The sequence below is a fragment of the Marinobacter flavimaris genome (assembly GCF_045057155.1).
Classification (GTDB): Bacteria; Pseudomonadota; Gammaproteobacteria; order Pseudomonadales; family Oleiphilaceae; genus Marinobacter; species Marinobacter manganoxydans.
This window is the reverse complement of record NZ_CP171359.1, coordinates 3,072,452-3,187,794: the sequence shown is the minus strand read 5'-3', so window position 1 is coordinate 3,187,794 and position 115,343 is coordinate 3,072,452. Positions and strand designations below refer to the sequence as shown.

The following is a 115,343-nucleotide window of genomic DNA, read 5'->3' as shown; positions in this document are numbered from 1 at the left end:
TAGTTCCAATAGCTCTACACATCTCTGCTTACAGGACCAAAGGACACGGGCTTCCACACCTTCGATCGCGTTTTCCATGATTGACATATATGCCCTCGTTGAAACGACGCGCAGATAAATCTGCTTCAGAGGGCTCATCCTGAGCGCATCACCCTAAATACGGTGTTTAACGGATTTTCCTTTCAACGCGACTATTCAAGCAATCCTTTGTTTCGGGATCGTGAAAAGCACTGTGGGGAAAGAAAAAACCGGCTCCAGTCCAGGAAGCCGGACAATAAGATCAGCATCTGATCTTCGAGAGAGCAGGTAGTGTGAAGGCAGAGAATGACGATTTGGTTACGGAAATAGTGCCAGTGCAGTAGCGTTTCCAGAATCTCAAGGCCGAACGATGTCAAATGCGGAGGTGAAGCCTTCTGGGCTGGCCTGTGCGTAAACCGCTGAAGGTTGCCACCCATTCCACGTGAAGCCTGCCACCCGGACCGGAGCAAGGCTGCCACCCATCGGAGCGTAGCGACGCGGGGTTTCTCTTCTTACTCCGAAGTCTCAGTGCTCGTCAACTTTGCCTGCTGTTTTCGCATGGATTCGCCCCGCAGATTGATCTTGTAGGCGTTGTGTACGAGCCGATCCAGAATGGCGTCTGCCAGAGTGGCGTCACCGATCACGTCATGCCATTGATCCATGGGCAGTTGGCTAGGGGTCTGCGCGGCAGAAGTATTTTGAGCAAGTGACCCCGCCGCGTCGAATCACAGTTCGGCCCGAGAACGTATCCACAATATCCAGCCGAATAGAGTCTCGATTCTCTCTATTCAGTCAGTCAAGACGGTTATCAGCGAATGCGTTATCGTAGTCCGATCACTCAGTACGCCCAAGGATCCCTCGGACCCTCTATTTCAGCCTCATCAGTGAACTCATCCGCCTGAGATTAAGCGACAGACAGACCAGATCCCATTCACCCTGCACGGCGTGAAGGCCCCGCAGACTGAACTGTCGGAAGCCCAGAACATGCTTGATCCAGCCGTTGACCGCCTCAACCAGATGCTTGCGCTGAGCGTAAACCGATCGCCCGGTTGCCGTGGCCAGCTTCCCGGCCATCCGGGCGCTGGCCGGATAACGGCTCGCGTCTATCTCTGAACTCTTCTTGCCCTCCCGGCGCAGCGAGACATAGCCGTCGATGCTTTTGTCTTCCAGGGTCTGTAGATCTTCTTCTTTACGGTAACCCGCGTCAGCCAGACACTGATCCGGATAGGTTTCCAGAGTGTCTTTTGCCTGATCCAGCAGTGGTATCAGACAGCCATTGTCACTGGGATTATTGCCCAGGTGGTTGGCGACAATCAGCTGGAATTCACCATCCACGGCCAACTGGCCGTTGTAGCATTGCTGGAACCCGTCCGCCGTTTTCATAATCCGGCTTTGCGGATCGGTAAAATTGCTCTGATCCTTGTCATCCGGAACCCCATAATCCCGCTTGAAGTTCGGGCCCCCGCGAGGTGAGCGCCGATCATCGTCCGGGGACCGACCCCGGGCCTTGTCCCGCTCTTTCTGGTCTGCTTCCAATTTCTCTTTGGCGGCACGAATCTTGTCCAGCCGCGCCTGCCGGTACTGAAGCTCTTCAGGCAGTTCATCACCCCGGTTATCCGGGCCGAACTGTCGGTCTTCCGACTGGTCTGTCTGACGCGCCTGACGACAAAGTGCATCGATCTCTTTCGATAAACGATCGTCTTCCTCGCCCATGCGGCCATAGCTCATGGCCTTGTGCTTGCTGGCATTAGCCCGAACCTTGGTGCCATCAATCGCCAGTGTTCCCAGCGTGATCAGCTCCGCTTCCCGGGCAATCCGGACCACCTGAATAAACACGGCCTTGAAGGCAACCAAATGGTGTTTGCGGAAATCACAGATCGTGCGATGCCTGGGGAAGTTGCCTGCCGCCAGAACCCGGAAGGCCACGTCTTCTTCCAGCTTCCGGGCGATCTTGCGTGAAGAGAAAACGCCGGTGGCGTAGGCGTAGATCAGAACCTTCAGCATCATTCGTGGATCGAAGGGCGAGTTGCGTCGGCCGTTGCCTTCGTAGCGGGCATAAAACGCGCTTAAATCCAGCTCCTCGACGACATCACTGACAAAATAGGCCAGATGCCCCTCAGGCAGCCACTCGTTCAGGCTCGGGGGAAGAAGCAGTTCCTGGCCAGGCGAATACGGGCGGAAAGTGGTTCCCATCAGTCATCCTGTTGCTGAAGAATTTTGATCTATTGTGCCAGAATGTAGCTTCTGCCGCGCAGACTCCTAGTGGCGATGGTGGAGCGTCTGCCATGGCGGTCTTCCAGCACCTCCAGCAAGTCTCTTCGGTTCTCTGCGCTCAGCTTCATGAGCCCCCAGTCATCCAGGATCAGCACATCCACTTTGGCGAGGTTGGTCAGGAGCTTGGCGTACTGGCCATCTCCCTTGGCAATGGTCAGCTCCCGCAGCAGTCGGGTCAGGCGGACGTACTGGGCGGTGTAACCCTCCCGGCAGGCTTTGTGCGCCAGAGCACAGGCCAGCCAGGTTTTGCCGACCCCGGTGGGGCCGGTGATGAGCACGTTCAGATGTTCCTTCACCCATTGGCAACCGGCCAGTGACTGGACCAGCCCTTTATCCAGGCCCCGTGAGTTCCGGTAGTCCAGGTCTTCGAGAATGGCCGTGTGTCGCAGCTTGGCCCGGCGCAGCCGGCTGGTCATGCGTCGGTTATCTCGCTCGGTCATTTCCCGATCCACGAGTAGCCCGAGGCGTTCCTCGAAGCTCAGATCGGTGATGTCGGGGATGGTCGACTGATCCGCCAGGGCGGCGGCCATGCCGGCCAGTTTGAGGGCGTGGAGTTTATCCAGTGTGGGATGTTTCAACATGTCAGGTTCCTTCAGTGGTAGTAGGCGGGGCCACGGATGTTGTCGTGAGTGTCCGGTAAAGCCAGTTCCTGTTGCTCTTCCAGAGGCTGCTGATCCAGACGGTGTTTGAGGATGGATTCAATGCTCTTGTACCGGCAACTGCCCAGCATCAGGGCGCGTTGGCAGGCGGCTTCCAGCCGCGACTCGCCGTAGCTCTGCCCCAACCGGAGAATGCCCAGACAGGAGCGGTACGCCTGCTGTGGGTGTTTGCGGGCACCCAGTGCGGTGCGGATAAGCTTCTCCGTCGCCGGTCCGGTCTTGGCGGCCCAGCCGATCAGCCTTTCCGGCGACCACTCGCCCGCCTGGCGATGGGATTCGGGCATGTGCGCGGCGATGGTGGTGTGCCGTCCCTTCTGGTCGGAGCGCCGGTGGCTGGCGATCCGGTTGCCCCGGTAAAAGCATTCGATGGTGTTGTGAGTGATGCGAACCTCCACCTCTTTCTTGATCAGGGTGTAGGGCACCGAGTAGTAATGCCTGTCGATGGCGACGTGGTAGTCGATGTGGACCCGGGCCTTCTTCCACTCGGCGTAGACATACGGCTCTACCGGCAATGGCTGTAAAACCGGTTTATCCAACTGTTCGAAGTGGTCGCGCCGGCAGCCGGGTAACTTGCGGAAGGGGCGGCTGTTGAGCTTCTCCAACAGCTCACGGATGGTGGCGTTGAGTTGCCCCAGGGAGAAGTGCTGGTGATGGCGCAAGGCCGCCAGGATCCAGCGCTCAACGATCAATACACCACCCTCCACCTTGGCCTTGTCGCGGGGCTTACGGGCGCGGGTAGGAACAATGGCGACCCCATAATGGGCGGCCATGTCCTGATAGGTTGGATTGAGGTCCGGCTCGTACCGGTGAGCCTTGGTAACACCCGATTTTAAATTGTCGGGGACCACTAATTCCGGAACTCCATTCAGATACTGGAAGGCCCGGGTGTGAGAGCCGATCCAGTCCGGCAATGTCTGGCTCCAGGTGGCTTCGGCGTAGGTGTAATTGGATGCGCCCATCACCGCGACAAAGACCTGCGCCTCGTGGATCTCTCCGGTGGTGCGGTCAATGACGGGCACGGCCTGGCCGGCATAGTCCACGAACAGCTTCTCACCGGCCCGGTGGTCCTGGCGCATCACCAGGTCCAGCTTGCCCCGCCAAGCCCGGTAGTGCTCGCAGAACCAGCTGTACTGATAGCCGTCCGGGTTGGCTTGTCGGTACTCCTGCCAGAGCAGGAACAGGGTGACATTCTTGCCCGCGAGTTCGTCACGGATGTGCTGCCAGTCGGGGATGCCCCTGGCCTGTGCCGGCAGATCCGGTGGCTGCGGGAACAGCAACTGCTCCAGATGGGCCTCGTCCAGATCCGCTGGCAATGGCCAGCTCAGACCGGCCTCAACCGTGCGGCGCAGGTATTCGCTCACAGTGGGGCGGCTGACGCCGCAGACCGCCGCAATCTGGCGGTTACTCAGTTCTCTGTCCCATTTGAGACGGAGGACATCTTTGATCTTGCGCATGGATAACCTCTTCGCGGGCATCTGACCTTCTCCGGATGAAAAGGATCAGAGTACCGTTAAGTTATCCCGCGTCACGCGGCTTCGATGGGGCGAGTCAGGCAGCCTGCCAGGGTGGCAGCTTTGCCGTGGAATCAGTGGCAGCTTTCGCGTGGAATGGGTGGCAGGCTTCGTCTGGAATCAGTGGCAACCTTGGTCTGGAATACGCAGGCCTGGTCTGAACTCAGCATACCCTGCGTGTAAGGTCTCTCAAGAGTTTGGAATTTGCCGACAGCGTAGGCAATCTCAAAATCGAGGTCTCCATAAAGGCTTGCAGTCACAAAGATCTGATGAGGATCAGCCTGTACAACATCGGCAACAGCAACAGCCGTGGAACAACACGACGGAGGCGCGGGCGGCAACTCAAACTCGATACAGCTCACCTCGCCTTCCGGAACGACGGTGTTCGCGCTGAGAGAGGCTGCGTTGAACAGAAGCTGAAAGATCGTTGAATCGAGAATGAGGCCGGATCCCTATGTGTCAGCGTAGTTGTCGCCTGAATATTTCAGAGGACAACCATGCCCCATTATTCACCGGAACGTAAAGAAGCCATTCTCCAGAAGATGGCCCCACCTCACAGTCTGACTGTTGCCGAGTTGGCCAGCCAGGAAGGCATCAGTACCGCAACCTTGTACAATTGGCGTAAAGCCGCCAGAGGACGAGGTGCCGTTTTGCCATCGAATTCAGCTCATCCAGACAAGTGGAGTAGCGAAGAGAAGTTCCGCATTGTTCTGGAAACCGCCCCGATGACGGAGGCGGAAGTTAGTGAATATTGCCGTAGGAACGGCCTTTACCCGGAACAAATCGAAACCTGGAAAGCCGCCTGCATGGGAGCCAATGCCCTGTCGGATGAACAGGCCAAGCAGAATCGGCAAGCGGCCAGGGCTGAGAAAAAACGAGTCAAAAAACTCGAAGCCGAGTTGCGACGCAAGGAAAAAGCTCTGGCAGAAACGGCTGCACTGCTGACGCTGTCAAAAAAAGCCGAGGCGATCTGGGGCCCCAAAGACGAGGACGAATGACCAGCCTCCCGGATCGCCAGCAGGCGGTTACCCTGATCCAAGAGGCTCAGGGTAACGGAGCCCGGCTGGTCAAGGCCTGCGCCTTGCTGAACCTGAGTATACGCACTTATCAGCGCTGGACGGCAGATAAGGCCGTCAGCGCCGATCAACGACCGGTGGTGCCCAGACCAGCACCCACCAATAAACTCTCGGAGGCGGAGCGTCAGGCCGTGGTCTCACTGTGCAACCAGAAGGAATATCGAAGCTGTCCGCCGGCCTTCATCGTTGCGGATCAACTGGATCAGGGTCGCTACCTGGCCTCGGAATCCACCTTCTATCGGGTTCTGCGGGAGAAGGATCAAGTACACCCCAGAGGTCGGCAAAAAGCGCCCCAGAGCAAGCGCAGGGCAACTACACACAAGGCCACAGAACCGAACCAGCTGTGGTCGTGGGATATCTCATGGCTGCCGGGGCCAGCAAAAGGCACCTGGTTCTACCTGTATCTGATGCTGGACGTATACAGCCGCAAGATCGTCGGTCACGAGGTCTATCACAGTGAGACCGGCGAGCTTGCCAGCGAGTTCATCGAGAAGGCCTACTGGCGTGAACACCTGGCGACGAAGGACAAGCCTCTAGTGCTGCACTCCGACAATGGCAGCCCCATGAAGGCCTCGACCTTCTTGGAGAAACTGTACGATCTGGGTATTACGCCCTCGAACAGTCGCCCCCGGGTCAGTAACGACAATGCCTACTCGGAGTCGTTGTTCAAAACCCTGAAGTTCCGCCCGGGGTTCCCGGTAAACGGCTTCAGAACGATCGAGGAGGCCCGCAAATGGGTACTGGCGTTCGTGCGCTGGTACAACACCGAGCACCGACACAGCGCCTTGAACTACGTAACACCTCAGCAACGCCATACGGGCGAAGCTGATCAGATCCTGGCCCAGCGAAAACAGATTATCGAAGCGGCGAAAGCCGAGAACCCGCGTCGCTGGTCTGGTGATATCCGAAACTTCAGCTTGCCGGAATCAGTCACTCTGAACCCGGAAAAGGCGGCCAATTGTTAAAGAGCTGATGACTTAAACGCGACATCTACGTTGACAGACTCCGGGATGGTGAGAGAGAGAAAGGCGAAAGATGTATCGATAGAGAACAATGACCAGACGTAATCTCGACACTCGGACGGAACCGTAAACCCGCAGTGGAGGAGAGAAATTCAGACTTGAGGCTGTTCAAAGAATCCACGCCTGGGCCCTTCTGTACACCTTAGTGGAATTTCGCACTACGGATACCATGACAGAAAAAACCGGGAAACGACGCTCCCGGCAATGAAGATCCACTGGTGGAAAAACACGATGACGCTAATCCACAGCGCAGAAGAATAACTGCCTTCTATGACAATCTCGTGACTTTGTACCGCTTGGGTGCGCTACCTTTTGCAAACGTCTTCCAGTCTACAACGTTGCACTCCGCATCAAAGTGGACGAAACCGGCGTAATCGTCGTCATGCCAGGTTTTGATGTAACCAATCAACTCACCATCATCTGCCACCATTTCGAAAGAGGCGCGCGTTTCGTCGGGATCAGACGTGTCAGTCCGCTCGTCGTAAACTGTCTGAAGAGTACAATTGGGGTCGTTCATCAGTGCAAGGGCAAGAAGATCTGGGTTCATGAGTGGGGACTCCATTTCAGGCACTAAGCTGTCACTTTGCAAATTACCGCTCAATAATAGACCGGTTTTACCGCGGGGAAAGGCCTAAACCCATTCTCATTTTGTATGAAAATTAGCCATTTCATAGTCATTGTGACCAATGCGCACCGGATCCTCATTGATTAAGATCATTAAAGTCGTGGCAACCGGCTAAATGTTGTTGATTTCCCGAAATTGATCAATCTCCAAGCGAATACTCATCGGCAAGTTCAACGCCTCCAGGCGATCCAGCAGCGCGCGAAGTGCAAGTACCTGTGATCCATCTACCTGCCCTTGTGCACGCGCTAGCGCTTCCAGAGTAATCAGTTCTTTGGCATCAAAAACATGATCATTGGCAAAGCCGATCAAAAACGAGTATCCAATAAGTGCCTTGGTCTGTGGTTGTGCGGGCATGACTAGATCCTCAGTGTTGTCTAGTCAGGCATACTCTGAACTTATAACAGTTTGATGAAGGAGCTCGAAGATTCAGAAAGAAGTTTTTTCGCCTCTCTATGTGCACGGTTCTGTAATTTGTCCAGTTCCTTCTGAATTTCATGTTTTATGGGCTCAAAATCCTTTTCAGCAAGGTCCAGGGCCTCTCGATGCTCTATGAGATAATCCATCAATACCGCAAAATCGTTCGCGTTACCCTGAGTCTCAGTGAGAATCTCAAGTTGTGACACTTTTGATTTGAGACCCTTTCCGAACATCGGTCGAAGAACTCTCAAGCAATAAAAAAGGTCCTTGGACCGTTTTCTAAACTCATGAAAGTCCTCGATATCATCCGATTCGCGGGCTTTCTTTTCTGCTTTACGGGCTTTCTCATAGATTCTTTTAAGATTTGGGACAAGATCGGAAAGGGACTCTGGAAGACTCCAATCTTTCGGCGATTTGCTGTTTGAATCGACTTCCAAAGCAAGATCTACGAAAAAGTCGCTGCCTTTTTCCGACAGGGGATCGAGTTGGGCTTGTGCTGATAAAAAGCGAGTAACTGTATCCGCAGGCGTAGCTCCCAAATGCGATGTTTCAGCTACGAGAGCGTTCCAGGTTTTTGTCCTGACGAGCGCATCCCGGTTACCCGCTAGTTTGCCCGAGACTGCTTTGTAGAATGACTGATTATCGCTGAAGTCCGCCTTATCCACATGGGGCTTGACGAGCCGCAGTATTGCGCGAATTTCCTTGCATCCTTTCCGGGCCTCGTGAACGCCAGTTTCAGGCTCCCGGCACGCTCGGAGAAGTGAGAGAGCGATGTCGTCATTGATCGAACGAATCAGCCGTCTCATCTGCTTCGCAAAATTTCCGTTAGGACTGAGTCTGTACCGCATGACTTTACCTCGCTTCAATGAACAGTGTTGCGGATCGATTGTCTCAACACTGAAATACTATTAGAGGATCCTAGAGCTTACAGGAGTGTTATGAATCTACTCTCGGTCGCAATTGCAGTCACACTTGTGCTCGGGAGACCAAATGCCTCAACTTTTCCCGATGTAGACGAAGGGTCCTGATTCAATCCCTGAAATGCCATGTTTATCGGGCGTTACAGATTAAGGGAGAGATCTCAGTGAGCAAGCGAAACCGCCATTTTAAAGCATTAACCTCCCTGTACTTGTCATCAACCTCCGATGCCTGGATTCTGTCCCAGCGTTGAGCTGGAATACGGCTATTGCTCGATTTCCGTACGTCTCACGCCCTTTTCCAACACCCCATGGGGAGTAGTCAAGGAATCTGTTGTCTTTCAACTGTTGCACGATGCCTCCCAGCTAGCCGCCAATACCCAGGAAACCTCGCTGCTGGCTAAATGTGACAAGTTTGAATTGCAGCCGTTCCAGGCCCTCTGGGAAAGCCGCGTTGCAACTGTTGCCCGAGTCATACACTCCGGGTTGCACCAATGGACCATTGAGTCGACCATTTATGATGAAGCGGAGAACGAAATCGCTTGGGCTCGCAGTTGGTTTGCCCGCTCCAACGTTTTGCTTGAGACGATCGCCCCCTACAAGAACCAGATGCTCAAATTGACCCAGGACTGGAGCTGATCAAAGAGTGCGGGAAGATATCAATGCACGTTTGCTGACAATTCCTCCGCAGCCTTCTGTTCGTCAGTTGACTCTGCGGAACCCGCGAAGCCTTGGTTGTATCCGAACTGATAAATCACACCAAGCCTTGCAGTTCTCCATCCTTGACCTTCTGCGAACTGACGCTCAGCAGCACTGTCAAAATGATAAAGAATCAATCGCTCAAGAACATTATGCAGAGCATATTCCCTCTTAAGATCGTTCAATGCTGAGTGGGCCGGGTTTGTTGCAGTTGTAGCATCATGAAAGATTAACTCCCCCCGTCCTGCATGAGCGACGAGCTGTTCGGGAATGGGCCGAGTATCGCCGGTGTAAACGAAACAACCGGGCAAAGCCAAACCGAATGCCTCGCCAGGAAAGTGATGCCGCACTGGGAAGACATTGAAACGGTAACCTCCAAAATAAAACGCATCGCTGACTGGGATCAGCTGAAAGCTGTCCCAAAAATTCATACCGCCCTCCGCAACCTGGGAGCCGGCCGAACCGAATATCTGATGCAATCGGGTTACAAGGCCGACAGGTATAAAGAGTTTTATTGAGCGTTGCTCTTTGAAAGCGATGTTAAAGAACAAGCGTTCGAGGCCACCAACATGGTCAAGATGGGCGTGGGTCAGGAATATTGCATCGAACTGGAGTTTTCGTTCTTTTACCGCAAAGAACGTGTCTGGGCCGAAATCGATGAGCATCGATTGGTGATTGGGCAAGCAGATCTTCGCGCTTGAGCTTCCCAGGTCCTCACTGTGCGCGCCTCCTGTTCCGAGAAACTCCAATGTTACGGTCATATAGCCACCAGCTCTGAATGGGCCGTCCATGGCCCGAGAACTCGTCCTGATGATTAATTTGCAGGGAAGTCAGTCCAACCGTCTAGCCAGCTCTGGGCGGATACCGGACTCACAGCACCGACAAAGTTGGCCGACTCATCAAAGAATTCACTTTGTGGCGGGCGTGTCGCGTTCATTTGCCGAAGCTGGACCCTGGGCATGAAAACCGGGTTGGTGAGATCTTTGGCGTTTGGGAACAGGGCCGTTTCTACACGGAATACATTGTGATTCCGTGGCTCTTCCATCCAGTCTTGCTCGCTGAAGCCAAAGTCATCGTCATCCTTGCCGGATTCTCGGGTGACTTGGCCCAGATGTCCGAGGTTGGTCAACAGGTTGTTGCCAAATGTCAGCCTGTCGCGGTTGACCAGCGAAAGCACGTTGTCGCGGGTATCGATAGCCTCAATTGCGTAGCTGTCGATCAGCATATTGTGAAAATGGCCACCTGAACCCTCGCGCAGCACCATGCCGCGATGTTTCTTCTGGCTGTTGCCGCCGCCCACAAGCGTGACATTGTAAAAGGTGGGTTCCGAGCGGGGCATTGCCTCGTGATCATTACCGTTGTTATCACCCTCAAACGCGTTGTCGCCGGCATCAGGATGCTGCTGGATAACAGCGAACTGGACGTTTCCGGTCCAGCCCCAGTCCCAGTCAATGCTGTCGTCTCCTGCACCGGTGATGACGATGTTTTTGAGATCGACATTGCCGCCAAACATCTCAATGCCATCGTCGAGAGAACGGTGAACCTGCACATTTCTGACAATCGTGTTGCTTCCACAGCCGCCGAGCGTCAGACCGTTCAGTTCGTTGTCTTTGTAGACTTCGAAGCCAGCGAATTCGATGCGGGTAAATTCTACAACCCCACAGGAATCTTCGGCGTTGGTACCGCCAAATGCGCCCCGTGTCTCACCTTCAGGAAGACCTTCGATGGAGGCTCCGGGCTGGTTCACCGGCGCCTTGCCAAGCAAAACAACACCGCCCCAGTCGCCACGCGCCCGGTTGCCCTCAGTCTGGGCACTCGTAAATACAATCGGCTTGTCCGATGAGCCTCTGGAGAAAAGCTTTGAATCTGCAGTCACGACAAGTGCTGACCCGTGTTCACCCTCAATGGTGACACCCGGTTCAATGTTGAGATTGGAGTTCTCAACGTAAATAGTTTTCTCAAGGATGTAACGCTTGCCAGATTCCCATGTGGTATCAACCAGAATGTCAGAATCAACGCGTACAGAACGATCTTCAAATGCAGTGAACCCGACCGCAGTTGAACCAATGGCAAGCATCGGGAAAACAATGAGAGAGTTGCGTCGCAGCCAGCTCTTTTGAGCAATACGAGGTTCCTCTGTTGCTTCAAAGCGGGCAGTGGTTTCTTTCGCCATCAGCGGTTGCCCGTCGTCGTTGAGTTGGATCTCCCTGGCGAGCGCCTTGAGTTCCGGCGTACCAGATAACTCAACCCTCCTGAGCACATCCGCCCGATACGCGGGCTCTCTGAGGAGCGTATTAAGGTGAACGAATTCGACGCCGGGGCAGGCACCTTTATCGATACGACGTTTTAATCGCCATAACTTTTCGACCAACAGGGAAGAATCGCCAGACATGGGGAACTACTCTTCGTTGAAGTGGAATCCAGACTCTAGCGTGCAACCATTAAGGTCTGATTAAACCTGTAGTCGAGATGCTTGCCCGGGCGCTTGCCGATCTGACGATGCGGTCCGCCATCAATGCATGAACATGCCACCGTTAATCGAAAAATCTGCACCGGTAATGAACGAGGACTGTTCATCAGCCAGAAAGGACACTACTCTGGCAATCTCATCGGGCTGACCGAATCGCCCAACTGGAATCTGCGCTTTTATTTGCTCGCGAATTTTTTCATCAATAGCCAGAACCATGTCGGTCTCAACGTAACCGGGCGACACGGTGTTCACTGTAATGCCTTTGCGAGCGGTTTCCTGGGCCAGAGCCTTGGTGAAGCCATGAATGCCGGCTTTGGCGGCGGAATAATTCACCTGGCCAAATTGGCCTTTTTGCGCGTTGATGGACGAAATGTTGATGACGCGACCATAATTCTGGGCGATGAGCGTATCCAGGAAGCAATGGGTTACATTGAAGACGCTGTCGAGATTGGTGTGAATCACTTCTCGCCACGCCTCAACTGGCATTTTCTTCATGACCGAATCCCGCGTAATGCCAGCGTTATTAACCAACACATCCAGTCGACCGTAACGGCCCAGCAGTTCGTTGGCAGCCGTTTCACAGCTCTGGGTATCCGCAACATCCATTTGCACCAGGTCGATTTCCAGACCTTCTGCGGCGAGGCGGTTTTGCCATTCCAAAGCCTGTGGTTTGCGGTCTGCATTTCTGAACGTCGTCACGACCTGATAGCCCTGACCAACGAGTGCCTTGCAAATCGCTTCTCCGATTCCTCTGGTTCCGCCGGTAACCAGCGCTACTCTTGAGGTTTTCCCAGTTGTCATTTGTTGTCCTCCTTGTAGGTATATGTGTGGTCAGAGATGGTTCTAGATGAGTCCGATTGAATTCGCCTCACTTTCCAAGAATTCTCGAAACTTGGGATCTGCAATACTGATAAGTGCTTTTGCCCTCTGGGGAATCGAGAGACCTTTGAGATTCACGCAGCCATGTTCTGTCACAACCATGTGGACGTCGTTCCTGGGGTCCGTAACGGTGCCGCCCCGAAGCTTTGGCACGACACGGCTGACGTTTCCCTCCTGCGCAGTTGAGCGAAGGGCCACGAATGAACGACCGTTTCTGGCCGCGTAGGCCCCGCGAACGAAGTCCAGTTGCCCGCCGCTCCCAGAGAACGGCTTGTCCCCGAGTTGCTCTGAGTTGATCTGGCCGGTCAGATCAATTTCCAGCGCAGAATTCACGGAAACCATGTTTTCGTTTAAACGGATAATGTCGGGGTTGTTAACCCAAGAGGCCGGATAGCCAACGATGGAGGGGTTATCGTCGAGGAAGTCGTAGAGTTTCCGGTCGCCGAGGGCAAAGGTGAACACGTGCTTGTGCTGCATCCAGGTTTTACGCCTGCCGTTCATAGCTCCAGACTGAATCAGCGGCATCATCGCCGGGGAGAATAACTCACTGTGTAAGCCCAGATCGTGGTGGTTCGTGAGGCCGGCCAAAACCGCATTGGGAACGCCTCCCACGCCTATTTGGAGAGTGTCACCGTTGTGGATCTGGTCGATGATCTGGTCAGCAATTCTCAAGTCGACATCAGTTGGAGGGTTGGGAGTGGCTTCAACCAGCGGCTGATCGTGCTCCACGATCAAGTCAATTTCCGAAATGTGGACAGAACACTCACCGAAGGTTCGAGGCATGTAACGATTGACCTCGACAATGACGTTCCTGGCTTTTCGGATCACCGAGGCGCCGTAATCGGCGTTGGTGCCCAGGCTGAAATAACCATGGCGATCCATCGGAGAAACCGTCACGAGAAAGCACTCGGGATCGATATGTTCAGTTAGCAGACGACCAGCCTGGTGCAGCATGGCCGGCACAAATTCGATCCAGTTCCGGGATCCGGATTGCGCAATCGCGTCTCTGTCCGAATGGCTCAGAAACAACGGACGGGGAGTTACCAATTCTCTCAGGTCTGGCGCCAACAGAGTTTTGCGCAGAGCTTCGGTACCATGAAGGTAGTAAAAGGCAAAGGGGCCTATCAGTCGATCCCTCAGCGCGTCTGCGGTTGCCGCCATCAGGGCCGGTGGTTGGGCAGCGCTCATGCCCAGAATAAGATTTTTACAATTGGCGAGTGTCGCTGCCGCTTCGTAAGGCTGTCTTTTCTTTTGCTGGTAAAGGGCTTCTAATCCCGGGTCCAGACCTTCCATATGCCACTGGCCTCATTCTCCTTGATTCAACTCCAAGGATGTTGGACTGTTGTGACGATTGAGTGACCAAAAAGTGACCAGCTTGTGAGAGGTGTGGTTGTATTCAAGTGGTCAGATGGGCCAACCTCAACTCCCTGAGCATTGGCCGTCGCTTTCTTTGATGGCTTTGCATGCGCTTTAAAATATTGTCCAGAGCCTCCACCGCCTCAGTGATGTGAGGACCTTTGTTGAGCATTACGCACTCCGCTCTGTGCGCCATAACAGCGTCTGATATCTCGGCTCGTGATGGCACGCCCTTTCGGGCGAGATTCTCAAGCACCTGCGTTGCCCAGATGACAGGCACGTGGGCCGCTTCACAGACCGACAGAATCTCTTCCTGCACCTCGGCCAGACGTTCGTAGCCGCACTCCACGGCCAAATCCCCCCGGGCAATCATCACGCCACAGCATGGCCAGCGCATGGCGGTCAGCAGCATCCTTGGCAGGTTTTCGAACCCTTTTCGAGTCTCGACTTTGAGCACGATTGGCAGAGTTTCTGCGTTCAGGCGCTTGAGTTGTTCTTGCAACAATTGAACGTCTGTAACTGAATTGGCAAACGACATCTCTACGACGTCGGCATGTTCTGCAATAAACGACAGGTTCCTGAGGTCTTCCCCTGTCAATGCGGCGATGTTCAGTTGGCTGTCGGGAAGGTTTATACCTTTGGCGCTGCGAAGTTTGCTCCCTTCCGGGCGCGCATGGTGAATCCGCACCCAAAAGTGTTCTGGTTCAACCTTTTCAATAACGCCGCCGATTTTACCATCATCAAACCAGATGCTTTCGCCAGCCTTAACCTGTGTAACTACGGCAGGCATTGTGCAACTGATAGTCGCTGGTTTGATGATGTTACCTGCAGAGTCCCTTTCTTCATTGGTTCCCTGCACGGAATCAGAGGTAACCAGAACCATGTCGTCCTTCCTTAGGCATAAGATGCCCTCTTGGGGAAGAAAGTCCTGGATTTCCGTTTGCACCCTTGGGGTCTGCTTTCCGTTCTTGAGCTGTATGGCTGTGCCGGGTCTAACGTAGCAAGCCTTAATGCTTTCCACGCAGCAGCCAGACTCAGTAATGTCCACCACCGTCCATTTGCGGGATTTTTTTCGCGCGTCTGTCAGTGTGATTTCGTCACAACGGTTGAGGCATTTTAAAAAGCTCTCAGAGACCCGGAATTGAGCTGCACAGTCGTCTGGGACAGAAGAAGGGTTTTCGGAAGAGGTTAGCCAGATCCGGGCAGGGATCACTGTAATTCCATAGTCATCCCTTGTGGGACGAATGTGGATGACTTTGGGGCCCGGCTCAATGTCTCCGGTTCTGATCTTGGGCCCGCCAAGATCCATGAAAATCCGGCACTTTTGGCCCAGACTCTGCTCTGCGGTTCGAAGATGGCCGATCATGGCTTGCCAGATCTCCGGGCTGTCGTGCGCACAGTTGATCCTCATGCAATCCATCCCCCTTGCCATCAACTGATGAATGATGGCTGGGTCGTGGGCGGCCTCAGTCGGCATGGTGACCATGATGCGAACTGTCCTTTCGCTATTTGCGCTGCCCAGCAGCTGATCGGCGTGATCATTGAGAAGCTTGAAGCCGTCCTCGATTGCAGGAGTTGCACCATCCTTTTTTTCCGAAACGTGATGCCGTTGTCCGAGAATGGCCTCTAATACTCTAATGACTGCGGAGAGGGTCGCGAGCACACACGATTCAGAGCGACCGAGAGATGACAGCCCTACCAGCGCAAGTCTTTGTTGCAAAGGCCGAATGTCGTGCTGTCTGAGTGCAAGGTAGTGGAGAAGATTGCTAGCGCTATTTTCATAGGCGGGGTGCATGGTTTCCAGTAGATTACCATGACCAGCTGCATCTTTAACGATGGTTTTACGAAGGCTCACGAGAGCTTCGAGAAGGTCTCCAATTTCCTCGATCTGCATCGAAGTCAATCCAGAATTCGAAAGTTCACTCATGCGTCACCTCTGGCGGCGGGCCTGCTTGTCGGTGCCGTCTTGGATTCTGTAATCGAGGCTGAACAGACAATGCTCACTTTATTAATGTCGAGAAGACGTGTTGCAGTCTTATGAACATTTTTTTACATCGCTAAGTGTTTTTGAGAATCCAGACACTGGAATCAGGCAATTCAGCGTTGGGCTATGGATTAGACGAAAAGTTCTTCTCCCGAATCGATCAGTCTGGAAGGATTGCATCGATCGCTTCGTAGTCACTGTGGGAAACGCTGTTGACGCCCACCGCTTGCTGTGTGTCCAGATAAGCCGTGAGTTTTGCTGAAGGCGTTTTCAGCAATTCCATCACCGTTTCTCGAAGAGTAGGGCAGATTCCGCTCCTGAAGACAAAAGGGTCATAGTGAAGCGCTGGAGATCGCCACAGCACTTTAAAAGCGTTCTTCCTGATGAGTCCACGCCTGAAAAGTTCATCTGCTCTAGCGCTGGATACGAATGCAGCTTCGGCTTTGTTGTCTGCCAGAAATAGAAGGGCCTTATCGTGACTTCCTGCATAGATCTCTGCGCCGAAGAAATCAGAGAATGATTCTTTGAGTTCAGCGGCAAATGCGTGCTTTGGCATCAGGGCGCCCGATGTACTCGAAGGGTCTGTTAGCAGCACACGCGCTGAGCGAAGGTCTTCAATCCGGTCAACATCGCTGGAAGTGGGAACGAGCAGCACTGAATAGTAGAAGCTTCCCTCCGGTGTTAATTCGCCCTTTTCCGTGATCAAAGAGGCAAATGCTTGGATGTCCGGGTCATCTCGATGGGCAAGGATGTAAGATGCCGGCCCCATCACTGCCAGATCGACACTGCCCGCAACTATGCCATCAATCACGCTTTCGTATGAACTCGCCCGCACCAGGTCAACAGGTATCCCGAGACCCTCTTCCAGAAGCTCAAGTAATGGTTGGTATTCGAGTACCTGCTCATCGAAGTCCGTCTTGGGAACCATCGTGAATTTCAGGCGATCTATTCCGCAGTTCTCACTTTTCAGGGTCTCTGATGCGGTGGCCCAAGTTGATAGGAGCGTCAATGCGAGAAAAGCCAGAAGCGAAACTGGATTCACACTACGTTCTCCTTTTCCGTAAAAGCTCTCTCGAAATCCAGTATCTTTTCCGCCGGCATAGGCCTGCCCAAGAAATAACCCTGAGCAATATGGCAGCCCGCCACTTTCAGGTGTACCAATTGATCATGGGTCTCCACGCCTTCAGCCACTACCTGAATCGCCATCCGTCTGGCAAGGATGATGGTTGAGGAGACAATCGGACTGTCGTCGTGGCTGTTGGATATGCGGTTGATCAAGCTGCGGTCAATTTTCAACTTATCAACAGGTACAGCCTCCAGGTGGGCAAAGCCGGCGTAACCAGTTCCGAAGTCGTCGAGACTGAGACGAATGCCTGCCTGTTTGAGGCGGTGGAGTGTCTCAACTGCTCGGCTCTCCAGCATGGCTGTTTCAGTGATCTCCAGTTCCAGTAAGTCCGGATTCAAGCCCATATCGGATAACATAGTGAGCACATTCGCGCAGAAATCCGGTTGAGAAAGCTGAATAGGGGAGACGTTCACAGCGATAGGTTTTGAGACACCAAGCATCTGTTGCCATTCGGAGATTTGAACGCAAGCGAGTCGAAGCACCTCCATCCCAAGCTTCACAACGAAACCGGTTTTTTCTGATAACGGAATGAATTTGTCCGGGTAAAGCAAACCGAAACTGGGGTGCTGCCAACGCACCAGGGCTTCATAACCAATCACTTCCATGCTGTCGAGGCAAACTTGCGGTTGGTAGTGAAGCAGGAAGTCTCGATTTCGGAGAGATTCGGTAAAGGCCTGCTCGAGATGAAACTCCTCTACGTCTGTAACGTTCAGAGATTGGTCGAAAAAACGGTACTGGCCACGGCCAGCTTTTTTGGCAGAGTACATGGCCGCATCGGCACAACGCGTCAGTTGATCGACACTCTGGCCATCCCTCGGGCTGATCGCGATACCGATACTTGAACTGGTATTGAGTTCAGTACCTTCAAGCATATACGGCGCTGATAAGTGATCGGTTAACGCGGAGGCCCATTGTTCGATACCGGCCTCAGTACGATCACCTAGCAGCAAGACAACAAACTCGTCACCACCAAAACGGGCCGCGATATCGCCAGGAGCCAGCATTCTCTGGATCCTGCCAGCGACGGCTTGCAGCAACATATCCCCAACATGATGACCCAGAGAATCGTTGATGGACTTGAAACGATCCAGATCGATAAAAAGCATCGAGCTCAATCGGCGTGCACGGCGTTGTTCCAGCACCGAGGTCTTTGCTTCGTCCAGAAATTGCCGTCGATTCAGAAGTCCGCTGAGGTGATCAATGGTAGCCGCGCGATTGCTGCGGGCGTTCTCGGTTTCGAGTCGTTCAATCAGCTTTCGGTTGCTTTGCTCCGACGTCCGCAAAGCTTCGAGCACTTGTTGCTGTTTCTTCAGGCCGTGGATCAACCAGATCACGATTCCCACAACCAGGGCTGTCATCAAGGTATTGGCAGCCAGTTGCTTTGCCTGGCCGAGTGCCAAGGGGGCAAGAACCTCTTCAAGGGGTTGTGCCACGGCTATAGTAAAGCCATTTATTGGCCTCGAAACAGAAACGTATTGGTAGCGCCCTTCTGGCAAATTGATCACAGCATCGCTGGTGATCACTCGACCTTCTTGTGGCCGGGACATCTTTGGTAACGCTGGACCGCCGATAACAATTCCACTTTCGCTCGCGCGCATCCATTCGTTGCCAGCGGAGTCCAATATCTGAATGAAGCCAGAACCCAATTCGACGTTTTGCATCAAGCTGGCGAGGTAGCCAATGTCCAATTCAATCAATACCAGCAGGTTAGGCTGCGAAGAGCCCGAATCGCTCAGCGGTACCAGAAACGGCAGTCTCCAGGCGGGATCCCCGGGCGTATAGGCCGGGTCGTCCAAGCGGTTGGGTAGGAGCGGTGCAAGGCCTGAATGGGCAAAATGCGTTTCGGCCTCTGTTAACCAGGATTGCAGATTCGATCTGGCTGACTCCGTGTGGCTCGCGTAGAGCAGATCACCGGACGCGTCATAAATGCTGAATCGGTTGAACACCGGATCCTCTGCAAGCAGCGTGAGAAAACCGGATTCATCTTCACTTTTGGATACGAGATTTCCATGGAGCAGGCGCCCCATCACCTTGCCTCGAACCGTCATTTGTTTGAGGCTTTCTGAAACTATCAATGCCAGATTGCGGTTTTCCGATATTTGGGAATCGAGAGCTTCCGTTCTCTTAGTTGAGTTTTGCCAGATGAACAGCGCCCATAAGAACAGAACGACGATAAAAGCCAGCACCAACATGGTGAGCTGGACGTTGCTCAAGGATGTATGGGACTTCAAGGACATCAAATGAGGACCTGGAGGATCATGGGCAGGTAACGAACAGGATTTCGAGCGCTGAACCAGTCCCGAGTGCAAACGGGGTTACAGTCAGGTTGCTCCACCGCAAACCCTAGCAAGTCATCATGACAATGGCGTGACTGACTTTGATTTTGTTCAGAATGCCCGTTGTAAGCCATGCTTTCGAAACCCTGGAAATAGCCTGCACATAGAAGAACTGCACAACTGTCAAACCAGTCACGTTAAGAAGGTCACGAAACGAACATCTTTTCGTCATAGCAAGTACATGTCGCATTCATAAGCTCCAAGTTGGCGCTGTTCGACTTCAAACGCCATGCAAAAACTGAAAGCCACTGGAGAAAAAGATGCGATACCTCAATTCAACGAAAGCTGGCCTGATATTCCTGGCGCTTGGTTTAACGGCCTGCACAGACACGGCTGACGAAAGTGATGTAAATGCACTGCGCGATGATTTGAATAACCTGACTGATCAGGTCAATAACGAAGAGACCTTCGAGCTGCAGTTGTTGCACCTGGCGGATATGGATGGCTCCAACGTCGACGCGCTGGCCAATGTTGGTAACATCGCTGCGATCGTCAATGGCCTGCGCAACCAGCATCCAGAAAAAACCCTTTTTGTGAGCTCCGGCGACAACTACATCCCGGGTTCCCGTTACACGGCTTCAAGTGATGATTCGTTTTCCACGGTTACTGGAGTGGCAACGCCGGGAGATGGTCGGGCTGATATCGCTTTTCTTAATGCAATGGGGCTCGAAGCATCTGCAGTGGGTAACCATGATCTGGATAGCGGAACCTCAGCATTCGCCGGTCTGATCGCCGCGGATGGCAACTGGTCCGGCGCGCAATTTCCTTACTTGAGCGCTAACCTTGATTTTTCAGCCGATACCAGTGTTAGCGGCCTTGAAGTCTCGGATGGACAGGAGGCTAGTGCGATGCCTAACAGTCTCGCAGCATATGCAGTGGTGACTGTAGATGGTGAGCAAATTGGCCTGGTCGGTGCATCAACGCCGACGCTGGAAAACATTACCTCGACCGGTGATATTAATGTTTTGCCTGCAAATGACAGTATCACTGACCTTGCTGCAGAGATTCAGGTATCGGTCAATGAGCTGACAGATTCAGGCGTAGATAAGATTATCTTGCTCGCGCATATGCAACAGCTTGCTGTTGAAAAGCAGCTCGCCTCACTTTTGTCCGAGGTTGATATCATTGTCGGAGGTGGATCTAATACGCTGCTTGCCGATTACAATGATCGTTTGCTTCCTGGCGATACCGCGGCTGACTCTTACCCGTTGATCTACAACAGTGCCAGTAACGAGCCAGTTGTCCTGGTAAACGTAGATGGCGATTACAAGTACCTTGGTCGCCTGATGGTGGAATTTGACGCCGCTGGCCGCATTATTTTGAGTAGCATCAATCCGCTCGTCAGCGGCGTCTACTCTGCGGAAGATGAGACGGTTAGCGCCGTGAATGGCAGCGCAAACAGTACCGTGGATAATATTGTTACGGCTGTAAACGATGTTCTTGTTGCTCAAGAGAGCAACATTCTGGGTAACACCTCGGTTTACCTGAACGGTCAGCGTTCATCTGTTCGTTCCGAAGAGACAAACCTGGGTAATCTGACAGCAGATGCCAACCTCTGGTACGCTCAGGAATATGATGCCAGTGTAGATATTTCGCTGAAAAATGGTGGCGGAATTCGCGCTGATATCGGCAGTTTCGCCTTCCCTCCCGGCTCAACCGATGTCGAGGATATTGAGTACTTCCCACCAGAGTCTTTTCCTGCTGCCGGCAAAGAGACTGGCGATATCTCACAGTTCGATATCCAAAGCGCATTGGCATTCAACAATGGGCTAACCCTGGTTGATGTATCAGCAGCCGAGCTCAAAGCGATTGTTGAGCATGGCGTATCAGACATCGGTGGCGGTCGCTTCCCGCAAGTCGGTGGTCTGAGCTTCAGCTATGATCCTGGCGCAGCCGTGGGAAGTCGGGTTACAGACCTGAGTGTTGGTGGCACTGCTGTAGTGAGTTCCGGTGTGGTGCAGGCTGCTGGCCCGTTCAGAATGGTCACCCTGAACTTTCTTGCCGGTGGAGGCGACGGATACCCAATTCCAGCAACGAATCGCGAAGATCTGGTGCTTGATGCCTCTCTGTCAACAAGCGTTGATATGAGCGCCAATGATCCAGGCCAGGCAAGTTTTGCTGAGACTGGTTCTGAGCAAGATGCACTCGCAGAATATCTGAAGCAATTCCATCCAGATGATTCGGCACCGTTCAGTAATTCGGATACGATTGCTGATGATTCAGCGACTGACTCACGGATTAGCACCCTGTAAGTGCCCTGAAAAGGCAGAAAGTAGCGGTCTAGTTACCGCTACTTTCCCATTGCTTTGCCCGCAGTCTCGAGATTCGAGAAAACACTTCAAACTGGCTTCTCTAACGCCAGCATTTATCTGTAACGTTAAATGCTCTCCCTCAGCCAACGTCTGGATCCTCAAAGAGCCCAATGGTTTTTCGCTGATGACCCGTATTTGCTTGCGTCGCTTCGGCAAGAAAGCTGCGACATCAGGGCGGAAGCGTCTAGTTGACCTGGATAAGTCTATCGGATTAGCCAAAGGTAGCATGCGCTTTGCAAGCGTTGGGTTTGAGCGACCTCTGAGTGCCTTCGTAAACTATGAAACACAACTCTGATTCAACGGGGCCTCTGACCCATGAGAATTATCGCCTTCTATAGTCCGAAAGGCGGTGTCGGCAAAACCGCCTCCGCCGTCAATATTGCATATCTGGCCAGCAGAAGTGGCTGCTCCACGTTGCTTTGGGACCTGGATTCCCAAGGTGCTGCAAGTTTCTACCTCTCTGGAGGTGAGCCCGGGAAAGGAAAAAAGATTTCAAAGCTTCTGGAGGGCAAAGTACCCATTGCGGAGTTCATCGAAGCGAACGTATACCCCGGTCTGGATTTTATCCCAGCCCACAAGAGTTTTCGGAACCTGGATATTCGTATCGAAGAAGACGAGCGTTCATTGCCATTAAAATCCATGCTCGCGCCTCTTGCCGAGGAAACGAGCCTCGTTGTGCTGGATTGCCCACCCGGCCAGTCTCGTCTTACCGAGCAGGTTTTGAGGGTGGCTGATGTCGTCTATGTACCGCTGGTACCGACTTGGCTTTCTATGAATAGCTGGCTTCAGTTTCGGGATTTTGTTCGTGATAAAAAACTTGGTCAAAAAAAATTGAGACCTTTTTTTACTCTGGTTGACCGTCGTAAGAAACTCCACCGGGAGCTCTGCGAGCAAGCTCCAGATCTATTTGATCGGCACATGGAAGCGATGATTCCCTATTCAAGCGCCGTCGAGCGCATGGGCGAGGAAGGGTTACCCCTCGAAATCTTAAGTCCCCGATCCAATCCGGCCCAAAGCTACAGAAAGCTCTGGAAGGAAATCCAGTCCGAGTTACGCATGTGAATTGTCGTCGTGGCGTAGCTGCATAGTTTAGGCCTTGCAGAGCAGTATTGGAGGTAAGACTGATGAGACAATGGATCCTTTTTTTGTGGCTCGCGACCCCCGGTCTTTTTGCGGATGTATTACCTTCTGATTCGTTTGCACCTGCCATTCTGTTCAATTCGGCGATTGTTCTCGACGGCTCCTACAATGAAAGCCTTCTGGCCGGAATGGAACAGTTTGAACAAGAAAAAGGTGTTCCGTTTGCTCAGGTTGCGACTGCTGACCCAGATCATTACCGCCAGTCTCTTGAATCTCTCGCGGTAGCGGGGCATTCGCCAATCATCGTGCCCGGTGGTGGAACCCAGTCAATTGTCGAGACTGTAGCGCCATCCTTCCCTCAAACGACCTTTATTTCGATTGGTTATCAGGTAGATGCGCCCAACGTGCGGTCAATTATTTTCAGAGAGTGGGGCGGTGCTTATCTCGCCGGGGTTCTGGCTGCCTACCATAGCCCGAACCGGAAAGTGGCGTTCTTAGGTGGGCTCCCGGTCCGTTCGGTCAAAGAGCTGGAGGCTGGGTTCCGCGCCGGATTTAACCGTGTACTGCCGGACGGGCAGGTCACTAGCCTTTATCTGTCTGAATATACTGAGCGCCCATGGGACGACGAAAATAAGGCCAGAGAGCTCGGGAGGCAGCTTTTCAGCAGTGGGAATGACATCGTGTTTGCTGCTGCGGGTGGCAGTGGCAAAGGAGCGTTAGCAGCAGCCGCCGAAGCTGACAAACTTGCGATTGGTGTCGACCGGAATCAGAACCATCTGTATCCCGGTCATGTTCTTACCTCTGTTGTAAAACACCTGGATAGGGCCGTTTATGTGGCGTTAATCAGTGAACGCTGGCAACTATGGCGTTCACATGTCAAAAGATTGGGTCTTGCTCAAGGGGGTGTGTCCATCAGTATTGATGAAAACAATCAGCCGCTGTTGTCCCAGGACATTATTGAGGAACTCCAGAAGAATCGGAGCCGGCTTTTAGCGGAATCGACCGGCCTGGCGGGGGACACCGACGGCGTCGATCAAGACATTGCAAAGCCGCAGTCTCTGACAGTGGCCGTTCCTGAGGAGGTCCGATTTCCATTTATTCAAGCTGATGAATCCGGGATAACCGGAATCGCCATAGATGCTCTCAGTATGGTTAGTCGGCAATTGGGCGTGGAATTCGAGTACCGGGTTTTGCCGACTCGACGAGGCGCCTATTCGCTTGGGGAGTCGGTCGACGGTTTTATAGCGATCTCGCACAGTGACGACACTGAGGCGCGTGGAGTCTTCCCGATGCGGGACGGTAACGCTGATGAAGACAGGGCTTTAATGACCTGGGATCTGGCAGCTTTTCAACTGATCAATCAAGGCGTTGTAGATGCTTCCATGTTGCAGCCACCCTTAACGATACCTCCGGGATCGGGAACGGACAATCTGACAGAACTCCAAGGCCTCGAAACCCACGTCATCGGCAGTGTAGAGCGGCAGTTGAACATGTTGCTGCGTGGGCATGCGAAAACAGCCCTCGCAGATGCGTTGCACGCCGATCATCTCATAAGAAGTCGGCCAGAGTTTGCTGGAAAAATCCGAAAGGTAGCGGCATCGGTCTCCACGGAATCAAGCTATTTGGTTTTATCGAAAAGCTTCTACCATCAATATCCAGAATTTAGCGAGATCTTGTGGAACAAGCTGTCGGAGATTCGTGAGTCTGTAGAGCTTTGGGATGGGGTAGATCGTTATTTTCGGTAGCCTCGATGGCCGCACCGAAAAGCTTCATTGACTAGACTATGCATGGATACTCACAAATCCGGACTGTCAGGAGGTTGTGTATGAAAATCGGCGTGCCCCGGGAAATCAAGAACCGCGAATACCGTGTAGGCATGACACCCGCTGCCGTTCATGAGCTGTGCGGCCACAATCATGAGGTGTTTGTGGAAACCGGAGCTGGCCTCGCCATTGGCTTTTCCGACGAGGATTATCGGCAGGCCGGAGCGCGAATTCTTGAGACGGCCGGGGAGGTTTTCGATACCGCAGAGTTGATCGTCAAGGTCAAGGAGCCCCAGGCCGAAGAGCGGGCCATGCTGAAGCCGGAACACACGCTTTTCACCTATCTGCATCTGGCCCCGGACAAAGCGCAGACGGACGACCTGGTGAAGTCCGGCGCTACCTGCATTGCCTATGAGACAGTGACCGACCATGGAGGGCATTTGCCCCTGCTGGCGCCTATGTCGGAAGTCGCCGGGCGCATGTCGATCCAGGCCGGTGCCCATTGCCTGGAGAAAGCCATGGGCGGTCGCGGCGTGCTTTTGGGCGGCGTACCCGGTGTCAGTCCGGCGCGGGTAGCGGTCGTTGGTGGCGGAGTTGTCGGCCAGAATGCGATTGCGATGGCGGTCGGGTTGGGTGCCCAGGTCACGGTTCTGGACCGCAACATGGACGTACTCAGAAACCTGGACCATCTCTACGGCAACCGCATCACAACCCTGTTTTCAACGGCCCAGACTCTGGATCAGGCGGTGACGGAATCCGATCTTGTCATCGGCAGTGTGCTCATTCCAGGGGCCTCTGCGCCAAAGCTGATCACCCGCGATATGATCCGCCGGATGCCGGAGGGAAGCGTTATCGTGGACGTTGCCATTGATCAGGGTGGCTGTGCCGAAACCTCCCGGGCCACGACGCACGACGATCCCACGTATATTGTTGATGGTGTGGTACATTACTGCGTGGCGAATATGCCGGGTGCCGTTGCGCGCACGTCGACTCTGGCGTTGAATAACGTCACCTTGCCTTTTGTGGCGGCCCTGGCCAATAAGGGTCCGGATCGGGCGATGAAGGAAGATCAACACCTCAGGGCCGGGCTGAACGTGGCCGCGGGCAAGGTGACCTACAGGGAAGTGGCAGAAGCGACCGGGCACCCATACACCAACCCTGAATCCCTGTTGGGATCCTGAGTGTGAAATCCCCGGAGAAACCATGAAACTGATCGGATCCACTACTTCACCTTACGTTCGGCGCATTCGTATCCTGCTGGACGAAGAGCCCTATGAATTCCTCAATCTCAATATCTATGGTGAAGGCCGGGACGAGCTGCGGCGAAACAATCCGACCCTGAAAATTCCGGTACTCGAAGACGGTGGCAAGGAAATCTATGATTCCCGGATTATCGCCCGTTACATCAGTGCCAAACAGGGCCGCGATCCGCTGACCTGGGATCAGGAAAACCAGCTGACCATGATCGATGGCGCCAATGACTCCGCGGTCACCTTGCTGCTCTCGGAGAAGTCCGGAATCGATACCGGCGCCGACCTGATGTTCTACAACCTTCAACGTGAACGCATCATGACAACTTTGCGCACGCTGTCGGCAATGGCGGAAGAGGGCCAGTTCGAGGAATGGAATTATCCGGCCATCTGTCTTTATTGCCTGGTGGACTGGCTGGATTTCAGGGACCTGGTGGACTTTTCCGGTGTAGAGAGCCTGTTATCCTTCCGCGACAGCCACAGGGATTACCCCTGGGTTGCCGAGACTGATCCGCGCAATTCCTGACTCCGCGCGGCCGGCAATCGCCGGCCGCCGCCTCCAGCCAAGGCTGAAAAAAACTTGCCCGATCATCCTGCGTCATTTTGCTTTCGCAATCGCTGTTCTTGACTATAGTTAAGATTAAGGAACAGCGTCTGATCTGCCGGTTACCGCGTTCCGTACGTATAAATACCAACAATAGAAGAGAGAGGGGGTCATCCATGCTCCTGTCACATGCGTTCGGTCTCTTTACCCATCCTGATGAAGAGTGGGCTTCCATACGAAAAGAACATGAAACTCCGCGCCGGGTCTATGTTGCCTATGTTCTGATTCTGGCGGCGATAGCTCCCATTTGTGCCTATATATCGACTGCCTATTTCGGCTGGACGGTTGGCAATGAGCGGCTGATCAAGTTAACCGAGATCAGTGCAATGCAGCTCAGCGTGTTGACCTATCTGGCAATGCTGGTCGGCGTTTTTGCGCTGGGTTATGCCATCAACTGGATGGCAAGAACCTACGGCGCCAAGGAAGAACACGTACCCTCGAACGGTATTGCCCTGGCAGCCTACTCCTGCACTCCTCTGTTCCTCGCAGGATTTGCCCTGCTGTATCCAGTGCCCTGGTTCAACGCCATCGTCTTCCTGGCCGCCGCCTGCTATGGCGCCTATCTCATGTATGACGGGCTGCCGATTGTCATGGGCATCGAAAAGGAGCGGGCGGTAATGTACGCCGGAGCGTTGCTGACCGTCGCCCTGGTGATCCTGGTATCCACTCGCGTGGGTTCCGTCATTCTCTGGAACTTCGGAGTTGGTCCGGTATTTATCAGCGGATAGACCGGGTTTAAACGGACCGCAAAAGGGGAGCCACTGGCTCCCTTTTTTTATGGTTTCTGGTTCTTGCAAAAGACTTGTCGTGATTTGCCATCCCCCTGTCGCAAATTGGCAATGCGTTCTTAACCAAGCCCGATTAGCTTCTTCATTTGGAGTAGAAACGGCGAAAGGTGCAGAACGTCGAGACTACAAGGGACGAATGCAGGGGAAGATATAACAATGAAACGACTGACACGACGGGATTTTCTGAAGGCATCAGCCATGGGTATGGGCGCCGTGGTGATTTCGACCGGCCTCGCAGGCTGTGTACTGGACAGCTCCGACAAGCGAACAATCAGCTTTACCCATGGAGTGGCCAGCGGCGACCCGCTTGCCGATGGTGTCATGCTCTGGACCAGGGCTGCACCGGCGACCGGTTCGGCACCCGTCGGTGTCGCCTGGGAGGTGTCGACGGATGAGGGTTTCGAGAACCTTGTGCACTCCGGCACGGCAGAGGCCACTGAGGCCCATGACTTCACCGTCAAGGTGGATGTCCGCGGCCTGGCACCGGGGCAGAGCTACTATTATCGCTTTCAGACGACCGATCGGCAGTCAGCGGTGGGCGTAACCCGGACCTTACCGGAAGGCAGTATCGACTCAGTGCGCCTGGCCGTGGTCTCCTGCGCGAATTATCCGGCCGGCTATTTCAACGTCTACGGGGAAATCAGTAAACAGAATGACCTGGATGCCGTGGTCCATCTGGGCGACTACATCTACGAATACAGTTCCGACAGCAGCAGTTATGCGGCACAGGATGCCCAGGCGCTGGGGAGGACCTTTTCTGAGGACAACAACCTTGAGCTGATCGAACTGGTGGATTACCGCAGGCGGTACGCTGCGTACCGGGCAGACCCGGATCTCCAGTCCCTGCATGCCAGAGTGCCGTTCATTGTTGTCTGGGACGACCATGAGGTGGCCAACGACACCTGGGAAGAGGGCGCCGAAAACCATAATGACGGAGAAGGCGATTTCACCGAGCGCAAGCTCAATGCCCTCAAGGCCTATTTCGAGTGGATGCCGATCCGTCCCGTGATCGAGGGCAGCGACGAAGCGATTTTCCGGACTTTCCGGTTCGGAAATCTGGTGGACCTGCACATGCTGGATACCCGCATTATTGGGCGCGACCAGCAACTGGACTACATGGACTACTTCACGGGAGAGGGACTGGATGCCGCCCGCTTTACTGCGGATGTTGGCAGTCAGAACCGCACCCTACTGGGCGCGGAGCAGCTGCTCTGGCTGCAGTCTTCCCTGAACTTCTCCACCGCAACATGGCAGGTGTTGGGACAGCAGGTATTGATGGGCCGGATGAATTTGCCGGCAGAGCTTCTGGTGGGTATCGCCACGGAACAGTTTGAAGGCCTTCCGGAAAAACTCGCGGAACTGGCTCAGCTCAAAGGCCGCGCTCTTGCGGGTGACCCTTCTCTGACTCAAGAGGAGCTGGCACGGATCAATACCGTCGCGCCTTACAATCTGGATGCCTGGGATGGTTACCAATACGAACGGGAAGTGGTTCTGGGTACCGCCAAGGCGCTGAACAAGAATCTGGTGGTGCTGGCGGGGGATACCCATAACGCCTGGGCCAATAATCTCAAAGACATCAACGGTGACCAGGCTGGCGTGGAATTCGCCACTTCCGCGGTCACGTCACCCGGCCTGGAGGAGTATCTGGGCATTCCGGATGAGATGATTCAGGGGGCGGAACAGGCCATTGGTCTTCTGGTAGATGATCTGGATTACCTGAATGTGAATCAGCGAGGCTACATGGTAGTAACTTTCACTCCGGAAGAAGCCCGTGCCGACTGGCATTTCGTGGACACTATCAAGTCACGGGAGTATCAGGTTGATGCGGCGCGAAGTGCTTCCCGTCGGGTATTGCCGGGTCAGGGCAACCGTACCGTAGAAAACGTCACCGCCGGATAGGGCGCCAGACTTCCCCGTTAGCTATCCTGTCCTTGATGCAGCGCAAGCCACCCCGGGTACATTCCGGGGTTTAATGGTGATGTTGTAACGACAGGGAGCTCTGAGGATATGTCTGAATCTGTGGAACTGGACAGCGGCGAGCGCGAGCAGGGGGAGCTTGAGTGGCATGTACTTCAGCCTGCTGATGCCCGGCAGAAGCTGAAGGCAGAGGCACCTCTGTCTGATGATGAGGTTCGCCATCGCATGGCCAACCACGGCCCCAATGCGCTTCCCGAGGCTCGTGTAGGGGGGGCTTGGGCGCGGCTGGGCCGGCAACTCAAAAATTTTCTGATTTACGTGTTGGCAGCCGCCGCAGTCATTACGGCCAGCTTGGGCCATTGGGTGGATGCAGGCGTTATTCTTGCCGTCGTTGTTATCCAGACCCTGGTGGGCTTTATCCAGGAAGGAAAGGCCGAGCAGGCCCTGTCTGCCATTCGCCACATGCTTGCACCCAAAGCACGGGTGGTGCGTTCCGATGGCCAGCATCAGATAGACGCTGCGAATTTGGTTCCGGGTGATACGGTGCTGTTGGAACCAGGCGACCGGGTGCCCGCTGATCTTCGTCTGGAGAAATCCCATAATTTGAAAATCGATGAGGCCATTCTAACGGGTGAGTCCGAGGCTGTTGAAAAATCGACAGAGGCGGTCACTGCAGACGCCCCCTTGGGTGACCAGTCCGGAATGGCATTCTCCGGCACCATGGTTGCAACCGGCACTGGTCGAGGCGTGGTGGTCCGCTCAGGCGCCAATACCGAGATTGGCCGCATTTCCGGTCTGCTTGCCCAGACCACAACCCTGAAAACCCCCTTGCTGGAACAGATGGACAGGTTCGCTCGAATCCTTTCCATTGTCGTTATTATCGCCGGCATTGCGATTCTTGGCGGCGGGTATGTATTCAGCGGCTTGCCATTTCGCGAGCTATTCATGGCCGTAGTGGGTCTGATTGTGGCGGCTATCCCCGAAGGGCTGCCGGCGATTCTCACCATTACCCTGGCAATTGGTGTGCGCCAGATGGCTCGTCGTCAGGCAGTGGTTCGTCGAATGCCGGTTATAGAAACCCTGGGCGCGGTGTCGGTGATCTGTTCGGATAAAACCGGAACCCTCACCCGAAACGAAATGATGGTAACCCGGGCGGTATTATCTGGTGTCCGGCTGGAAGTGACCGGCGAAGGTTACGATTTTGATGGTTCGGTGAACTCCGAACAGGGGCATCCGCCGGACTCTGCCCTGCTTGACGAACTTGCCCGGGCGGCGGCCCTTTGTAACGACGCCCACGTCCACCATGATTCCGGCACAGTCAGGATTACTGGCGATCCCATGGAGGCCGCGCTTTCGGTGTTCGCCCGAAAAGCCCGGTTTGACGTTGAAAACAGTGCCGCTGACTGGCCCCGGAAAGACGAAATTCCGTTTGATACTGAAAATCGCTTCATGGCCACGCTCAACCATGATCACCACGGACATAGCGTGATCTACCTGAAAGGCGCGCCGGAGCGGATCCTGGATATGTGCTCCAGCGAGGTTGTCGAGTCCGGGGAAGGCGGGGAACTCCGCCGGGAATTCTGGGAGCAGGTCATCACAGAAATGGCATCGGATGGTCTCAGAGTGCTGGCCCTGGCCCGGAAACCGGCAGAGCGAGGCATCGGTGAACTGGCCATTGAGGATCTTGAGCAGGGTGCCGAGCTGCTCGGATTGGTCGGGCTGCTGGATCCGCCCCGGCAGGAGGCCATTCGCGCGATTGCGGAGTGCCACGATGCCGGAATTCGGGTCAAGATGATTACCGGTGATCACGGGATAACGGCAGGCGCTATTGCGCGCAAGCTGGGCCTTGAAAATACCGAGCGGGTGCTGACTGGCAAGGAACTGGACCAGCTGGATGATGACCAGCTTCGCGATCTCGTTGGCGAAGTGGATGTCTTTGCCCGGACCAGCCCGGAACATAAGTTGAGGCTGGTGACCGCTCTTCAGGCCCTACACGGGGTTGTGGCCATGACCGGTGACGGGGTGAATGATGCCCCGGCACTGAAGCGGGCAGATGTCGGGATCGCCATGGGGGTGAAAGGCTCGGAGGCAGCTCGGGAAGCGTCTTCAGTCGTGTTGCTGGATGACAATTTTGCCAGTATTGCCGCAGCCGTACGTGAGGGCAGAACGGTCTACACAAACCTTAAAAAAGGCATTGCCTTCCTGCTCCCGGTCAATGGCGGCGAGTCCATCAGTCTGGTCACCGCTCTGCTGTTGGGGCTCACTCTTCCCATCTCTGCCTTGCAGATTATTTGGGTCAACATGGTCAGCTCTGTAGTCCTCGCCATGACGCTTGCTTTCGAACCGGCCGAGCCCGGGGTTATGAAGCACCCCCCCAGACCCAGAGGCGAGTCTCTTTTGCGGGGGTTCGTGGTCTGGCGGGTCGTTTTTGTGTCGCTGCTTTTCCTCTCAGGTATCTTCGCCGCATGGTACTGGGCCATGCACCAATACGGAGATGAAAGTATTGCCCGCACTCTTGCGGTCAATACGCTTGTGGCTATGGAGGTCTTTTACCTGTTTGCCGTGCGCTATCTCGACTCAGCGTCGATCACTCTGCGTGGGGTGTTGGGCACGCCGATCGTGCTGTTGGCAGTTGCCACGGTGATCGCGTTGCAGTTGTTGTTTACCTATTTGCCCTGGTTTAACCAGACGTTTGGCACGCAAGCGCTCAGTCTGGAGGCATTGGGATTTGCAGCAGTCGCTGGCGGGCTGGTGCTGGTGATTCTGGAAATCGAGACAGCGTTGAGAAAGCGCCTGCTCAGGGCAGGCCCCGTGTAATCACGGCCGGGTCGCCGCGACCTTCCACAGCAGCCAGTTCTGCACTGGAAAGCCACTCGCCCGGTGGCTTGTCCATAACGCTGGCGCAGGCGGCCAGGGCATGGCCCCAGGAACAACCGTTGGCGAACAGCATGCCGGCCTCATTCAGGGTGCCGCCGCGGTTGATGTAACCCAAAACCCGGGCCTGTGACGGTTCCGGGAACAGTGGGAAGAGATGGCCCCGGAACACTTCAGGGCGCATGTGGGAGAGGGCAACCCGCCGGTGAATGCGGTGGGGGAACAGGCGCTCCCTTTCGAACTCCGACAGGCACACCTGGGCTTCCATTGTGTCCCTTGGCTGACGGAATCTACCGGGTTCCTGAATATAGACCAGCCGGAAGGGTGTGCCTGTCTCCCGCAAGCGTTCGCATGCTCGTATGGCCTCGGATAACTGGTAGGCACCATTGGCCATAAGCAGCAATGGTTCACCGGACGAGGTATCTTCATCCACCACCAGGGCCCCGTGCCTCGCCAGCAGTTCCGCTTCCCGGGTGTCGAAGACGCAGGGGCGTTCCCGTTTCGGGATCACCATGCAACTGATCGTGCCCCTTTCACGGAATACAGATGGCAATGTTGCCAGAGTGCTGTTGTAGTCGGCCGGAAACAGCACCCGGGAGACGTCGTTCATCTCCGCGAGCATGCTTTCGCAGAAGGTGGTGTCCTGATGGGACTGCTCGTTCTTGCCATTTTCCCAGGTGTGGGAGGTGGCAATAACCGGCAAGCCGAGCCAGCGGGCAGGCCGCCCGATTTCTTTCTGGTGCCGGGCAAAAATCAGCTCCTGGCGGATGGCGCCAAGCATTTTCACGCAGAAGGCCTCATAGCTGGCGACCAGATTTAGCCCGGCCTTATTGGCCAGACAAGCCGATACCACAGATTCTTCGTTCAGTGCCGTGATGATCTTGCCGTGCACCGACTCCTGATCGTTCTCGGGATCGTTCACCCGGTGCTTCAGATCATCCAGCACTCCGCCAAGACGATTGCTTGCCAGCTCGTCCGGATTGCCCACTCTGGCCCTGAGGTCCGGGTTCTGGGCCACCAGCGCACGGAAAAAATCATCCACAGCCTTCATCGGCGAGGTGCATTCCCGACGGGCCGGAAGCCGGGGGATTATCGGGTCCGGGGGATTGCGGGTCGCGAGGGCATGATCCCGCTCCAGGGGGCGTGATTGTCCAGCGTGCTGGTTCAGTTGAGCGATACAGCTCTGAAGTTGGTCCGGAGCCACCCACAACCTGGCTGCATGTTCGTTAAACAACTCCCTGGCCCGAGCGTCCATACGCGGGTTTCCAGGCAGCGGCAGGTTGTGGGCCGCATTGCTGCTGGCGCCATAGAAACCGTAACCCTTGGTGGTTTCTGCTATGCCATAGGGCACCCGAACCGGGTAGCTGCTTTCACCGCGTAGCGCGGCCTCGCCATTGGTGGTAAGGGCCTGCTCCATCTCGTATAGCGCGCAGACAAAGGCTGCGGGATCCCGGCCGTCAAAACGGAAGGGCACGAAGCCCCGGTGCTCAAGGTGCGCCTCGAAGCGCTCAAGACCCTCGCGAGTGCCCAGCTCCGTGCGCTGTTCGATCCGCCGACCGTTGGCAATCATGACCGGCATGATGGCTCCGCAATCCTCGGCGCGCCACCAGCGAGGAATCCAGTCGCTGCCGCGCTGCTCTTCGGCGGCGCCGTCTGAAAGAAAGGCGACCAGAGATTCGCCGGGCAGAGGCATGTGGGCATATTGAAGTTCGGCAAAACCCAGGTAACCACCTTCCAGAATGCCGCCGGCGGTGTGCGGATTGACATGGCTGCCAAGGGGAGCAGCCATGGTGCCGTCCGGCTTCTGCCGGTAACTGTAGAAATCGGCCACCAGAGTGGACAGCCCGTCAGGCCCGCGGTAACGCTCCGCCTGTTCCGGATGCAGGTTTCCGGTGAGGACATTCAGGGCGTCCACGGCTGCCACGCAGTGCCCCTGGCCCATCAGCCAGCTCCGTGTGCGTTCGGTCAGATTGTTCAGAGCCAGATAGCCGGCATAGGCCGGCACCATGTTCAGTGCCCCGCCGGTGTGGCCTTCCGGATTGGTCTTGAAGTCCTGAGGCGCCAGCGGCTGGCCGGAGACATCAACCCGGCGGGCGTAGGTCATGTGGACTACCAGCCAGAGACCGGCACTGGTCAGCCTGTCCAGGTCGGCGAGTTTACGATAGACCGCGGCAGCATCGGGCTGGTGGCCTGCAGCAACCAGGTGCTCTGCCAGTACGCTGACCTGATGTTGCGTGGCTTCACTGTGCTGGATGACGCCATAACCATCGCACCAGCGCCGGAAATCCGGGCAGTCCGAAGCAGCGTGATTCACCGCTGCTGTTTGAATGGGAAATGGCATGAGATGCCTCCATGGCGTCAGTGTGTCCGCGAATTTTAAAACCACCGCTGTGAACTGCCATTGATGCAGGTCAGTCGAAACTGCATCTTTCTGCAGACTGCCCCAAGCCAAGCGTTCCACCCGCCCGCGTACAGGCTTGCTCGCCTGCCCGTTGCCGAAAGCCATGGTTTCTGAGAGTCTGTTCGAATAAGCCACCTGATAAGGAGACTCCCATGACGCAAGACAAGAATCAGGACAAGCGCCGGAAATATTCGGCCCCCGTTGTTGATGGCATTGGCAAATCCGCCAGCCGTGCCATGCTTCGGGCCGTCGGGTTTACCGATGAGGATTTCAAAAAGCCCCAGATCGGCATTGCGTCCACATGGAGTAACCTCACGCCGTGCAACATGCACATCAACCAACTGGCCGAGGAGTCGGCTGCCGGAGCCGATGAGGCAGGCGGCAAGTCACTGATTTTTAATACCATTACCATATCGGACGGCATTGCCAATGGTACCGAGGGCATGAAGTATTCCCTGGTGTCCCGGGAGGTGATCGCCGATTCCATCGAGACCGTGGCCGGTTGCGAAGGGTTCGATGGCCTGGTGGCGATCGGTGGCTGCGACAAGAACATGCCCGGTTGCATGATGGGCCTGGCGCGTCTGAATCGGCCATCTGTGTTCGTGTATGGCGGCACCATCATGCCTGGCGAGAACCACACCGATATTATTTCCGTGTTTGAAGCCGTGGGTGCCCACGCCCGTGGTGATCTGGATCTGATTGAGGTGAAGCAGATAGAGGAAACCGCGATTCCGGGGCCAGGGTCCTGTGGTGGCATGTATACCGCCAATACCATGGCGTCGGCCATCGAGGCCATGGGCATGAGCCTGCCGGGCAGCTCCGCCCAGAACGCTGTGTCGGAGACCAAGGCGGAGGATTGTCGAGGTGCCGGTGCTGCGGTGCTGAACCTGCTGGAGAAAGACATCAAGCCCAGCGACATCATGACCCGGAAAGCCTTCGAAAACGCCATTACGGTCGTCATCGCCCTGGGCGGTTCCACCAATGCGGTACTGCACCTGCTGGCCATGGCCAGCACCGTCGGTGTCGATCTGGAGCTGGAAGACTTTGTCGAGATTGGCAAGCGGGTGCCGGTGCTGGCGGATCTGCGCCCGAGCGGCCACTACATGATGTCGGAGCTGGTGGCCATCGGCGGTATCCAGCCGCTGATGAAAATGTTGCTGGACCGCGGGCTGCTGCATGGCGACTGTCTGACCGTAACCGGCCAGACTCTGGCCGAGAACCTGGCCGATGTTGCCCCCTATCCGGAAGGGCAGGACATCATTCACGCCTTCGACAACCCGATCAAGGCGGATAGCCATCTGCGGATCCTTTTCGGGAACCTGGCGCCAACCGGAGCGGTGGCGAAGATCACCGGCAAGGAAGGCACGCATTTTACCGGCCGTGCCCGGGTATTCCATTCGGAAGAAGAAGCCCAGGAGCGGATTCTCGACGGCACAGTGGTGGCCGGCGATGTGCTGGTCATCCGCTACGAAGGCCCCAAAGGCGGACCGGGCATGCGGGAGATGCTGAGCCCCACCTCCGCGATCATGGGCAAGGGCCTGGGCAGCGATGTCGCGTTGATTACCGATGGCCGGTTCTCAGGAGGCAGCCACGGTTTCGTGGTTGGCCATATCACACCGGAAGCGGCCGAGGGCGGCCCGATTGCGCTGGTCGAGGATGGCGACACCATTACCATTGATGCCGTCAGTAACCGGATTGAGCTGGATGTCTCGGATCAGGAACTGGAACGTCGTCGGCAGGCCTGGCAGGCTCCACCACCCCGTTTCACCCGAGGCACGTTGGCGAAGTATTCGCGAACCGTAAGTTCTGCCTCGAAAGGGGCTGTGACCGATTTGCCCTGATCTGCTTGGAGCTCAGGTCTTCAGCTGTTCTGGCTTGCCCCAGTAGTATCCCTGGCCATACAGGCCGGGGAACTGCTGTAGCCAGGCGGCGATAGCTTCCTCCTCCACACCTTCGACCACAACATCCAGGTCGAGAGCCTCACCCAGGTCAAGCGCCGCTCGGAATATCCGCTGTCGGGCGGGTTGGGTGAGTATGTCGCTGAGAAAACTCCGGTCGATTTTTAACTCGTCCAGCTCGAATGTGGCAAGGGTTCCCAGCGACGAGTGCCCGGTTCCAAAATCATCGACGGCAATTCTGAACCCGCTTTGGCTCAGGGTCCGAATAACGACTTTTGCCAAGGCTGTGTCAGCCATCATCGCTGTTTCGGTAATCTCCAGAATAAGATCGGAAGGTTGTGCCCCATGGTGCTGCACAATTGCCTTCACCTTTTCCAGAAAGTCCGGGTGGGTGAGATCGTTTGCAGAAATGTTGACCGCAACGGCAATGTGGTCCCCGTGACGGGCCTTCAGCGCGCTCATATCTTCACAGACGCGGTCCACCACCCAGAGCGTAACGTGGTGAATCATCCCGACCTGTTCGGCTAATGGGATCCACCGATCCGGAGCAACCGTGCCGAAGTCCGGGTGTTGCCAGCGGATCAGGGCTTCCAACGAAGCGATACGTGCGTCCTGTATTCGCACGGTTGGTTGGTATTCCAGCCATATGCAGCCATTACCCAGTGCCTCTTCGATATCCAGCATCAGCATTTGCTGCTGGTACTGCCAGTCCGCGATAGCCGGGTCGTAGACCGTCAGGGGCTGATGCGTATCCAGGGCAGCAAAGCCAGCTGATGAAAGGATATCTGACGCGTCGACCCCATGCTCCGGAGCATGGGCGATACCCACCGATGAACTCCACGATAGCGAGAACCGGCCCTCGCGGAAGTTCTCTCCCAACCAATTCATGAGCGTTTTCAGTTTTTCCGGGTAAGTGTCCGGGGCGTCAGTATGGAAAAAGGCAAAGGCATGATTGCTCGTATCAATGCTGGCGAGGGCATAGCCGTCAATTATGATCAACTGATCACCCATGATCCGTTTCAGGAATCCGTCGAGCTCCCACAGATAACTTCTGAGCAGATCCTCTGCCGTCCGATAGCCGAGAGCCTGCTCGATTTCGTTAAACCGGGTCAACTGAATCATGGCGACGGTGTAGGGCTGTTGGTGGCTATCAAGTTGATCCAACGACTCCTCCAGCATGGCCCGATTGGGTTTGCCGGAAACACTGTGTGTTTTGAGGAGTTGCTTGTAATTTTGCTCAACGTGAGATCGCAGCGTTTGTTCCTGGCGGGCCCGAATATCAGAAGCCAGCCTTTTTTTGCGCTCTTCCAATATCTGACGGCCAATGCCGCTGGTCAGGATCAGAGATGCGGCCGCTGCACCGATAAAGAAGGCGGAATCGGTAAAGCTGTTCACCGGGACCCAGCCGACAGTCCGTGCTGCCGAGATAACTGTACCCAGGAGAATGAAGAGCAGTGATAACGCAAAATAGCGGGCATACACCTCGTGTCGGGCCTGTTTTAGCGTCAGGGCCAGAATCATTGAACCACCGGTCAGGGCCAGTATCAGGAAGGAGTCCTGACCGAGCAACGGTAGCCGCAGTGGCATGGCCAGCAGATGTAAAAGGCCAAGAACACTCGCTGCATTCAGTAGCAGTCTCGGGAGTCTGGAGACCTGGATAAAGTTTGGCGTGATTTGGCAAAGTGAGATGAGGCAAAGACAGAGGCTGATGTTCAGTAATGCGTTTATTTCCGGGAATTCTGGCCAAATCAGCCAGAGCCCGAAGCCCTCCATGACAAGTTGCACGTGAATAACGGATAGCGTGAGAACGCCCAACCAGGCCAGCCCCGGGAGTCTGAATTTCATCATGAAGCTGAGGTTCAGCAACAGCGCAAAGACGAGGAGGCCAGTGATGAACGCCTTCCAGGTCATGGTTCCTGCGATGTCGCTTACAACATTGTCAGGTTCCAGAATGCTAATGGGTAGTAGCGTGGGGCCGGCATTCTGAACCTCGAACAACAGTGTGGTCGTACCCGCCGGTAATGAAACTGGCCAGATCCACGGTGGTAGCGAAATCAGCCGGTTACCGAATGGGTAAAGGTCTCCCATGTCACGAAGCCGCTGGAAAGCGCCATTTTCATCGAGAATGGCGGGTCTGAGCCGGTCGATGTAGGGGGCGGATACAAGGACCCACTGTTCGGCGTTTGTGGCTCCAAGGTTCTCCACCGTCACCTTGAAGGTGACAGGTCCGTTGTAATAGCCAATGCCGGAGTTCTCTGACGGGGCCGCCTGCCAGTTTTTCTGCCGCCAGTTTTCGTCTTCTATAACCTGCTCCAGAGGCGCAACCAGATAGTCGATCTGCACAATGCGGGAGGACTGGGACGCTGACCCGGGAGAGTCGACGTGCGACAGCGCGGAAACCGGATTTTCAGGCGCGTGAAGGAGGCTTGCGAGCAGACCGTATGCCATGGCAGCCATCAGGAACAGGAAGGGCATCCACCGCCGAAAAGGTGTCAGCCCGGACTGGGCTCGGAGTTGTGACAGCACGGCTTTTTCAGTCTGATGTGTGCTGTCATCCATATGAAGCGACGGTTCCGCTAAGTGGTGTTTTCTGACTCGATGGATCAGGTCGAATTTTAATGGTTTTTCAGCTCACTTGCATTTGCTACGTGAAATTGGCGCAAGAAACTTTTCACCTGATCAAACAAGACATTCGCTGGTATAGTTAACCCTGACCATCCTATCTCTAGAAGCCTGTTTCCGGACCGGTTGCGCGATGCATGAATAAACCACAGGATCTGTACAAATGAGACTCGCCGGCTTTTCCCCTTTCGTGATCTTGATGTTGCTCTGGCTGCCTGGATCGCTTATGGCCCATCAAACGGGGGGGGAATCCCAAAAGCGGGAGGCAGACACAGACAGTGGACCCAGGCTCGCTTCGGTGAATGCCGCGGTTGCCGTGGCTGGTGATAACAAGCTGATTTTCGGCAAGAATGCCGACCGGTCCGTACCCATTGCCTCTGTCACCAAGGTCATGACCGCGCTGGTCGTGTTGGAATCCGGCGAGCCGCTGGATGAGTGGCTGACTTTTCATGAGCGGCATACGCCCGCCGCCGCCAACGCCTACAGTCGGATTCGCATCGACTCGGAGATGCGGCGTAAAGATGTGCTGCGCATTGCACTGATGTCCTCCGAAAATTTTGCCGCCTACACCCTTGCCCGTAACCACCCGGGCGGGTTCGATGCCTTTATCGAGGCGATGAACGCCAAGGCCGCGGCCCTGGGAATGACCGGTACCCGGTTTGTTGATCCGACCGGGCTGTCGTTGGAGAACCTTTCAACCGCCGCGGATCTTGTAAAGCTGGTAAACGCTGCGGCTGATTACCCGGAAATCCGGGAGTACTCCACCACCGGTTATTTCCGTGGGCAATTCCGGCAGCCCCGTTACAGCCTGTCGTTCGGGAATACCAATGCCCTGGTGCATCGGGATAGCTGGGGGGTGGCCCTCAGCAAGACCGGCTATCTCTCCGAGGCCGGGCGCTGCCTGGTGATGATTTCGAAGATGAACGGCAAAGAGGTGGTGACCGTGCTGCTTGATTCCCTCGGTACTCGCTCGCCGATGGGCGATGCCGGACGGATAAAGCGCTGGCTTGATACCGGAGCCAGGGGCTCGGTGGCCGCTGCCGCCCGGCGTTACGAACAGGAAAAGAACGCGTCATACGCGACCGCTGGTAACAGTACGGTCAGTGTGAACTGACACTGAAAGGAATCCCGTTATGATCCAGATATTCACGACCGGTGGCACCATCGACAAGGTCTACTTCGATGCCAACAGCGAGTTCGAGGTAGGGCACAGCCTGCTGCCGGAGCTGCTGTCTGAATCCAACATCCACGAGGGCTATCGCCTGCGGGAACTGCTGCGCAAGGACAGCCTGGAGATGACCGATGATGATCGCCAGCAGGTACTGGCGGCGGCCAGTGAATGCGATTGTGGCCGAATCATTATCACCCACGGCACGGACACCATGGCCGATACTGCGGCGGTGCTGTCCGGCCTGAAGGACAAGACCATCGTATTGACCGGCGCGATGCAGCCGGCCCGGATGCGCCGAACCGATGCGGTATTCAATGTCGGGTTTGCCTGGGCTGCGGTGCAGCTGCTGCCGCCGGGTGTGTATATCGCGATGAATGGTGAAGTGTTCGAGGCCGGTGCAGTGCGCAAGAATCTCAAGGCGCAACGTTTCGAGCGCACCTGAGTATCACGCCAGGCTCTCTCTTTCCTCGGCGGTCAGTTCCCGGTATTCGCCGGGCATCAGCGCATCGTCCAGTTCGACCTGTCCAATGCGGACACGATGAAGGGCTTCCACGTGGTTGCCAACGGCTGCCATCATGCGCTTGACCTGATGATAGCGCCCCTCCGAAATCGTCAGCTCAATGATCTTGTCTTCCAGAAAATGCACCCGGGCCGGTCGCGTCGGCCTGGGATCATTATGCAGGTCCACACCACGTTCCAGTTGCTGTGCCGCGGCGTCGCTCAGAGGTTCGTTCAGGGTTACCCGGTAAGTCTTGGGGCAGTCGGTTCGCGGTGAGGTGACCCGGTGAGACCACTGCCCATCGGTGGTCAGTAACAGCAGGCCGGTTGTATCTGCATCGAGGCGCCCGGCAATATGGAGATGTCGGGTGATGTCTGCTGGCAACAGGTCCAGCGCTGTTGGATGGTCGCTGTCGGTCGTCGCGCTCACCACGCCTGCTGGCTTGTTCATCATCAGATAGCGCTCGCCCGGGAGGCTCAGAAGGGTGCCTGACAAGGCCACCCGTTCATCCCCGGCCAGGCGGGTGTTGGCGCCCTTGCAGATTTGCTCATTGATCGTTACTTCTCCGCGGCCGATGGCCCGCTTGGCCTCTTTTCGGGAAAGCTCGGTGCTGTTGGCAATAAACTGGTCCAGTCGCATGGTGTTCAGCAGCGTTGTCCGGGTGCCGGGGAGCTCAGACTGGCCAGGCAGAGCACCGGCGTTTCGGCAATCATCCGAGACCAGAGCAGCCCGAGGGCTTCGGAGCTTACTGGTGGGCGTGGAGTCCGAAAGCTCGCCGTGGGGTCGATGCCGCTGCCATTGCGGGTCGCCAGAACAAAGGTAAACGGGTGCGCGCCTGGAATGCCCAGCCGGATGTCGGTGGCCGTGATGCGGTCGCCGGCCTGGTCGTAATCCAGGAAGCCCCGGGTGAACCATTCAAGTCGCCGGGCCTCGGGCAGGTCCGAGACTTCGCTCGCCAGCTCCGGGCGGCGTGGAAAGTATTCAAGATTCAGCGGCGTGTCGCCATCCAGAAAGCCGGTGACTATTTCTATCCGCTGATCACCCTGCAGAGCCGTCGCCCGCCACAACAGTGTGCTGAATGGCATGGGCTGAACCAGCAGGTCCGGGTTTTCCAGGCCGGCGGCCGCAAGCGCGGGTTGAACTCGCTGTGTCATCACTTGCTGGGCCAGAACACTCCAGCCCAGGTACAGGGTGGACACTGCCAGGCCTGCAACTATCGCTGTTTTGGCGGGCGGCCGGGCGAGAAAAAACAGGCAGCCTGCCAGCAGGGGCAGGGTGTATAGCGGGTCGATGATAAAAATGCTGCTGACGGCTATGGGTGGCCCGATGGGCCAGAACAGCTGGGTGCCATAGGTGGTGAAGGCATCCAGCAAAGGATGGGTAATCAGGATCAGCCCCGTCAGGGCGAGCCACCGCTGAAAACTCAGTTGTGGTTTCCAGCGCCAGAGCAGCCAGGCAAGGGCCACTGCCAGAGGGGCCAGAACGAACAACGAATGGCTGAATCCACGGTGTTGGGTGAAATTGGCCACTGCGGTGCCGTAATCGATGACAACATCCAGATCCGGGAGGGTGCCCAGAACTGCGCCTGTCAGCAAAACCGAGCGGCCAAGAGTCTTGCCGGCTACGGCGCCGGCCAGGGAGGCGCCCAGGGCGGCCTGGGTGAGTGAATCCATGTCAGATCAGTCTCGCATCAAAACGGTGTCCTGCAGTAGTAGGCCACCGACTCCCCGGTGGATCACTGTCCTGCAGGTATTTCCAGCGCCGCCAGCACCGATTCACCGGGGTAGCCATCAGCCACCAGGTTGTTGGCAGCCTGGAACTGACGGATGGCAGACCGCGTTGCCGGGCCCATGATGCCATCGGGGTTGCCTGGCTCATACCCCCGTTGCTGCAGGGCTTTCTGTAGGTTGATGATGTTGGCGCGGGACAGCGCAGGCGCGTCTTCGGGCGGCGGATTTTGCAGTTTACCCGCGCCGGCAATCCGCTCAGCCAGATGACCAACCGCGATGGCGTAGAACTCGGAGCGGTTCCAGCCCATGATCACGCGGAAGTTGTGATAGGCAAGAAACGCCGGCCCGCGGTGTCCTGCCGGCACCACGAGGGCGGCATTAATCGGTTCGCGGGCCAGTGGCTTGCCGAAGGCATCCGTAATGCCCATTTCGCGCCACTGCTCGAGTGGCAGACGGCGCCCGTCCGCAAGGGAATAGTCGAAATTCTCGGGTAACAGTACCTCGCGGCCCCAACGGTAGTCGCCGTCCCAGTTCATGGATTCGAGAAACCGGCCCGCAGACATCATGGCATCCGGAAGGCTGTTCCACAGATCCCTGCGGCCATCACCATCGGCATCCACCGCGTGTTTCAGGAAAACCGTCGGCATGAACTGAACGTGGCCCATGGCGCCGGCCCAGGAACCTTCCATCTGGTCTGCCGGTATGGCGCCCTCGTCAATAATGCGCAGGGCCGCGATCAACTGCTCGGTAAAGAAAGTGCTGCGGCGAGGATCGCAGGCCAGTGTTGTCAGGGAGCTGGGTACCGGCATCTTGCCGAAATAGCTGCCAAAATTGGTTTCCAGGCCCCAGAAGGCCACCAAATAAGGCGCGGGCACGCCGGTTTCCCGGGTGACTCTGGCCAGCAGCTCCTGATGTTCCTGCAACAGTTCGCGGCCGGTGTTGACCCGGGCATCGTTAACCCGCCGGTTCAGGTAGTCGGCAAAGGTAGTGGTGAACTCCGGTTGCCGCCGGTCCAGTTCGATCACCCGTGCCAGATGCTGGACCTCGGACATCACCTCGCTGGCGGTCTTGCTGCTGACCCCGGCGGCAATGGCCTGCTCCTGAAGCCGGGCCTTGCATTCGGCAAATCCCGCTGGCTCAACTTCAGCGCTGTCCTGGGCAATGGCGGGCAGTGACAGACATGACAGAAAACCGGAAAACAATAAGCCGCGAGTAACGCCGCCCTGGCGAAGAATCCTTGCAGGTTTGGTCAGCACACAAAACCTCTATCAGGCTGATGAACGTGGAGTATCCTGAGCCCATGTTAGCGCGTTTTCCAGCCGGAGAAACACTGTCCTGGCTCCCGTGGAGTGACAATTCTTTAACCTGACGGTTCCCGAAAAACGGCGATTGTGGTCTTTTTGTTGCCGACAGGTTTCTGGCGTGGGTGTTTGTTCTATAGTTGCACCATAGAACCGGGTTGTGGATAGGGGAAGGTCTGAGCTATGGCAATGCTGAAAGCGCTGGTGGTGGATGACGCCAGCTTTGTACGTGATCTGGTCAAGCGAACCGTGCGCCAGCGTTTTCCGGTCATCGAGACTACCGACGCCCAGAACGGCCGGCGAGCGCAGTCATTGATGTCGAGGACCGCGTTTGACCTGATTCTGTGCGACTGGGAGATGCCAGAAATGTCCGGGCTGGAATTGTTGCAATGGATGCGCCAGCAGCCCCAGTACGAAAACGTGCCTTTTATCATGATCACCAGCCGGGGCGACAAGGATCACGTGATCGAAGCGGTCAAAGGCGGCGTTTCCGAATACCTTGGCAAACCGTTCAGCCCCGAGGGGTTGAGCAAGAAAATTATCAAGGTGATGGGCCGCAAACTGAAAGATGCCATGGACCGGAGCGGCAAATCCATGGCCAGCCCTGCCGATGCCTTCAAAGAGTCGGCCAACCTGCTGACCCGCAAGCCCGAAGCCGCGGCGGAGGTTTCCGCCGAGTCACCGCCCTCCTCCCCCCGGCCCGAGCCTTCGGCAACGACAAGGCCGACCTCGGCCCGGGCGCCCATGAGCCTGGCCTCGGTACGCTTCGCCGAGAGCACCCTGAAATCGGTGGTCAAGGATATCAATCTGACGGAGGTGCGGGTGATCGCGAAGCGGGACCAGGTATTCCCGGGGATTCTCGACCAGGCGGTGGTGGACATCGAGATCGCCGAGGGCCAGATGGCGAGGCTGAACGGCTATGTGCACCAGTTGCAGGCGGTGGACAAACGCCAGGACACGGACTTTGTCAGCGTTACCATTCGTTTTGTCGATGAAGACCCGAAAAAGCTGGAGGACCTGTCGAGGTTTGTCGCCCGCTTCCGCGCGGGTATGCGCTAGCTCTCTGCCCTCTCGGGGATCCGCTCGACCAGTCGCTCCCGCGGGAAATGACAGATAAATTCACTGCCCTCGCCAATCCGGCTGCGAATCTCCAGATTGCCATCGTGGTTGAGCAGCACGTGTTTGACGATTGCCAGGCCAAGGCCGGTGCCGCCGGTGTCCTTGTGGCGGCTGGGATCGGCCCGATAGAAGCGTTCTGTCAGACGGGGGATATGGACCGGGTCGATACCGATGCCGGTATCCCTGACTGACAGGTGTGCGCCTTCCCGGTTGGTGGACCAGGACACGATAATCTGGCCATTTGCAGGGGTGTACTTCACCGCATTGAATATCAGGTTCGAGAAAGCGCTGCGCAGCTGGCTTTCATCGCCTTTCAGCAGGCGGTGGTCGCCGATATGCACGGTAATCTCGTGCTGTTTTTCGCCACTGAGCGCCCGGGCGTCATGACAGATCTGGGTCAGCAACTGGTCGACGTCCGTGAGGGTGTCGTTGACCGTTTGCTCCCCGGTTTCAATACGTGAGAGCAGGATCAGATCGGTGATCAGGGCTTCCATCCGGGATGACTGGGCAGCCATGGTGTTAATGGCCCGGCGCCACTTAGGCGGCAGGTCGGCAGCATTGTCCACCAGGGTTTCGAGGTAGCCGCTGATGACCGTGAGGGGCGTGCGCATCTCGTGGGACACATTGCCGACAAAGTCCCGGCGCATCTGTTCGAGCTGGTACAGCCGTGTTACGTCCTTGGCGACAATCAGGCGGTCGTCGTCACCAAACAGGCTGATCTGGATCTGAAGGTGAATGTGAGGTCTGGCCGGCGAATGTATCTCCAGGGGCTCGCGGTAATCCCGTGAATCGAAATAGGTCTTGAAGGCCGGCGTGCGGATCAGGTTATGGATGTACTGGCCCTGATCGGTGTTGCGCCGGAAACCCAGCAGATACTCGGCGGAGCCGTTCCACCATTCCATGGCGCCGCGGGAATCGGTCATGATCACGCCATCGCGCATGGCGTTGGTGGATTCCTGCACCCGATTGATCTGGGCCCTCAACCGGTCCTGGGTTCTCAGGTGGGTCTGATGCAGTTTGTGAAGGTTGTCGAAAATATCGCCCCACAGGCCGATGCTCTGCGGGGCTTCGTCGGTAGCGCTGGGGTTGGACAGCCACTGGTAGAGACGCCTGGCCTGAAGCAGCGTCCACCAGAGATAGACGATCAGCCCGAGGGTAAGGCCGTAAACGGGCTCACCGAAATAGAGGCCAACCAGGGTGGAGCCAATCAGGCCACCGATAATGTAGCGCAGGTATCGTGACCAGTTGTGCTGCATCAAAAACTGCCTTGTGTCCGTTCCGGGGCTGATGCTCAGCTGGCCGGAGTTACTTACGCGGCTCTGGTCGAGAAGCGGTAACCGGTTCCGCGTACGGTCTGGATCAGGTGGTCGTACTGGTCGCCAAGCGCCTTGCGGAGCCTGCGGATATGCACATCCACGGTCCGCTCCTCAACATAGACATTGCCACCCCAGACCTGGTCCAAGAGTTGGGAACGAGTATATACCCGTTCCTGGTGCGTCATGAAGAACTGAAGCAGTCGGTATTCTGTCGGGCCCATGGTAAGGGCGCCATTCTGGGTGGTGACCCGATGCCCGACCGGATCCAGCGTCAGGCCTTCCACTTCAATCGGGCTGTCTACGCCCGGCGGCGTCGCACGCCGAAGCACGGCTTTCAGGCGGGCGACCAGTTCCCGGGGGCTGAACGGTTTGGTGATGTAATCATCGGCACCAACTTCCAGGCCCTGGATCTTGTTGTCTTCCTCGACCTTGGCGGTGAGCATGATGATGGGAATGTCGGCGGTCGCTTCTTCTTTCTTGAGGCGGCGTGCCAGTTCCACGCCGCTGGTGCCGGGCAGCATCCAGTCGAGGAGTACGAGATCCGGGTGTTTGTCGACAATCAGGGCATGGGCTTCCCGGGCGTCCGCTGCCTCCAGATAGTCATAATCCGCCATTTCGAGGGCCACCGCGATCATCTCGCGGATCGGGGCCTCATCATCGACGATCAGGACAGTTTTTCCAGTCATGAGCTTTTAACCTGTGTCAGACCTTGATTTGTTGCCAGTGTCCCGCCTGGCTGCTTTCTTAAGCTACTGCTTACCTCTGAGGGTTCTGAACTAGGCGCCAGTCTGCAGGTGTGGTGGTTCCACATCAAAGACTGGTAACGCGGGCTCAGAGCCCTCAGAGGTGAGCCCTTCGGGAGCTTCTGAAAAGCCGAATAGCGTTGTTCTGCTGTTTCGATTTGGAACCACCAAACCTTCATCAGCACGCCTAGCTCTTCGGCTTTTCAGAAGCTCAGTAGCTTAAGAAAGCAGCCAGGCGGGACACCGCTCATTACAACGCCCAAGTGTTACAAGTATATGACAGGTTCAGCTGACCATGAGATCAATTACAAGGCCGGCAAAAACGGCAAAGCCGGCCCAGTTGTTGTTCAGAAACGCCTTGAAGCAGCCGTCCCGTTCACGTTCCCGCGCCAGGTACTGGTGGTAAATGAACAGGCAGGCCATGGCCACGACGCCCAGATAGTAGAAGGTGCCCAGCTCGGCACGATGGCCCACCATGATCAGGATCAGTACAACCATGGCCTGCAGCATGCCAATGATCGCCTTGTCGGCTTCTCCGAACAGGATGGCCGTGGACTTGATGCCCACTTTCAGATCGTCATCCCGATCCACCATGGCATACAGGGTGTCGTAGGCAACGGTCCATAGCACGTTGGCGGTGAACAGCAGCCAGGTGAGCTGGCTCAGTTCACCGGCTTCCGCCGCCCAGGCCATGGGAATGGCCCAGGAAAAGGCCGCGCCCAGAAAAAGCTGCGGCAAATGGGTGTAACGCTTCATGAACGGGTAAATAAACGCCAGCAGGGCGCCGCCGAACGACAGATACAGGGTCAGCGGGTTGGTGAACAGGACCACCATCAGGAAGGAAACCAGGCACAGGCCGGCGAAGAGCGCTACTGCTTCCCAGGGTTTGACCCGGCCGGCGGTGAGCGGGCGATCCTTGGTGCGTTTGACGTGCTTGTCCCAGTCGCGGTCGGCGAAGTCATTGATGGCGCAGCCAGCAGCGCGCATAAAGAAGACGCCCAGGGTAAAAATAATGACATTGCCAAGCCCGGGGCTGCCATCGCCTGCCAGCCACAGGGCCCAGTAGGTCGGCCACAGCAGGAGCAGGGTTCCGATCGGGCGGTCGATTCTGAGCAGGCTGGCGTAGTCGGCCAACCGGCGCTGGATAGGTTCTGGCACAGCGTCAGGCAGCATGGCGCGCGTCCGTCTGGTGTTCTTCGAATTGAATGAGTGCTGGGATTATAGCCAGTCGCGGGAGGCCGGTTAAAGCGTGTTCCGCTGAAACAGCGCCGGTAGCAGGTATTCACCAACCAGCAGGGAGCTGTTGTGGCCACTGAACAGGGAGCGCCTTGCCAGTTCCGGCTGTCCCGGGATTACCGGTCTGCAGAGGCCGGTTTCCAGAGGGCCCCGTTGCCAGTGGGGGCTGGTGAACAGGTAGGCGCCCAAAGGTCGATTGCCCAGGTGAAGCAGCCGGCGCCCCTCGCCCTCCAGACACTTCAGGGGAATGACCGTCCTGGCCAATACCCAGGGCTGGTTGTCGCCGCACAGGCTGACTTCCCGTATCCAGGCGTGTTGACGGTGGGGAATGCGCAGGCGCCGGGCCTCTTCCTGTGTCGGCGTTGCAAAGCCCTCCCGGCGGACCTCCACGTGAAAGGAATGGCTGCACTGTTTCTGCAGGGCTCTTGTAAACGAGCCCTCTACCTGCAGCCAATAGCGGGCAGGCCCGTGAACCTCCGGGTTAAGAAGGCCGGCGGCCGTCAGCGATTGGTACCAGTCCGTCGGGGGTATGGTCAGGTGACTGTCGATGTCAGAGACCCTTGACTGCATAGATGCCGGGGGCATTGCGCCAGTAGCCTTTGTAGTCCATGCCGTAACCGAACAGGAAGCGGTCTTCCACTTCCAGGCCGGTGAAATCGGCCTTCAGATCCGGACGGGCCTTCCGGTCATGTTGCTTGTCGACCAGAACGGCCGTCAGTACCTCACTGGCACCGTGAGCGCGGCAGTAGTCGGCGATGGCGCACAGGGTCGTCCCCTCATCCAGAATGTCATCGATAATCAGGATGGTACGGCCGTTCATATCGGCTTCGGGCTGCAGTTTCCACTCGAGAATGCCGCCGGTAGTTTCCTGACGGTAGCGGGTGGCATGCAGGTATTCGGCCTGGACCGGAAACCGGAGCCGGGGTAGCAGTTGTCCGGTCAGGATCAGCCCGCCGTTCATCACGCAGAACAACAGGGGGTTGCTGTCTTTCAGGCGGGCGGTAATATCGTCGGCCAGGTTGCCGATTGCAGTCTGTACCTGCTGTTCATCCACGAGGCAGTCGGCTTCGGCCATAACCTGGTTCATTTCGGCGACGGTATCGGTCATATCGGTCGGTCCTGTCGTAAAACGGGCGATTATACCGGACAGGGCCTGCAGAAGGGAGGGGCCACCCCGGTTGTCAGATCTGTATTTGTGGCTATTGGCAGAAATCCCCTGACCGGACCGTCGGCATTGGCATTGGTCAATACCGGGGCGATGGGTATGATGGCCTGTTTCGACAGTTGTTCGTATCTGTTAACTGAATAAAACACTTGCGTGTAATATTGTCCGACAATTATTATTGCGCCCGTCTGATGTTGGGAGAACGTTATGAAGAAGTGGCAGTGTGTGGTGTGTGGTTTGATTTACGATGAAGCCGAAGGCTGGCCCGAGGACGGCATTGAGCCGGGCACCAAGTGGGAAGACGTACCGGAAGACTGGGTATGCCCGGATTGCGGTGTCGGCAAGGAAGATTTTGAAATGATCGAGATCGGTTGATAGCACCCGGCACGGCCGGTAAAACCCGCCCAGGTGAGTTAAATACAGGAACACGGTTATGACTGAACAGGCCCCCATCATTATTGTCGGTACCGGTTTGTCCGGTTATTCCCTGGCGCGGGAAATCCGGAAGCAGGACAAGGAGACCCCGGTTCTGATGGTTACCGCCGACGATGGCGTGAGCTACTCCAAGCCCATGTTGTCCACCGGCTTTACCAAGGGCAAGGACGCCGATGGCCTGGCCCAGGGCGGTACCGACGCCATGGCGGATCAGCTGAATGTCCGGATTCGCACATTTGCCACGGTCACCGGCATTGATACCGAGGCCCACGAACTGATTCTCGGTGATGAACGACTTGCCTACAGCAAGCTGGTTCTGGCCTGGGGCGCCGATGTGATCCGGCTTGGCCTGGACGGTGATGGCCAGGAGCATGTGTTTTCGATCAATGACCTGATGGATTACCGTGCCTTCCGGGACGCCCTGGGCGACGGCAAGCGGGTGGCGATCATGGGAGCCGGTCTGATTGGTTGTGAGTTTGCCAACGACCTGCGCAATGGCGGTTACGAGGTTGACGTGATTGCTCCTTCCGAGGAGGTGATGCCGGGGCTGCTGCCGGAGGCGGCCGCTCATGCTGTCCAGCAGGAGCTCGAGAACCTGGGGGTCGGGTTTCATCTCGGAACCGTGGTTGATCGGATCGACCGCAGGGGTGACGGGGTCAGTCTGACCCTGGCCAATGGCGAGACTCTGGACGCTGATCTGGTACTGTCCGCTGTGGGCCTGCGCCCGAGGACCGATCTGGCCCGGGCTGCCGGGCTGGAGACGGCCAGGGGCATCGTAGTGAATCGCGCGCTCGAGACTTCCGCGCCGGATGTCTACGCACTCGGTGATTGCGCCGAAGTCGACGGCCACGTGCTGCTTTATGTCCTGCCGCTGATGGCCTGTTCCCGGGCGCTTGCAAAAACCTTGCTCGGTGAGCGCACCGAAGTGAGCTATGGCACCATGCCGGTGATGATCAAGACCCCCTGCTGCCCGACCGCCGTCTGTCCACCACCGTCGGAAGCCGAGGGCAACTGGGAAGTTGAGCAGGATGGCACCAGCGTCAAGGCGCTGTTCAAGAGCGCCGGGGGCGATGTACTGGGGTTTGCGGTAACCGGCAGCTATGCCGTGGAGAAACAGGCCCTGTCCAAGGAAGTGCCTCCGATACACGGCTGATTAGCCGGACTCCAATCCGCAGCCCCGATACCACGGGGCTGCTTTCTCTTGGCCGGCGACGGCTTTTCATTGCGAAATTTCGCCGCTTGCGGTAGAAAACTCCTTCGTGTGCTAACGAAATCACAGGAGCAGGCATGCTTGAGGTAACCAAGAAACTGGTGGAGTTGCTGGATCTCTCGCCCATCGGTGACGACCATTTCCAGGGGGACAGCGAGGATCTGGGCTTTCCAAACGTGTTTGGCGGGCAGGTTCTTGGTCAGGCGTTGATGGCGGCCAGCCGAACTGTTGAAGGTCGCCTTTGCCACTCCCTTCATGCCTACTTTTTGCGCCCCGGCAATCAGGACATGCCCATCGACTACGAGGTCCAGCGGGTCCGTGATGGTGGCAGTTTCTCGGTACGTCGGGTGATTGCCCGCCAGGACGGCAAGGAAATCCTGACCGGTTCCATGTCGTTCCAGGTAGCCGAGGAAGGATTCGAGCATCAGCTGACCATGCCGGATGCGCCGGACCCGGAAACACTTCGCTCGGAACAGGAATGGGGCGAACTGCTGGCACCCCAGGTACCCGAGAAGATGCGCCCGATTCTGACCCGGGACCGCCCGATCGAGATCCGCCCGGTGAATCCGGTCAATCCCCTGAAACCGGAGAAGCGGCCGCCCCACAAGCAGAGCTGGTTCCGGGCCCAGGGGCATCTGCCAGACGATCCCGTGCTTCACCGTTGCCTGCTCACTTACGCATCGGATTTCCAGTTCCTCGGGACTTCCCTGAACCCGCACGGCCTGACATTCATGAGCAAAGGGCTGCAGGTGGCCAGCCTTGATCACTCGATCTGGTTCCACCGGGATTTCCGCATGGACGAATGGCTGTTGTATGACAAGGATAGCCCCAGCGCTTCGGCCGGACGGGGATTCAATCGGGGTAATTTCTTCAATCAGGACGGTGTGCTGGTGGCATCCACTACCCAGGAAGCACTGATTCGTCAGAGGTCCTAGCCGGCTAGCCCAGTTTGCGATGGTCCGGCTGCTGGTGATTCTTATCAAGCCAATCCATCATTTCGTCGAAGGGCAGTGGCGGTGTCAGCAGGTAGCCCTGGATCATGTCGCAACCCATGTCCCTGAGCAGATTGGCGGTGACCTCATCCTCGACGCCTTCGGCCACCACCTGGTAGCCGAGGCTATGGCACATGTCTATCGTGGTCTGGACGATCACGCGGTCCTCCGCCTCGGTGTTCAGCTCGGTGACCAGCGACCGATCGATTTTGACCTCGCTCGCTGGGAGCTGTTTGATGTAGGACAGTGAGGAATAACCGGACCCGAAGTCATCGATCGACACGGGGATTCCCGTGGCACTCAGCGAGTTCAGCGCCCGCAGGGAGTTGGCCGGGTCCTGCATCATGGACGTTTCCGTTACTTCAAAAATGATTGCGCCCCGATGGCTGTGGTAGCTGCTCATCAGGCGCTGCACAAAAATGGGAAAATCCGGTTCGCGCAGGTTGTTGGGTGAAATGTTGATGGATATGTTCAGGGGCCAGCCGCGCTCCAACAATCGCGACCGTAGCTCAAGCGATTGTTCGAGAACCCATCGGGTCATTGGTTTGATCAGCCCCGTCTGTTCGGCCAGGCTGACGATCTCGTCGGCGCGGAGGGGGGTTACCCGGCCGGGCCAACGGATCAGAACCTCAATTCCGACGATTCGACCGGTTTTCAGGCTCTGCTTGGGTTGCATGAACAGAGCGAGCTCGTTGGTATTGAGCGCATGCCGTAGCTCCGACACCAGGGTCAATCGGTCGGCGCTGTAGGAGTCCTTTTTGGATTTGTAATAGGCTATGCCACGTTCCCGCGCAGAGTCGGATCCTTCAGCGATCACTGCCCGACGTATCAGGGTATTGGCATCGGTGCCGTGCTCGGGAAAAATTGCCACTCCCAGGGCGGGGTCCAGAGGTATCTGCATGCCCAGATAGTCGATCGGGTAGCGTATGCCCTCCAGCGCCTTCAGAATGGCTCTGGGAACGTGGCCGGTTGCATCGGCGTCGACAACAAAGGCGAATGTCTGTGGGTCCAGTGACGCCAGGTAGAAATTGCGCTGATCACTCTGCTCAATCGGCAAGGCGCCCGGGAGCTCCCTCGCCACGGCATTGTAGTGCTTGGATGCCAGCGCCAGAATGCGGTCGCTGTTGCGATGCCCCAGCGTCTTCGTGACCGACTGCAGGTTATTCAGGTGGATGACGGCGACGCCATAGCGTCGCTCGGGGCTGCGCAGCATCAGGTCGTTCAGCATCATTTCCAGGCTGCTCCGATTGGGGAGGCCGGTAAGGGGATTATGCAGCGCATGATCCATCAGTTTCAGCTCTGCTGACCGTCGTGCTGCCAGAGCATTCAGTTCGGCTTCCCGGGCGTCAACCTTGTCCTGGCGTTCCTGATAAATTCGCGCCGCGAGGGCCAGCGTGAGCAGAATGGCCTCCAGTGCCGACCCAATCTGCATACCGTAGGTGGTCACAAAATTGTTTGGCAGCAGGCCGTACTTGTTGGCCGCGGTTATTGCGCTGCCCAGTGTCAGTGCCGCCCAGGCCACCGTGTAATAACCGGCTTGCGGGTTCCCCTTCCACCATTGCACGGGCCCCAGAACAGTGAGCAAAAGGCAGCTGGGTATTGCCAGGGCCACGGTCAGTCGGCTGCCCGTGCTGTAGTCCAGAAAGAATGTCATCAGACCAACCACTGCATTCAGTGAGATCATGAACAGTACGAGCCGGTTCAGAACAGGCCCGGTGTGTTCAAGTTTCAGGAATGAGCGGGAGAACACCAGGGTGAAGAAAAGAGAGAAAGGCACAGCCAGCAACATGATCTGATTCTGTAGGGCAGGGCTGTCAGGCCAGAGAAACTGATAAGTTGAGCCATTCAGGCTTCCGATAAGTAATAGATAGCCGAGTGTCGAGAGCACGTAGAGCAGGTATACCGGCTCTCGTAGCGCGGCAAAAATAAACAGGTTGAAGAAAATCACCGTGATCAGGATGCCGTAGTAAAGCGCGTGCATCTGGTCTTCGGTGGAAGAATGCTCGAAGAACGCCTGGGCGTTCCAGAGACGAACCGGAATCTGCATGGCCCCCTCGGTGCGCACCTCCAGCAGAATCTGGTACTCGCTGGCTATGCTTTGCTCGAAGGGGAACAGGAAATGGCGGTGCAGTATCGGGCGCTGTTCAAACGGAACGTGGTCTCCGGTCTCCACCCGCCGTGCGATTCGGCCGTTCTCAATCAGGTGGAAGGTCACTTTATCCAATTGCGAGTAGCGAACTTCAAGAAGGTTGATGGTCGCCGGCTGCGATACCGGAAACCGAAGCCAGACGGTATCGCGGATATAGCCAAAATTCGGACTTTTTTCCTCGAGAGTTTGCCAGCTGTCGGAGGCCAGGGCTTCACTGACCGTCAGCTTGTTGTCGGGGGCAACGCGCAGGTACTCGATTTGCGGAACATAGGAATCCTCGGCCCCGAAGGATGGGGCGGACAGGCCGGATAACAGCAAAAGTGTTATCAGTAAACGAAGCCAGAGGGTGGATGCCACGTCGTACCGCTTAATTGTCATTGTCTCTGGGAGTATGGCGTGTCGTCTTTGGCGGCTCAAGTCGCTGGCAGAGCCTGATTGGCAAATTTTTGTAGCCGTGTCTCAGATCTGCTCCAGCCACCCCCGGACCCAGGGCAGCGCTTCGGCCTCCGGTTCCATGGTTTCCAGGGCATCAATCCGAAGCGTGTCACCAACCTTACGGGCAGCGGTTTCGTAAAGCGCTTCCTCCATGAGGTCGCCAGCGCCACAGAAAGTATCTCCGTAGGAGCTGTCACCCAGGACGATGATGCCAAACGGCCGGCCGGGTTGTTGTGGCAACTGGTCCCTCAGGTCCAGGTAGAAGGGCAGCAGATTGGCCGGAAGCTCGCCCTGTCCGGTTGTCGATGTGCATACCAGTAGCGCATCGTTGTTCGACGTGATGTCATCCAGTGCCGGATTTTCCAACACGGTCACGTGGTGACCTTCCCCCTCAAGCTCTTTCTTGAGCGTTCTGGCCGTCAGGAGCGCGCCGCCATAGACGCTGCCCACCAGGATTCTGATTGATGTCATAGGTTATCTGCTCGCTGCCTTGGCACTGTTCATACGGTCGTTCGGTGGCGCACGATCATAGCGGGAGTGCTTTCTCGCCTCAAGGCGAGTGGGTGGGGGAAGGTTCGCTTTCCTGGCTTCGAACCCGCGGTGCTATCCGGTTGCGCCCGGATTCCTTGGCATTGTAGAGGTTCAGGTCGGCCTGTTTGAGAAGATCGTCAAGTGACCGGGCCTTGGCGATGGAGCAGACACCGGCGCTGATGGTTACCGGTAATGCCTGATCTCTGAACCGGAACGGGTGCCTGGCAACTTGCGACCGCAGTCTTTCAGCCAGGCTCAGGGCCTGGAGCAGTGAAGTGTCAGGCAATAACACCAGAAATTCTTCACCGCCCCATCGGGCCGCGACATCCGCCTGCCGAATCACGGTTCGCATCAATGCAGCGAACTCCCGCAGGACATCGTCGCCCGCGTCGTGTCCGAACTGGTCGTTGATCTGTTTGAAAAGGTCGAGATCGATCAGGGCAATGGAGAAGTGGTGGCCGGAGCGCTGGTAGCGGGAAAACTCCATGGTCAGGCGGTTCTGCATTTCACGGCGGTTGGCCAGCCCGGTGAGCTCGTCGGTGCGGGCGGCGTGCTCATGGGTTTCGGCCAGCGCCAGAAGTTCATTACGTGCTTTCAGTCGGCTGGCTTCGAGGACGAAACAGAAAATCGATTCGAAGGTCAGGGCCGCAAAAAAGCGGATCTTGAAATCCATGCTGTATTCCGCCGAGACCAGCGGTAGCCCGGGAAACTGGAACACCACTACCGCGACCAGGTAGCAGAACAGCAACACCGCCGTGCCGGTTTTCAGGTCAGTCAGGTAAAAAAGCAGAGGCGGGAAGACGTAAAACCAGAGTGGCCCGGTGTTGCTCTCGCCGCCGGACGCAATCAGGTAGGTGAAAAGCAGGCCGACAATAACGATCATCCCGGCTTTCTGGCGTGCCCGGTTGCCGGTGCTGGCAAAGTGCAGCATGTTCACGGCAATCAGACCGATGAAGGACCAGAGCACCCAGGCATGGGTCTCGTGTCCGGCGAACCAGGCCTTGGTACCGATGCCAACCAGAAAAGCGATAGCGGTTGCCGAGAGCCAGGTGAGCAGACGCGAGACCTGGCCGTCTTCCCGTTCGCCGGCAGCGAGCTGTCCGGAGGAAGTTGAATGAGGCATGGGAACCTTTTTTTTGCTGTTTTTGTGATTTTGGCGCTTATGTCCGGGATTATGAGTCAATTTAGTGCGTTTTTGCACTCGAGTCTGTGATGTGTTTAGTCTGTGTGAATTGTGACCGTTTTATTTCATTTTCATGTCAAAAAAATTATAGTTGCCGCGCGACAGCGTTCGCCCCCAATCCTCACAGACTAAACGAGACCTGATCTGTTATGGCCCGTTCGAGCGGATTCCTGGATACCCTTCTCACCAGCCCTACCACGGAACGATACAGGGTCGGCATCAGCCTGCTTTTCTTACTTGGCGTGTGGCTGACTGTCGGATCATTCAGCCAGGGAATGCCCAACAGTATGTTGCTGATGGCCGCCGCGGTGATTGGCGGGTACATGGCGATCAACATTGGCGCCAATGACGTTGCCAACAACGTGGGGCCAGCGGTGGGTTCTGGTGCCCTGTCCCTGGGTGCCGCTGTGCTCATCGCAGCCGTTTTCGAGGCCGGTGGCGCGATCATCGCCGGCGGAGATGTGGTCTCCACCATCAAGGGTGGCATCATTGATCCCTCCAATCTGGAAGAGAGCAGGGCGTTCGTGTGGCTGATGACCGCCGCCCTCCTGGCTGGCGCCCTCTGGCTGAATCTGGCCACCTGGATGGGCGCGCCTGTGTCTACAACCCATTCCATTGTTGGCGGCGTTCTGGGTGCCGGTATCGCCGCCGGTGGCTGGGGTATTGCTGATTGGGCGGTGATGGGCAAGATTGCCGCCAGCTGGGTGATTTCGCCGGTGCTGGGCGGTGCTCTGGCAGCCCTGTTCCTGTTTGCGATCAAGAAGACTGTGCTCTATCGAAGAGAGGTCATTCCGGCCGCGAGGACCTTTGTTCCCTGGCTGGTGGCGATCATGGCCTGGGCCTTTGGCACCTACCTGATGATCAAGGGCGTCAAGAAGATCGTCAAAGTCGATTTTCTCGAGGCGACGCTGATCGGGCTTGCCGCGGCCGCCGTGGTGTTCTTCGTTATGCGCACCCTGGTGGGCCGCATGGCATCGACCATGGAGAACAGCTCGGCAGGCGTGAATACCCTGTTTACCTGGCCGTTGATCTTTGCCGCGGCACTGCTGAGTTTTGCCCATGGCGCCAACGACGTCGCCAACGCCATTGGTCCGCTGGCGGCGATCAATGATGCCCTTTCTGCTGATTCGGTTGTCATGTCGGCGAGCATTCCTCTGTGGGTGATGATGGTGGGCGCCCTGGGTCTGGCCGTTGGCCTGATGCTGTTCGGGCCGCGTCTGATCAAGACCGTTGGCAGTGAAATCACCGAACTGGACAAGACCCGGGCGTTCTGTATTGCCCTGTCGGCCGCACTCACGGTGATCCTTGCGTCTCAATTGGGCCTGCCGGTCAGCTCCACCCACATCGCTATTGGCGGCGTGTTCGGCGTTGGCTTCCTCCGGGAGTACCTGAAGTCCAACTACGCAACCCAGCTGCACAAGATCATGGAGCACCATGATCCCGCCGAGCAGGAGCGTCTCAAGCCCTTCCTGGATGATTTCCGTAATGCCTCGGTGGAGGAGATGGAGAACCTGCTCAAGCAGGCCAAGAAGAAAAAGCAGGTGCCTCTGTCCAAGTCCGAGCGCAAGCGCCTGAAGAAGATCTACCGCGAAGAAATGGTCAAACGTTCGCACCTGGTGCGCATTGCGGCGGCCTGGATCATCACGGTGCCGGCGTCTGCCATGATGGCGGCGATCCTGTTCTTTACACTCCGGGGTTTGTTGATCTGACCGGGCTGGTTGAATAAACCGAGTTTGGTCATACTATCGTTAAAAAGGGGTGGCTCACCCCTCAAGCCTATTTGTCCATGGAGTGAAGTATGAGTTCATCCGTTGAAAGCCGTCAGGCGAAGATGATTGATGAGCTGAGGACCTTTATCAAGAAGGTTCTGAGCGATCCGACCATTGCCGTTAAATCCATGGAGATCGCCCGCAAGCATCGTGGTCAGCCGAATGCCGAGGAGCTGATTGCACAGGAGATCAGTGCCAGCACCAATATCCGGATTCCGGAGAACTGGAGTGAGGCGGATAAGATGTTCCTGGATATCATCCATGATGTTCTGGATGATGAAGAGGCCCTGTACTAAGGCCTTGTCTGCAGGCTTGGGAGAAGCGAGCCGGGCGGGGGATGGTTCAAAAACACGCTGTGAATACGTCCCTGTACGCTTGGCTCCGCCATCCCTGGCTCCGCACAGTTTTTGAACCATCCCCCGCCCGGCTCACCTGAGCCATGGTTGTGGCCTAAAATCGCCATGGCTAAGTCTTTTGGACTCTTCAGGCCTGTCTCGCGTTCGGCGTCGCCTGCTTCAGGACAGCATCTGCCATCTGGTGCAGAATACTAATCTCATCCTCGATACCTTCATCCCGGGACAACTCTCTCTGCTCGGCAAGAATGTCCGCCAGGATTTCTTTGGTGGTCAGCGGGTTGGCCAGTACCACCCGGAACACGATGCACGGGAAATTGAAGTAGCGGGCCGGCTCCAGCCGGGTCCGTGACACAAACGCCTTGCCCCTTTCCCGCTGGGTTTTCTGGATGAACTTGGTGATCCGGTTCAGGCAGGTGTTGAGCTTTTCCGCCTGCAGGGGATCGGCAATGGCCAGGGCTTCCTGGACGTTTTCCGGGCAGTAGCGGTAGGTCAGGATGTTCAGTTCGGGCCTGGTAACCAGCTCGAAATCCGGTTCTGCTTCGATCATTTCCGCGAAGGTTTTGGCCTTGTCGATGCCCTGGTCTATCAGGATCTCGTAGCCTTCCCGGGCCAGGATTTTCAGGCCGGAGTGGATCAGCATGGACATGCCGGGCCGTGAGCCTTCCAGGGTGGTGCTGCCAAGATCCCGGGAGCCCTTACGGATGATGTACTGGGCGTGGTGTTCAACGGCACTGGCCAGGCTCGGGTCGCGGAATACCACGAGGCCCACGCCCATGGGTACGTAGAGCTGCTTGTGGGCGTCGAAGGTGACGGAGTCGGCCTTCTCGATGCCCCGCAGCAGGTGTTTGTAGGTGCGGGAGAACAGCGTGGGCCCGCCCCAGGCGGCGTCCACGTGGAAGTGGGCGCCGAATTCCCGGGCGATGTCGGCCATGGCGTCCAGGGGGTCGACGTTGCCGGTTTCGGTGGTGCCGGCCACGCCGCAGATGGCCATAACCTTGATTTTCTGGCGCTGCAATTCCAGGCACTTGTCCCGCAGAGCATCGGTATTGATGCGGTTTTCGTCGTCGGTATCCACCGGTATCAGGGATTCCCGGCCCAGGCCGAGTACGTCGGCGGCCTTGCGCAGGGAGTAGTGGCCGCGGCGGGAAACGACGATGGCGGCGCCTTCGTGGCCGTAGTATTTCAGCGCCCGGAACAGACCTTCCTGGTGCAGGCCCCGGAAGCTGCCTTCAGCCGGGAACGCCCGGTTACGGGCGACCCATAGGGCGGTCAGGTTTGCGACGGTGCCGCCGGAGCACATGGCACCCAGGGCGTAACGGGGATTGTGCATCCACTTGCGGTAGAAGGCGCCGTCTTCCTGGTACACCAGCCGGTGAATCATGCCCAGTACCTGGCGTTCCATGGGCGTGAACGCCTTGGAGGTTTCGGTTTTGACCAGGTTCTGGTTCAGGGCAATCATGATCTTCGAAAGCGGCAGCATGAAGTACGGCAACGCAGAGGTCATGTGCCCGATAAAGGCCGGAGAGGCGGTGTGAACGGAATTTGCCACCAGTTTGTCGAGCAGGAACTGGGCCTGTTCAGATACGAAGACGGGTTTCTCCGGAATGCTGTAGTCGGAGAAGTCTTTCTCCACATCCGAGAGGTCCCGTTCAACCGCAACAATGTGCTCCTGCAGGAAGCCTGCAAGATTGCGGGAGATGTTCTGATCAATCCGGCTCAGCGTGGATTCCGGTGCCTCGGGCACCGTGAATACGCGATACATGGCCTCTACCGAGGCCTGTGCGGATTTTTTCTTTCCGGTCATAGGCGCCACTCACAATCAGTGGTCATCCGAAGGGCCGGTTCCGGATGCCCTGCGGATACGGCCGGCATTGCTGTCCGGCATTAATGTCTGGTCGCCTGCCGCTGGCAGGCGCACTGGCATCCCTGAGGGGGCGTAGTATACGGCCTGGCGACAGGTTACGCCACACGCGGCCCTCGGGGTTATACGGTCAGAGTATTTCCCGGTGTATATCCAGTATGGCAGCATCCACGCGTTCTTCGATGGCTTTTTCGATCTGGTCCAGACGCTGGGTAATCTGCTGTGAGGAGGTGCCCAAAGCCGCGATGGTCCAGGTGGCGCAGTCGAGAGCCTCCTGGTCGGCGGTTTCGGCGACGGCGAGGTCGGGCTCTTTGCCCCAGACGGCCTTCAGGGCGGTGAAGACTTTGCGTTTGGCTTTGAGGTCGTCGCAGCCGTAAAGCTGGAAGTGCAGGGTCAGCACGCCCACGTGGGGGGTGATGACTGGCTGCTGGGGCTTTTGGCCTTCACGCAGGAGTTTTCTCAGGGCTTCTGACATCTTTGATTCCGTGCTGGAGTCGATGAGAAATCCCCTCCCAAAAAACGCTCCTTGCGGCACATCCCTGTGGCGCTTGGGCTCCGCCATCCATGGCTCCGCACAGTTTTGGAAAGCCCACCTCCGCCAGTTCGCGAGCTCTCAGTAGGTCGGATTAGCCGAAGGCATAATCCGACAGGTCTGGCTAACAGAAACCACTTACCCTACTACAGGCGTCGCCCGTTTGATAATGGCTGCCGGATCGGTGCCCGAGGGCAGGTTGCCGTAGTTCATCCCGCCATTGGACTGCAGGCGAGAGGCGCAGAAGGCGTCGGCGACGGCGGCATCCGAGTGGCGGAGCAGCAGGGAGCCCTGCAGGGCCAGGGCCATGCGGTCGACCAGATTGCGGGCGCGGTACTGGAAATCGCTGATGTCAGCGAAGTCGTGTTGCAGCTGGGCGAGGAACTGGTCGAAGCGGCGGTCGGCGCCTTTGGCTTCGGCGGCCTCCTTGAAGAAGGCGTCGAGGGTTTCGGGCTCTTTTTGCAGGGCACGCAGGGTGTCCAGGCACTGGACATTGCCGCTGCCTTCCCAGATGGCGTTGACGGGTGATTCCCGGAACAGCCTAGGCATGATGCAGTCTTCCATCACGCCGCTGCCGCCGATGCATTCCATGGCCTCGTAGGCATGGTTTGGCGTGCGTTTGCAGATCCAATATTTGCCGACCGGTGTCGCGAGGCGTGCCAACAGTCGTTCGTGTTCTTTGTCCTGGTTATCCAGGGCGCGGGCAATGCGCATGGTATAGGCCAGTGCCGCTTCGCTTTCCAGGGCCAGGTCGGCCAGGACATTCTGCATCAGAGGCTGATCGATCAGGCGGGCACCGAAGGCGCTGCGGTGACGACAGTGGTGGCTGGCCTGGGCGATGGCCTGACGCATGCCGGCGGAGCTGCCGATCATGCAGTCGAAGCGGGTCATGGCCACCATTTCAATGATGGTGGGCACGCCGCGGCCTTCCTCACCAACCATCCAGGCAAGGGCGCCTCGCAGTTCGGCTTCGCTGGAGGCGTTGGCAACGTTGCCCATTTTGTTCTTGAGGCGCTGGACCTGCCAGGGGTTCTTGGTGCCGTCCGGGCGCCAGCGGGGCATCAGGAAGCACGACAGTCCTGACTGTGTCTGCGCCAGTACCAGGAAAGCGTCGCACATGGGCGCAGAGACAAACCATTTGTGACCCACCAGTTCATAGGCCTGGCCCGGGCCTCCCGCGCCGATCGGGTAGGCCCTGGTGCTGTTGGCGCGAACGTCGCTGCCACCCTGTTTCTCGGTCATGGCCATGCCGATGGTCACGGAACTTTTCTGACTGTCGGGCAGGTTGCGGGGATCGTAGCTGTCGGCCAGGATCCTGGCTTCCCAGTCGGCCGCCAGTTCCGGCTGTTTGCGAATCGACGGGATGGCGGCAAAGGTCATGGTGACAGGGCAGCAGTGGGCGGCTTCCACCTGGGAGTGCATGTAGTACTTGGCAGCGCGGGCAACATGTGCGCCCTGGCCTGGATGGCTCCAGGGGCTGCTGTGGAGACCATTGTCGAAGGCAATCCGCATCAGCTCATGGTAGGCCGGATGGAAGTCCACTTCGTCGATGCGGTGGCCAAAACGGTCATGGGTGTTGAAGACCGGTTTGTTGGCGTTGGCCCGAAACCCCAGGTCAATGGTCTGCGCGGCCCCGGCCAGGGCTCCGAATACCTTGAGGTCCTCGGCAGCTTTACCGGCGTCCTCCCGGAGGGCGGCTTCCTGCAGGGCGATGTCCTGCTCGAACAGGTTGTAGTTCTCCAGGGCCGGAGGCTGGTTGAAGACCTCGTGGGTGCTGGCCAGGTAGCGATCTTCCTGGTCGTTTGATGGCGTCTCTGGCCGGGGCTGCCGCGCGTTCATAGCTACCTCCTGGTGCCGGTCAACCCCTGCATACAAAAGCAGATGATGGAATTGACCAGCGGGTCATTGTTGTCTTCTGTTGCGCTGTCCGCCTGGCTAATCTGTGTTGGCGACAGTGGGCCAACCAGGCTTTCCGCGATGGCACCGACCAGGCATGTACTGCTCTGGCGAGCGTCCTGATCCGGGATACATCCTTCTTCAATGCCCTCGCGGATCGCTTTCTCGAACAGGTTGGCGTAGGCCTTGCGGTACGCCAGCCGTTCCTCTTCCACTTTCGGGTCCACCGGTTCAGCGATCAGTGACCAGGCCATTGTCGGGCCTTTCAGCGCCCGCTCGGCAAACTGTCTGAGTGCCCGCTCCAGCCGCTCGGCGCCGTTTCCGCCGGATGCGAGGGCTTCGGCGACCTTGTCGACTTCCCGTTGGGTCGCCAGTCGGAAAATTTCGGCGAACAGGTCTTCTCTGGACTCGAAATGCCGGTAAATAGTTCCTGTGGCAACGCCGGCCAATCCGGCGATACGGGTCACCCGGGAGCTTCTGAAACCGCCCTCGGCCACGCACTGATAGGTGCAGTCCACGATCCGTTTTCGCGCCTCGGCCTTACGCTGGCGCATTTTCTCCGTTTCTCGATAGGCCATTCCGGCTCCCTACAAGTAGTGAATCACTATTCATTCTTTGTGTCAATTTTTTGAGTCACTGACGAATATAAAATTTCCGCATTTAATTCAATCGCTTGTTTTGCGTTACAAAAATTTACAAAAAAGACGTTGCCAGTAAATAGCGTGGTCGCAAAAAGCAGATTATAAAGACGCCAAGACGAGGCCGCAGGCGGTCGTTCGTCGATACGGAGTGAGGTTCCCTGCGGGGTCGCAGCACTCGACCATCTGTTTTCGTTGATGGAGAAAAGATCATGAGTGAATTCGACGAAAGCAACCTGGAGCAGTCCGGAAGCTGGACCAGCGACAGTGACGACAACCATTCCATAGCCGGCCGTGCGCGTGTTCGCGCACAGTTGCAGGCAGACATTGAGGCGTTCCTGAGCCAGGGCGGAACGATTCAGGAGGTCGATACCTCCTTCCGTTCGGACACCCCGCGCAAGGTGGAAGTGGGTTTCAACAACCGCTCCCTCTGAACGCTGGCACGGCAGGCCGGGGCGCTCTGCCCCGGTTCTGTTTTTGATCCCGGTCTCGGTATGACTTGTCAGTGTCGTTTATCCTCGTCCAGTACCGCTCTGTTCCGTTAACCGGGGTAAAGCGCCAGTCACCCGATGATTCCGGACCCCTTGTGGCCATGAAGTCCCGTATCCGTCTTTTCCTCAGTTTAGTCGTGATAATAGCAGCTGTTGGCAGCTTCTGGCTGATTGGCGCAGACCCGGATGGCGTTGAGGGCCCGGCTGATCCGGTGTCAGTAACCTCGCCTCAGGTGCCGCCGGCCGTTCAGGACGCTTCTGGCACTGCATCCTCGGATCGGGTTGGCAGAGCATCTTCAGTCAGCATTCCCGAGCAGCTGCCGGCCTCGCTTTCGGGCACCTCGGTTCCGGAGGGCTGGGCCCGGACGGACCGTCTGGGTAATCTGATACCGACCCCGCACCTGCGGCAACTGTTCGAGTATTTTCTTTCCGCCCTGGGAGAGGAATCGCTGCAACAGTTGGTGGCGCGCATTGAGACGGCCCTGTCGGTGCTGGATGAGCCGGCGAGATCCCAGGCTCTGGCAACCCTTGGAAACTATCTGGAATACAAACTGGCTGTTTCTGATCTGGAGCAGAGCTACGGAGAGGTGTCGGGACTTGGCGCCGGAGAAATGCAACGGAGGATGGCAGAGATCCAGGCCCTGCGCCGGACCTGGCTGGATGCTGATACTGCCGACGCTTTCTTTGCCGACGATGAGGCGGTGGACCGTTTCCAGATTGAAAAACTCAGGATCACAAGCGACGACAGTCTGACCGACGAGCAGAAGGCCGAGGCTCTGCGCCGGGCCGAGTCTTCCCTGCCGGAACCTCTCCGCAAGGCCAGGGAAGAAACCCGCCGGTTTGCGGACTATGAACAGGTGCGCCAGGAGTTGGCGGATGATCCTCGGGCGCTTGCGGCCTGGCGGCAGGAGGCTTTTGGTGAGGCCGCGGCGGAAAGGCTGGCCCGGCTTGATCAGGAGCAAAAGGCCTGGGATCGCCGGTGGCAGGCCTACGCTAATGACCGGGACCGGTTGTTGTCCTCGGGCCTGGCCGAGCGGGAACGCCAGGAAGCGCTGGCGCGCCTCAGGGCCAGCCACTTCAATGAAACCGAACGGATCCGTGCCGAGGCGCTGGATTCGATCCGGTAATCAGCCTGTCATTTAATCGCCTTATCCTGCTGAGGGAGTCTGCAACCAGCGGCGTTGGCCGTGTATGATGGCGCTAAGGGCGCCCGGCGGATGCCGTGACGGTCCATCAGACTTTTTGTTCAGCCATTCAGGAGGTTGTCAGTGCCGATTCCGACTCCCCGTACTTTTCCCGCCACCCGTCTGCGTCGTAACCGGGCCAGTGACTTTTCCCGTCGCCTGGTTCGGGAAAACCAGCTTACGCCGGACAACCTGATCTATCCGGTGTTCGTGCTGGAGGGTGAGGGCCAGCGGGAACAGGTGCCGTCCATGCCGGGGGTGGAGCGTCTCAGCATTGATCTGCTGGTGGAGCAGGCGGCGGAGCTGGTGGATCTGGGTATCCCGGCCATTGCCCTGTTCCCGGTCGTTCCGGTTGAGAAGAAGAACCTCTCCGGCTCCGGGGCCTGGGATTCGGACGGTCTGGCCCAGAGAGCGGTTCGCGCCCTGAAAGCTGCCCATCCGGAACTGGGTGTGATTACGGACGTGGCGCTGGACCCGTTCACCACCCATGGCCAGGACGGCATCATCGACAACGACGGGTATGTTCTCAATGACGTCACCATCGAGGCGCTGGTCAATCAGGCGCTTTCCCATGCCGACGCCGGCGCCGATGTGGTGGCACCGTCAGACATGATGGATGGGCGGATTGGCGCCATTCGCGAAGCCCTGGAGAACGGCGGCCATGTGAATACCCGGATCCTGGCCTATTCTGCCAAGTACGCATCAAGTTACTACGGACCTTTCCGGGATGCGGTGGGTTCGGCGGCCAATCTCGGCAAGGGCAACAAGGCCACCTACCAGATGGATCCGGCCAACGGCGACGAGGCATTGCATGAGGTCGCCATGGATCTGGCCGAAGGCGCGGATATGGTGATGATCAAGCCGGGTATGCCGTATCTCGATATCGTGCACCGGGTGAAGACAGAATTGCGGGTGCCGACATTTGTCTATCAGGTCAGCGGTGAGTACGCCATGCACATGGCTGCGGCCCAGAACGGCTGGCTGGACGGCGATGCGGTGATGATGGAAAGCCTGATGGCCATGCGCAGGGCCGGTGCCGATGGCATCCTCACTTATTTTGCCGTGCGCGCGGCCCGATTGATGCGGGAGCGTGGGCACGGATAAGCCAAGCAAGTCATTCGCCGGTAGCGGCGAACACACTGGAATCGAGGAATCATGACAACGGAAACGGCGAAGAATCAGACGGCAGGGGATGAGCGGAGTGTGCCTGCGCCGGTAGAGGTGCCCCCGGTTGGTGAGGAAATCAACCTGGATGCCAATGAAAACTACTTTAACCGCGAACTGAGCCAGCTGCAGTTCAATTACCGGGTACTCAAGCAGGCGCTGGATACGACCCACCCGTTGATCAACCGTCTGATTTTCTGCTGCATCTTCAGCAGCAACATGGATGAGTTCTTCGAAATCCGTGTTGCCGGTCTGCGGCAGCAGATGAAATACGGTCGTGAAACCATCGGTGCCGATGGCATGATGCCGGACCAGGCACTGGCGGAAATCAGCCGTGTTGCTCACGAGTACATCCGCGAGCAGTACGACATACTGAACAATGTTCTGATTCCCGAGATGGAGCAGGAGAACATTCACTTCGTTCGGCGCCGGGAGTGGACGCCGGAGCAGGCGGAGTGGGTCCGCAACTACTTCGAAGACGAGATCCTGCCGGTGGTCAGCCCCATCGGGTTGGATCCCTCCCACCCGTTTCCACGCCTGGTGAACAAGAGCCTGAACTTTATCGTGGAACTGGATGGCAAGGACGCCTTCGGCCGGGAAACCGGCATGGCGATTGTGCCGGCTCCTCGTTCGCTTCCGCGTCTGGTGCGGCTGCCCGATGATGTCTGCAGTGGTGGCGAGAACCTGGTGTTCCTGTCGTCCATGATCCACGCCCATGCCGATGAACTCTTCCCCGGCATGGAAGTGAAAGGCTGCTACCAGTTCCGGCTGACCCGTAACGCCGACCTTGAGCTTGAGGACGACCTGGAGGACCTTGCCTCGGCCCTGCGTGGTGAGTTGCTTAGCCGCCGGTTTGGTGACGGGGTGCGCCTGGAGGTTGCTGACAACTGCCCGGAAGAACTGGTGCAGTTCCTGCTCAAGGAGTTCGGTCTGACCGAGCGGGATCTTTACCAGGTGCATGGCCCGGTCAACCTGACCCGGCTGATGGCGGTCGGTGGGCTGGTGGACCGGCCGGACCTCACCTATTCCGGCTTTTCGCCGTCGATCCCCAAGCAGATCCGCAGCAAGGAATCGATGTTCGACGCCATCCGCAAGCGTCCGATCCTGCTGCTGCATCCCTATGAGAATTTCAGCCCGGTGGTGGATCTGCTGCGCCAGGCCGCCAAGGACCCCCAGGTTCTGGCGATTCGACAGACCCTCTACCGTACCGGCGCCGATTCGGAAATCGTCGAAGCCCTGGCGGATGCCGCGCGCCGTGGTAAAGAGGTGACCGCCGTCATCGAGCTGCGGGCCCGTTTCAGCGAGGCCGAGAACCTGGAGCTGGCCAGCCGGCTGCAGGAGGCCGGGGTGATCGTGGTGTACGGCGTGGTCGGCTACAAGACCCACGCCAAGATGATCCTGATTGTCCGTCGTGAAGAAGGGCGGCTGCGCCGTTATGTCCACCTGGGCACCGGTAACTACCACGCGGGCAATGCCCGCCTGTACACCGATTACAGCTTCATGACCTGCGACGAATCCATCGGCGACGACGTCAACAAGCTGTTCCAGCAGCTGACGGGCATGGGCAAGGCTCTGAAGATCAAGAAGCTTTTCCACTCGCCATTCACCCTGCACTCGCGCCTGCTCAGCCTGATTGAACGCGAGGCCGGCTATGGCGAGAAAGGCCGGATTATCTTCAAGTTCAATGCGCTCACCGAGATCCAGCTGATCAAGGCGCTTTACCGGGCCTCCCAGGCGGGTGTGAAAATCGATCTGATTATCCGCGGTATCTGTTGCCTGCGCCCGGAGGTGCCGGGCCTCTCGGAGAATATTCGGGTGAGGTCGATCATTGGCCGCTTCCTGGAGCACACCCGTGTCTACTACTTTGGCAACAATGGCCGCCCGGATGTGTACTGTTCGAGTGCCGATGGTATGGAACGGAACCTGCTCAGCCGGGTGGAAACCGCTTTCCCCCTGGACGATCCTGATCTTGCCGCCCGGGTCAGAGAAGATCTGGATACCTACCTGGCCGACAATTGCCAGTCCTGGGTACTGCAACCGGACGGCAGTTATATTCAGAACCAGCCCGCAGAAGGTGAAGAGCGCCTTGCCTCACAATTGGTGTTGCTTGAACGGCTGACCGGAAAAACCTGATTCCCGAACTGGAGAAAGTTGTTTGAACACCAAATGGATGATTGCCGGCGCTGGTGTGCTGGCTGTAGCGGGCGGCCTGCCCTGGGTCGTGGGATACGTAACTGAGCAGCAGTGGCACCAGGCAACAGCGGAGGTGAACGATGCACAACCCTTCCTTCGCATGGAAACGGATAACTATGAGAGAGGTATTCTCGGGGCCCGTTTCAGAGGTTCGGTGAACCTGATCAATCCGGAAACCGGTGAATCCCAGAAGCTTGCCTACCGGGCCAATGTGACCCATGGCGTGACCGGCAGCCTGATGGATTTCCAGCCCGAGGATGGCTGGGCCGCCGGCGATAGCGACTGGTTCTCCGGTGAGGAGCCGAAGCTGACCCTGGAAACCCGTCTCTGGGGTACCGCTGTTCTCGAACTCGAAGCGCCCCAGATGACCCTGACGGACCCGGATACCGGGGAGACCCTGGCCTCAAGTGGCGGCTTGGCAAGAATTGAGGTCAGTGAGGCCGGTTCTCAGGCCGATGCCTTGATGGTCTGGCCGGGAGTAACCCTGTCCGGTCCGGACCTGGATATCCAGGTCAGCGACTTCCGCCTCGAGCAAACCATGAGTCATCTGACCGGTGAGGTCTGGACCGGCTCCGGCGAGATTGCGGTGGAATCGGTTGCTGTGACCCCGGCGGCGGAAGCCCCCTTCATGCTTCAGGGGATTTCGGTTCTTAGCAGCAGCGAGCCGGTCAACGATGGTGAGCGCCTGGATTCACGAATGACGTTCGAGGTCGCTGGCGTTTCAACGGCCGATGAGCGTTATGGTCCCCAGAGACTGGTGTTCGCATTGTCCGGGCTGGATGTGGCGGCCTGGAGCAACCTGACCGAGAGCCTTTCATCCATGCAGGCGCTGGCTATCACTCAGGCCTCTGGCGGTCCCCAGCAGTTTGAGCAGCAGATGGCCGCCATGCAGCAGGTGAATGCCGCCGTTCGGGATTTGGCAGCAGCCGGGTTCTCGGTTGGTTTTCCAGAGCTGACGGTGACCACCCCGGAGGGTGTGATAGAAGGCAGCGCCCGGATCGCCCATCCGGAGCTGACGGCGGATCAGAAAGCAGAAATGCTGATGGCGATGCAGCAGTTGACCGGCAAAATGGATCTCAGTCTGCCCGTCGCGCTCGCGGAGGAATACCCGGAATTCCGGTTACAGCTGGCACCGCTGATAAAGCAGGGGCTGCTGGTAGAGCAGGGTGACAGTCTGGTGCTTGATGCCAGTATGAAAGATCTTGTGCTGGACGTGAACGGTGTGGAAATTCCTTTGCCGCCGTTGCTTTGACGCCGCTGCTTCATTGCCATAAAAAAGCCCCGCTGGTCGGGGCTTTTTTGTTAGTTCAGCTTCAGCTGAACTTCTTTTTCAGGGCAGCCTCTACCGCCGGATCAACAAACTCCGAGACATCGCCACCCAGGGATGCGATTTCCCGGATCAGGGTGGAGGAGATGTAGGACAGGTGATTGGCCGGTGTCAGGAAAACGCTTTCCACTTCCGGAGCCAGACGGCGGTTCATGTCGGCCAGCTGGAATTCGTATTCGAAATCCGATACCGCCCGGAGTCCACGGAGGATCACGGTGGCACCCTGTTCACGGACGAAATCGGCGAGCAGGTTGCTGAATCCGGTGACGCTGACATTGGGGAGATGCGCGGTCGCCTGGCGGACCAGTTCGCAGCGTTCTTCTAGATCGAGAAGTGGCTGTTTCTTGGGGTTGTAGGCGATGGCGACGACGATTTCATCAAACATTCGGCCGGCCCGTTCGATCAGGTCGGTGTGGCCGTTGGTGATGGGATCGAAGGTGCCCGGGTAGATGACTTTGGACATGCGCAGCTCCTTTCTTTGCGAGGCCCAAGGATAGCAGCATTTTCGGAGACTCTGTAGGCGTCCGGGGCTTCAGGTCGTGCATGTCGGCTATGTGGTGGGGCCGACTGGAAGGGCTTGTCCGGGAAACGCTACAAGCACCCCTTCGGGGTCCGGCCAGCAATCACAGATTGCTGTCGTTCGCCTGCGCATGAAGCTTCGCTTCATAATCGCTTGTCTCACCCATGTGCGCTTGAGCGAAGCCATCCATGGCTTCTCACATTCCCGGACAAGCCCTTCCAGCCAGCCCTTTCATCCCCGTGCGAGCCTCCCCGAAGGAAACTGGGGCTGTTATCTGCGCGCAATGCTAGCTGGCTGCTCGCGAGAGTCTTTGAGCCAACCTTGTACTGTTCCGTGCCGCCAGGGCGTAAACCGACAGCTGCGGATTTGCCCCGATGCTGGTGGGGAAGATCGAGGCATCGTGGATGCTGAGGTTGCTGACCTGGTGGTGTTCACCAAAGCCGTTGACGACCGAGTTTTGCGGATTGCTTCCCATGGCGCAGCCGCCCATCTGGTGGGCGGTGAACAGGCGGACGCGGTGGGGTGCCATGGGGAGCTGGTCGATGGCGGCTTTGGCGTCGGTCCAGTTGGTGTACCAGTCGGAATCCAGGTGCATCAGGCGGACTTTTTCGGCACCGGCGGCGAACTGGATTTCGGCCATGGTGTGGAAGGCTTCGCGGATGCCCTTCCAGAGGTAGTCGCTGACGGGGTAGTCCAGTACCGGACTGCCGTCGTCGCGGAGGGAGACTGTGCCGCCGGGGCTTTCGGGGTGGAAGCCGTCCCGGAGCAGGGCGATGACGGACTGCATGTGGGGCAGGCCGGCCATGTTGTTGATCTGGGTTTCGCCGTGGCCGGGTATGACGCCGCTGGACATGCCCGGGTGCAGCGGTGGCACCTCGAGTTTGTAACCAACCGGGCCGTCGACGCCGTTTCGGAAGTTGAATTCGTCCGAGTAGATGGACTGGGGCGCGCCATAGAACGGATCGACGCGCTGAGGCATCTGGGCGACGGTGGCGTTGACCGGATGGATGAACGAACGCTTGCCGATCCGCTGGTGCGGGTCCGGGATGTCGGAGCGGAGCAGCAGGCCGGGGCTGCCGATGGCGCTGGCGGCGACCACGAAGTGTCGGGCTTTGAGCGTGACCTTGATCCCGGTCGGGGTGACGCCATCATCCGCAAAGGCAGAGGCTTCCAGATGGTCGATCTTGTCCTCGTTCATTACCAGGCGGTCGGCGCGCAGGCTGTGGAACAGCCGGGCGTTGTTATCGAGCGCCCCCGGAATGGTGGTCATCAGGGCGCCCTGTTTGGCGTTGGTCGGGCAGCCGACGCCGCAATAGCCCAGGTTCCAGCAGCCTTTCACATTGCGGGGAATGATCTGCCAGCTGTAACCCAGTTTTTCGCAGCCCTGGCGCAAGATGTCGTTGTTGACGTTCGGGTCGACCTGCCACGGGGCCATGGAGTGGCGTTCTTCCCGGCCATCGAACCAGGGCGCCATGGCGTCCGGCCGAAGTTCGTCCAGGCCAAACTGCTCGGCCCAGTAATTGAGCGTGGGCGCCGGTGTCCGGAAACTGGAAGTCCAGTTTACCGTGGTGGAACCGCCCACGCAGCGGCCTTGCAAAATGGCGATTGCCCCGTCCCGGGTTACCCGGCTCATGCCTTCCTGGTAAAGGTTGGCATAGGAGGTCTGCTCGTCCATCTTGAAGTCTTTCTGATAGTAAAGCCGGCCCTCCTCCACGAGTATCACGGACAACCCGCTGCGGGCCAGAATCTCGGCGGTGGTGCCGCCACCGGCGCCGGTTCCGATAACAACAACGTCCGCTTCTGCGGTCAGGTTTTGCGTCAGGAGGGCGCTATCGGTGACGTTCCAGCCTGATTCCAGGCCCTGGGCAATACGATCGGTCAATGACATGTTTGTGCTCCGTCAGATCAGCTGGCAATCAGGCGTTTTGGAATTGTGGCAATGCGTCGACCGCGTATTGCGGTGGTCCGGGATAGCCGGACAGGTGCCAGAAATCCCGATAGCCATAAAACGCCACGTTGCTGATCTTGGTCAGCGCAATGTAGCCGTTGTTGAACAGCCCGATACGGCTGGTGCGCCAGCGCTCCAGAAACGCGTCGGCTTCCGCCGTTGTCACATTCGGCCAGCTGGACCAGACCCGGGCAACGGTCACCCGGGTGAGCCCGAAGTTCAGCAGGTCAAACAGTTGCCGCAGTTCCTTCTGGTTAGCTGGTCCGAACTTGTGGATGCCGGCATCAATCCGCTCGATCGTCCCGGCAATTGCCAGGTTTCTGGCCTGTGGCTGCTCTGGCAAACCCGGCCCAATCATGGCGGGCAACAAGGCCTCGAACAGCGCAATGTCATCCTCGTTTAAAAACCGGAACTGGTAGCTGGCGTCCATCCGGGTGCCAACGGCACTCAGCCGGCCCGCCGGCTGAGTGGCGCATCCGCTAAGCCCGGCGGTGACGCTGACGGTGCCCAGAAACACGGCACCGCCAAGTCCGGTTTTTAGAAAGCTTCGGCGGTTGAGATCGGCAAATTGAGGGTGTCCTGACGGATCAGGGATCTGTTTCTGCATGGGTGTGTTCTCGTTATTGTTTTTGGATAGCGGGGAAAATGCTGAATCGTCGCGGGCTGGTAGCCCCTTCCAAAACTGTGCAAAACAGGGATGTTTTGCTCAAGCCTACACGGACGTATTCACGGCGTGTTTTGGAAGGGGCTACCAGCCCGCGACAGACTCCGAGTTCTCAGCGGATAAAGAACTTGTAAACCAATTTGTGCGCAGTTGTCCCATGGGGCGCATAGACAAACTTGCCGCTGTTGAATTTCTGCTTGGTGAAAATGGCCCGGTGATGGGAGAAGGTCAGGAACCCCTCACGGCCGTGATAGTGCCCCATGCCGGAATCACCGATGCCACCGAAAGGCAGATCATCCTGGGCTACGTGCATCAGGGAATCGTTGATGCACATGCCTCCAGAGTGGGTGTTATCCACCACATGCTGCTGCTGGGTCTTGTCGTACCCGAAGAAATACAGCGCCAGAGGCCGCGGACGATCATTGATGTAGTGAATGGCTTCATCCAGGCTGCCGTAACTGACGATCGGCAGAATCGGACCGAAGATCTCATCCTGCATCACCTTCATATCCGGAGTGGTGTTCAGCACCAGCGTCAGGGGCAGTTTTCGGGTGCCGTCCTTCAGATTCTCCCGGGCAGGGTTGATCTCCACCAATTCGGCGCCTTTCTCCCGGGCGTCCTCAAGGTAGCCTTGCAGTCGATCGTACTGCCGCTCATTGATGATGGCAGTGAAGTCGTCATTGTCCCGCAGGCTGGGATACATCTCGGAAAAACGGGCACGGAACTCGTCGACAAACGACTGCACCCGGTCAGCGGGGCAAAGGACGTAATCGGGCGCCACGCAGGTCTGGCCGGCATTGAAAGCCTTGCCAAAGGCGATTCTCTGGGCCGCGTCTTCCATGGGCACATCCGGGGAGACCACGGCCGGGGATTTGCCTCCCAGCTCCAGGGTGACCGGTGTCAGATTTTCCGCTGCGGCCTTCATGACCAGCTTGCCCACCGACGTAGAACCTGTGAACAGCAGATGATCAAACGGACGTGACGAGAAGTCTGCAGCCACGTCGGCCTCGCCATTAATAACCGAGACCAGGTCCTCCGGGAAGCTGGCTTCAATCAGCTCCTTGAACAGGGCCGAGGTGTGTGGCGTGTACTCCGACATCTTGATCATGGTGCGGTTGCCCGCTGCCAGAGATGCGACCAGTGGGCCCACCGCCAGGTACAGAGGGTAGTTCCAGGGCACGATCACGCCAACCACACCCTTGGGCTGGTAGTGGACCTTGTTGCTGGCGGGCTGGAATAGCACGGAGACGTGGCGCCTGGACGGCTTCATCCAGCCGCTGAGGCTCTTCAGGGTGTAGTTGATGCCCTGGATCGACGGCATGACCTCGGCAATCAGGGATTCGTCCTTCGAGCGGCAGCTGAAATCCCGGTCGATGGCATCCAGAAGCCTGTCCTGGTTGTTGAGCAGAACCCGCTTGAGGCGTTTCAGGTTCTCCTGCCGCTCGGCAAGGGAGGGCATCGGATTGTTGCGGAACGCCTTTTTCTGATCCTCAAACACGCGGTGGGTGTGCTGGATCTGTTTCTTGCTCTCGGTGAGCTGAACGACAGTGGCTCCCATGATGTTTCTCCTCTTCGGCCCCGATCATGCTTCGTCGGCGGCCCGTTATTTCAGGTATTGAACGACTGGCGAAAAAGTGTTCAATTTGCGTCTGAAGGTATTATTAGAGTATATACTCTAGTGAGTCAAGCGGAGGCGGGTGGCGAATCGGGCCATCTGTGAGCGATACAACAACAAACGCCGACGGGTCTATGAAGACAAGAGACAAGATACTGCTCTCCAGCCTGGAGCTGTTCAACGAGCGGGGCGAGCGCAACGTCACCACCAACCATATCGCGGCGCACCTGGCCATTTCGCCGGGCAACCTCTATTACCATTTCCGCAACAAGTCGGACATCATTTACGAGATCTTCCTGGAATACGAAAAACTGGTGGATTTCTACCTGGACATTCCGGAAGACCGGGCCATGACCCTGGATGACATGACCTTCTATCTGGAGTCGGTCTTTGACGGTCTCTGGAGTTACCGGTTCTTCCACCGGGATCTGGAATACCTTCTGGACAGCGACAAGAGACTGCGACAGGACTATCGCGATTTCACCAACCGCTGCCTGACTTCAATCAGTCGCATTTTCGAAAAACTGGCGGAAGCCGGGATTATCGAACCCCAGGAGGAAGATCTGCGATCGGCCATGTCGTTGAATGTGTGGCTGGTGATTACCAACTGGATGGCGTTCCTGAAAACCGCCCATGCGGCCGAGGAATCTGCCTGTCTCACGCTCACCGAGCTGAAGCAGGGCATCTACCAGGTGCTCACCCTGGAAATTCCCTACCTGACGCCAGCGTATCGTGAGCGTGTGATGGCTCTGAGAGAGAAGTATCGGCCGGCACTGCACGACAGGGACGATCTGGGCGCGGCCCTGTGTAAGTGAAACCCGAATAATTGATCAAAAAATGATCTGCCCTGGAACTTTTGGCGAAAATCGGACTCATAACGGTGACGTTGGGAATTCGGATATTCCTTGCGTCTCCTGAGTGCGATCTCAGGTTTTAGCACGTCGCAAACCCTGACGTTTCACCGGTCTGCTTTCTGGCAGGCCGGTTTTTTTTATTCCTACTGTTTCCTGCTCAAAAAAACACCCTTGTAAGTGATTTCCGAATTCGATACGCTTCTGATGTTACCGGTAACATCTGCCGGCACAAAAACAATCAGGAGACGCGATTATGTTCCCGACCCGACTCGCGACTGGCCTACTGTCAGCTGCATTTGCCTTTAACGCCTTCGCGGCGGACTATACCTTCAAGTTCCAGTCCTCCGACCCCTCTGGCGTCAAGAACTTCGAGATTCAGCAGCAATGGGCTGACCGTGTCGAAGAAATGACCGGTGGCCGCGTTGCCATTGATCTTCTGCCCGTGGGCAGCGTGGTAAGCCATACCGAAACTCTCGGTGCCATGAATATGGGCGTCCTGGATGGCCATGTATCGGTGACCGGTTATTTTTCCGGCAAAGATCCCGCGTTCGGGCTCATTGGCAATACCGTGGGCGCCTGGTCCAGCCCGGACCAGCTCATCGATTACATCAATTGTGGCGGTGGCTATGAGCTGATGAATGAGCTCTACGCGCCCTATGGCGTGAAGTTTGTTGGCGGTGGTGGCACTGGCCTGGAGTCGTTTGTTTCGAAGAAACCGCTGGATGGTGTTGAAGACTTGAAAGGCCTCAAGATGCGTGCACCGGAAGGTCTGGTGCAGTCGGTATTTGCCGCCGCCGGGGCGGCGCCAGTGAACCTGCCAGGTTCCGAGGTCTACACCGCACTGAGCAAGGGTGTTATCGATGCTGCCGACTATACGGTGTTTTCCACCAACCACGAAGCCGGCCTGCACGAGATTGCCCCGCATCCGGTGTACCCTGGCTTCCACTCCCTGCCGCTGATCGAAATTGCCATGAACCTGGAAGATTGGGAAGAGCTTCCCAAGGACATTCAGACGATCATGACCGTCTCGGCCCGGGACTTCGCCCAGGATATCAGCACCCAGCTGGCCATGGCGGACAAGAAGGCCGTCAGGGAAGCCCGCGCCAATCCGGATATCACCGTTCATGACTGGTCGGCGGAAGAGCGCCGGAAGTTCCGCACCATTGCCCGGGACCAGTGGAAGAAATACGCTGAGCAATCCCCCAATGCCGAGAAAGTCTATCAGTCGGTAACCGGCTATCTGGAATCCCAGGGCCTGCTCTGAAGGCAATGCCCCGTAACCAGTAACCGGGCAGGCAGGGCCTGCCCGGTGCGCGGAGTTCATTATGTCTGCTGCAAACCTTTCCTCCGGCCCGGAGCGCACTCCGGGCCAGGGTGATCTGCTGCCCGAATCCGACGAGGATATCGGCTTTACCCGCCTTGACCGCGCCATTGTCTGGCTGGGGAAAAAGCTGAGCCTGGTATTCGCGTTGATCGTCCTGGTGTCTTTCTACGAGATTGTCCGCCGATATGTGTTCGGTTCGCCGACGCTCTGGGTGCATGAAACGGTGACCTTCGCCGGTGCCACCCTGTTCGTGCTGGGTGGGCTCTATGCCCTGGCCACCGATCGCCACGTGCGTATTGTGCTGATCTACGACGCCGTGTCCCCGGCCGTCCAGCGTTGGCTGCGGGTGGTTCACCATCTGTTCGGGCTGGCGTTCTGTTCGATGCTGCTCTATGCCAGCTGGTTCATGGCCAGGGGCGCCGTCTGGGCCCCCTGGGGCGGCTGGCGCCTGGAGACCTCCGGGTCGGCCTGGAATCCGCCGTTTCCCGCCTTTCTCAAGGTGATCATTCTGGTGGCGATTGCTGTCATGACCCTCCAGTTTGTCCTGCACCTGATTCGTGATCTGCGTGGTCCGGCGCCGGCAGGGGAGAAAGACAATGTTTGAGCTGGCTTCCCTCGGAATTGGCTACGGCAGCCTGCTGATGCTGGTGATGCTGATCGTACTGTTGCTGACCGGCATGCAGCTGGCCTTTGCCACCGGCCTGGTGGCCCTGGTCTTTGCCCTGGGCTGGTTTGGCCCTGACGCGCTGCCGATTGTCAGCAGTCGTCTTTACAGCTTTATAGGCAACTACGTTTTCCTGGCGGTGCCGATGTTCGTGTTGATGGCATCGCTACTGGATCATTCCGGCATTGCCCGGGACCTGTTTGATGCTATGGCCCGTTTTGGCCGCAAGCTGCGCGGTGGTGTTGCCCTCCAGACCCTGGTGGTGGCGGTGATCCTTGCTTCCATGTCGGGGGTGATCGGTGGCGAAACCGTTTTGCTCGGTATTCTGGCACTGCCGCAGATGCTGCGTCTGGGTTACGATCGCAAGCTGGCCATTGGCACCACCTGTGCCGGTGGTGCGCTGGGCACCATGTTGCCGCCGAGCATTGTCCTGATCATTTATGGCCTGACCGCAAACGTCTCCATTGGTGATCTGTTCAAGGGCGCGTTCCTGCCCGCGCTGATCCTGGCGCTGCTCTACATGGGCTACGTGCTGGTCAGGGTCTGGCTGAAGCCGGAGATGGCCCCCATCCCCTCCGACCAGGATCAGCCGGAAACCCCGGCGCCGAACTTCTTCAAGGCCCTGCTGTTCCCGATTCTGTCGGTGGTGGTCGTGTTGGGCAGCATCTATGGCGGTGTGGCGTCGGTCACCGAAGCTTCGGCCCTGGGTGTGCTGGGCATTGCCATCAGTACCTGGATCCGGGGCGAACTGTCTCTGGCCATGGTGCGCAAAGCCACAATCAGTACGCTGAGGGTGTGTGGCATGATCATCTGGATCGGCATCGGCGCCACCGCTCTTGTGGGCGTCTATAACCTGATGGGCGGTATCGAGTTTGTCCGCGAGATGGTTTTTGCAGTCAGTGGCGGCGATGGGCTAACCACCATCCTGTTCATGATGTTTATTCTACTGATTCTGGGCATGTTCCTGGACTGGGTCGGGGTGGCTCTGCTGACCATGCCGATTTTCGTGCCCATTGTCACGGAGCTGGGCTACAGCCCGATCTGGTTCGGTGTGGTGTTCTGCATGAATATGCAGGTATCCTTCCTGTCACCGCCCTTTGGCCCGGCCGCGTTCTATCTGAAAACAGTAACTCCCAAGGATATCACCCTCGGCGAGATTTTCCGGTCCTTGTTGCCGTTTATTGCCCTGCAGATTGTTGCGCTTGCCCTGTTGATAGCATTCCCACAACTGGCCTTGTGGTGGCAGTGATATGAGCGTTCGTAAAATTATCGTCATGGGCGTGTCCGGGTGTGGCAAAAGCCTGATTGGTGCCCGGCTGGCGAAACGTCTTCAGGTACCGTTTTTCGACGCCGACGACTTTCACAGCCCGGCCAACGTGGCCAAAATGGCCAGCGGTGTGCCGCTGACCGATGCCGATCGCAGCGGTTGGCTGGATGATCTGGCAGGGCTGGTCAAGTGTGAGCACGGCGGACTGGTGCTGGCATGTTCCGCCCTCAAGCGGGCTTACCGCGACCGGCTGAGGGCGGGAAATCCGTCACTGCAGTTTGTCTATCTGAAGGGCGACATGGAAACCATCTGGTCTCGGCATTCCAGTCGGGAAGATCACTACTTCAATGGTCGTTCCATGCTCGAAAGTCAGTTTCGCACGCTGGAGGAGCCGGAACCAGGGGAAGGGGCCATTGTCGTGGACGTCTGCGAGCCGCCCGACCGGATTGTTGAGCGCTGCCTGGCAGTGCTGAGTACACCCGACCGGAGGCGGAAAAACTGAATGGTTAAAAAGAAGCGCCCAACACTGCAGGATATTGCCGATAGGGTCGGTGCTACGAAAATGACCGTGAGCCGTTGCCTGCGGGGCGGCAATAATGTGTCTGAACACATGCGTGAGCGGATTTTCGCCGATGCCGAGGCGCTGGGTTACATCCCGAACAGGGCGCCGGATCTGCTTTCCAAATCCACCAGCCACGCAATCGGTGTGCTGCTGCCATCGCTGACCAACCAGGTCTTCGCCGATGTCATCAAGGGGATCGAATCAGTCACTGAACCGGCGGGCTATCACCTGATGCTGGCCCACTACGGTTACAGCCGCGAGGTGGAAGAGCGCAGTCTGGCCTCGCTACTGTCCTACAACGTTGATGGCGTGATTCTGTCGGAAAGCCAGCACACCGACCGCACCCTGCGAATGCTGGGAACAGCAGGCGTGCCCACGGTGGAAATCATGGACACCCACACGACGCCCTTCGAGCAGGCGGTGGGCTTTGACAATGTGCTTGCGGCCTATGATATGGTGCGGGAGATGATTCGCCGTGGTCGCCGCCATGTGGTGTACCTGGCGGTTCGGCTGGATGCCCGCACGTTGCAGCGACAGGAAGGTTACACCCGCGCCATGGAGGAGCAGGGGGTGATTCCCGTTACCCTGCGCAGTGAACAGCGCTCATCATTCAGTGTCGGCGCCACATTGCTGCAACGCATACTCATCGAAGAACCGGACACTGACGCGATCTTCTGCACCAACGACGACGTGGCTATAGGCGCGTTTTTCGAGTGCCAGCGGCAGGGTATCGAGGTGCCGGGCCAGATGGCGATAGCAGGCTTCCACGGCCACGATGTTGGTCAGGTCATGGTGCCGACGCTGGCCAGCGTCATTACGCCACGTGAGCAGGTGGGCCAAAGGGCGGCTGAGGCCCTGATCGCTCGCCTGTCCGGCGCGGACATGGGCGAACAGGTGATTGACCTCGGTTACCGGATAGAATGCGGTGGCACCCTTTAATTCCTTGTTACTCCGCTTCCAGCCACTCGATCAAGGCCTCCCGGCATTCGTCCACGCCCCGTTTTGACGTTGCAGAGAACATGATCAGATGTTCGACGCAGGAATACGATTTCAGGTTCTTGGCAATGCCCAGCATGGCGGTCTTGGCCTGGCCGTATTTCAATTTGTCGGCTTTGGTGGCCAGAATCATCAGCGGCAGGTTGTTATGTTCGCACCATTCCACCATCATTTGGTCGAAATCGGTCAGTGGGTGGCGAATGTCCATCACCAGAACCAGGCCGCGTAAACAGCGCCGGTCATTCAGATAGTGGCCCAGGTGCTTTTGCCAATCGTCTTTCATGTCCCGGGATACTTTGGCATAGCCGTATCCGGGCAGGTCGACCATTCGGCAGTTCTCGCGGTTCAGAGAGAAGAAGTTGATCAGTCGGGTGCGCCCCGGAGTTTTACTGGTTCGCGCCAGCTTGCCGTTGGCGGTGATCGCGTTCAGTGCGCTGGACTTTCCGGCATTGGATCGGCCGGCGAAGGCAACTTCCGCTCCGAAATCGGGCGGACACTCGTCCAGACGGGAGGCGCTGATGAGGAATCGGGCGCTGTTAAATGAGAGGCTTTTTTGAGTCAGATCAGGGTCCACAGCGGTTGGCTTTCCTTTGGATTTCAGTTATCAGGGATTAATGTATAATGCTACACCAATTCCGGGCGGCGCGCTGTGCGCGACCGCTGTCAGCCCCGGTTTTGAGCCTGACTGGTCAGTGCCTGCCGGCTGCGTAGCGAAGAATACCCTTAAAAGATGAGAGAAGCGGAGCGAGCATGAAAAAACTGATCGCAGGAGTAGTTCTCGGTGTTGGCCTCACAGCGATGGCGCACGGGGCGGGAGATCCTCAAGCAGGCGAACAGAACGCAGCGGTATGTGCTGGTTGTCACGGTCAAGGCGGTGCCAAGCCGGTGATGGGCGTATACCCGAAGTTGTCTGGCCTTGGTGAGAAGTACCTGTATCGCCAGTTGGTGTTGATCAAGGATAAAGAGCGGAATATCGCGGAAATGACCGGTATTCTGGATAACATGGACGATCAGGATTTGCAGGATCTGGCGGCTTATTTCAACTCCAAAGACATGGTTGTTGGCCAGGCCGATCCGGATCTGGTTGATCAGGGTGCTGCCCTGTACCGTGGCGGCAACATGGCAACGGGTGTCCCAGCTTGCGCCGGCTGCCATAGCCCTCAAGGTGTTGGCAACGAGCCGGCCGGCTACCCGGCGCTCGGTGGCCAGAACGCAGAGTACCTGGTCAAGCAGTTGCAAGCCTATCGCGATGGTGAGCGGGACAGCGGCGTGAACGCATCGATCATGATGGACGTGGCCTCTAAGCTGACCGATGCCGAGATCGAAGCGGTCTCCAGCTACATTTCCGGCCTGAACTAAGCCGCCGGTCTGCAGCTAGAAACCCCGCCTGGTGCGGGGTTTTTTGCTGCCTTTCTTTTCTGTAACTGCCGACCTGTGGAACTTTTCAGGTACGCTGGGTCATAATCCTCCCAAAACGATATTCAGATAACCGGAGATTTTTCATGTTTCGATCCTTCAGAACGGCTTTCCTGCTCCTGTTGGCGCTGTCTGTTTCTGGCCTGGCCAGTGCTGCAGAGTGGAAAGAAGGGACCCATTACAATCGGTTGGATAACCCGGTAAGAACCGAAAGCGATTCCGGTGTCGAGGTAGCGGAAGTCTTCTGGTATGGCTGCCCCCATTGTTACAACTTCAAACCTCTGATTGAGGAGTGGGCGGCCAGTGCTCCTGATTACGTCAATTACGTGAAGATCCCTGCGGCACTGGGCAGAAACTGGGAACCCCACGCCTACGCTTTTTATGCGCTTGAGGCCATGGGGGAGCTGGACAAGGTGCACGATGCCCTGTTCGAGGCGCTTGCCGGTGAGCGTCGACCGCTGAATACCCCTGAAGCCCTGGCCGACTTTGTTGCGGATTACGGTGTAGATCCGGATGAGTTTGTCAGCACTTACAAAAGCTTTGGCGTGAATGCCCGTATGCAGAAAGCTCAATCGAAAATCCGTGGCGCGCGGATTACCGGAACGCCGACTATGCTGGTTAATGGCAAGTACACTGTCAGTGCATCCATGGCCGGCAGCCATGAGGCCGTTCTCGACGTGGTGGACTACCTTGTCGCCAAAGAGCGTGGCGAGGTGGAATAACCCCCGTTACGGATTCCGGCCCCATTGCAAAGACCAGCCGGCCGGTTGAGGCCGCCACTATGTACAAGCATATCCGAAAGCAGTTGAATGGCATCCTGAGGCCGGCCGGCGGGCCCAGGGGTGCCTGTTCCGGGACCGAGCATGTGCCGGAGTTCGAACCGAAACGGCACATCCGCCTGCTCACCTTCAATATTCAGGTGGGAATCAACACCTCGTCCTACCGTCATTACCTCACACGAAGCTGGCAGCACATACTGCCTCACCGTAACCGTATCGAAAATCTGGATCGGATTGCCTCCCTGCTGCGCGGGTACGACGTGGTGGCTTTGCAGGAGTGCGATGGGGGCAGTCTGCGCAGCGGCTATATCAACCAGGTGCAATATCTGGCCGAAGCGGCCGGCATTCCCTACTGGTACCAGCAATTGAACCGGAATCTCGGTCAGATCGCCCAGCACAGCAATGGCCTGCTGAGCCGGTATCGGCCCCTTGACGTTACCGAACACAAGTTGCCGGGCCTGATTCCGGGCCGGGGCGCCATCATCGCCCGATACGGAACCGAGCATGATCCACTGGTGCTGGTGCTGATGCACCTTTCCCTCAGCAAGACGGCCCAGCAACGTCAGTTGGGCTACATCCGGGAGCTGATTGCCGACTACCGGCATGTGGTTCTGATGGGGGATATGAACGCCCATGCCGAACAGCTACTGACCCAGACGCCCCTCAGGGAAACCGATCTGGTACCGCTACCGGATACCGCCCATAGCTTCCCCAGCTGGCGGCCGGAGAAGGCTTTGGATCATATCCTGGTAAGTCCTTCACTCGAGATTCGCCGGTCCGAGGTGGTGAGTTATCCGATGTCGGATCACCTGCCCATCGCCATGGATGTGGCGTTGCCGGAGGGCTACCTGGAGAAGTTCTGAATAGCATCAAGTCAAAAAAAAGCCCGGCGCATTGGCCGGGCCTTTTTGGATGCCGGATCAGGAATTACTTGATCTTGGCTTCCTTGTACGCAACGTGCTTGCGGACAACCGGGTCGTACTTTTTGATCTCGATTTTTTCCGGAGTGTTACGCTTGTTCTTCTTGGTCGTGTAGAAGTGACCAGTACCTGCTGATGAAACCAGCTTGATTTTTTCGCGCATGATGCGGCTCCTTAAAATTTCTCGCCGCGGGCACGAAGATCGGCCAGCACAGCGTCAATGCCTTTTTTGTCGATGATGCGCATGCCCTTGGTGGATACGCGCAGCTTCACGAAACGCTTCTCGGACTCAACCCAGAAACGATGGTTCTGCAGATTCGGCAGAAAACGACGACGAGTGTGGTTCATCGCGTGGGAAACGTTGTTACCGGATACCGGACGCTTACCGGTAACCTGACAAACTCTGGACATACTTGCCTCCGACCTGAGCAATGGTCTCAATAATACGAATTCGTTTTTTAATGCGTCTCTGGTTGCTAAGGAGCCATTACGCCCCCATTCGCGCCTCTAAACTGAACGCTGCTCGCCAGACGCCGCCAGAAAGGGACGCTTTTATACCAGAACTCGCCCCCCAACGCAAAAAATTGTTGGGAATTTGGCCAGTTTTCCGGCATTGCCGTGCAAGGTTAACCATCGGGCTTTACAGCAGACCCCGTTCAGCGAGAGATACTACCTCACCATGGCCAACAACCATATGGTCAAGAACCCTGATATCCACCAGTCCGAGGGCCTCTTTCAAGCGGCGGGTCAGGGAAATGTCGGCCTGGCTCGGTTCGGCGACGCCGGAGGGGTGGTTGTGAGCGAAAATCACCGCAGCTGCATTATCCTCCAGAGCCTGTCGCACCACTTCCCGCGGATAGACGGCCGCGCCATCGATGGTGCCCCGGAACAACTCACGGTATTGGATGACGCGATGGCGATTGTCCAGAAACAGGCCTGCGAAAACCTCGTGCGGGTAGGTGCCGAGCCGACTGGTAAGAAAGCGGCGGGTATCTTCGGGAGAGCGCAGGGGATCACCCTGGCGCAATGGTTCATCCATGACCCGCCGGGCCATTTCCATGGCCGCCTGAACCTGGGCATATTTTGCCGTTCCCAGGCCTTTGACGTTACAGAACTGGCGTTGGGAGGCGGTCAGCAGCCCCCGAAGTCCTGAAAATTCCTCAATCAGGTAACGTGCCAGGGCCATAACCGGCATGCCAGTGGTACCGGTGCGTAGAAATATGGCGAGCAGTTCGGCGTCGGAAAGGGTCTGCGCCCCGTGGGCGAGCAGACGTTCCCTCGGACGCTCGTCCGTGGGCCAGGTGGAGTCGGTCATTTTGGCTTCCTTGCGTTGGTTGTGTCCTGCTCGGGCGCTTCCTGCGCCGCGACGGGCCTCTCAGGGTTACAAAGGTTACTTTAAAAAGTAACAATCGGTAAACGTATGCATGCCCCGCCGGGCTGTCGCCCCGGCCAGAGCATGCTATCTTATAAGCCTTTCATTTTGTGTGGAAACGGAGCCCCTATGGCCGCCAGAAGAATCCTCCTGGGAGTAACCGGTGGTATCGCTGCCTATAAAAGTGCCGAGCTGGTTCGCCAGTTAAAGAAAGCGGGCCATGAGGTGAGGGTTGTTATGACCCGCGGGGCGGAAGCGTTCGTGGCACCACTGACCTTTCAGGCCCTCAGTGGCGAGCCCGTGAGGACGTCCTTGCTGGACCCTGAGGCGGAAGCTGGTATGGGGCATATTGAACTGGCCAAGTGGGCTGATCAGTTGGTCGTTGCGCCGGCGTCGGCCGATTTTATCGCCCGCCTTGCCCAGGGGATGGCCGACGATCTGTTAACCACCGTTTGTTGTGCAACCGAGGCGCCCATTGCCGTGGTGCCTGCGATGAATCAGGCAATGTGGAGCAATGGCCGTACCCAGAGAAATATCCGGCTGCTTGAAGAGGATCCCCAGATCGAATTATGGGGGCCGGCTCAGGGAGCGCAGGCCTGTGGTGATACCGGGCCAGGGAGAATGTTGGAGCCGGAGGACATTGTTGCGCTTGTCGATCACGGTCGCACAGGCGTGCTCGCTGGCAAGACGGTCGTGATTACTGCAGGCCCGACCCGAGAGCCTATCGACCCGGTGCGCTATATAAGCAATCACAGCTCCGGGAAAATGGGTTATGCCCTGGCCAGCGAGGCGCAGAAGGCAGGTGCCCGGGTGATTCTGGTCAGTGGTCCGGTAGCGCTTTCCGCGCCTAACGGTGTCGAGGTTCGTCCGGTGTTAACGGCCGAGGACATGTTGCAGGAAGCCTCAAACGCCGTGGATGAGGGCTGTGACCTGTTTATTGCGACAGCTGCGGTCGCCGATTACCGTCCGGAAACCTGTGCCGGAGACAAGATCAAGAAGTCCAGTGACGCCATGGCGCTCTCGCTGGTGCGCAATCCCGACACCCTGGCTACCATAGCCGGCCGCGACGATGCGCCTTTTAGCGTAGGTTTCGCGGCCGAAACCACCGATGTGGCGAGCTACGCCACCGACAAAATGCAACGCAAGAAGCTGAACATGATCGTGGCCAACGACGTTTCTGCGCCGGGTCTGGGTTTCAACAGCGACAACAATGCGGTAACCGTGTTCTGGTCGGGTGGCCAGACGTCAATCGGGCCGGACAGTAAAGCGAACATTGCCCGTGAGCTGGTGGCAATGATAAGTGAACATCTTGGTCAGGCCGCCCGCTGACTCAGCGAAGCGCACCCGGAACTACAATCGACAGGACCCCTCATGAGCAGGAAAAATCTTCAGGTACGTATTCTGGATGATCGCATTGGCAGCCAGATTCCCTTTCCCGAGTATGCCACCGAAGGCTCCGCAGGCCTTGATCTTCGGGCCTGTCTGGACGAGCCGCTGACCCTCGAGCCGGGCGATACCCAACTGATCAGGACAGGGTTGTCGATCCACATTGCCGATCCATCGCTGGCGGCCATGATCCTGCCCCGAAGCGGGCTCGGCCACAAGCACGGTATAGTGCTTGGCAACCTGGTGGGCTTGATTGATTCGGATTACCAGGGCGAGTTAATGGTGTCCTGCTGGAACCGGGGGCGCACCAGCTTTACCGTGGATGTGGGGGAGCGTCTGGCACAGTTGGTGCTGGTACCCGTTGTGCAGGCTGATTTTGAGGTGGTTTCGGAATTCGACGCCAGCGCCCGCGGTGAAGGCGGCTTTGGCTCCACCGGCACAAGGTGACCGGGAAGCCGGCCACGCAGAACATTGTGCCGGCGTCTATACTTTGCGGATAACTGCTTGTCCAGGACGATAAAATTACAACTGCAGGATGGACTATGAAGCTGGGTAAAAAGAAAGATGCCGACGCGTCCGTTGATGAAAAGCCGGCGAAGAAGGCGGTGAAGAAGGAAAAAACCAGTTCTTCGGGACCCAAACTGAAGAGACTCAATTCCGTGGCGGTGAGCCAGTCGCTGGTCGTGGTCCTTGCGGGGGTGATTGCCGTTGCCTTGCTTCATTTTCTGGTGGTTCAGCCGTCTGCAAAGGAACGCTTCGAGTCATTGAAAGTTCTGGAAGCGGATGCCGCCGCCCTTCGACTGAACCAGTATTTTGACCAGGTCCAGAAAAGCGTCAATGGTCTGGCGACGCAGCCCCATGTCGTTCAGGCCCTGAGCAGCCGGAACGAGATTCCGGCGACCGAGGTGCAGCTGGCGGATTCACTGCCCGGCATCGAGGCGGTGCATCTGTTTCCCTACCGTGACATTCCACGCACCTCCAGCAGTGAGGGCCTGCTGGGCTTCTCCGGGCTTGAGCTGGCCCGGCGCGCTGAAACCGGCCAGCGACTGTTTCCCGACGCGTTTCCACGGGATAACCGGTGGTTTGTCCAGATGGCAGCCCCGGTTCGCAATCCGACCAGCAATGCGGTCATCGGCAGCCTGCTGATTATCTTCGACTCCGGCCAGATCCAGCCGTTGCTGCAAGTGGTCAACTCCAGCCTCGGTGGTCAGCTCGCGCTGGTGCAGACCGTGTCCGGTTCATCCCGCACCGTGGTCAGTAACGGCAGCGGCTCCGGAAACGCGGAATCCCGCCGGCTTTCCAATCCGGACTGGACCGTAGCCTACACCCCTGCAAAATCGTCCGCAGCGCCGGTTGATACGGTAATGATCGCGCTTCTGGTCGGCGTGCCCGCGTTGATCGCTGCCATCATCGTCTGGGTACTGCTGGGCGGGGCCCAGAAGGGCTTGCGTCAGGATGTGACGGCCCTGATCCAGTGGGCGCACAAGGTGTTCGGCGGAGAGCGGGTAAAGCTGCCGACCTTCCGTTGGGATATGGTCGCCTCAACCGGTGAGGTGCTCTACCGTTTGTCACAGGTGGTTGATAAACGGGTCGCCAAGGCTGTAGAAACCGCCAAACCCAGGCCGGCCGGTTCCGGAAAGTCTGGCGGTGGTGCCGCCAAGGGCGGCGATGAGCCTTTGTTCCAGGACAAGGACATGCCCGATATCGACATGCTTGATGGCGATGAGGACGTTCTGGGCTTCGGCAGCGGCGATGATACCGTCTTTGGTTCCGGCGACACTCCGGACGTGGAAGAGGTGGCCCTGCCTCAAGTGGAGCTTTCCCAGGATATTTTCCGGGCCTATGACATTCGGGGTATTGTCGGCGAAACCCTGACCGCCGAGGGCGTTGAAGTCATCGGTCGGGCCATCGGTTCGGAGGCCCGGGAGCGCGGTGTCGACAGCCTTTGCATTGGTTATGACGGCCGCCATTCCAGCCCGGATTTGGCCGATGCCCTGGCACGCGGTGTCATGGCAGCCGGGTGCAACGTTATTCACGTGGGTGCCGTGCCCACACCGGTCCTCTATTTTGCCACCCACGAACTCCAGACTGGCTCTGGCGTTATGGTGACCGGCAGTCACAACCCGGCCAACTATAACGGCCTGAAAATCATGTTGGGTGGCGAAACCCTTTCAGGTGAGGCCATCCAGAAACTGTATCAGCGCATCCAGACCGGAGATTTTGCCAGCGGTCGGGGCAGCCAGAGCACCGAGGATGTGCGCCGTGCTTACCTGGACAGGATTGTTGGCGATATTGCGGTAGCGGCACCGCTCAAGGTGGTCGTCGATGCCGGCAATGGCATTGCCGGGGAGCTGGCACCCATGCTGATCGAGGAGCTGGGCTGCGAAGTGATTCCGCTCTACTGCGAGGTGGACGGTGACTTCCCGAATCACCATCCCGACCCAGGTAAGCCAGCGAATCTGGCGGATCTGATTGCCCGGGTTGAATCGGAAGGGGCCGATATCGGTTTGGCCTTCGACGGCGATGGTGACCGTCTCGGTGTAGTAACCAATTCCGGCAAGATTATCTGGCCGGACCGGCTGATGATGCTGTTCGCCCGGGATGTGGTTTCACGTAATCCGGGGGCTGATGTCCTTTACGATGTGAAGTGCAGCCGCAGGCTGGCCGGGGTGATTTCAGAAGCCGGGGGCCGACCGATCATGTGGAAAACCGGTCATTCCCTGATGAAGGCAAAAATGAAAGAGACTGGCGCTTTGCTGGCCGGGGAAATGAGTGGTCATATTTTCTTTGGCGAGCGCTGGTACGGGTTTGATGACGGTCTGTATTCTGCGGCCCGCCTGCTGGAAATTCTGGGCATTGAGGATCGTCACAGCGATGAAGTTTTCGAGGATTTCCCGGATGACATCAGTACGCCAGAGCTGAATGTCGAAGTGACGGAAAGTTCCAAGTTCGACATTATCAAACGCCTCGGCGAGTCCGGGGATTTCGGTGACGGCAATATCAGCACCATCGACGGCATCCGGGTGGACTACGCCGACGGCTGGGGGCTGTGCCGGGCATCAAACACCACGCCGGTGCTGGTCTTACGCTTTGAAGCGGAGACCGACGAGGCGCTGGAGCGTATCAAGTCTGTGTTCCGTGACCAGCTGCAGAAGGCAGCGCCGGATCTGGTGGCGGATTTCTGATTCGCAGTCACCGAGTTTCACAGGCAAGTTTCAATACAGGATCAACAAGGCAAAAACATGGCGCTGGATCGTGAAACAGCAATGCAGGTAGCTTCGGTACTTAGCCGGGGCCTGCCTTATATTCAGAGATTTACCGGCAAGACCGTGGTCATCAAGTACGGCGGTAACGCCATGGAAAACGAAGACCTGAAGAGCAGTTTTGCCCGCGATGTGGTGCTGATGAAACTTGTAGGCATCAACCCGATCGTTGTCCATGGCGGTGGCCCGCAGATCGGCGAGCTGCTGGAGCGTTTGAACATCCAGTCCCGATTCGTCAACGGCATGCGGGTAACCGATTCCGAAACCATGGATGTGGTGGAGATGGTGCTTGGTGGTCAGGTGAACAAGGAAATCGTGTCCCTGATTAATTCTCACGGTGGCATGGCCGTTGGGCTCACGGGGAAAGACGCCAATCTGATACGAGCCCGCAAGCTGGAGGTGGTCGACCGCTCTCCCGAACTGGAACGCCCGGAGATTATCGACATCGGCCATGTCGGCGAGGTCGCCAGTGTCAACGTGGATGTGATTGAGATGCTTACCCGCAGCAACCTGATTCCCGTGATTGCACCGATTGGCGTGGGACCGGATGGCGCCTCCTACAACATCAATGCGGATCTGGTGGCGGGTAAGGTGGCCGAGGCCATGAAGGCCGAGAAGCTGATGCTGCTGACCAACGTCTCCGGTCTCAAGAGCAAGGAAGACAAGGTGCTTACCGGGCTAACGGCCAAGCAGGTCAATGATCTCATTGAGGACGGCACCATTCATGGTGGCATGCTCCCCAAGATCCGTTGTGCACTGAGTGCCGTCGAAAACGGCGTGCGCACGTCCCATATTATCGACGGCAGGGTCGCTCATGCGTGTCTGTTGGAGATCTTCACTGATGAGGGTGTCGGCACCCTGATTTCCCGTAACTGACGGCACCCGACAAGGAGTCTCCGGATGAAGCGCCTGCTTGCGACGCTGGTAATACTGGTTCTGGTCGGCTTTGCCGCATTCAAGGCGGGGGTCTGGTGGCTGGCGGATCAGCGCATGGCCGAGGCGAGACAGGCGCTGGAGCCCCACGGTGTTCTGCACAGGGGCAGCATCAGTTCCGGCGTCGAGGGCCGGTTGGTTCTCAACGACGCCAGCTGGCAGGATTTCGAGCTCACCCAGCCTATGGACATGGCGAGGGTGGAGCTTGATACCGGCTCACCCGTCAGCTTGCTCTCTGTCCTGTTCGACCCGGCTGGCATGCCGGAACAATGGACCTTGCGACTCGACGGCCTTGGCCTGACCCTCGACCCGACCATGCTTCGTAACTGGGTCACCGCAGAAGGCGCCAACAGCGAGGGCGATCCGGCCTTGTTTGCTCTTTCCTGCGCGCCAGATCCGCGCCAACAGCTGGGTAGCGGTGACCTGATCCGCATGGGCATCACAGCTCTCGCCGGAGATGGCTTCGTGCGACAGACTCCGGGCAATCTTCATGCTGAGCTGAATACCGTCAGCACCGGCAGTCTGGAGCTGGACTGGCGTGATGCCCGAATCCGGATCCAGGATGCCGAGCTGACCGTTTCCGGTGGCGCCGAGCCGATGACGCTGACCTTGCGTGATGGTGGCCTGATGCGTCGCATCGCCGCCTATTGCGCCCGCGAAGCCGGTATCGAAACCGGAGAATGGGCCGGGCGCGCAGTGCAGGCGCTGTCTGCCGGGCTTGAGGCCCGGGGCCTGGCCGCCAGTGACCAGCTGAAAGCGTTGTACCGGCAGTGGTTGCTGGAGGGCGGTGAGCTCACGGTAAATGTGCAGCCGGCTCAGCCACTGCTCGGGGTGCCCGTGAGAACGGCTGAAAACGAGGGTGCGGGCATGAGCTGGCCGGTTCGTTACAACGGTGCAGGCGTGCCGGACGTCTATCTGGCCGAGGCCGAGCCGGTTGTTCAGGAAACACCGGACGTGGCCGTCGAGCCGGTGGTGCCTCGTGAGGATCCTGAGATCGAAACCTGGTATCCGGCGAGTCTTGAAACCGCTGAACAATGGATTGACCGGCAGGTTCGTGTAACCCTCTCAAATGACAATGTTGTTGAGGGTCGTCTGGTGAGCGTCAGCGAACGCGAGCTGGAAGTGGCCCGGGTTATCGCTGGCGGTGAAGTCGCCTACCCGATGTTGATCCGGGCGATTACCAACTTTGAGGTTTGGCGGCGTGGCCGTGCACAATGATTCCAGTGGGAATCTGAGAGGAAACTATGTCGCAGTCCGATAGCAAATCCGCAGTGGTGCCGGGCATTCGTGACATGCTTGCCCGCCTGATATCTCTGCCTTCCATCAGCAGCGCGTCGGCAAAATGGGATCATAGTAACGAGCCCGTGGTGCGAACCCTGGCGGAGTGGCTCGAAGCCCTCGGGTTTGCCGTGGAAATTCTGGAAGTGCCCGGCATGCCCGGAAAATTCAACCTGATCGGAACCCTGGGCAGTGGCCCAGGTGGCCTTGTCTTGTCCGGCCATACCGATACGGTGCCCTTTGATGACAAACGTTGGCAGAGCGATCCCTTTACCCTGACCGAGCGGGACAATCGCTGGTACGGGCTGGGTACCTGCGACATGAAAGGCTTTTTCCCGCTGGCCATTGAAGCAGCAAGGGCCTTTGTGGACGAAAATCTCAAACAGCCCCTGATCATACTGGCCACCGCCGACGAAGAGAGCTCCATGGACGGCGCCCGGGCCCTGGCCGAAGCTGGCAAGCCCAAGGCCCGCTACGCGGTCATCGGCGAGCCAACCAGCCTGAAACCGGTGCGCATGCACAAGGGCATCATGATGGAGCGCCTGAAATTCGAGGGCCAGTCCGGTCATTCCTCCAACCCGGCCCTCGGCCGCAACGCCATGGAAGGGATGCACGAAGCGCTCACCGAGTTGCTGGCACTCCGGTCAGGCTGGCAGGAAAAGTACCGGAACCCGAACTTCGAGGTACAGTTTCCAACCCTGAACCTTGGCTGCATCCACGGTGGTGACAATCCAAACCGTATCTGTGCCCAGTGTGAGCTGCACTTTGATCTGCGCCCCTTGCCGGGCATGAACATGGAAACCCTGCGCCAGGCCATCCTGAGCAAGGTTCAGCCGATCGCGGACCGCCGGGAACTGTCCCTGGAATTCGAGCCGCTCTTTGACGGGGTTCCGCCCTTCGAAACTCCGGCCGATGCCGCTCTGGTCAAAGCCTGCGAGAAACTGACTGGCCATACCGCTCATGCCGTTGCCTTCGCCACGGAAGCGCCCTGGCTCCAGAAGCTCGGCCTGGAAACCCTGGTCATGGGGCCCGGATCTATCGATCAGGCGCACCAGCCCGATGAATTTATCGAGCTGTCCCAGCTTGATCCAACCGTTCAAGTACTGCGAGGGCTGATCCGACAGTTCTGTCTCTGAGTGTGGCGCAGGCACTTCCGACGCCTGCGGAGAGTCCTGGCGGGGAGGGTGTGCCAAAACCGTGGAGCGCCAGGGATGGCGCGACCGAGCCCTACAGGGACGTATTTACGGGCGTGTTTTGGCACACCCTCCTCGACAGGACTCGGCAAACTCCTCAAGATAAAGTACCTGCCTTTAGAAGATAACGAGAGACCAGGAGAAAGGTTTGAAATCAAACGACTGGCTGCATGGATTCCGCCATTCATCCCCTTACATCAACGCCCATCGCGGGCGGACGGTGGTATTGACCATTCCGGGGGATGCGATTGAACACGGGAATTTCATCAACATCATCCATGACATCGCGCTGCTGAGCAGTCTTGGTGTGCGGCTGGTCGTTGCCTTTGGAGCCCGCCCGCAAATCCAGACGCGGCTGGATGCTGCAGGAATCGAATCGTCGTTTTCAAAAGGTTTGCGGATTACGCCGCAAGAGCACCTCAGCATGGTGATGGAGGCCGTCGGTGGCCTGCGTGCCTACCTGGAGAGCCACCTTTCCATGGGTTTGGTGAATTCGCCGATGCATAATGCCCGTATCCGGGTGAGTGGCGGCAACTATGTGGCTGCCAAGCCCGTGGGTGTGCTCGACGGTATTGATTTTGGCCATACCGGCAAGGTGCGCCGGGTGGATGTGGCCGGGATCGAGAAACTGCTGGAGCTTGGTCACATTGTCCTGTTGCCGCCCATGGGCTATTCGCCCACCGGGGATGCCTTCAACCTCTCCTACGAGGATGTTGGCAGCCAGGTGGCAGCGGCACTGCAGGCCGAGAAGCTGATGGTGTTTATTGATGATCCCGGGTTACAGGAAGAGGACGGTACTTTGATCCGGGAGCTGTCGGCGCGCCAGGCGTCCGATCGTCTGGCGGCCGGTGCGGTGACCGGTCACGATGCCGACTTGCTGCGAGCTGCCTGTGATGCCTGTGTGAAGGGTGTGCGTCGCGCCCACATCATCAGCTATGTGGATGACGGCGCCCTGCTGAAGGAGCTCTTCACGCGGGATGGCGCCGGCACGTTGGTCAGTGGTGATCACTACGAGCAGTTCCGCCAGGCCCGGGTCGAGGACATCGGCGGGATTCTGGAACTGATCCAGCCGCTGGAAGAGCAGGGCATTCTGGTTCGCCGCTCCCGGGAGATGCTGGAAACCGAGATTGACCGCTTTGTTGTGGCGGAGCGCGACGGCACTATCGTGGGCTGTGCCGCTCTGTACAGCTACCCTGAAGAGGGTGCCGGCGAGTTGTCCTGCTTCGCGGTAGACCCGACCTATCGCCGGGCCGGGCGGGGCGATGAGATTCTGGCAATGGTGGAGAAGCTGGCCAGGGGGCAGGGTATCCAGAAGCTGTTCGTGCTCACCACCCAGACGGAGCACTGGTTCCGGGAGCGGGGCTTCCAGCCTTCGACAGTGCAGGCCCTGCCCGGGCCGAAGCTGGCTGCCTATAACACCCAGCGGAACTCAAAGGTGTTCTTCAAACCGCTCTGACAGGGCGGCCAGATGTTCAGTCCTCTGGGGTTCCGGTTGCTCTGACAGCGTCTTGACGGCCTTGTAAAAGTCCGCAAAGTCGTAGCCTGCATTCCGAAGCATCTGACGGAACGCCGGTACGTGCTGGTTGTACTGACGAAACAGCGCCAGGTTGGCATTGTTCAGGCTGACTGGTACCGGTCCGAACGGGCCCGGTTCGGACCACTCTGCGGAAAGTTCCTGATAGGCAAGAGCCAGCTCTTGGTAAATGGCCGCCTTGCGATTCCGCAGTTGCTGGTCTGGCAAGACGTCCTGCTGAGCATAAAGAACGTCCAGCCGGGCACTGAAGTCTTCGACCAGGGAGAGCGTCTGGTTTCGGCGAGCCAGGCGGTCCAGTGCCTCCTCGAACTGGCCGGGTTTGCCCTGGTCCGATAGCCAGAGCCTGAGCCCTTCCAGCTCCACCGCGGTGGCAAAGCTTTCGTTAAATGCCGTGTCATCGGCGATGTAGACCACCCGGTGTGCCAGCTCATGGAACATCAGGGCGACCATGCGATCCTCCGCCAGTCGGGTAAAGCCGGTGTGCAGGGGGTCATCGAACCAGCCGAGGGTGGAATAGGCCGTCACGCCGCCGATAAACGTGTCGAAGCCCTTGTTGCGAAACTGCGACTCCTCGGCACGCGCATCCGCCAGGCTGTAGTATCCCCGGTAGGCCTGACAGCCGAGCACCGGATAGCACCAGCGGTGCGGTTCCAGGGAGAACTCCGGCACAGCCACCAGGTTCACCACTACCCAGGGTCTGTCGAGATCCACGTAGTCGCTGAAGGCTTCTCCCACCGGCAGGGCCAGTCGTTGACCGGCGAATTCCCGGGCCTGTTGCGCTACCGTGAGTTTTCCCCGAAGGTCCACCGGCGTTGAGGTGTCGGAGAGAATGTCGTCGACCGGTTCCGCCGACATCATCAGGGAGAGATGGCCACTGACAGCCTGCGAATAGTAGCCAATGGTCGAACAGCCGTTAAGCATTGTTACCAGTAGCAAAAGTAGATAGATCTGACTAAGCTGTTTCATGGGTCAGGATGTTATAGTGGATTGGTTTGCCTGTGGGGGCCAGGCCGCTATAGTACAATCATGATCTCTATAGTAGCAGCCGGTGGCATCCGCCATCGTTTCAGGGACGTGAGCCGGTACCGGGCGCTGTGTTCGGTGATCGTTCCGGCTTTGCGAGATATCAGGTAGTTCATGGATCCGAGAGAACGTCGTAGCAGCCCCCGCCAACCAATCAAGCTTGCCGCCCAGATTGATCTGGGAACCGGTGAAGCCTGGCCGTGTCAGATCGCCGATTTCTGTGCGGAGGGTCTGTTCGTCCGCTATTCGGGTGAAACCTCGAAGAAGCTGGATCGGGCGTTTGCTTCCGGCATACCCCCAGAACTGGTGATACGTTTTCGGGGTCTGGATGGTGCGCGCCGCCACGAGCTTCATGTCAGTATTGTCCGTCGCATCGATGGCGCCATGGGGGTCAATTTCAGCAGGCCCAACCCGGTAGCCGTGGATGCCATGCTGCAGCAATGCGGGGGCTCCCGAAGTCAGGATCGCTCCTCGCTCCGCGCGCCCAGTGACCGCGTACAGTTTGTCCTGCACCAGTCCGCCAAGGCGGTGACCCAGTTTATCGAGCCGTTGATGGACGCCTGTTTCGTGCAAATGGTGGAGGGTCTCAAACTGGCGGCCCAGAGAGCGGTAAATGATCAGCAGGCCAATGAATACATGGATGCTTCGGGCCAGATTCAGGCCCGGCAACGGGTCATCTGGCATCAGATGGCTCGCAGCCTGGAATCACCACTTAAGCCCGCCCCCAAGGGGTTTCCGGGGTCCGAGCTGTCCGTGGTCGACAAGGGCGAATTCGAGGACTGGTTGACGATCCGGGTGATGGTGACCAAGGCGGATACCCAGTATCGGGGCGATCTGCTGCAGCTCAAGCTTCGCCTGGACAAACTTGGCATCGCGAACGCCACGGGACACCACAATCCCCTCGGGCCCTCCCTGGTCTGCGAAGCCTTCCATAATGGCCTCAGCCAGCTCAAGGCGACCCGGGAGGTGGAGAAAGTCTGTCTGCGGGTCTTTGAGCAGACCGTGTTGCAACAGCTGGGACCTCTTTACAAAGAACTCAACGATATTCTGATTCGTCACGGTGTTCTGCCGGACCTGGATCTCAGCAAGTATCTGAGCGAGCAGGCCGGGGCAAAGCCGGAGACACAACAAGAGCCCGCGGAGCCCGAGCCGGTTGCCGCGGAGAGTGCTGCTGCAGAGTCAAAGCCGAAGGCGGGTGCCGAAGACGCCGGACAGCCCCAGTCTCGTCGCAGAGCCGGCATGCTGGGGGGCGAGTTTCGGGGTTATGCCCAGGCGGCCCAGACTGCGTTCGCCACGGTGCGTAACCTGCTGAATACCCTGAGCGCGAGCCGTGTGGCCCGGGGCGATCCGGAGCCTTTGCCGTTCCAGCCCAATGCCAGGCCTCTGTCGTCCGGAGAATTCCAGCGAGAACTCCAGCAGCTGCAATCTCAGCCCGTGGATACTGGCGAGGAGCTGGCTCCCCTGAAGGAGCGGGTGGTAGAGAAAGTAAAGGCAAGCGGTGATAACCGGCTGGATGAAGAACAGCAGGAAACGGTCGATGTGGTCGACCGGTTTTTCAAATCGGTGGTGGAAAGCCCGAAGCTCAGCGAGTATGCCCAGCAGCGCATGCGGCAGCTGGAAGTGCCCGTTCTCAAAGTTGTCATGAGGGACCCTGCGTTCTTTGACGATCAGGATAGCCCGGTACGCGGGGTGATGAACCGTCTGGCCCAGCTAGGGGTAAAGGGCGGGCGCATCAATCCGGTGGTTCAGCGTCGCGTGGATGAGCTGGTAGAGCGCATTACAACGGACTTCGAGCAGGACACCGGGGTATTCGAGCAAACGGTCCAGGAACTGGACACCCTGATTGATCGCCAGAATCTTGTCTATCGCCGGAATGTCGAGCGAGTGACAGCGGCCGCAGAGGGGGCCCAGAAGGTAGCCGAGTCAAAAAAGGCTGTGGCCGATGTTCTGGACAACAAACTGGGTGGGCGCAAGGTGCCAAAGGCGGTAATCAGCCTGTTGGATGGTGGCTGGCGGGATCTGCTTTCGCTGACCTGGATCCGGCAGGGGCCTGACAGCCAGCTGTGGCATGATTACCTGGCCGTTATCGATTCGCTCCTATCCTTCGCTGATGATCCGAACAGCTCCATTAATCTGCCCGAGCTGCTGCGGGTAATCCAGGATGGTCTGGCCTCTATTTCCAGCAACCACATGCCTTCTTCGCAAATCCGGGACGAGCTCAAGCAGTTCCTGGTTCGCAGTCCGCAAAAAAGCCCCGAACTGGTTGAAGTGCCAGTGGCAAAACCGGAGCAACCGGATGCCAGAAAACTGTCCGACCGGGAGCAACGAAGTCTTCAGCGCTGGATCAACCGGGCGCAGAAATTGCGAACCGGCGACTGGCTTCGCGACCAGGAAAAACCGGACGAACCCCAGTACATTCGTCTGGTCTGGGTGGCCCGCGGTTTCAGCCGCTTTGTCTTTGTGAATCACCAGGGCATGCGAGTGGTGGAATTGGAGCTGGAGTCCCTGGCCCGGCAGATGCGAAAAGGCATCATCGTGCCTGATAGCCAGTATGAACGCCCGCTGGTGGACGAGAGTATCGATCGCATGGTCCGCAAGGTCTATGACCAGTTGTCCTGGGCCTCCACCCATGATGAATTGACCGGCCTTCTCGGGCGTCGCGAATTCGAGCGCATGCTCGATCAGCAGTTGGCCCGTCGGGAGGATGAGCGCTCCCTCGTGCGCCTGGATCTCCGCAGGTTCCGCCTGCTGAACGACACCGCCGGCTACCAGGCCGGTGATGAGACCCTGAAGCGGGTTGCCGATATCCTGCGCAGCCACGTCGGTGACGGTATGCCCGTGGCCAGACTTGCGGGCAATGAGTTTGCCATGCTGGTGCCGTCCGAGAGTGCCAGCGACGCGGCAAGAGATCTCATCCGGGCAGTGGAGGCCGCCGAGTTCAGTTTTGGTGGTCGCGACTACCGGCTCTCAGCCAGCGCCGGTGTGGTCCCCACGTTGCCGGCCCTGGTCAGTGCTGAACGCTGGTTACGGGCGTCGGAGCAGGCGCTTGCCGCGTCTCGCCAGCAGGGCCACGGGAAGGTTTCGGAGTATGCCCTGGACGCCGATGACCAGGCCCGTCAGGAGCAGATTGCCGCCAAGGTTGCCAGCCTCAGCGACCTGAATGAGGAGCGCATGCTGCTGCGTTGCCAGAAGATCATCCCTCTGCATGCGAAGTCCTCCATGGCTGCGCAGTATGAGGTGCTGATCAGCATGTACGATGACGAGGGCAACCTCATTACCGGTCGGGACTTCGTGCGCATGGCCGAGCGTTATGACCGTATGCAGGCCGTGGATCGCTGGGTTGTTGGTCACATGCTGGACTGGCTCAGGGAACAGGCGCCGGACCCGAGGCATTTCGGCGGCGTCTGCATCAACCTGTCCGGCTATTCCATGAATGACCAGTCGCTGCTGGAGTTCATCTACGAAAAGCTGAGTGAGAAAGATGCGCCTATCGAGCGGCTGTGGTTCGAGATTACCGAGGCCTCGGCGATTAACGACGTCCAGTCAGTGGCAGACTTCATCATTGAGATGAAAGAACTTGGCTGCCGGTTCTGTCTCGGCAACTTTGGCAGTGGCCCCAGTTCGTTCGAGTTCATGCGTTCGTTACCGGTAGACCTGATTAAGATCGACAGCGCCTTTACCGGCCAGCTGTCGACCAGCGAGACTGACCGGGCAATGGTGCGCTCAATGGTGGATATGGCCCACTACATGAACCGGGAAGTGATTGCCTCCCAGGTTGAATCCCGGGACGTTCTGGACATGCTCCGACAGCTGGGTGTGGACTACGCTCAGGGCTTCGTGGTTGAAAAACCCCGTCTGCTCGACAGCCTAACCTGATTCCGGCAACCTGCCTCTATGTCAAAACGTCATCCCATCATCGCGGTTACCGGTTCGTCCGGAGCGGGCACCACGACCACCGGCCAGATTTTCAGCCGGATGTTTGCCAGTGAGGGGCTGAACGCCGCAATGGTCAGCGGTGACAGTTTCCATCGCTACAACCGTGAACAGATGGCCAGGCTTGCGGCCAAGGGCCAGTTCGGTGAGCGCAACCACTTTGCGCTGGCCGCCAATCACATCGACAAGCTGGAAGCACTGTTCTACGACTACGGCCACACCGGCAACGGTCGGTATCGTCAATACGTTCACGATGAGGATCGCAGGCTGGTTGAAGCCGGGCACAAGCCCGGCACCTTCACGCCCTGGGGGCCTTTGCCCGCCGATACCGATCTGCTGTTTTACGAGGGGCTTCATGGGGGTGTGGTCAGCGAAACCTGCAATATCGCCCAGTATGTGGACCTGCTGATCGGTGTGGTTCCGATTGTGAATCTTGAATGGATCCAGAAGATCCACCGGGACACGCACAAGCGGGGCTACAGCCAGGAGGCGGTGGTGGAAACTATCATCAACCGCATGGATGACTATGTGCACGACATCGTGCCCCAATTCTCGCACACCCACATCAATTTCCAGCGCATTCCCCTGGTCGATACTTCCAACCCCTTTGTCGTCCGGGAAGTTCCCACTGAGGACGAAAGCATGCTGGTGATCCGGTTCCGGGATCAGTCAGAGGTGGACTTTCCCTATCTGCTGCAGGTGATTGCAGGCAGCAGCCTGTCGAGACACGACACCCTGGTGGTTCCGGGCACAAAAATGCCGCTGGCCATGGACCTGATCGTACGGCCGATGGTGCAGCGGCTGATGGCAAGAAAGCCGTTTGCCTGAGGCCGTCAGGCCGTCAGGCGTCCATCCCGGTAATCCCGGAGCGTCTGTTCGATCTCTTCTCGGGTATTCATCACAAACGGACCATACTGGACCACCGGCTCGCCGATCGGTTTGCCGGCAATCAGCAGGAGTCGCGCTCCGGCTTGCCCCGCATGGAGTTCGATCTGGTCGCCGTCGTCGGAAAGAACGTTGGCGGCGCTTCGCTGCAGCGAGCTTTCCCCCAGGCTCGCGCTACCCTCGTAAAGATAGAGCATGGCGTTGTGGCCTTCCGGAAGGAGCAGTCTCAGGCTCCCATCGGATGCCAGGTGAATATCCGCGTAGATCGGCTGGGTGGTGCGATCGGGCATCGCCCCTGCATGGGCCTGGCCATCGATCTGTAATGAGCCGGCAATGAGCTTCAGTTTGCCACCGTCGAAGGCAAGCTCCGGAATCTCTTCCGGCTGGATGTCCCGGTAGCCGGCCTTCGTCATTTTTTCCGCCGCTGGCAGGTTCAGCCAGAGCTGAAAACCGCGCATCACGCCTTCTTCCTGCTGGGGCATCTCCGAATGGATGATGCCGCGACCGGCGGTCATCCATTGCACACCACCATTGCGCAGGTCGCCCCGGTTTCCGAGATGATCTTCATGCAGCATGTGCCCCTCGATCATATAGGTCACGGTTTCGAACCCCCGATGGGGGTGCGAGGGGAAGCCTGCGATATAGTCGGCGGCCTCGGCGGAACCAAACTCGTCCAGCATCAGGAACGGGTCAAGGCGAATGTTCTGTTGCTGGCCAATGGAACGCTTGATGCGCACGCCGGCACCGTCGGACGTTTCCAGGGCGGGTATGATCTGTTTCAGGGAGCGCAGGGTCATGATGTCCTCCTCTCGTTAGCTCTTGGCTCTATTTAAACGGGATGGGAGGAGAGAATAAAACGCAGAAATCTGGGGGGTGACATCAAAAAAACTGAAGGACCCGTGACGCCCCGGGCGGGGCGCCACAGGAGGCGATCATTCGACGTTGCGGGAATAGAAGATTTCCAGCATTTCCCGACGCAGACGGTCCTCGATGGACTGCGCTTCGGCGGGATCAAGATCACCGGCGTTCACCCCGAACACATAGTTATCGAGGTTGAAGTTCTTCAGCATCATCTTGGTGTGGAACAGGTTCTCCTGGTACACGTTCACATCGATCATCTGATACGCGTTCTGGGTATCTTCGGTCAGGTAGTTCTGGATCGAATTGATATCGTGATCAATGTAGTGCTTGGTGCCGTCCACATCACGGGTAAAGCCGCGAACCCGGTAGTCCACGGTAACGACATCAGAATCAAAGCTGTGGATCAGGTAGTTCAGCACTTTCAGCGGTGAGATCAGGCCACAGGTGGATACGTCGATGTCAGCGCGGAAGGTGCTCACGCCATCGTGGGGATGGCTTTCCGGGTAGGTGTGCACCGTGACGTGACTCTTGTCCAGGTGGGCCACGATGGTATCCGGCAGCGGTCCGGGAGACTCTTCGTTGTCGGGCTCTTCGCCATTGGTGAGCTCGTGCTCGGCGATCAGCATGGTGACAGATGCGCCATGGGGCTCGTAGTCCTGACGCGCGATGTTAAGAACGTTGGCGCCGATAATCTTGACGACGTCGGTCAGAATCTGGGTCAGGCGCTCGGCGTTGTACATCTCGTCGATGTAGTCGATATAGGCCTTGCGTTGTTCTTCGGTCTGCGCATAACAGATGTCGTAGATGTTAAAGCTCAGGGATTTGGTCAGGTTGTTGAAACCATGCAGCTGGAGTTTTGATTCCATGCTCAGCCCCTCCGGATCGTGGAGATGAATGACTGCAGAGCTGCATTGCTGAGCTCTGCCGAGGCCGCCACCGACTACTGACCGGGTTGTTCACCTTTTGCGCAGACCGGCGGAGAGGGTGCGTATTATGCACACCGCAAGTGACGTTGAATAGTATTCGCAATGACATTTTAGCATTCGTGATTTCCCCTGCATCCGGCCCGGGGAATCGGTCCATGAGCGGCCCTGGCGAGATTTCTCACACGTGTTATGACGCCTGGTGAACCTCGTAGCTGTGACTGATCTCGACGCCGGCCTTCTCAAGCATGATAGATGCGGAGCAGTACTTTTCTGCCGACAGGCCTACGGCCCGCTTGACCAGATTGTCTTTCAGGCTGTTTCCGGTTACTACGAAGTGCAGGTGAATGCGTGTAAACACCGCCGGAACCGCGTCGGCCCGCTCTGCTTCGAGCTCGGCGTGGCAAGCGGTCACGTCCTGGCGGCTTTTCTTCAGGATGCTCATGACGTCGAACGCCGAACAGCCTCCGAGCCCCATCAGCAGCATTTCCATGGGGCGCGGGCCCAGGTTCTCACCGCCGTGGTCTGGCGGGCCATCAAGCTGCACGCTGTGGCCACTGCCGCTGGTGGCTTTGAAACTGGCGTTGCCGGTCCAGTCTACGGTTGCTTTCATGGGACGACTCTCCGTTGTGATGACGCGGGACCAACTGGTGTGTTGGCCCCGATAAAGATGACCTGTGGCCGGATGCTAGCACAACCGGCTTCGCCAGGCAGGCCGATCTCGGATACATGTTGTATACTCTTTCCGGTTGCCCGCAACAGACCTTCTTGTTATAAGTTGCGCAGTTTTGCAGTAAAAAAGAACGAACCCGCAAGGAAAGCCGGGTGCATAACAAACATTGGGACCCGCCAGTATCTGAGGAGGCACGACTCGCATTATGGCCACTATCGTCAAGCCGGTTGAGCAGAAAACAAAGCATCTCGACTATTTCCTTTCGCAGTGCCATCGCCGCCGTTACCCAGCCAAGAGCACGATTATCTATGCCGGGGACAAGAGCGATTCCCTGTTCTACATCGTCAAAGGCTCGGTGACGGTTATCATTGAAGACGACGATGGTCGCGAGATGATCATGGCCTACCTGAACGCCGGTGACTTTTTCGGTGAAATGGGACTGTTCGACAACATGGATTCCCGCAGCGCCTGGGTAAAGGCCAAGACCGAGTGCGAAGTGGCGGAGATCAGCTACACCAAATTCCGTGAGATTGCCCAGCAGGATCCCAGGGTTCTGTATTTCATTGGTGAGCAGATGGCTTCCCGCCTCCGCCAGACCACGCGCAAGGTGGGTGATCTCGCGTTCCTGGATGTGACCGGTCGGGTCGCCCGCACCCTGCTGGATCTCTGCAAGGAACCGGATGCCATGACCCACCCGGACGGCATGCAGATCAAGATTACCCGCCAGGAAATCGGCCGTATCGTGGGTTGTTCCCGGGAGATGGTTGGACGGGTTCTGAAGACCCTGGAAGATCAGGGCCTGGTTCGGGTCAAGGGCAAAACGATGGTGGTGTACGGCACCCGCTGAGTCTCCGTATAGCAGAGCATCGATGTAGCAAGAAAGGCCGCTGATATCAGCGGCCTTTCTGGTTGGGGCAGGGGCGCCGGTGTCAGTCGGCCAGGGCCACGGACTTGATCTGCATCCACACCTGCCGGCCGGGTTCCAGAGCCAGCTGGTCAACAGCCCGGGTGGTCAGTCGGGACATGACCGGTGTGGGTCCGGCGAGCAGGCGGACGATACTGACGCCGGGGGTAACGTCCGGCTCAATCCGGTCAATGGTTGCCGGAACCAGGTTCTGGATGCTCTGGTCAGGGTTCTCTTCCAGAGCCAGGCTGATGTCCCGGGACAGCAACTGGATCCGGACCCGATCCCCGATTTTCATGCCGTTGTCCCGGCGCAGCCACAGGGAGCCACCGTCGAACTCAAAGCGCGCCAGGTGCCAGCGCTGATCCAGTTCTCTTATTGTCCCCTCCACAAGCACGCCCGCGTCGTCCTCGAGACGGAACGGGTTATCCATGCGTGCAAGTGTCTCCCGGGTCGGCCCGCTGGCTAACACCTTGCCGTCCTCCATGACCACCAGATGGTCGGCGAGCCGGGCCACCTCTGCGGTAGAGTGGGAGACATATACGATCGGGATGGCCAGGGCGTCCCTAAGACGCTCCAGATAGGGCAGGATGTCGTGTTTGCTGGCTTTGTCCAGGGCTGACATCGGTTCGTCCATAAGTAACAGCCGGGGACTGGTCAGCAGCGCGCGGGCTATCGCTACCCGCTGGCGCTCGCCCCCGGACAGGCCTGCGGGCATACGGTCCAGGTGGCCGCCGAGTCCCAGCCAGTTCACTGCCTCGTCAAACCCGATCTGCCGGTCCGTGGCCGGAATACGCCGGTATCCGAATTCAAGATTCTTGCGCACGGTCAGATGGGGAAACAGGTGGGTTTCCTGGAATACATAGGCGAGGGGACGTTTATGAACCGGCAGGAAAGTATCAGCGCTTTGCCAGTGTTCGTCGAGAACGGTCATGGCTCCCTCTGCGCGGTGAAGGCCCGCCATACAGCGCAAAACAGTGGTCTTGCCGCAGCCGGAATGCCCGAACAGGGCGGTGATGCCCGTGCCGGGCAGGGTCAGGTCAACGTCCAGACCAAACCCGGGAAACGCGCAACGGAAGCGGGCAGAGATGCTTTTCTTTTCGCTCATCTCAGTGCTCCCGACCGGGCCTTACCGTTGAGAGCGTAGAGGGTGACCAGAACCACGAAGGAGAACACCACCATGCCGGCAGAAAGCCAGTGTGCCTCGGTGTATTCGAGGGATTCCACGTGGTCATAGATAGCAACGGAGAGAACTTTGGTTTCCCCGGGAATGTTACCCCCGATCATCAGAATCACGCCGAACTCGCCAATGGTATGGGCGAAGGTCAGTACGGCGGCAGTGAGGAAACCGTTGCGGGCAAGGGGCACGGCAACAAACAGGAAGCGATCCCAGGGCGCGGCGCGAAGCGTGGCAGCGACCTCGAGGAAACGGTCGCCAACCGACTCGAAGGCATTCTGCAGCGGTTGCACCGTAAACGGCAGGGAATAGATCACGGAAGCCACCACCAGACCCTCGAAGGTAAACGGCAACAGCCCGATGCCGAGCGACTGGGTGACCTGGCCAACCCAGCCTTCTGGCCCCATCACCAGCAGCAGGTAAAAGCCAAGGACCGTTGGCGGCAAAACCAGAGGCAGCGCGACCACGGCCGCCACCGGCTGGCGCAGCCAGTGCCGGGTTCTGGCGAGCCACCAGGCGATGGGCGTGCCTATCAGCAACAGCAGCAGAGTGGTTGTCGTGGCCAGTTTCAGGGTCAGCCAGACTGGATCCCAGTAGGTTTCAAACATCAGTTGATCGCGTCATGTCCTTGGTCGTAACCATAGCTCCGGATGATGCCGATGGCCGTATCGGATTTCAGGAAATCCATCCAGGCGCGGGCTGCTTCATTGCTGGCGCCCCGGTTCAGCAGGATGGCCTGCTGGTCAATGGGCTGGTAATAGGCCTGAGGCACCTGCCATAGGGTGCCGGCATCCTCGTCCCAGACTTTGACCTGGGAAGCGGCCACGAAACCGGCCTGGGCATTGCGACTGACAACAAACTGGAACGTCTGGGCTATGGAATCACCGCGGACCAGTTTCGGTTGTAACGGTTGCCATTGGCCGATGTGCTCAAGAACCTGCTGAGCAGCCAGGCCATAGGGTGCGGTTTTCGGGTTGGCGATGGCCAGCCTGGCGAAGGGCTGCTGCTCCAGATAGCGCGGGGCATCCTCAAACGCATCGGGCGTCGGGCTCCAGAGCACCAGCTTGCCCCGGGCATAGGTAAAGCGGGTTCCGTTGACCCCGGCCTGCGCCTCTTCTATCAGCTCTGGCCTGAGCACGTCGGCCGCCATGAATACGTCGAAGGGCGCGCCGTTCCTGATCTGGGCGTAAAGTTTGCCGGTAGAGCCAAAGCTGGCGGACACCCGGTGACCGGTTTCCGCTTCAAAGTGCCTGGTCAGTTCCCGGGTGGTGTCGGTGAAGTTTGCGGCCACACCAATACTGACTTCGCCGGCGATGGCTCCGGAAGCAAAACTGAACAACACGCACAGGCAGGCGAAAGCCCGGGTTATTGGGTGGCAGATTCTGGTGCGGCGTTCATGGGGCTCTGGCATGGAGCAGGGCTTTCTGTTCGGCGGTTGATTGGGCAGACGCATTGTCCCTATGCAGGCACAGGGAATGCAAGTATTGCCACACCTCGTCCCGGTTGGTTTCGTTGAGCATCTCATGGCGCCCGCCCTCAAACAACCTCAGGGTCACATGGCCAACACCCGCCTCTCGAATGGCCTGAAAGTGCTGGCGCACGCCGCGGCCCATTTCACCAACCGCGTCCGCTGTTCCAGAGAACAGGTGCACAGGCAGGTCTTTGCGCCAGGTCGGCGGCTTGATGGCCAGCATGCCGCCGATAAAATCCAGCCAGAGCCCGGTTGAGCATTGAAACCCGCAAAGCGGATCGGCAACGTAGGCGTCAACCTGGTGCGGATCGCGGCTGAGCCAATCGGCATGGGTCCGGTTGGGGCGGAACCGGCGATTGAACTGCTCAAAGGTCATGCGGGTAATCAACGGGCTGCGGTGCCGCTTGCCCCGGAGCAGTCGGATCAGGCCGATCAGGGCCCGGGATGCCAATAGCTGGCCTCGATCAATCCGGTTGGTGGCGCTCAGGATCAGGGTATCCAGGGAATCACCGTATCTCTGGGCGTAACCCTGGGCAATGAACGAGCCCATGCTGTGGCCCAGCAGGTTGACCGGCAGCCCGGGAAACTGTGAACGGGCGTGCTGGACCACCTGGTGCAGGTCGGCCAATACGCTTGCCCAGCCGTTCTGGTCCGCATAGTGCCCCAGGTTCTCGACTCCTGAATTCGGGCCATGGCCCCGGTGGTGAAAGGTGATAACGGCCATGCCGCGTTCGCAGAGCCAGCGAGCGAGGGACTGGTAGCGGTCGCCATGCTCGGCCATGCCGTGGCTGATGATCAGAAGGCCGGTGGGAGCCGTCGGGGTAAAGACTGTTCCGGCTATGCTGTGGTCATCACCACTGCTCAGCGTCAGAGGGTGTTCGTTCGTTGTCACGACCCGGTTCCTTGTTGTTTTTCTCCGCAGCCGGGCGTTGCCACTCCGGCGGTTTCCATAGATGGGTAAGGCGAGACAATAATCCGCCGGGCTGTGCCATGTCGCGGAACAGGTCCACGTATTCGTGGGTCCAGAGCACAATCAGGTTACTGGAGCGAACAGGCCGGGTGATGCCGTATTCGGGCGGATCCTGGGCATTTTCATCGACAAACGTGCCGAACAGGCGATCCCACACTATCAGCGTGCCGCCGTAATTACGGTCGATGTAGCCGGGATTTCGGCCATGATGGACGCGGTGATGGCTGGGCGTGTTGAACACCAGTTCGATCCAGCCGGGCAGCTTCCCGACCAAAGTGGTGTGAATAAAGAACTGGTAGACCAGCGACAGGGCATAGGCTACGCCGATCCAGACAGGATTGAGTCCCAGCAGCGCCAGGGGCAGGTAGAACACCCACATGCCGTTGAAAATGTTGGTGGCATTCTGGCGCATGGCAGTGGAGAAGTTCATCCGCTCGGAGGAATGGTGAACCACATGGGCCGCCCAGAACCAGCGCACCCTGTGACTGGCCCTATGCATCCAGTAGAAACAGAAGTCCACCCCCAGAAAAGCCAGCAGCACGGTGAATCCGTTCAATTCCAGATCAAACAGCCGGTAGTGGTAGCACAGGGCATAGACAGGGAAGGCAATGAGGCCGGCGAAGAGCAGTTCGGTCACCTGATAGCCGGCGCCTAGGGCAAAGTTTCTGACCGCCTCCCGGGTATCCATCAGCTGCGGATCGTGGCGAATCTTCAGGTATTCCCACAGGGTAACGCCCACAAAAACCGGTGTTGCAATCACAAAGATCAGTTGGCGTTCATCCAGCGCCAGCCACGGCGCAGCCATCGCCCAGAGAGAAAGCAGGCCGCTGTCTTCCAGTACGGCCAGTATCATGTCGGTCAAAGCCATCGGGTTTCTGCCGGTTTCCTCATCAAGTCCGTTTATTCTGGCACGTAACCCGGAAACCGGAATGTCGGTTCACGCCAGATTGGCTAACGGATTCCGACAATCCGGTACTCAGCCTGGTCGACGGTTGTCTTCGTACACTTTTTCCAGAGCCCGGATCTGTGGCTGCCACTGATCCAGCCAATGTTTGATGTCTTTGGGAATTCGCGCAGTTTTCGGCCATGGCACCGGATACTGTGCGGGCTGGAACATGGGTGCAAACAGGGCGGCTGCGGTCAGGTCTGCGCGCGAAAACTGGTCGCCGGCCAGGAAAGGCCTTTCGGCGTAGATGGCAGCCAGCTCGGTGAGCAACTCTTCCATGACCTGGCGGGACTTTTCAGAGGTTTTTTCGTTGATCTTCATCCACTGACGCATGACTTCATCAACCCGGCTGAAAGCAAGGCTGAGCAGTATCCGGTTATAGAAAGGCGTTCCCGCGGCCAGCATGGGCACCACAATTTTGGGGCGCTGCAGGAAGTGGTGGTAGGAATAGCAGCGGATAGCCGGCCCCGCTTCCTCGTCAAGCCGGCGCTCCCAGGCCAGCGCCTGCTCACGAACGTCCGGGTCTGCCGGTGTCAGCGGGTGCTCGGGAAACGTCTGGTCCAGGTAATCCAGAATGGCGGCTGAGCCCTGAACCACGTGGCCGTCATGGTCCAGTACCGGCACAGAGGAGGCTTCACCGGTCAGTTTCCGGATGGTTTTCACATGTTGTCCCGGCAGCAGGTTCACCGTTTCGTAGTTGAGCCCCTTGTAGCCCAGGGCCCAGCGTATTTTTTCGCAGTAGTGGGAAATGGCAAATTGGTAAAGTTTCAGTGCCATGGGGTGTCTCCTTGGTTCAGCGTTCTAGCATACTGCCGGTGGGGCGGTATAAGAAGTCCCATCAGATGCCCATGGTGGCCTCATCGGTCGTTGGGTTCTAAACTGTAGGCCGAAAAGACGCTCAAACAAGGGAACTGACCATGCACTCACGACGAGTTTTGATGTTGTCCGTCGTCACTGCGGCGAGCCTTGCCATCTCCGCCTGCTCCTCTCTATCCAAAACCAGTCAGCCGGTTTCCGCGAGCTATGCTTGCGGGCAACTCGATATTGCCGTCTCCGGCACGGACGACAGCGATTTGATCAGCATCGACTATCTGGATCGACGTATTCTGCTCAAGCCGGAGATAAGTGCCTCGGGCGCATTGTACGTAGCCCCCGGCGACGACCAGACGCGGTTCTGGAGCAAGGGTGAAAAAGCTACCCTGACAGTGAAGGGGCAAACCTATCCGGAGTGTTTGCAGCCTGGCGATCTGGAAATGCCGTTTGAGGCGCGGGGGAATGAGCCTTTCTGGCACGCGACGCTTGAGGGCGGTGAGCTCTTGATAACACGGCCTTTCGAGGAACAGGGAACCCGTCGGGTACCGGTTGAAGTCAAAACAGCCAACCGGCATGGGCGGACATTTGTGGCGACGCTGGCAGATCTCCCCATTACCCTGACAGTCGCCCGTCAGCTCTGTGACGACAGCATGTCCGGGGCTCAATATCCCGCGCAGGTGCGCCTGCAGGTCGGTGATGATGAGTTCAGGGGATGTGGTGGTGATCGCCAGCGTCTGTTACGGGGCGCAATCTGGGTTGTTGAGGATCTTGCGGGCGCAGGCATCATCGATCGGTCCCGGATCACGATCGAGTTTCTTGAGGGCAATCGGGTCGCGGGCAGGGCGTCTTGCAACCGATACACTGGCACCTATGAACTCAGGGGTGAGGGCATGGCTATAGGTCCACTGGCATCAACACGGATGGCCTGTGCGCCCGCGCTGATGAATCAGGAAGAGCGGTTTCTGAACCTGCTGGACCAGGTGAGTTCAGTGCGGATCGGGCAGCAGGGCCAACTGCTGTTGTCGACACCGGGCGGTGAGTCGATCCGGGCGTTTCAGTCTGACCACGACAGTCCATAGCGCGTCAGGATCTCTGCCACCCGCCCACTGCTTTGCAGGGCTCTCGCTCCCTCTGACAGGAGCGCTGCGAGCTGGGCGGAATCACGGCCGACCGGTGAAAATGCAACGTAGATCGGCGACTCGTGGATCACCGCGGCCATTCGCAGGCTTTCCGTGTTGTTCTCCTGCTCCAGTTGCCACTGCATCACATAGCGGTCTTCCGGGAATACGTCAGAGCGCTGCTGGTGCAGGAGTTCGATTGCCCGGCTCAGTGGTGCCGGCCCGGACAGCACCCAGACCCGCTCCGGATCGTCCTGGTACTTCTCGATATAGCTGTCCAGTTCCGGTGAGTAAGCGTAGCCGTTGATCGCCAGCAACTTGGATTGGCTGAGTGAGTCGATGCCAGCGTACTGCCAGTTGTTGTCAGGGTGCGTGTAGAGCGCGATCGTCGAGTAACCAGTAGCGGCGTCCGGAAACACGAAGTCCGGCGCATCCCCCGGAAGGGCTCCGACAACCGCATCAATATACCCGTCCCGGGCCTGTTGCAGGGCCCGCGCCCAGCTCATGTTCACGTACTCGACATTGATACCGTAGAGGCCAAACGCCTCCCTGGCAATATCTATCATATAGCCTTCGTGCTCGGAGCCGGCTATACAATTGTGAGGACACCAGGGATCAGCGGCAATGACAACGCTTTGGCGCGGCTCTGTGGGAGCCGGCGCAGCGGGAGCGGTCTTCGTTGCCTTTGCCGCTGTTTCAGGAACCAGCGGTGGCGGGTCCTCTGGCTGCGAGCAGGCGGCAAGAAAGAGCGCGATGGAAAGAACCAGGGTTTTTGCCATGGTGATAAAACCGGGATGCCGATGACGTCGGCTCTCCCTGAAGCATAGACCCTGGTCGCGGTTTTGTAATGGCTAAAAGCCCCTAGGCTGCGGTTTTGTTCCTGTCAGCCGACGCGGCGGTCGGCACCAGCGCCCGGGCGAGGTCTTTCATGTGCAGGGTGCCCACGTGCTGATCGTCCCGGACTACCCGGAAATTCAGAGACATATCCCCGTCGGATTTCAGCAGTACCGTTTCAAGGTTGTCCTTTTCCGAGATGTCACCGGCGAACGTGGAGTCACCGTCATCCGGGGGACTCATGACCGATCGTACCCTCAGCACCCGTGCCCGATTGATATCGCTGATGAAGTCGACGATGTAGGGATCGCCGGGATTGAGCAGGATTTCCTGGGGATCTCCCTGCTGCACTACTTCGCCATCTTTCAGGATGACCAGGTGGTCGGCCAGTTTCAAGGCCTCATCAAGATCATGGGTGATGAACACGATGGTTTTCTGCAGTTCTTCCTGGAGCTCCAGCAACAGGTCCTGCATATCGGACCGAATCAGCGGATCCAGTGCCGAGAAAGCTTCGTCCATCAACATGATCGGGGCGTCGGACACCAGGGCTCGGGCGATGCCCACCCGCTGTTGCATGCCACCGGACAGCTGGTGTGGATACTGGTATTCGTTACCCTCCAGACCAACCCGCGCGAGCCATTTTCGGGCGTCGGCCTCAAAGTCCGATGTCGTATAGCCGCGAATGTCCTTGGCCATGCCGGCGTTCTCGAGCACGGTTTTGTGGGGCAGCAGGGCAAACTTCTGGAACACCATCGACATCCGCTCGCGGCGAAGCTTTCGCAGCTGCTCTTCGCTGTAGCTCATGATGTCTTCGCCATCGACACGGATTTCGCCGGCCGTGGGGTCGATCAGTCGGTTCAGGTGCCGGATGAGTGTGGACTTTCCGGAGCCGGAAAGGCCCATGATGACCGTGATCTCGCCATCGTGGATGTCCACGTTGATATCACGCAGACCGAGTACGTGTCGCTGCTGCTCCAGCAGATCGGCTTTGCCCATGCCCTTGCGAACATACTCCAGGGCAACATCCGGGGTCGGGCCGAAGATCTTGTAAAGGTTCCGGATCGAAATCTTGATGTCTTTTGCCATGGGGGCTTTCCTCACTGCTTCTGGGAGACGTTAATTCGTGCCAGGGACGCCTTGGTTACCCTGTCGAGAATAACCGCCAGGATCACGATGCCAAGGCCGGATACCAGGCCAACACCCAGTTCCAGATTACGGATGCCCCGCAGGACCAGAACGCCAAGCCCGGGCGCGGAAACCAGGGATGCGATAACAACCATTGCAAGACTCATCATGATGGTCTGGTTAACCCCTGCCATGATGTTGGGCAGCGCCAACGGGATCTGCACCTTGTAGAGTTTCTGTCGGGGCGTCATGCCAAAGGCGTCTGCGGCCTCAATCACGTCCTTGTCTACCAGCCGGATGCCCAGGTTCGTCAGCCGGATCACAGGAACAATCGCGTAGAGGATGATGGCGATGCCGTACAGCTTTGATTCGGTAACACTGAACAGGAAGATAAGCGGGATCAGATACACAAAAGGTGGCAGCGTCTGCAGCATGTCCAGCACCGGTATGATCATCCGTTGCAGGGAATTGCTGCGTGCCATGGCGATGCCTATGGGTACCCCCAGCAAGACACAGAGGAAGGCACATACAAAAATGATCGCCAGTGTTTGCATGGCGTAATCGTAATGGTCGATGAAGGCCAGTAGCACGATACTGCCGCCTACAAAGAGCATCAGTTTCCAGGATTTGGTGACCACGTAAACAACCGCCAGTAACAGTGGAATCACGATCCACCAGGGCGTGTTCAGCATGGCGTAAAGTGCGCCATCCAGGAACCAGCTAAGAGGCTGGGTCAATGGATCGAGAACCAGACTCAGGCTGTCCTTTATTGCCAGAAATCCCTGTTCCAGGCCCTTGGTAAGTTCCCGGGACTGGGGGAAGGCGGAGCAGGATTCGTTCAGGGCGTCCATGGACGGAAACGGGAGTTCCCATATAGAGGCCGGTTCGGCGCTCTCTCCCTTGGTTTTATTCAGCAGGTCGGCCATCGACATGGGGCCGCTGCTTTTGCCTTCCGAGCACCATTGCTCAAGGCCGAGCGATGAAAAAAGGGAATCGTAGGTTGCCATGGGCGGTCAGTCTCTCCTGCGCACGTCTGGAATCAGAACGGTTTTCGGGAAACGACCCGGGGCATCCCGAAGGATGCCCCGGGAGGGGCAGGTCAATCAGTTAAGAACGTTGGCCAACCGCTCTCGTGCGGAGTCGTTCAGCCAGGTTGACCACTCGTCGCTGTTGTTGCTGAGGTAGTAAACCGCAGCTTCTTCGCCCGAGGCATTGTTGGAGTCCATCCAGGCCAGGATGCTGCTCATGGTCTCGGTCTTGAACGTCAGCTTGCTGAGCATCTCGGCCACTTCCGGCTCGCGTTCTTTGAAGCTGGTAGTGATCGACGTCAGGACCGTTGCCGCCGGGAAGTCGGATACGCCCGGATTGTCGACATCCGGCGTCTGGTTTTTCTGGTGCACGTCCGGCTTGATGTCGCCGAGATCAACCCGGGTCATGTCGTACTTGCCGAGCGGAACAGTCGGACCCCAGTAGTAGCCGAACCAGGGCTCTTTGTTCTGGACAGCGGACGCCATGGAGGACGCCAGGGTCTCACCGGAACCATGGTTGAATACGTCAATGCCGGACTCTTCCAGATCCAGGGCGCGAACCAGGTTGTCACTCACAACTCGGCAGCCCCAGCCGTCCGGGCAATTGTTGAAGGTGCCGCCAACGAGCTCAGGATTGGCCATGATGCCCTCGATGGTCTTCAGCTCCGGATGCTCTTCCGCGAGGTAGGTGGGAATCCACCAGCCTTCAACACCGCCCGGATCGAGAACCTTGCCAAGGCGCTCCACTTTGCCCTGTTCTTCCAGACGCAGGTAGGCCTCGCCCGCGGAGTTCAGCCACAGCTCGGTGACGATGTCAGGCTCACCGTTTTCGGCAACGGAAGTTACCGCCGGAACGGTATCGGAAGGAACGATGGTGACGTCACAGCCGTAACCCTGCTCCATGATGAAGGTGGCCACGTTGGTGACGACCGTGTTGGACGCCCAGTTCATTTCGGTAATGGATACCTCGCCGCAATTGGCCTGGGCCGCGACAGGTACGGATAGCGCGCAAAGCAGTGCAGCAGACTTAAGCTTTCGCATAGTCACTTCTCCTTTTCAGGGTTTGTGATTTTTGGAGGGTGTTGTCGGTGTTAGTGCCGATACGAGGGGACCGCGATCCATAGGGATCGGGAAAACAGCTCTTTCATGGTCGCTGTTAAGGTCGAACAAATCACGAGGTCTCGGTTAATACTTAACTGTAAGGATAACGAACCTCAGCTCAGTTACAAGGACGTATTCCAAATGCGTCTTTAAAAGAGACACATTATGCCCCGGGAGAACTGTCAAGAAGGTGTAGTAATCGATGGATACACTCCGGGTACCTGAACCCGGAGAACAGCATGACAGAGCTGCGCGACCTGACACCTCACACATCAATCAGCCACGAGCAGGCCTCCCGGGATGGGCGTCAGCGAAGGCTACTGAGAACCTTCCTGCCGGAGCTCGTTGGCCTGGAGCGCATCCTGGCGGAAGCGCCGGATTTCATCACAACCGAAGTGGTGGAGCGGGTCGCCCTCAAGGACCTCTCCTTGCCCATCTACCGTGTAGATATCGGATCTTCCCGGCCCGATGTGCCAGCGGTATTGCTTGTTGGCGGCGTGCACGGGCTTGAACGCATTGGAAGCCAGGTAGTGATGGCCTGGCTGAAGTCGCTACTCGCCAGAGTGACCTGGGACGAACATTTGCTGGGGTTGTTGCAGAAGGTTCGAATTACCCTTTTGCCGATCCTTAACCCGGGCGGTATGTACCTGAATCAGCGCAGTAATCCCAACGGCGTAGACCTGATGCGCAATGCGCCGATCCAGGCTCAGGAACGTAGCGCATTCCTGCTCGGCGGCCAGAGAATTTCACCCCGATTGCCGTGGTACACCGGTGACCCCGAACAGGGCATGGAGCCCGAAAACCTGGCTCTTGAGGCGGTCATAAAACAGCTGCTGCCGGGGCGGCCGTTCAGTGTGGCACTGGACTGCCATTCCGGATTCGGGATGCAGGACCAGATCTGGTTTCCCTACGCCTACCGGCGTCGACCCATGCGTCGAGTCGCATCGGTTATGGCGCTGAAGCTTATCTGGGAGCAGTCATACCCGAATCACGACTACCGTTTCGAGCCCCAGTCCCGCCACTATCTCACCCATGGCGACTTGTGGGATTACTTCTACAAACAGGTCAATCGCGAAAATGCCGGTGTGTTCCTGCCCCTGACACTGGAAATGGGCTCCTGGCGCTGGATTCGCAAGCGGCCCCGTCAGTTGCTGAGACTCGACGGCTTTTTCAATCCGCTGGTTCCGCACCGGCACAAGCGGGTCCTGCGCAGTCACCTGACCTGGATGGACTTCCTGATTAACGCCGCCGCCAGCCACGAAAACTGGTTGCCGGCTCGGGATGAGGAGTCCATGCTGAAAGAAGCCGCGATCATGCACTGGTATCGCGATACTCATTAGCGATCCAGCCGGCCCGGGCATCCATCAATCGGAACTATCGTATGCACTGGATTCTGTTGCGGGGTCTGACTCGGGAGCACGCCCACTGGGGCAGCTTCCCGGCTCTCCTTGGGGAGGCATTTCCCGAGCACCAGTTCCATCTGGTCGACCTGCCCGGGACGGGCGTGCGTTATCGAGAAGACAGTCCGGCAACGGTAGCGGCGATTCGGAAAGCCGTCTCCAGGCA

General features: G+C 57.8%; 97 protein-coding genes and 2 pseudogenes (1 of these 99 cut by a window edge). 46 read left to right on the top strand and 53 right to left on the bottom strand.

The annotated features are described in order from the left end of the window. Positions 1–530: 530 nt before the first annotated feature. The 4 genes and pseudogenes from ACGK9W_RS15010 to istA form a co-directional block, all read right to left on the bottom strand. Positions 531–692: pseudogene (locus tag ACGK9W_RS15010) on the bottom strand (ATP-binding protein); the annotation flags it as partial. Positions 693–885: 193 nt separating this feature from the next. Continuing rightward, positions 886–2,211, bottom strand: a complete 1,326-nt coding sequence (locus tag ACGK9W_RS15005) for an IS1182 family transposase (protein ID WP_053112091.1) — start codon at positions 2,209–2,211, stop codon at positions 886–888. 59 nt (positions 2,212–2,270) lie between these two features. After that, a pseudogene (istB, locus tag ACGK9W_RS15000) lies at positions 2,271–2,873 on the bottom strand (IS21-like element helper ATPase IstB); the annotation flags it as partial. Between the two features lie 11 nt (positions 2,874–2,884). Beyond that, positions 2,885–4,426 (bottom strand): IS21 family transposase, encoded by a 1,542-nt coding sequence (gene istA, locus ACGK9W_RS14995; RefSeq protein WP_008172940.1) that lies wholly within the window; start codon positions 4,424–4,426, stop codon positions 2,885–2,887. A gap of 533 nt (positions 4,427–4,959) precedes the next feature. On the opposite strand from istA, the gene ACGK9W_RS14990 reads away from it, so the two are divergent. Beyond that, positions 4,960–6,503, top strand: a protein-coding gene (locus tag ACGK9W_RS14990) for an IS3 family transposase (RefSeq protein ID WP_085986444.1) whose coding sequence is annotated in 2 segments (ribosomal slippage) — positions 4,960–5,431 and positions 5,431–6,503 — 1,545 coding nt in all. Because the reading frame shifts where the segments join, the coding sequence is not laid out codon by codon here. 325 nt (positions 6,504–6,828) lie between these two features. Here the strand turns inward: ACGK9W_RS14990 and ACGK9W_RS14985 are convergent. From ACGK9W_RS14985 to ACGK9W_RS14975, 3 genes are all read right to left on the bottom strand, one after another. Next, entirely contained in the window at positions 6,829–7,107 is a 279-nt protein-coding gene (locus ACGK9W_RS14985; protein WP_008171489.1) for a hypothetical protein, read from the bottom strand. Positions 7,108–7,296: 189 nt separating this feature from the next. Continuing rightward, the gene (locus ACGK9W_RS14980; RefSeq protein WP_008171491.1) at positions 7,297–7,539 is read right to left on the bottom strand and encodes a hypothetical protein; all 243 of its coding nucleotides are present in this window, start codon (positions 7,537–7,539) and stop codon (positions 7,297–7,299) included. Between the two features lie 41 nt (positions 7,540–7,580). Next, entirely contained in the window at positions 7,581–8,408 is an 828-nt protein-coding gene (locus ACGK9W_RS14975; RefSeq protein ID WP_405417342.1) for a CHAD domain-containing protein, read from the bottom strand. A gap of 339 nt (positions 8,409–8,747) precedes the next feature. Here ACGK9W_RS14975 and ACGK9W_RS14970 point away from each other — a divergent pair, with 339 nt between their 5' ends. Then, entirely contained in the window at positions 8,748–9,158 is a 411-nt protein-coding gene (locus ACGK9W_RS14970) for a hypothetical protein (protein ID WP_139043669.1), read from the top strand. A 20-nt stretch (positions 9,159–9,178) separates the two neighbouring features. On the opposite strand, the gene ACGK9W_RS14965 is transcribed toward ACGK9W_RS14970, so the two are convergent. From ACGK9W_RS14965 to ACGK9W_RS14935, 7 genes are all read right to left on the bottom strand, one after another. Then, on the bottom strand, positions 9,179–9,979 hold the full coding sequence (locus ACGK9W_RS14965) for an MBL fold metallo-hydrolase (RefSeq protein WP_008173589.1): 801 nt from the start codon (positions 9,977–9,979) through the stop codon (positions 9,179–9,181). Positions 9,980–10,032: 53 nt separating this feature from the next. Further along, positions 10,033–11,610, bottom strand: a complete 1,578-nt coding sequence (locus ACGK9W_RS14960; RefSeq protein ID WP_008173586.1) for a hypothetical protein — start codon at positions 11,608–11,610, stop codon at positions 10,033–10,035. Positions 11,611–11,730: 120 nt separating this feature from the next. Then, complete coding sequence (phbB, locus tag ACGK9W_RS14955; RefSeq protein WP_008173585.1) at positions 11,731–12,489, bottom strand: acetoacetyl-CoA reductase; 759 nt, start codon at positions 12,487–12,489, stop codon at positions 11,731–11,733. Positions 12,490–12,531: 42 nt separating this feature from the next. Further along, positions 12,532–13,860, bottom strand: a complete 1,329-nt coding sequence (locus tag ACGK9W_RS14950; RefSeq protein WP_008173582.1) for an acetyl-CoA hydrolase/transferase family protein — start codon at positions 13,858–13,860, stop codon at positions 12,532–12,534. 103 nt (positions 13,861–13,963) lie between these two features. After that, positions 13,964–15,850: a pyruvate kinase gene (locus tag ACGK9W_RS14945; RefSeq protein ID WP_050898302.1), complete on the bottom strand. Its 1,887-nt coding sequence runs from the start codon at positions 15,848–15,850 to the stop codon at positions 13,964–13,966. A 217-nt stretch (positions 15,851–16,067) separates the two neighbouring features. Then, on the bottom strand, positions 16,068–16,949 hold the full coding sequence (locus ACGK9W_RS14940; RefSeq protein ID WP_008173578.1) for a phosphate/phosphite/phosphonate ABC transporter substrate-binding protein: 882 nt from the start codon (positions 16,947–16,949) through the stop codon (positions 16,068–16,070). Next, positions 16,946–19,270 (bottom strand): EAL domain-containing protein, encoded by a 2,325-nt coding sequence (locus ACGK9W_RS14935; RefSeq protein WP_008173576.1) that lies wholly within the window; start codon positions 19,268–19,270, stop codon positions 16,946–16,948. The genes ACGK9W_RS14940 and ACGK9W_RS14935 overlap by 4 nt, the downstream gene beginning before the upstream one ends. Positions 19,271–19,629: 359 nt before the next feature. On the opposite strand from ACGK9W_RS14935, the gene ACGK9W_RS14930 reads away from it, so the two are divergent. The 8 genes from ACGK9W_RS14930 to ACGK9W_RS14895 all read left to right on the top strand — a co-directional run bounded on the left by ACGK9W_RS14930 (position 19,630) and on the right by ACGK9W_RS14895 (position 31,900). Continuing rightward, positions 19,630–21,621: a bifunctional UDP-sugar hydrolase/5'-nucleotidase gene (locus ACGK9W_RS14930; protein WP_008173574.1), complete on the top strand. Its 1,992-nt coding sequence runs from the start codon at positions 19,630–19,632 to the stop codon at positions 21,619–21,621. Between the two features lie 375 nt (positions 21,622–21,996). Beyond that, positions 21,997–22,743 carry a ParA family protein gene (locus ACGK9W_RS14925; RefSeq protein WP_008173572.1) on the top strand — a complete coding sequence of 249 codons (747 nt, stop codon included), beginning with the start codon at positions 21,997–21,999 and terminating at the stop codon, positions 22,741–22,743. Positions 22,744–22,805: 62 nt separating this feature from the next. Next, positions 22,806–24,506 (top strand): BMP family ABC transporter substrate-binding protein, encoded by a 1,701-nt coding sequence (locus ACGK9W_RS14920; protein WP_405417337.1) that lies wholly within the window; start codon positions 22,806–22,808, stop codon positions 24,504–24,506. Positions 24,507–24,586: 80 nt separating this feature from the next. Then, the gene (ald, locus tag ACGK9W_RS14915) at positions 24,587–25,705 is read left to right on the top strand and encodes an alanine dehydrogenase (RefSeq protein ID WP_405417335.1); all 1,119 of its coding nucleotides are present in this window, start codon (positions 24,587–24,589) and stop codon (positions 25,703–25,705) included. A gap of 22 nt (positions 25,706–25,727) precedes the next feature. Then, positions 25,728–26,300 carry a glutathione S-transferase family protein gene (locus ACGK9W_RS14910; RefSeq protein WP_008173565.1) on the top strand — a complete coding sequence of 191 codons (573 nt, stop codon included), beginning with the start codon at positions 25,728–25,730 and terminating at the stop codon, positions 26,298–26,300. Positions 26,301–26,494: 194 nt separating this feature from the next. After that, complete coding sequence (locus ACGK9W_RS14905; RefSeq protein WP_008173563.1) at positions 26,495–27,106, top strand: Yip1 family protein; 612 nt, start codon at positions 26,495–26,497, stop codon at positions 27,104–27,106. A 216-nt stretch (positions 27,107–27,322) separates the two neighbouring features. Continuing rightward, positions 27,323–29,065: an alkaline phosphatase D family protein gene (locus tag ACGK9W_RS14900; protein WP_405417333.1), complete on the top strand. Its 1,743-nt coding sequence runs from the start codon at positions 27,323–27,325 to the stop codon at positions 29,063–29,065. Positions 29,066–29,173: 108 nt separating this feature from the next. Continuing rightward, complete coding sequence (locus tag ACGK9W_RS14895) at positions 29,174–31,900, top strand: cation-translocating P-type ATPase (RefSeq protein WP_405417331.1); 2,727 nt, start codon at positions 29,174–29,176, stop codon at positions 31,898–31,900. Here ACGK9W_RS14895 and ACGK9W_RS14890 read toward each other — a convergent pair. Further along, positions 31,881–34,298, bottom strand: a complete 2,418-nt coding sequence (locus ACGK9W_RS14890; protein ID WP_008173557.1) for a D-xylulose 5-phosphate/D-fructose 6-phosphate phosphoketolase — start codon at positions 34,296–34,298, stop codon at positions 31,881–31,883. The genes ACGK9W_RS14895 and ACGK9W_RS14890 overlap by 20 nt on opposite strands. Positions 34,299–34,510: 212 nt before the next feature. Between ACGK9W_RS14890 and ilvD the strand changes: the two genes are divergently transcribed. Then, positions 34,511–36,199 carry a dihydroxy-acid dehydratase gene (ilvD, locus tag ACGK9W_RS14885; RefSeq protein WP_008173555.1) on the top strand — a complete coding sequence of 563 codons (1,689 nt, stop codon included), beginning with the start codon at positions 34,511–34,513 and terminating at the stop codon, positions 36,197–36,199. A 12-nt stretch (positions 36,200–36,211) separates the two neighbouring features. On the opposite strand, the gene ACGK9W_RS14880 is transcribed toward ilvD, so the two are convergent. Further along, positions 36,212–38,815: an EAL domain-containing protein gene (locus ACGK9W_RS14880; RefSeq protein ID WP_405417328.1), complete on the bottom strand. Its 2,604-nt coding sequence runs from the start codon at positions 38,813–38,815 to the stop codon at positions 36,212–36,214. Positions 38,816–39,104: 289 nt separating this feature from the next. Between ACGK9W_RS14880 and pbpG the strand changes: the two genes are divergently transcribed. Continuing rightward, positions 39,105–39,992, top strand: coding sequence for a D-alanyl-D-alanine endopeptidase (gene pbpG, locus ACGK9W_RS14875; RefSeq protein ID WP_405417326.1), 888 nt, complete (start codon positions 39,105–39,107; stop codon positions 39,990–39,992). Positions 39,993–40,011: 19 nt separating this feature from the next. Further along, complete coding sequence (locus ACGK9W_RS14870) at positions 40,012–40,491, top strand: asparaginase domain-containing protein (protein WP_008173551.1); 480 nt, start codon at positions 40,012–40,014, stop codon at positions 40,489–40,491. Between the two features lie 3 nt (positions 40,492–40,494). On the opposite strand, the gene rsuA is transcribed toward ACGK9W_RS14870, so the two are convergent. From rsuA to ACGK9W_RS14855, 3 genes are all read right to left on the bottom strand, one after another. Next, positions 40,495–41,187, bottom strand: a complete 693-nt coding sequence (gene rsuA / locus ACGK9W_RS14865) for a 16S rRNA pseudouridine(516) synthase RsuA (protein ID WP_288367236.1) — start codon at positions 41,185–41,187, stop codon at positions 40,495–40,497. 5 nt (positions 41,188–41,192) lie between these two features. Beyond that, the gene (locus ACGK9W_RS14860; protein WP_008173547.1) at positions 41,193–42,221 is read right to left on the bottom strand and encodes a metal-dependent hydrolase; all 1,029 of its coding nucleotides are present in this window, start codon (positions 42,219–42,221) and stop codon (positions 41,193–41,195) included. A 62-nt stretch (positions 42,222–42,283) separates the two neighbouring features. Further along, entirely contained in the window at positions 42,284–43,534 is a 1,251-nt protein-coding gene (locus ACGK9W_RS14855; RefSeq protein WP_405417323.1) for a lytic murein transglycosylase, read from the bottom strand. A gap of 228 nt (positions 43,535–43,762) precedes the next feature. Between ACGK9W_RS14855 and ACGK9W_RS14850 the strand changes: the two genes are divergently transcribed. Beyond that, positions 43,763–44,638 (top strand): response regulator, encoded by an 876-nt coding sequence (locus ACGK9W_RS14850; RefSeq protein ID WP_405417321.1) that lies wholly within the window; start codon positions 43,763–43,765, stop codon positions 44,636–44,638. Here the strand turns inward: ACGK9W_RS14850 and phoR are convergent. The 5 genes from phoR to ACGK9W_RS14825 all read right to left on the bottom strand — a co-directional run bounded on the left by phoR (position 44,635) and on the right by ACGK9W_RS14825 (position 49,101). Beyond that, positions 44,635–45,954, bottom strand: coding sequence for a phosphate regulon sensor histidine kinase PhoR (gene phoR / locus ACGK9W_RS14845; RefSeq protein ID WP_104270800.1), 1,320 nt, complete (start codon positions 45,952–45,954; stop codon positions 44,635–44,637). The genes ACGK9W_RS14850 and phoR overlap by 4 nt on opposite strands. Positions 45,955–46,007: 53 nt before the next feature. Continuing rightward, positions 46,008–46,700, bottom strand: coding sequence for a phosphate regulon transcriptional regulator PhoB (phoB, locus tag ACGK9W_RS14840; protein WP_104270801.1), 693 nt, complete (start codon positions 46,698–46,700; stop codon positions 46,008–46,010). Between the two features lie 342 nt (positions 46,701–47,042). Next, on the bottom strand, positions 47,043–47,930 hold the full coding sequence (ubiA, locus tag ACGK9W_RS14835) for a 4-hydroxybenzoate octaprenyltransferase (protein WP_405417319.1): 888 nt from the start codon (positions 47,928–47,930) through the stop codon (positions 47,043–47,045). Positions 47,931–47,999: 69 nt separating this feature from the next. After that, positions 48,000–48,563: a chorismate lyase gene (locus ACGK9W_RS14830; RefSeq protein WP_008173535.1), complete on the bottom strand. Its 564-nt coding sequence runs from the start codon at positions 48,561–48,563 to the stop codon at positions 48,000–48,002. Beyond that, positions 48,544–49,101, bottom strand: coding sequence for a hypoxanthine-guanine phosphoribosyltransferase (locus ACGK9W_RS14825; RefSeq protein WP_405417317.1), 558 nt, complete (start codon positions 49,099–49,101; stop codon positions 48,544–48,546). Before ACGK9W_RS14825 ends, ACGK9W_RS14830 begins: the two co-directional genes overlap by 20 nt. Positions 49,102–49,365: 264 nt before the next feature. Between ACGK9W_RS14825 and ACGK9W_RS14820 the strand changes: the two genes are divergently transcribed. The 3 genes from ACGK9W_RS14820 (at position 49,366) to tesB (ending at position 51,738) form a co-directional block, all read left to right on the top strand. Beyond that, entirely contained in the window at positions 49,366–49,533 is a 168-nt protein-coding gene (locus ACGK9W_RS14820) for a rubredoxin (RefSeq protein WP_008173532.1), read from the top strand. A 58-nt stretch (positions 49,534–49,591) separates the two neighbouring features. Continuing rightward, positions 49,592–50,746 carry an NAD(P)/FAD-dependent oxidoreductase gene (locus ACGK9W_RS14815; protein ID WP_405417314.1) on the top strand — a complete coding sequence of 385 codons (1,155 nt, stop codon included), beginning with the start codon at positions 49,592–49,594 and terminating at the stop codon, positions 50,744–50,746. A gap of 134 nt (positions 50,747–50,880) precedes the next feature. Beyond that, positions 50,881–51,738: an acyl-CoA thioesterase II gene (gene tesB, locus ACGK9W_RS14810; protein ID WP_053113187.1), complete on the top strand. Its 858-nt coding sequence runs from the start codon at positions 50,881–50,883 to the stop codon at positions 51,736–51,738. A gap of 4 nt (positions 51,739–51,742) precedes the next feature. On the opposite strand, the gene ACGK9W_RS14805 is transcribed toward tesB, so the two are convergent. From ACGK9W_RS14805 to ACGK9W_RS14795, 3 genes are all read right to left on the bottom strand, one after another. Beyond that, positions 51,743–54,322: an EAL domain-containing protein gene (locus ACGK9W_RS14805; protein WP_405417312.1), complete on the bottom strand. Its 2,580-nt coding sequence runs from the start codon at positions 54,320–54,322 to the stop codon at positions 51,743–51,745. A gap of 81 nt (positions 54,323–54,403) precedes the next feature. Then, positions 54,404–54,850, bottom strand: a complete 447-nt coding sequence (locus ACGK9W_RS14800) for a flavodoxin (protein ID WP_008173520.1) — start codon at positions 54,848–54,850, stop codon at positions 54,404–54,406. A gap of 79 nt (positions 54,851–54,929) precedes the next feature. Continuing rightward, entirely contained in the window at positions 54,930–56,033 is a 1,104-nt protein-coding gene (locus ACGK9W_RS14795; protein WP_053113185.1) for a GGDEF domain-containing protein, read from the bottom strand. 209 nt (positions 56,034–56,242) lie between these two features. Here ACGK9W_RS14795 and ACGK9W_RS14790 point away from each other — a divergent pair, with 209 nt between their 5' ends. Next, a complete protein-coding gene (locus tag ACGK9W_RS14790; protein WP_405417310.1) occupies positions 56,243–57,802 on the top strand; it encodes an inorganic phosphate transporter in 1,560 nt (519 codons plus the stop codon). 89 nt (positions 57,803–57,891) lie between these two features. Continuing rightward, positions 57,892–58,158, top strand: a complete 267-nt coding sequence (locus tag ACGK9W_RS14785; RefSeq protein WP_069182143.1) for a hypothetical protein — start codon at positions 57,892–57,894, stop codon at positions 58,156–58,158. Positions 58,159–58,345: 187 nt separating this feature from the next. On the opposite strand, the gene panP is transcribed toward ACGK9W_RS14785, so the two are convergent. The 4 genes from panP to ACGK9W_RS14765 form a co-directional block, all read right to left on the bottom strand. Next, positions 58,346–60,022: a pyridoxal-dependent aspartate 1-decarboxylase PanP gene (panP, locus tag ACGK9W_RS14780; protein WP_405417307.1), complete on the bottom strand. Its 1,677-nt coding sequence runs from the start codon at positions 60,020–60,022 to the stop codon at positions 58,346–58,348. A gap of 187 nt (positions 60,023–60,209) precedes the next feature. Then, positions 60,210–60,554: a DUF503 domain-containing protein gene (locus tag ACGK9W_RS14775; RefSeq protein WP_053113183.1), complete on the bottom strand. Its 345-nt coding sequence runs from the start codon at positions 60,552–60,554 to the stop codon at positions 60,210–60,212. A 195-nt stretch (positions 60,555–60,749) separates the two neighbouring features. Further along, on the bottom strand, positions 60,750–62,450 hold the full coding sequence (locus ACGK9W_RS14770; RefSeq protein ID WP_405417305.1) for an isovaleryl-CoA dehydrogenase: 1,701 nt from the start codon (positions 62,448–62,450) through the stop codon (positions 60,750–60,752). A gap of 2 nt (positions 62,451–62,452) precedes the next feature. Then, positions 62,453–63,085, bottom strand: coding sequence for a TetR/AcrR family transcriptional regulator (locus ACGK9W_RS14765; RefSeq protein ID WP_405417303.1), 633 nt, complete (start codon positions 63,083–63,085; stop codon positions 62,453–62,455). A 272-nt stretch (positions 63,086–63,357) separates the two neighbouring features. On the opposite strand from ACGK9W_RS14765, the gene ACGK9W_RS14760 reads away from it, so the two are divergent. From ACGK9W_RS14760 to ACGK9W_RS14740, 5 genes are all read left to right on the top strand, one after another. After that, positions 63,358–63,579: a hypothetical protein gene (locus tag ACGK9W_RS14760; RefSeq protein ID WP_288367244.1), complete on the top strand. Its 222-nt coding sequence runs from the start codon at positions 63,358–63,360 to the stop codon at positions 63,577–63,579. A gap of 158 nt (positions 63,580–63,737) precedes the next feature. After that, positions 63,738–64,763 carry a lipase secretion chaperone gene (locus tag ACGK9W_RS14755; RefSeq protein ID WP_288367245.1) on the top strand — a complete coding sequence of 342 codons (1,026 nt, stop codon included), beginning with the start codon at positions 63,738–63,740 and terminating at the stop codon, positions 64,761–64,763. A 141-nt stretch (positions 64,764–64,904) separates the two neighbouring features. After that, the gene (gene hemB / locus ACGK9W_RS14750) at positions 64,905–65,924 is read left to right on the top strand and encodes a porphobilinogen synthase (RefSeq protein ID WP_288367246.1); all 1,020 of its coding nucleotides are present in this window, start codon (positions 64,905–64,907) and stop codon (positions 65,922–65,924) included. A gap of 51 nt (positions 65,925–65,975) precedes the next feature. After that, positions 65,976–68,117, top strand: coding sequence for a polyphosphate kinase 1 (gene ppk1, locus ACGK9W_RS14745; RefSeq protein WP_288367247.1), 2,142 nt, complete (start codon positions 65,976–65,978; stop codon positions 68,115–68,117). A gap of 22 nt (positions 68,118–68,139) precedes the next feature. Then, positions 68,140–69,429 carry a DUF945 family protein gene (locus ACGK9W_RS14740; protein ID WP_405417300.1) on the top strand — a complete coding sequence of 430 codons (1,290 nt, stop codon included), beginning with the start codon at positions 68,140–68,142 and terminating at the stop codon, positions 69,427–69,429. A 61-nt stretch (positions 69,430–69,490) separates the two neighbouring features. On the opposite strand, the gene coaD is transcribed toward ACGK9W_RS14740, so the two are convergent. The 4 genes from coaD to ACGK9W_RS14720 all read right to left on the bottom strand — a co-directional run bounded on the left by coaD (position 69,491) and on the right by ACGK9W_RS14720 (position 74,194). Then, positions 69,491–69,967 (bottom strand): pantetheine-phosphate adenylyltransferase, encoded by a 477-nt coding sequence (coaD, locus tag ACGK9W_RS14735; RefSeq protein ID WP_008173494.1) that lies wholly within the window; start codon positions 69,965–69,967, stop codon positions 69,491–69,493. A gap of 343 nt (positions 69,968–70,310) precedes the next feature. Further along, positions 70,311–71,912 (bottom strand): GMC family oxidoreductase, encoded by a 1,602-nt coding sequence (locus tag ACGK9W_RS14730; protein WP_008173492.1) that lies wholly within the window; start codon positions 71,910–71,912, stop codon positions 70,311–70,313. A 28-nt stretch (positions 71,913–71,940) separates the two neighbouring features. Beyond that, positions 71,941–72,579, bottom strand: coding sequence for a hypothetical protein (locus ACGK9W_RS14725; RefSeq protein ID WP_008173490.1), 639 nt, complete (start codon positions 72,577–72,579; stop codon positions 71,941–71,943). A gap of 169 nt (positions 72,580–72,748) precedes the next feature. Further along, positions 72,749–74,194, bottom strand: a complete 1,446-nt coding sequence (locus ACGK9W_RS14720; protein WP_053113180.1) for a coniferyl aldehyde dehydrogenase — start codon at positions 74,192–74,194, stop codon at positions 72,749–72,751. Between the two features lie 191 nt (positions 74,195–74,385). On the opposite strand from ACGK9W_RS14720, the gene ACGK9W_RS14715 reads away from it, so the two are divergent. From ACGK9W_RS14715 to gntR, 6 genes are all read left to right on the top strand, one after another. Beyond that, positions 74,386–75,066 carry a TetR/AcrR family transcriptional regulator gene (locus ACGK9W_RS14715; RefSeq protein ID WP_008173486.1) on the top strand — a complete coding sequence of 227 codons (681 nt, stop codon included), beginning with the start codon at positions 74,386–74,388 and terminating at the stop codon, positions 75,064–75,066. Between the two features lie 292 nt (positions 75,067–75,358). Continuing rightward, positions 75,359–76,369 carry a TRAP transporter substrate-binding protein gene (locus tag ACGK9W_RS14710; RefSeq protein ID WP_405417296.1) on the top strand — a complete coding sequence of 337 codons (1,011 nt, stop codon included), beginning with the start codon at positions 75,359–75,361 and terminating at the stop codon, positions 76,367–76,369. Positions 76,370–76,430: 61 nt separating this feature from the next. Further along, a complete protein-coding gene (locus ACGK9W_RS14705; protein ID WP_273068917.1) occupies positions 76,431–77,033 on the top strand; it encodes a TRAP transporter small permease subunit in 603 nt (200 codons plus the stop codon). Beyond that, the gene (locus ACGK9W_RS14700) at positions 77,026–78,342 is read left to right on the top strand and encodes a TRAP transporter large permease subunit (protein WP_286802782.1); all 1,317 of its coding nucleotides are present in this window, start codon (positions 77,026–77,028) and stop codon (positions 78,340–78,342) included. The genes ACGK9W_RS14705 and ACGK9W_RS14700 overlap by 8 nt, the downstream gene beginning before the upstream one ends. A gap of 1 nt (position 78,343) precedes the next feature. Then, complete coding sequence (locus tag ACGK9W_RS14695; RefSeq protein WP_405417294.1) at positions 78,344–78,862, top strand: gluconokinase; 519 nt, start codon at positions 78,344–78,346, stop codon at positions 78,860–78,862. Continuing rightward, positions 78,863–79,861, top strand: a complete 999-nt coding sequence (gene gntR, locus ACGK9W_RS14690; RefSeq protein ID WP_405417292.1) for a gluconate operon transcriptional repressor GntR — start codon at positions 78,863–78,865, stop codon at positions 79,859–79,861. It begins immediately after the preceding gene. A gap of 7 nt (positions 79,862–79,868) precedes the next feature. On the opposite strand, the gene yihA is transcribed toward gntR, so the two are convergent. After that, positions 79,869–80,492 carry a ribosome biogenesis GTP-binding protein YihA/YsxC gene (yihA, locus tag ACGK9W_RS14685; RefSeq protein ID WP_053113174.1) on the bottom strand — a complete coding sequence of 208 codons (624 nt, stop codon included), beginning with the start codon at positions 80,490–80,492 and terminating at the stop codon, positions 79,869–79,871. 176 nt (positions 80,493–80,668) lie between these two features. On the opposite strand from yihA, the gene ACGK9W_RS14680 reads away from it, so the two are divergent. The 3 genes from ACGK9W_RS14680 to ACGK9W_RS14670 all read left to right on the top strand — a co-directional run bounded on the left by ACGK9W_RS14680 (position 80,669) and on the right by ACGK9W_RS14670 (position 82,976). Continuing rightward, entirely contained in the window at positions 80,669–81,277 is a 609-nt protein-coding gene (locus ACGK9W_RS14680) for a cytochrome c (protein ID WP_053113173.1), read from the top strand. Positions 81,278–81,420: 143 nt separating this feature from the next. After that, complete coding sequence (locus ACGK9W_RS14675; RefSeq protein ID WP_008173469.1) at positions 81,421–82,056, top strand: thiol:disulfide interchange protein DsbA/DsbL; 636 nt, start codon at positions 81,421–81,423, stop codon at positions 82,054–82,056. 59 nt (positions 82,057–82,115) lie between these two features. After that, on the top strand, positions 82,116–82,976 hold the full coding sequence (locus tag ACGK9W_RS14670) for an endonuclease/exonuclease/phosphatase family protein (RefSeq protein ID WP_053113172.1): 861 nt from the start codon (positions 82,116–82,118) through the stop codon (positions 82,974–82,976). A 64-nt stretch (positions 82,977–83,040) separates the two neighbouring features. On the opposite strand, the gene rpmG is transcribed toward ACGK9W_RS14670, so the two are convergent. The 3 genes from rpmG to radC all read right to left on the bottom strand — a co-directional run bounded on the left by rpmG (position 83,041) and on the right by radC (position 84,348). Next, the gene (gene rpmG / locus ACGK9W_RS14665) at positions 83,041–83,196 is read right to left on the bottom strand and encodes a 50S ribosomal protein L33 (protein ID WP_008173465.1); all 156 of its coding nucleotides are present in this window, start codon (positions 83,194–83,196) and stop codon (positions 83,041–83,043) included. An 11-nt stretch (positions 83,197–83,207) separates the two neighbouring features. Then, the gene (gene rpmB / locus ACGK9W_RS14660) at positions 83,208–83,444 is read right to left on the bottom strand and encodes a 50S ribosomal protein L28 (protein ID WP_008173462.1); all 237 of its coding nucleotides are present in this window, start codon (positions 83,442–83,444) and stop codon (positions 83,208–83,210) included. Positions 83,445–83,673: 229 nt separating this feature from the next. Then, complete coding sequence (gene radC, locus ACGK9W_RS14655; protein WP_405417287.1) at positions 83,674–84,348, bottom strand: DNA repair protein RadC; 675 nt, start codon at positions 84,346–84,348, stop codon at positions 83,674–83,676. Positions 84,349–84,534: 186 nt separating this feature from the next. On the opposite strand from radC, the gene coaBC reads away from it, so the two are divergent. From coaBC to argA, 7 genes are all read left to right on the top strand, one after another. Further along, positions 84,535–85,734: a bifunctional phosphopantothenoylcysteine decarboxylase/phosphopantothenate--cysteine ligase CoaBC gene (gene coaBC / locus ACGK9W_RS14650; protein WP_405417285.1), complete on the top strand. Its 1,200-nt coding sequence runs from the start codon at positions 84,535–84,537 to the stop codon at positions 85,732–85,734. Positions 85,735–85,776: 42 nt separating this feature from the next. Continuing rightward, entirely contained in the window at positions 85,777–86,238 is a 462-nt protein-coding gene (gene dut / locus ACGK9W_RS14645) for a dUTP diphosphatase (RefSeq protein ID WP_008173456.1), read from the top strand. A gap of 95 nt (positions 86,239–86,333) precedes the next feature. Further along, positions 86,334–88,976, top strand: coding sequence for a phosphomannomutase/phosphoglucomutase (locus ACGK9W_RS14640; RefSeq protein WP_053113170.1), 2,643 nt, complete (start codon positions 86,334–86,336; stop codon positions 88,974–88,976). Between the two features lie 57 nt (positions 88,977–89,033). Continuing rightward, entirely contained in the window at positions 89,034–89,930 is an 897-nt protein-coding gene (gene argB, locus ACGK9W_RS14635) for an acetylglutamate kinase (RefSeq protein ID WP_008173452.1), read from the top strand. Positions 89,931–89,954: 24 nt separating this feature from the next. Then, positions 89,955–91,205: an acetylornithine deacetylase gene (locus ACGK9W_RS14630; RefSeq protein WP_405417282.1), complete on the top strand. Its 1,251-nt coding sequence runs from the start codon at positions 89,955–89,957 to the stop codon at positions 91,203–91,205. A gap of 26 nt (positions 91,206–91,231) precedes the next feature. Continuing rightward, positions 91,232–92,401, top strand: a complete 1,170-nt coding sequence (gene argE / locus ACGK9W_RS14625; protein ID WP_405417280.1) for an acetylornithine deacetylase — start codon at positions 91,232–91,234, stop codon at positions 92,399–92,401. Between the two features lie 205 nt (positions 92,402–92,606). Next, entirely contained in the window at positions 92,607–93,914 is a 1,308-nt protein-coding gene (gene argA, locus ACGK9W_RS14620) for an amino-acid N-acetyltransferase (protein WP_008173448.1), read from the top strand. On the opposite strand, the gene ACGK9W_RS14615 is transcribed toward argA, so the two are convergent. Then, on the bottom strand, positions 93,888–94,958 hold the full coding sequence (locus ACGK9W_RS14615; RefSeq protein WP_039881999.1) for an aminopeptidase: 1,071 nt from the start codon (positions 94,956–94,958) through the stop codon (positions 93,888–93,890). The two genes, argA and ACGK9W_RS14615, sit on opposite strands and share 27 nt — an antisense overlap. Positions 94,959–95,129: 171 nt before the next feature. Here ACGK9W_RS14615 and ACGK9W_RS14610 point away from each other — a divergent pair, with 171 nt between their 5' ends. After that, positions 95,130–98,891, top strand: coding sequence for a DUF1631 family protein (locus tag ACGK9W_RS14610; protein ID WP_008173443.1), 3,762 nt, complete (start codon positions 95,130–95,132; stop codon positions 98,889–98,891). An 18-nt stretch (positions 98,892–98,909) separates the two neighbouring features. Then, positions 98,910–99,776, top strand: a complete 867-nt coding sequence (locus ACGK9W_RS14605) for a phosphoribulokinase (protein WP_008173441.1) — start codon at positions 98,910–98,912, stop codon at positions 99,774–99,776. Between the two features lie 5 nt (positions 99,777–99,781). Here the strand turns inward: ACGK9W_RS14605 and ACGK9W_RS14600 are convergent, their stop codons facing one another. The 3 genes from ACGK9W_RS14600 to ACGK9W_RS14590 all read right to left on the bottom strand — a co-directional run bounded on the left by ACGK9W_RS14600 (position 99,782) and on the right by ACGK9W_RS14590 (position 102,230). Next, positions 99,782–100,630, bottom strand: a complete 849-nt coding sequence (locus tag ACGK9W_RS14600) for a pirin family protein (protein WP_008173439.1) — start codon at positions 100,628–100,630, stop codon at positions 99,782–99,784. A 135-nt stretch (positions 100,631–100,765) separates the two neighbouring features. Further along, complete coding sequence (speD, locus tag ACGK9W_RS14595) at positions 100,766–101,560, bottom strand: adenosylmethionine decarboxylase (RefSeq protein ID WP_008173437.1); 795 nt, start codon at positions 101,558–101,560, stop codon at positions 100,766–100,768. A gap of 247 nt (positions 101,561–101,807) precedes the next feature. Further along, positions 101,808–102,230 carry an OsmC family protein gene (locus tag ACGK9W_RS14590; protein WP_008173433.1) on the bottom strand — a complete coding sequence of 141 codons (423 nt, stop codon included), beginning with the start codon at positions 102,228–102,230 and terminating at the stop codon, positions 101,808–101,810. A gap of 265 nt (positions 102,231–102,495) precedes the next feature. Between ACGK9W_RS14590 and crp the strand changes: the two genes are divergently transcribed. After that, positions 102,496–103,137, top strand: a complete 642-nt coding sequence (gene crp, locus ACGK9W_RS14585; protein WP_007153756.1) for a cAMP-activated global transcriptional regulator CRP — start codon at positions 102,496–102,498, stop codon at positions 103,135–103,137. 82 nt (positions 103,138–103,219) lie between these two features. Here crp and modC read toward each other — a convergent pair whose 3' ends face one another. From modC to ACGK9W_RS14555, 6 genes are all read right to left on the bottom strand, one after another. Further along, a complete protein-coding gene (gene modC / locus ACGK9W_RS14580; RefSeq protein ID WP_008173427.1) occupies positions 103,220–104,302 on the bottom strand; it encodes a molybdenum ABC transporter ATP-binding protein in 1,083 nt (360 codons plus the stop codon). After that, positions 104,299–104,979, bottom strand: coding sequence for a molybdate ABC transporter permease subunit (gene modB, locus ACGK9W_RS14575; RefSeq protein ID WP_008173425.1), 681 nt, complete (start codon positions 104,977–104,979; stop codon positions 104,299–104,301). Before modB ends, modC begins: the two co-directional genes overlap by 4 nt. Further along, complete coding sequence (modA, locus tag ACGK9W_RS14570) at positions 104,979–105,782, bottom strand: molybdate ABC transporter substrate-binding protein (protein ID WP_405417275.1); 804 nt, start codon at positions 105,780–105,782, stop codon at positions 104,979–104,981. The genes modB and modA overlap by 1 nt, the downstream gene beginning before the upstream one ends. Continuing rightward, complete coding sequence (locus ACGK9W_RS14565) at positions 105,766–106,734, bottom strand: alpha/beta hydrolase (RefSeq protein WP_062786061.1); 969 nt, start codon at positions 106,732–106,734, stop codon at positions 105,766–105,768. Before ACGK9W_RS14565 ends, modA begins: the two co-directional genes overlap by 17 nt. After that, the gene (locus ACGK9W_RS14560) at positions 106,694–107,680 is read right to left on the bottom strand and encodes a sterol desaturase family protein (protein WP_405417273.1); all 987 of its coding nucleotides are present in this window, start codon (positions 107,678–107,680) and stop codon (positions 106,694–106,696) included. The genes ACGK9W_RS14565 and ACGK9W_RS14560 overlap by 41 nt, the downstream gene beginning before the upstream one ends. A 108-nt stretch (positions 107,681–107,788) precedes the next feature. Next, positions 107,789–108,535, bottom strand: a complete 747-nt coding sequence (locus ACGK9W_RS14555; RefSeq protein WP_405417271.1) for a glutathione S-transferase family protein — start codon at positions 108,533–108,535, stop codon at positions 107,789–107,791. Between the two features lie 140 nt (positions 108,536–108,675). On the opposite strand from ACGK9W_RS14555, the gene ACGK9W_RS14550 reads away from it, so the two are divergent. Further along, positions 108,676–109,650, top strand: coding sequence for an META domain-containing protein (locus tag ACGK9W_RS14550; RefSeq protein WP_405417269.1), 975 nt, complete (start codon positions 108,676–108,678; stop codon positions 109,648–109,650). Here ACGK9W_RS14550 and ACGK9W_RS14545 read toward each other — a convergent pair. From ACGK9W_RS14545 to ACGK9W_RS14530, 4 genes are all read right to left on the bottom strand, one after another. After that, positions 109,626–110,468, bottom strand: a complete 843-nt coding sequence (locus ACGK9W_RS14545) for a substrate-binding periplasmic protein (RefSeq protein WP_405417267.1) — start codon at positions 110,466–110,468, stop codon at positions 109,626–109,628. The two genes, ACGK9W_RS14550 and ACGK9W_RS14545, sit on opposite strands and share 25 nt — an antisense overlap. 82 nt (positions 110,469–110,550) lie before the next feature. Then, entirely contained in the window at positions 110,551–111,609 is a 1,059-nt protein-coding gene (locus tag ACGK9W_RS14540; RefSeq protein WP_008173413.1) for a glycine betaine/L-proline ABC transporter ATP-binding protein, read from the bottom strand. 11 nt (positions 111,610–111,620) lie between these two features. Further along, positions 111,621–112,655 (bottom strand): proline/glycine betaine ABC transporter permease, encoded by a 1,035-nt coding sequence (locus ACGK9W_RS14535; protein ID WP_008173411.1) that lies wholly within the window; start codon positions 112,653–112,655, stop codon positions 111,621–111,623. A gap of 96 nt (positions 112,656–112,751) precedes the next feature. Further along, positions 112,752–113,717 carry an ABC transporter substrate-binding protein gene (locus tag ACGK9W_RS14530; protein ID WP_008173409.1) on the bottom strand — a complete coding sequence of 322 codons (966 nt, stop codon included), beginning with the start codon at positions 113,715–113,717 and terminating at the stop codon, positions 112,752–112,754. Between the two features lie 299 nt (positions 113,718–114,016). On the opposite strand from ACGK9W_RS14530, the gene ACGK9W_RS14525 reads away from it, so the two are divergent. Both ACGK9W_RS14525 and ACGK9W_RS14520 read left to right on the top strand, forming a co-directional pair. Further along, positions 114,017–115,117, top strand: a complete 1,101-nt coding sequence (locus ACGK9W_RS14525) for a M14 family zinc carboxypeptidase (RefSeq protein ID WP_092030508.1) — start codon at positions 114,017–114,019, stop codon at positions 115,115–115,117. Between the two features lie 41 nt (positions 115,118–115,158). After that, on the top strand, positions 115,159–115,343 hold the beginning of the coding sequence (locus ACGK9W_RS14520) for an alpha/beta fold hydrolase (protein ID WP_405417264.1). Its footprint extends 550 nt past the window's final position; 185 of the gene's 735 nt are visible here — the first part of the coding sequence; it begins with the start codon at positions 115,159–115,161; its stop codon lies beyond the right edge, outside the window.

Excerpts from the sequence above, each read along its gene's own strand:
- ACGK9W_RS14870 (WP_008173551.1), top strand. The coding sequence starts at position 40,012 with ATGATCCAGATATTCACGACCGGTGGCACCATCGACAAGGTCTACTTC.
- ACGK9W_RS14770 (WP_405417305.1), bottom strand. The coding sequence starts at position 62,450 with ATGAACGCGCGGCAGCCCCGGCCAGAGACGCCATCAAACGACCAGGAA.
- argB (WP_008173452.1), top strand. The coding sequence starts at position 89,034 with ATGGCGCTGGATCGTGAAACAGCAATGCAGGTAGCTTCGGTACTTAGC.
- rpmB (WP_008173462.1), bottom strand. The coding sequence starts at position 83,444 with ATGTCCAGAGTTTGTCAGGTTACCGGTAAGCGTCCGGTATCCGGTAAC.
- ACGK9W_RS14830 (WP_008173535.1), bottom strand. The coding sequence starts at position 48,563 with ATGCAGTCAAGGGTCTCTGACATCGACAGTCACCTGACCATACCCCCG.
- ACGK9W_RS14755 (WP_288367245.1), top strand. The coding sequence starts at position 63,738 with ATGAAGTCCCGTATCCGTCTTTTCCTCAGTTTAGTCGTGATAATAGCA.
- ACGK9W_RS14890 (WP_008173557.1), bottom strand. The coding sequence starts at position 34,298 with ATGCCATTTCCCATTCAAACAGCAGCGGTGAATCACGCTGCTTCGGAC.
- phbB (WP_008173585.1), bottom strand. The coding sequence starts at position 12,489 with ATGACAACTGGGAAAACCTCAAGAGTAGCGCTGGTTACCGGCGGAACC.
- ACGK9W_RS14985 (WP_008171489.1), bottom strand. The coding sequence starts at position 7,107 with ATGAACCCAGATCTTCTTGCCCTTGCACTGATGAACGACCCCAATTGT.
- ACGK9W_RS15005 (WP_053112091.1), bottom strand. The coding sequence starts at position 2,211 with ATGGGAACCACTTTCCGCCCGTATTCGCCTGGCCAGGAACTGCTTCTT.
- ppk1 (WP_288367247.1), top strand. The coding sequence starts at position 65,976 with ATGACAACGGAAACGGCGAAGAATCAGACGGCAGGGGATGAGCGGAGT.
- ACGK9W_RS14960 (WP_008173586.1), bottom strand. The coding sequence starts at position 11,610 with ATGTCTGGCGATTCTTCCCTGTTGGTCGAAAAGTTATGGCGATTAAAA.
- ACGK9W_RS14540 (WP_008173413.1), bottom strand. The coding sequence starts at position 111,609 with ATGGCAAAAGACATCAAGATTTCGATCCGGAACCTTTACAAGATCTTC.
- ACGK9W_RS14605 (WP_008173441.1), top strand. The coding sequence starts at position 98,910 with ATGTCAAAACGTCATCCCATCATCGCGGTTACCGGTTCGTCCGGAGCG.
- ACGK9W_RS14670 (WP_053113172.1), top strand. The coding sequence starts at position 82,116 with ATGTACAAGCATATCCGAAAGCAGTTGAATGGCATCCTGAGGCCGGCC.
- ACGK9W_RS14795 (WP_053113185.1), bottom strand. The coding sequence starts at position 56,033 with ATGCCTCATTCAACTTCCTCCGGACAGCTCGCTGCCGGCGAACGGGAA.
- ACGK9W_RS14720 (WP_053113180.1), bottom strand. The coding sequence starts at position 74,194 with ATGGGAGCCACTGTCGTTCAGCTCACCGAGAGCAAGAAACAGATCCAG.
- ACGK9W_RS14525 (WP_092030508.1), top strand. The coding sequence starts at position 114,017 with ATGACAGAGCTGCGCGACCTGACACCTCACACATCAATCAGCCACGAG.
- crp (WP_007153756.1), top strand. The coding sequence starts at position 102,496 with ATGGCCACTATCGTCAAGCCGGTTGAGCAGAAAACAAAGCATCTCGAC.
- ilvD (WP_008173555.1), top strand. The coding sequence starts at position 34,511 with ATGACGCAAGACAAGAATCAGGACAAGCGCCGGAAATATTCGGCCCCC.
- ACGK9W_RS14590 (WP_008173433.1), bottom strand. The coding sequence starts at position 102,230 with ATGAAAGCAACCGTAGACTGGACCGGCAACGCCAGTTTCAAAGCCACC.
- ACGK9W_RS14860 (WP_008173547.1), bottom strand. The coding sequence starts at position 42,221 with ATGGATTCACTCACCCAGGCCGCCCTGGGCGCCTCCCTGGCCGGCGCC.
- ACGK9W_RS14615 (WP_039881999.1), bottom strand. The coding sequence starts at position 94,958 with ATGAAACAGCTTAGTCAGATCTATCTACTTTTGCTACTGGTAACAATG.
- ACGK9W_RS14530 (WP_008173409.1), bottom strand. The coding sequence starts at position 113,717 with ATGCGAAAGCTTAAGTCTGCTGCACTGCTTTGCGCGCTATCCGTACCT.
- ACGK9W_RS14715 (WP_008173486.1), top strand. The coding sequence starts at position 74,386 with ATGAAGACAAGAGACAAGATACTGCTCTCCAGCCTGGAGCTGTTCAAC.
- ACGK9W_RS14695 (WP_405417294.1), top strand. The coding sequence starts at position 78,344 with ATGAGCGTTCGTAAAATTATCGTCATGGGCGTGTCCGGGTGTGGCAAA.
- gntR (WP_405417292.1), top strand. The coding sequence starts at position 78,863 with ATGGTTAAAAAGAAGCGCCCAACACTGCAGGATATTGCCGATAGGGTC.
- ACGK9W_RS14760 (WP_288367244.1), top strand. The coding sequence starts at position 63,358 with ATGAGTGAATTCGACGAAAGCAACCTGGAGCAGTCCGGAAGCTGGACC.
- rsuA (WP_288367236.1), bottom strand. The coding sequence starts at position 41,187 with ATGCGACTGGACCAGTTTATTGCCAACAGCACCGAGCTTTCCCGAAAA.
- ACGK9W_RS14600 (WP_008173439.1), bottom strand. The coding sequence starts at position 100,630 with ATGACCCTGCGCTCCCTGAAACAGATCATACCCGCCCTGGAAACGTCC.
- ACGK9W_RS14555 (WP_405417271.1), bottom strand. The coding sequence starts at position 108,535 with ATGGCACTGAAACTTTACCAATTTGCCATTTCCCACTACTGCGAAAAA.
- ACGK9W_RS14725 (WP_008173490.1), bottom strand. The coding sequence starts at position 72,579 with ATGCAGAAACAGATCCCTGATCCGTCAGGACACCCTCAATTTGCCGAT.
- ACGK9W_RS14930 (WP_008173574.1), top strand. The coding sequence starts at position 19,630 with ATGCGATACCTCAATTCAACGAAAGCTGGCCTGATATTCCTGGCGCTT.
- ACGK9W_RS14535 (WP_008173411.1), bottom strand. The coding sequence starts at position 112,655 with ATGGCAACCTACGATTCCCTTTTTTCATCGCTCGGCCTTGAGCAATGG.
- ACGK9W_RS14640 (WP_053113170.1), top strand. The coding sequence starts at position 86,334 with ATGAAGCTGGGTAAAAAGAAAGATGCCGACGCGTCCGTTGATGAAAAG.
- istA (WP_008172940.1), bottom strand. The coding sequence starts at position 4,426 with ATGCCCGCGAAGAGGTTATCCATGCGCAAGATCAAAGATGTCCTCCGT.
- ACGK9W_RS14825 (WP_405417317.1), bottom strand. The coding sequence starts at position 49,101 with ATGACCGATACCGTCGCCGAAATGAACCAGGTTATGGCCGAAGCCGAC.
- ACGK9W_RS14980 (WP_008171491.1), bottom strand. The coding sequence starts at position 7,539 with ATGCCCGCACAACCACAGACCAAGGCACTTATTGGATACTCGTTTTTG.
- ACGK9W_RS14790 (WP_405417310.1), top strand. The coding sequence starts at position 56,243 with ATGGCCCGTTCGAGCGGATTCCTGGATACCCTTCTCACCAGCCCTACC.
- ACGK9W_RS14705 (WP_273068917.1), top strand. The coding sequence starts at position 76,431 with ATGTCTGCTGCAAACCTTTCCTCCGGCCCGGAGCGCACTCCGGGCCAG.
- ACGK9W_RS14630 (WP_405417282.1), top strand. The coding sequence starts at position 89,955 with ATGAAGCGCCTGCTTGCGACGCTGGTAATACTGGTTCTGGTCGGCTTT.
- ACGK9W_RS14765 (WP_405417303.1), bottom strand. The coding sequence starts at position 63,085 with ATGGCCTATCGAGAAACGGAGAAAATGCGCCAGCGTAAGGCCGAGGCG.
- ACGK9W_RS14965 (WP_008173589.1), bottom strand. The coding sequence starts at position 9,979 with ATGACCGTAACATTGGAGTTTCTCGGAACAGGAGGCGCGCACAGTGAG.
- modA (WP_405417275.1), bottom strand. The coding sequence starts at position 105,782 with ATGCCAGAGCCCCATGAACGCCGCACCAGAATCTGCCACCCAATAACC.
- ACGK9W_RS14710 (WP_405417296.1), top strand. The coding sequence starts at position 75,359 with ATGTTCCCGACCCGACTCGCGACTGGCCTACTGTCAGCTGCATTTGCC.
- modB (WP_008173425.1), bottom strand. The coding sequence starts at position 104,979 with ATGTTTGAAACCTACTGGGATCCAGTCTGGCTGACCCTGAAACTGGCC.
- argE (WP_405417280.1), top strand. The coding sequence starts at position 91,232 with ATGTCGCAGTCCGATAGCAAATCCGCAGTGGTGCCGGGCATTCGTGAC.
- ACGK9W_RS14950 (WP_008173582.1), bottom strand. The coding sequence starts at position 13,860 with ATGGAAGGTCTGGACCCGGGATTAGAAGCCCTTTACCAGCAAAAGAAA.
- ACGK9W_RS14850 (WP_405417321.1), top strand. The coding sequence starts at position 43,763 with ATGGCAATGCTGAAAGCGCTGGTGGTGGATGACGCCAGCTTTGTACGT.
- speD (WP_008173437.1), bottom strand. The coding sequence starts at position 101,560 with ATGGAATCAAAACTCCAGCTGCATGGTTTCAACAACCTGACCAAATCC.
- pbpG (WP_405417326.1), top strand. The coding sequence starts at position 39,105 with ATGGCCCATCAAACGGGGGGGGAATCCCAAAAGCGGGAGGCAGACACA.
- phoB (WP_104270801.1), bottom strand. The coding sequence starts at position 46,700 with ATGACTGGAAAAACTGTCCTGATCGTCGATGATGAGGCCCCGATCCGC.
- modC (WP_008173427.1), bottom strand. The coding sequence starts at position 104,302 with ATGAGCGAAAAGAAAAGCATCTCTGCCCGCTTCCGTTGCGCGTTTCCC.
- ACGK9W_RS14945 (WP_050898302.1), bottom strand. The coding sequence starts at position 15,850 with ATGAGTGAACTTTCGAATTCTGGATTGACTTCGATGCAGATCGAGGAA.
- ACGK9W_RS14815 (WP_405417314.1), top strand. The coding sequence starts at position 49,592 with ATGACTGAACAGGCCCCCATCATTATTGTCGGTACCGGTTTGTCCGGT.
- ACGK9W_RS14880 (WP_405417328.1), bottom strand. The coding sequence starts at position 38,815 with ATGGATGACAGCACACATCAGACTGAAAAAGCCGTGCTGTCACAACTC.
- ACGK9W_RS14895 (WP_405417331.1), top strand. The coding sequence starts at position 29,174 with ATGTCTGAATCTGTGGAACTGGACAGCGGCGAGCGCGAGCAGGGGGAG.
- ACGK9W_RS14920 (WP_405417337.1), top strand. The coding sequence starts at position 22,806 with ATGAGACAATGGATCCTTTTTTTGTGGCTCGCGACCCCCGGTCTTTTT.
- ACGK9W_RS14800 (WP_008173520.1), bottom strand. The coding sequence starts at position 54,850 with ATGACATCAATCAGAATCCTGGTGGGCAGCGTCTATGGCGGCGCGCTC.
- ACGK9W_RS14730 (WP_008173492.1), bottom strand. The coding sequence starts at position 71,912 with ATGTCATTGACCGATCGTATTGCCCAGGGCCTGGAATCAGGCTGGAAC.
- tesB (WP_053113187.1), top strand. The coding sequence starts at position 50,881 with ATGCTTGAGGTAACCAAGAAACTGGTGGAGTTGCTGGATCTCTCGCCC.
- ACGK9W_RS14675 (WP_008173469.1), top strand. The coding sequence starts at position 81,421 with ATGTTTCGATCCTTCAGAACGGCTTTCCTGCTCCTGTTGGCGCTGTCT.
- ACGK9W_RS14910 (WP_008173565.1), top strand. The coding sequence starts at position 25,728 with ATGAAACTGATCGGATCCACTACTTCACCTTACGTTCGGCGCATTCGT.
- ACGK9W_RS14785 (WP_069182143.1), top strand. The coding sequence starts at position 57,892 with ATGAGTTCATCCGTTGAAAGCCGTCAGGCGAAGATGATTGATGAGCTG.
- ACGK9W_RS14805 (WP_405417312.1), bottom strand. The coding sequence starts at position 54,322 with ATGACAATTAAGCGGTACGACGTGGCATCCACCCTCTGGCTTCGTTTA.
- ACGK9W_RS14900 (WP_405417333.1), top strand. The coding sequence starts at position 27,323 with ATGAAACGACTGACACGACGGGATTTTCTGAAGGCATCAGCCATGGGT.
- ACGK9W_RS14975 (WP_405417342.1), bottom strand. The coding sequence starts at position 8,408 with ATGAGACGGCTGATTCGTTCGATCAATGACGACATCGCTCTCTCACTT.
- ACGK9W_RS14610 (WP_008173443.1), top strand. The coding sequence starts at position 95,130 with ATGGATCCGAGAGAACGTCGTAGCAGCCCCCGCCAACCAATCAAGCTT.
- coaD (WP_008173494.1), bottom strand. The coding sequence starts at position 69,967 with ATGTCCAAAGTCATCTACCCGGGCACCTTCGATCCCATCACCAACGGC.
- ACGK9W_RS14970 (WP_139043669.1), top strand. The coding sequence starts at position 8,748 with ATGCCTGGATTCTGTCCCAGCGTTGAGCTGGAATACGGCTATTGCTCG.
- ACGK9W_RS14700 (WP_286802782.1), top strand. The coding sequence starts at position 77,026 with ATGTTTGAGCTGGCTTCCCTCGGAATTGGCTACGGCAGCCTGCTGATG.
- coaBC (WP_405417285.1), top strand. The coding sequence starts at position 84,535 with ATGGCCGCCAGAAGAATCCTCCTGGGAGTAACCGGTGGTATCGCTGCC.
- ACGK9W_RS14935 (WP_008173576.1), bottom strand. The coding sequence starts at position 19,270 with ATGTCCTTGAAGTCCCATACATCCTTGAGCAACGTCCAGCTCACCATG.
- ubiA (WP_405417319.1), bottom strand. The coding sequence starts at position 47,930 with ATGCTGCCTGACGCTGTGCCAGAACCTATCCAGCGCCGGTTGGCCGAC.
- dut (WP_008173456.1), top strand. The coding sequence starts at position 85,777 with ATGAGCAGGAAAAATCTTCAGGTACGTATTCTGGATGATCGCATTGGC.
- ald (WP_405417335.1), top strand. The coding sequence starts at position 24,587 with ATGAAAATCGGCGTGCCCCGGGAAATCAAGAACCGCGAATACCGTGTA.
- radC (WP_405417287.1), bottom strand. The coding sequence starts at position 84,348 with ATGACCGACTCCACCTGGCCCACGGACGAGCGTCCGAGGGAACGTCTG.
- ACGK9W_RS14820 (WP_008173532.1), top strand. The coding sequence starts at position 49,366 with ATGAAGAAGTGGCAGTGTGTGGTGTGTGGTTTGATTTACGATGAAGCC.
- ACGK9W_RS14925 (WP_008173572.1), top strand. The coding sequence starts at position 21,997 with ATGAGAATTATCGCCTTCTATAGTCCGAAAGGCGGTGTCGGCAAAACC.
- panP (WP_405417307.1), bottom strand. The coding sequence starts at position 60,022 with ATGACCGGAAAGAAAAAATCCGCACAGGCCTCGGTAGAGGCCATGTAT.
- ACGK9W_RS14545 (WP_405417267.1), bottom strand. The coding sequence starts at position 110,468 with ATGGCAAAAACCCTGGTTCTTTCCATCGCGCTCTTTCTTGCCGCCTGC.
- ACGK9W_RS14560 (WP_405417273.1), bottom strand. The coding sequence starts at position 107,680 with ATGGCTTTGACCGACATGATACTGGCCGTACTGGAAGACAGCGGCCTG.
- phoR (WP_104270800.1), bottom strand. The coding sequence starts at position 45,954 with ATGCAGCACAACTGGTCACGATACCTGCGCTACATTATCGGTGGCCTG.
- rpmG (WP_008173465.1), bottom strand. The coding sequence starts at position 83,196 with ATGCGCGAAAAAATCAAGCTGGTTTCATCAGCAGGTACTGGTCACTTC.
- ACGK9W_RS14775 (WP_053113183.1), bottom strand. The coding sequence starts at position 60,554 with ATGTCAGAAGCCCTGAGAAAACTCCTGCGTGAAGGCCAAAAGCCCCAG.
- ACGK9W_RS14905 (WP_008173563.1), top strand. The coding sequence starts at position 26,495 with ATGCTCCTGTCACATGCGTTCGGTCTCTTTACCCATCCTGATGAAGAG.
- ACGK9W_RS14680 (WP_053113173.1), top strand. The coding sequence starts at position 80,669 with ATGAAAAAACTGATCGCAGGAGTAGTTCTCGGTGTTGGCCTCACAGCG.
- ACGK9W_RS14550 (WP_405417269.1), top strand. The coding sequence starts at position 108,676 with ATGCACTCACGACGAGTTTTGATGTTGTCCGTCGTCACTGCGGCGAGC.